At 66.2% G+C, this 112,613-nt stretch carries 110 protein-coding genes, 1 tRNA gene and 1 pseudogene (2 of these 112 cut by a window edge); 59 read left to right on the forward strand and 53 right to left on the reverse strand.

The features are described from left to right. A protein-coding gene (gene rnz / locus HALNA_RS18005; protein ID WP_049937737.1) for a ribonuclease Z crosses the window boundary here: on the reverse strand, positions 1–348 show its 5' end (the start). The gene continues 582 nt to the left of window position 1, outside the view; only the first 348 of its 930 coding nucleotides appear in the window; the start codon lies at positions 346–348; its stop codon lies beyond the left edge, outside the window. 97 nt (positions 349–445) lie between these two features. On the opposite strand from rnz, the gene HALNA_RS18010 reads away from it, so the two are divergent. Further along, positions 446–1,363, forward strand: a complete 918-nt coding sequence (locus HALNA_RS18010) for an ABC transporter ATP-binding protein (protein WP_049937738.1) — start codon at positions 446–448, stop codon at positions 1,361–1,363. Beyond that, positions 1,360–2,184, forward strand: a complete 825-nt coding sequence (locus HALNA_RS18015; RefSeq protein WP_049937739.1) for an ABC transporter permease subunit — start codon at positions 1,360–1,362, stop codon at positions 2,182–2,184. The genes HALNA_RS18010 and HALNA_RS18015 overlap by 4 nt, the downstream gene beginning before the upstream one ends. Here the strand turns inward: HALNA_RS18015 and HALNA_RS18020 are convergent. Beyond that, complete coding sequence (locus HALNA_RS18020) at positions 2,179–3,291, reverse strand: pyridoxal-phosphate-dependent aminotransferase family protein (protein WP_049937740.1); 1,113 nt, start codon at positions 3,289–3,291, stop codon at positions 2,179–2,181. The two genes, HALNA_RS18015 and HALNA_RS18020, sit on opposite strands and share 6 nt — an antisense overlap. Positions 3,292–3,353: 62 nt before the next feature. After that, a complete protein-coding gene (locus HALNA_RS18025; protein ID WP_157573613.1) occupies positions 3,354–3,605 on the reverse strand; it encodes a hypothetical protein in 252 nt (83 codons plus the stop codon). A 179-nt stretch (positions 3,606–3,784) separates the two neighbouring features. Between HALNA_RS18025 and HALNA_RS18030 the strand changes: the two genes are divergently transcribed. The 8 genes from HALNA_RS18030 (at position 3,785) to HALNA_RS18065 (ending at position 12,601) form a co-directional block, all read left to right on the forward strand. Next, positions 3,785–5,050: an O-acetylhomoserine aminocarboxypropyltransferase/cysteine synthase family protein gene (locus HALNA_RS18030; RefSeq protein ID WP_049937742.1), complete on the forward strand. Its 1,266-nt coding sequence runs from the start codon at positions 3,785–3,787 to the stop codon at positions 5,048–5,050. Next, on the forward strand, positions 5,047–6,270 hold the full coding sequence (gene metX / locus HALNA_RS18035) for a homoserine O-acetyltransferase MetX (RefSeq protein WP_049937743.1): 1,224 nt from the start codon (positions 5,047–5,049) through the stop codon (positions 6,268–6,270). Before HALNA_RS18030 ends, metX begins: the two co-directional genes overlap by 4 nt. Before the next feature lie 230 nt (positions 6,271–6,500). Beyond that, on the forward strand, positions 6,501–7,820 hold the full coding sequence (locus tag HALNA_RS18040) for an ABC transporter substrate-binding protein (RefSeq protein ID WP_049937744.1): 1,320 nt from the start codon (positions 6,501–6,503) through the stop codon (positions 7,818–7,820). Between the two features lie 67 nt (positions 7,821–7,887). Next, positions 7,888–8,829, forward strand: a complete 942-nt coding sequence (locus tag HALNA_RS18045) for a branched-chain amino acid ABC transporter permease (protein ID WP_049937745.1) — start codon at positions 7,888–7,890, stop codon at positions 8,827–8,829. Positions 8,830–8,835: 6 nt separating this feature from the next. Beyond that, positions 8,836–9,699 (forward strand): branched-chain amino acid ABC transporter permease, encoded by an 864-nt coding sequence (locus HALNA_RS18050; protein WP_049937746.1) that lies wholly within the window; start codon positions 8,836–8,838, stop codon positions 9,697–9,699. After that, positions 9,696–10,460 (forward strand): ABC transporter ATP-binding protein, encoded by a 765-nt coding sequence (locus HALNA_RS18055; protein WP_049937747.1) that lies wholly within the window; start codon positions 9,696–9,698, stop codon positions 10,458–10,460. Before HALNA_RS18050 ends, HALNA_RS18055 begins: the two co-directional genes overlap by 4 nt. Next, a complete protein-coding gene (locus HALNA_RS18060; protein ID WP_049937748.1) occupies positions 10,457–11,176 on the forward strand; it encodes an ABC transporter ATP-binding protein in 720 nt (239 codons plus the stop codon). The genes HALNA_RS18055 and HALNA_RS18060 overlap by 4 nt, the downstream gene beginning before the upstream one ends. A gap of 132 nt (positions 11,177–11,308) precedes the next feature. Beyond that, a complete protein-coding gene (locus HALNA_RS18065) occupies positions 11,309–12,601 on the forward strand; it encodes an O-acetylhomoserine aminocarboxypropyltransferase/cysteine synthase family protein (protein ID WP_049937749.1) in 1,293 nt (430 codons plus the stop codon). Positions 12,602–12,738: 137 nt separating this feature from the next. On the opposite strand, the gene serB is transcribed toward HALNA_RS18065, so the two are convergent. Further along, the gene (gene serB / locus HALNA_RS18070) at positions 12,739–13,383 is read right to left on the reverse strand and encodes a phosphoserine phosphatase SerB (RefSeq protein WP_049937750.1); all 645 of its coding nucleotides are present in this window, start codon (positions 13,381–13,383) and stop codon (positions 12,739–12,741) included. A gap of 103 nt (positions 13,384–13,486) precedes the next feature. Between serB and serA the strand changes: the two genes are divergently transcribed. Next, positions 13,487–15,079 carry a phosphoglycerate dehydrogenase gene (serA, locus tag HALNA_RS18075; protein WP_049937751.1) on the forward strand — a complete coding sequence of 531 codons (1,593 nt, stop codon included), beginning with the start codon at positions 13,487–13,489 and terminating at the stop codon, positions 15,077–15,079. Here serA and HALNA_RS18080 read toward each other — a convergent pair. The 4 genes from HALNA_RS18080 to HALNA_RS18095 form a co-directional block, all read right to left on the reverse strand. After that, entirely contained in the window at positions 15,076–15,390 is a 315-nt protein-coding gene (locus HALNA_RS18080) for a hypothetical protein (RefSeq protein ID WP_049937752.1), read from the reverse strand. The two genes, serA and HALNA_RS18080, sit on opposite strands and share 4 nt — an antisense overlap. A 76-nt stretch (positions 15,391–15,466) precedes the next feature. Beyond that, positions 15,467–16,738 carry a threonine synthase gene (thrC, locus tag HALNA_RS18085; RefSeq protein WP_049937753.1) on the reverse strand — a complete coding sequence of 424 codons (1,272 nt, stop codon included), beginning with the start codon at positions 16,736–16,738 and terminating at the stop codon, positions 15,467–15,469. Positions 16,739–16,798: 60 nt separating this feature from the next. Further along, positions 16,799–17,188 carry a helix-turn-helix domain-containing protein gene (locus HALNA_RS18090; protein WP_049937754.1) on the reverse strand — a complete coding sequence of 130 codons (390 nt, stop codon included), beginning with the start codon at positions 17,186–17,188 and terminating at the stop codon, positions 16,799–16,801. Between the two features lie 54 nt (positions 17,189–17,242). After that, complete coding sequence (locus HALNA_RS18095; RefSeq protein ID WP_049937755.1) at positions 17,243–17,479, reverse strand: hypothetical protein; 237 nt, start codon at positions 17,477–17,479, stop codon at positions 17,243–17,245. 176 nt (positions 17,480–17,655) lie between these two features. On the opposite strand from HALNA_RS18095, the gene HALNA_RS18100 reads away from it, so the two are divergent. The 4 genes from HALNA_RS18100 to HALNA_RS18115 all read left to right on the forward strand — a co-directional run bounded on the left by HALNA_RS18100 (position 17,656) and on the right by HALNA_RS18115 (position 22,803). Continuing rightward, the gene (locus HALNA_RS18100; RefSeq protein ID WP_049937757.1) at positions 17,656–19,893 is read left to right on the forward strand and encodes an ATP-dependent DNA helicase; all 2,238 of its coding nucleotides are present in this window, start codon (positions 17,656–17,658) and stop codon (positions 19,891–19,893) included. Then, the gene (gene cgi121 / locus HALNA_RS18105; RefSeq protein WP_049937758.1) at positions 19,890–20,393 is read left to right on the forward strand and encodes a KEOPS complex subunit Cgi121; all 504 of its coding nucleotides are present in this window, start codon (positions 19,890–19,892) and stop codon (positions 20,391–20,393) included. The genes HALNA_RS18100 and cgi121 overlap by 4 nt, the downstream gene beginning before the upstream one ends. 72 nt (positions 20,394–20,465) lie before the next feature. Beyond that, entirely contained in the window at positions 20,466–22,181 is a 1,716-nt protein-coding gene (locus tag HALNA_RS18110; RefSeq protein ID WP_049937759.1) for a formate--tetrahydrofolate ligase, read from the forward strand. Positions 22,182–22,491: 310 nt separating this feature from the next. Next, the gene (locus HALNA_RS18115; RefSeq protein WP_049937761.1) at positions 22,492–22,803 is read left to right on the forward strand and encodes a hypothetical protein; all 312 of its coding nucleotides are present in this window, start codon (positions 22,492–22,494) and stop codon (positions 22,801–22,803) included. On the opposite strand, the gene HALNA_RS18120 is transcribed toward HALNA_RS18115, so the two are convergent. Continuing rightward, positions 22,800–23,144 carry a hypothetical protein gene (locus tag HALNA_RS18120; protein WP_049937762.1) on the reverse strand — a complete coding sequence of 115 codons (345 nt, stop codon included), beginning with the start codon at positions 23,142–23,144 and terminating at the stop codon, positions 22,800–22,802. The genes HALNA_RS18115 and HALNA_RS18120 overlap by 4 nt on opposite strands. A 77-nt stretch (positions 23,145–23,221) precedes the next feature. Here HALNA_RS18120 and HALNA_RS18125 point away from each other — a divergent pair, with 77 nt between their 5' ends. After that, a complete protein-coding gene (locus HALNA_RS18125; RefSeq protein ID WP_049937764.1) occupies positions 23,222–23,884 on the forward strand; it encodes a precorrin-2 dehydrogenase/sirohydrochlorin ferrochelatase family protein in 663 nt (220 codons plus the stop codon). Here HALNA_RS18125 and HALNA_RS18130 read toward each other — a convergent pair whose 3' ends face one another. The 6 genes from HALNA_RS18130 to HALNA_RS18155 all read right to left on the reverse strand — a co-directional run bounded on the left by HALNA_RS18130 (position 23,885) and on the right by HALNA_RS18155 (position 28,642). Continuing rightward, on the reverse strand, positions 23,885–24,226 hold the full coding sequence (locus tag HALNA_RS18130; protein WP_049937765.1) for a ferredoxin: 342 nt from the start codon (positions 24,224–24,226) through the stop codon (positions 23,885–23,887). A 41-nt stretch (positions 24,227–24,267) separates the two neighbouring features. Then, positions 24,268–25,284, reverse strand: coding sequence for an anthranilate phosphoribosyltransferase (locus HALNA_RS18135; RefSeq protein WP_049938118.1), 1,017 nt, complete (start codon positions 25,282–25,284; stop codon positions 24,268–24,270). Positions 25,285–25,315: 31 nt separating this feature from the next. Further along, positions 25,316–26,149 (reverse strand): uroporphyrinogen-III C-methyltransferase, encoded by an 834-nt coding sequence (cobA, locus tag HALNA_RS18140; RefSeq protein WP_049937766.1) that lies wholly within the window; start codon positions 26,147–26,149, stop codon positions 25,316–25,318. Next, a complete protein-coding gene (locus tag HALNA_RS18145; RefSeq protein WP_049937767.1) occupies positions 26,146–26,433 on the reverse strand; it encodes a DUF6360 family protein in 288 nt (95 codons plus the stop codon). Before HALNA_RS18145 ends, cobA begins: the two co-directional genes overlap by 4 nt. Before the next feature lie 2 nt (positions 26,434–26,435). After that, entirely contained in the window at positions 26,436–28,214 is a 1,779-nt protein-coding gene (locus tag HALNA_RS18150; protein ID WP_049937768.1) for a nitrite/sulfite reductase, read from the reverse strand. Positions 28,215–28,306: 92 nt separating this feature from the next. Continuing rightward, a complete protein-coding gene (locus tag HALNA_RS18155) occupies positions 28,307–28,642 on the reverse strand; it encodes a hypothetical protein (protein WP_049937769.1) in 336 nt (111 codons plus the stop codon). A gap of 228 nt (positions 28,643–28,870) precedes the next feature. Here HALNA_RS18155 and HALNA_RS20350 point away from each other — a divergent pair, with 228 nt between their 5' ends. Then, positions 28,871–29,026: a hypothetical protein gene (locus tag HALNA_RS20350; protein ID WP_157573614.1), complete on the forward strand. Its 156-nt coding sequence runs from the start codon at positions 28,871–28,873 to the stop codon at positions 29,024–29,026. A gap of 2 nt (positions 29,027–29,028) precedes the next feature. On the opposite strand, the gene HALNA_RS18160 is transcribed toward HALNA_RS20350, so the two are convergent. Further along, positions 29,029–30,156 (reverse strand): glycosyltransferase, encoded by a 1,128-nt coding sequence (locus HALNA_RS18160; protein WP_049937770.1) that lies wholly within the window; start codon positions 30,154–30,156, stop codon positions 29,029–29,031. A gap of 161 nt (positions 30,157–30,317) precedes the next feature. Between HALNA_RS18160 and HALNA_RS18165 the strand changes: the two genes are divergently transcribed. The 6 genes from HALNA_RS18165 (at position 30,318) to HALNA_RS18190 (ending at position 36,460) form a co-directional block, all read left to right on the forward strand. Beyond that, the gene (locus HALNA_RS18165; protein WP_049937771.1) at positions 30,318–32,300 is read left to right on the forward strand and encodes an aldo/keto reductase; all 1,983 of its coding nucleotides are present in this window, start codon (positions 30,318–30,320) and stop codon (positions 32,298–32,300) included. Next, positions 32,297–33,046, forward strand: coding sequence for a CDP-alcohol phosphatidyltransferase family protein (locus HALNA_RS18170; RefSeq protein ID WP_049937772.1), 750 nt, complete (start codon positions 32,297–32,299; stop codon positions 33,044–33,046). Before HALNA_RS18165 ends, HALNA_RS18170 begins: the two co-directional genes overlap by 4 nt. A 78-nt stretch (positions 33,047–33,124) precedes the next feature. Further along, positions 33,125–34,177, forward strand: a complete 1,053-nt coding sequence (locus HALNA_RS18175; protein ID WP_049937773.1) for a zinc-dependent alcohol dehydrogenase — start codon at positions 33,125–33,127, stop codon at positions 34,175–34,177. Positions 34,178–34,236: 59 nt separating this feature from the next. Then, positions 34,237–34,614 (forward strand): 6-pyruvoyl trahydropterin synthase family protein, encoded by a 378-nt coding sequence (locus tag HALNA_RS18180; protein WP_049937774.1) that lies wholly within the window; start codon positions 34,237–34,239, stop codon positions 34,612–34,614. Then, positions 34,614–35,429, forward strand: coding sequence for a class I SAM-dependent methyltransferase (locus HALNA_RS18185; protein WP_049937775.1), 816 nt, complete (start codon positions 34,614–34,616; stop codon positions 35,427–35,429). The genes HALNA_RS18180 and HALNA_RS18185 overlap by 1 nt, the downstream gene beginning before the upstream one ends. Positions 35,430–35,431: 2 nt before the next feature. Further along, positions 35,432–36,460 (forward strand): lysylphosphatidylglycerol synthase transmembrane domain-containing protein, encoded by a 1,029-nt coding sequence (locus HALNA_RS18190; RefSeq protein WP_049937776.1) that lies wholly within the window; start codon positions 35,432–35,434, stop codon positions 36,458–36,460. Here HALNA_RS18190 and HALNA_RS18195 read toward each other — a convergent pair. Further along, positions 36,442–36,795 (reverse strand): DUF7475 family protein, encoded by a 354-nt coding sequence (locus HALNA_RS18195; RefSeq protein WP_049937777.1) that lies wholly within the window; start codon positions 36,793–36,795, stop codon positions 36,442–36,444. The genes HALNA_RS18190 and HALNA_RS18195 overlap by 19 nt on opposite strands. A gap of 80 nt (positions 36,796–36,875) precedes the next feature. On the opposite strand from HALNA_RS18195, the gene HALNA_RS18200 reads away from it, so the two are divergent. Continuing rightward, entirely contained in the window at positions 36,876–37,589 is a 714-nt protein-coding gene (locus HALNA_RS18200; protein WP_049937778.1) for a glycosyltransferase family A protein, read from the forward strand. A gap of 2 nt (positions 37,590–37,591) precedes the next feature. Here the strand turns inward: HALNA_RS18200 and HALNA_RS18205 are convergent, their stop codons facing one another. Both HALNA_RS18205 and HALNA_RS18210 read right to left on the reverse strand, forming a co-directional pair. Continuing rightward, positions 37,592–37,837 (reverse strand): hypothetical protein, encoded by a 246-nt coding sequence (locus tag HALNA_RS18205; RefSeq protein ID WP_049937779.1) that lies wholly within the window; start codon positions 37,835–37,837, stop codon positions 37,592–37,594. A 161-nt stretch (positions 37,838–37,998) separates the two neighbouring features. Further along, complete coding sequence (locus tag HALNA_RS18210; RefSeq protein WP_157573615.1) at positions 37,999–38,247, reverse strand: hypothetical protein; 249 nt, start codon at positions 38,245–38,247, stop codon at positions 37,999–38,001. A 70-nt stretch (positions 38,248–38,317) separates the two neighbouring features. On the opposite strand from HALNA_RS18210, the gene HALNA_RS18215 reads away from it, so the two are divergent. From HALNA_RS18215 to HALNA_RS18225, 3 genes and pseudogenes are all read left to right on the forward strand, one after another. Beyond that, entirely contained in the window at positions 38,318–39,310 is a 993-nt protein-coding gene (locus tag HALNA_RS18215) for a type II glyceraldehyde-3-phosphate dehydrogenase (protein ID WP_049937783.1), read from the forward strand. Between the two features lie 45 nt (positions 39,311–39,355). Then, positions 39,356–40,675: pseudogene (locus tag HALNA_RS18220) on the forward strand (putative PEP-binding protein); the annotation flags it as partial. A gap of 179 nt (positions 40,676–40,854) precedes the next feature. After that, positions 40,855–41,520, forward strand: a complete 666-nt coding sequence (locus tag HALNA_RS18225; RefSeq protein WP_049937785.1) for a hypothetical protein — start codon at positions 40,855–40,857, stop codon at positions 41,518–41,520. 77 nt (positions 41,521–41,597) lie between these two features. Here the strand turns inward: HALNA_RS18225 and HALNA_RS18230 are convergent, their stop codons facing one another. Further along, entirely contained in the window at positions 41,598–42,986 is a 1,389-nt protein-coding gene (locus HALNA_RS18230; protein ID WP_049937786.1) for an Nramp family divalent metal transporter, read from the reverse strand. A 338-nt stretch (positions 42,987–43,324) separates the two neighbouring features. Between HALNA_RS18230 and HALNA_RS18235 the strand changes: the two genes are divergently transcribed. Then, the gene (locus HALNA_RS18235) at positions 43,325–43,747 is read left to right on the forward strand and encodes a universal stress protein (RefSeq protein ID WP_049937787.1); all 423 of its coding nucleotides are present in this window, start codon (positions 43,325–43,327) and stop codon (positions 43,745–43,747) included. Positions 43,748–43,749: 2 nt separating this feature from the next. On the opposite strand, the gene HALNA_RS18240 is transcribed toward HALNA_RS18235, so the two are convergent. Together HALNA_RS18240 and HALNA_RS18245 are read right to left on the reverse strand one after the other, a co-directional pair. Continuing rightward, the gene (locus HALNA_RS18240; RefSeq protein ID WP_049937788.1) at positions 43,750–44,949 is read right to left on the reverse strand and encodes an MFS transporter; all 1,200 of its coding nucleotides are present in this window, start codon (positions 44,947–44,949) and stop codon (positions 43,750–43,752) included. Between the two features lie 97 nt (positions 44,950–45,046). After that, positions 45,047–45,436 (reverse strand): hypothetical protein, encoded by a 390-nt coding sequence (locus tag HALNA_RS18245; protein WP_049937789.1) that lies wholly within the window; start codon positions 45,434–45,436, stop codon positions 45,047–45,049. Between the two features lie 109 nt (positions 45,437–45,545). On the opposite strand from HALNA_RS18245, the gene HALNA_RS18250 reads away from it, so the two are divergent. From HALNA_RS18250 to HALNA_RS18260, 3 genes are read left to right on the forward strand one after another with little or no spacing between them, the layout of a single operon-like run. Next, a complete protein-coding gene (locus tag HALNA_RS18250) occupies positions 45,546–46,214 on the forward strand; it encodes an ABC transporter ATP-binding protein (protein ID WP_049937791.1) in 669 nt (222 codons plus the stop codon). Then, positions 46,211–47,056: an ABC transporter permease gene (locus tag HALNA_RS18255; protein WP_211226040.1), complete on the forward strand. Its 846-nt coding sequence runs from the start codon at positions 46,211–46,213 to the stop codon at positions 47,054–47,056. The genes HALNA_RS18250 and HALNA_RS18255 overlap by 4 nt, the downstream gene beginning before the upstream one ends. 47 nt (positions 47,057–47,103) lie before the next feature. After that, positions 47,104–49,584 (forward strand): GAF domain-containing protein, encoded by a 2,481-nt coding sequence (locus tag HALNA_RS18260; RefSeq protein WP_049937792.1) that lies wholly within the window; start codon positions 47,104–47,106, stop codon positions 49,582–49,584. Here HALNA_RS18260 and HALNA_RS18265 read toward each other — a convergent pair. From HALNA_RS18265 to HALNA_RS18280, 4 genes are all read right to left on the reverse strand, one after another. Beyond that, a complete protein-coding gene (locus tag HALNA_RS18265) occupies positions 49,581–50,054 on the reverse strand; it encodes a redoxin domain-containing protein (RefSeq protein ID WP_049937793.1) in 474 nt (157 codons plus the stop codon). The genes HALNA_RS18260 and HALNA_RS18265 overlap by 4 nt on opposite strands. A 66-nt stretch (positions 50,055–50,120) precedes the next feature. Then, positions 50,121–50,426 (reverse strand): hypothetical protein, encoded by a 306-nt coding sequence (locus tag HALNA_RS18270; RefSeq protein ID WP_211226041.1) that lies wholly within the window; start codon positions 50,424–50,426, stop codon positions 50,121–50,123. A gap of 157 nt (positions 50,427–50,583) precedes the next feature. Continuing rightward, positions 50,584–51,504, reverse strand: a complete 921-nt coding sequence (locus tag HALNA_RS18275; protein WP_049937796.1) for a DUF5995 family protein — start codon at positions 51,502–51,504, stop codon at positions 50,584–50,586. 55 nt (positions 51,505–51,559) lie between these two features. Beyond that, a complete protein-coding gene (locus HALNA_RS18280; protein ID WP_084510111.1) occupies positions 51,560–53,845 on the reverse strand; it encodes an alkaline phosphatase D family protein in 2,286 nt (761 codons plus the stop codon). Positions 53,846–54,052: 207 nt separating this feature from the next. On the opposite strand from HALNA_RS18280, the gene HALNA_RS18285 reads away from it, so the two are divergent. Beyond that, positions 54,053–55,162, forward strand: a complete 1,110-nt coding sequence (locus HALNA_RS18285) for a PAS domain S-box protein (protein ID WP_049937797.1) — start codon at positions 54,053–54,055, stop codon at positions 55,160–55,162. Further along, positions 55,159–55,758, forward strand: a complete 600-nt coding sequence (locus tag HALNA_RS18290) for a response regulator (RefSeq protein ID WP_049937798.1) — start codon at positions 55,159–55,161, stop codon at positions 55,756–55,758. The genes HALNA_RS18285 and HALNA_RS18290 overlap by 4 nt, the downstream gene beginning before the upstream one ends. 5 nt (positions 55,759–55,763) lie before the next feature. On the opposite strand, the gene HALNA_RS18295 is transcribed toward HALNA_RS18290, so the two are convergent. The 6 genes from HALNA_RS18295 to HALNA_RS18320 form a co-directional block, all read right to left on the reverse strand. Further along, positions 55,764–56,906: a pyridoxal phosphate-dependent aminotransferase gene (locus HALNA_RS18295; protein ID WP_049937799.1), complete on the reverse strand. Its 1,143-nt coding sequence runs from the start codon at positions 56,904–56,906 to the stop codon at positions 55,764–55,766. 64 nt (positions 56,907–56,970) lie between these two features. Next, entirely contained in the window at positions 56,971–58,962 is a 1,992-nt protein-coding gene (locus tag HALNA_RS18300; protein ID WP_049937800.1) for a right-handed parallel beta-helix repeat-containing protein, read from the reverse strand. A gap of 153 nt (positions 58,963–59,115) precedes the next feature. Beyond that, the gene (locus HALNA_RS18305; RefSeq protein WP_049938121.1) at positions 59,116–60,207 is read right to left on the reverse strand and encodes a DR2241 family protein; all 1,092 of its coding nucleotides are present in this window, start codon (positions 60,205–60,207) and stop codon (positions 59,116–59,118) included. A gap of 1 nt (position 60,208) precedes the next feature. Next, positions 60,209–61,057, reverse strand: a complete 849-nt coding sequence (locus HALNA_RS18310; protein ID WP_049937801.1) for a CbiX/SirB N-terminal domain-containing protein — start codon at positions 61,055–61,057, stop codon at positions 60,209–60,211. Between the two features lie 706 nt (positions 61,058–61,763). Beyond that, a complete protein-coding gene (locus tag HALNA_RS18315) occupies positions 61,764–63,767 on the reverse strand; it encodes a DUF7282 domain-containing protein (protein WP_049937802.1) in 2,004 nt (667 codons plus the stop codon). Positions 63,768–64,112: 345 nt separating this feature from the next. Continuing rightward, positions 64,113–64,337: a YgaP family membrane protein gene (locus HALNA_RS18320; RefSeq protein WP_049937803.1), complete on the reverse strand. Its 225-nt coding sequence runs from the start codon at positions 64,335–64,337 to the stop codon at positions 64,113–64,115. A 288-nt stretch (positions 64,338–64,625) separates the two neighbouring features. Between HALNA_RS18320 and HALNA_RS18325 the strand changes: the two genes are divergently transcribed. Continuing rightward, on the forward strand, positions 64,626–64,823 hold the full coding sequence (locus HALNA_RS18325) for a hypothetical protein (RefSeq protein ID WP_049937804.1): 198 nt from the start codon (positions 64,626–64,628) through the stop codon (positions 64,821–64,823). A 62-nt stretch (positions 64,824–64,885) separates the two neighbouring features. Then, positions 64,886–65,563: a TIGR00266 family protein gene (locus tag HALNA_RS18330; protein WP_049937805.1), complete on the forward strand. Its 678-nt coding sequence runs from the start codon at positions 64,886–64,888 to the stop codon at positions 65,561–65,563. A gap of 19 nt (positions 65,564–65,582) precedes the next feature. On the opposite strand, the gene HALNA_RS18335 is transcribed toward HALNA_RS18330, so the two are convergent. Further along, entirely contained in the window at positions 65,583–66,371 is a 789-nt protein-coding gene (locus HALNA_RS18335) for a class I fructose-bisphosphate aldolase (RefSeq protein ID WP_049937806.1), read from the reverse strand. Positions 66,372–66,562: 191 nt separating this feature from the next. Between HALNA_RS18335 and pdxA the strand changes: the two genes are divergently transcribed. Then, positions 66,563–67,570, forward strand: a complete 1,008-nt coding sequence (gene pdxA, locus HALNA_RS18340; RefSeq protein ID WP_049937808.1) for a 4-hydroxythreonine-4-phosphate dehydrogenase PdxA — start codon at positions 66,563–66,565, stop codon at positions 67,568–67,570. Between the two features lie 16 nt (positions 67,571–67,586). Beyond that, positions 67,587–69,116 carry an FGGY-family carbohydrate kinase gene (locus HALNA_RS18345; protein WP_049937809.1) on the forward strand — a complete coding sequence of 510 codons (1,530 nt, stop codon included), beginning with the start codon at positions 67,587–67,589 and terminating at the stop codon, positions 69,114–69,116. A gap of 60 nt (positions 69,117–69,176) precedes the next feature. Here HALNA_RS18345 and HALNA_RS18350 read toward each other — a convergent pair whose 3' ends face one another. Then, positions 69,177–70,436: an outer membrane protein assembly factor BamB family protein gene (locus HALNA_RS18350; RefSeq protein WP_049937811.1), complete on the reverse strand. Its 1,260-nt coding sequence runs from the start codon at positions 70,434–70,436 to the stop codon at positions 69,177–69,179. A 469-nt stretch (positions 70,437–70,905) separates the two neighbouring features. Here HALNA_RS18350 and HALNA_RS18355 point away from each other — a divergent pair, with 469 nt between their 5' ends. After that, complete coding sequence (locus tag HALNA_RS18355; protein ID WP_049937812.1) at positions 70,906–71,673, forward strand: hypothetical protein; 768 nt, start codon at positions 70,906–70,908, stop codon at positions 71,671–71,673. A gap of 532 nt (positions 71,674–72,205) precedes the next feature. Beyond that, on the forward strand, positions 72,206–72,790 hold the full coding sequence (locus HALNA_RS18360) for a poly-gamma-glutamate hydrolase family protein (protein WP_049937813.1): 585 nt from the start codon (positions 72,206–72,208) through the stop codon (positions 72,788–72,790). Between the two features lie 110 nt (positions 72,791–72,900). Here the strand turns inward: HALNA_RS18360 and HALNA_RS20355 are convergent, their stop codons facing one another. The 3 genes from HALNA_RS20355 to HALNA_RS18380 all read right to left on the reverse strand — a co-directional run bounded on the left by HALNA_RS20355 (position 72,901) and on the right by HALNA_RS18380 (position 77,087). Continuing rightward, positions 72,901–74,019: a hypothetical protein gene (locus HALNA_RS20355; protein WP_157573616.1), complete on the reverse strand. Its 1,119-nt coding sequence runs from the start codon at positions 74,017–74,019 to the stop codon at positions 72,901–72,903. Positions 74,020–74,129: 110 nt separating this feature from the next. After that, positions 74,130–75,626, reverse strand: a complete 1,497-nt coding sequence (locus tag HALNA_RS18375) for an outer membrane protein assembly factor BamB family protein (protein ID WP_049937816.1) — start codon at positions 75,624–75,626, stop codon at positions 74,130–74,132. Positions 75,627–75,935: 309 nt separating this feature from the next. After that, positions 75,936–77,087: a HEAT repeat domain-containing protein gene (locus tag HALNA_RS18380; RefSeq protein WP_157573617.1), complete on the reverse strand. Its 1,152-nt coding sequence runs from the start codon at positions 77,085–77,087 to the stop codon at positions 75,936–75,938. Positions 77,088–78,855: 1,768 nt separating this feature from the next. Between HALNA_RS18380 and HALNA_RS18390 the strand changes: the two genes are divergently transcribed. Continuing rightward, complete coding sequence (locus tag HALNA_RS18390; RefSeq protein ID WP_169719065.1) at positions 78,856–79,725, forward strand: hypothetical protein; 870 nt, start codon at positions 78,856–78,858, stop codon at positions 79,723–79,725. Positions 79,726–79,870: 145 nt separating this feature from the next. Here HALNA_RS18390 and HALNA_RS18395 read toward each other — a convergent pair whose 3' ends face one another. From HALNA_RS18395 to HALNA_RS18405, 3 genes are all read right to left on the reverse strand, one after another. Further along, complete coding sequence (locus tag HALNA_RS18395) at positions 79,871–81,205, reverse strand: tetratricopeptide repeat protein (RefSeq protein ID WP_049937820.1); 1,335 nt, start codon at positions 81,203–81,205, stop codon at positions 79,871–79,873. Positions 81,206–81,280: 75 nt separating this feature from the next. Continuing rightward, positions 81,281–83,257 (reverse strand): coiled-coil domain-containing protein, encoded by a 1,977-nt coding sequence (locus tag HALNA_RS18400; protein ID WP_049937821.1) that lies wholly within the window; start codon positions 83,255–83,257, stop codon positions 81,281–81,283. After that, a complete protein-coding gene (locus HALNA_RS18405) occupies positions 83,257–83,883 on the reverse strand; it encodes a hypothetical protein (RefSeq protein ID WP_157573619.1) in 627 nt (208 codons plus the stop codon). Before HALNA_RS18405 ends, HALNA_RS18400 begins: the two co-directional genes overlap by 1 nt. 222 nt (positions 83,884–84,105) lie before the next feature. Between HALNA_RS18405 and HALNA_RS18410 the strand changes: the two genes are divergently transcribed. The 4 genes from HALNA_RS18410 to HALNA_RS18425 all read left to right on the forward strand — a co-directional run bounded on the left by HALNA_RS18410 (position 84,106) and on the right by HALNA_RS18425 (position 87,414). Further along, a complete protein-coding gene (locus tag HALNA_RS18410; RefSeq protein WP_157573620.1) occupies positions 84,106–84,405 on the forward strand; it encodes a hypothetical protein in 300 nt (99 codons plus the stop codon). Between the two features lie 2 nt (positions 84,406–84,407). Then, positions 84,408–85,022 carry a hypothetical protein gene (locus HALNA_RS18415; protein WP_049937825.1) on the forward strand — a complete coding sequence of 205 codons (615 nt, stop codon included), beginning with the start codon at positions 84,408–84,410 and terminating at the stop codon, positions 85,020–85,022. Between the two features lie 181 nt (positions 85,023–85,203). After that, a complete protein-coding gene (locus tag HALNA_RS18420; protein ID WP_049937826.1) occupies positions 85,204–86,481 on the forward strand; it encodes an AAA family ATPase in 1,278 nt (425 codons plus the stop codon). Between the two features lie 453 nt (positions 86,482–86,934). After that, positions 86,935–87,414, forward strand: a complete 480-nt coding sequence (locus HALNA_RS18425) for a hypothetical protein (RefSeq protein WP_157573621.1) — start codon at positions 86,935–86,937, stop codon at positions 87,412–87,414. A gap of 138 nt (positions 87,415–87,552) precedes the next feature. Here the strand turns inward: HALNA_RS18425 and HALNA_RS18430 are convergent, their stop codons facing one another. The 3 genes from HALNA_RS18430 to HALNA_RS18440 form a co-directional block, all read right to left on the reverse strand. Continuing rightward, a complete protein-coding gene (locus tag HALNA_RS18430) occupies positions 87,553–89,139 on the reverse strand; it encodes a tetratricopeptide repeat protein (RefSeq protein WP_049937828.1) in 1,587 nt (528 codons plus the stop codon). A gap of 257 nt (positions 89,140–89,396) precedes the next feature. Next, the gene (locus HALNA_RS18435) at positions 89,397–89,798 is read right to left on the reverse strand and encodes a hypothetical protein (RefSeq protein WP_049938122.1); all 402 of its coding nucleotides are present in this window, start codon (positions 89,796–89,798) and stop codon (positions 89,397–89,399) included. Next, positions 89,795–90,073: an AbrB/MazE/SpoVT family DNA-binding domain-containing protein gene (locus HALNA_RS18440; RefSeq protein ID WP_049937829.1), complete on the reverse strand. Its 279-nt coding sequence runs from the start codon at positions 90,071–90,073 to the stop codon at positions 89,795–89,797. Before HALNA_RS18440 ends, HALNA_RS18435 begins: the two co-directional genes overlap by 4 nt. Before the next feature lie 255 nt (positions 90,074–90,328). Here HALNA_RS18440 and HALNA_RS18445 point away from each other — a divergent pair, with 255 nt between their 5' ends. After that, on the forward strand, positions 90,329–91,159 hold the full coding sequence (locus tag HALNA_RS18445) for an IS5 family transposase (RefSeq protein ID WP_049936781.1): 831 nt from the start codon (positions 90,329–90,331) through the stop codon (positions 91,157–91,159). A 332-nt stretch (positions 91,160–91,491) separates the two neighbouring features. Here HALNA_RS18445 and HALNA_RS18450 read toward each other — a convergent pair. Together HALNA_RS18450 and HALNA_RS18455 are read right to left on the reverse strand one after the other, a co-directional pair. After that, a tRNA-Gln gene (locus HALNA_RS18450) sits at positions 91,492–91,564 on the reverse strand. 97 nt (positions 91,565–91,661) lie between these two features. Next, complete coding sequence (locus tag HALNA_RS18455) at positions 91,662–92,261, reverse strand: homing endonuclease associated repeat-containing protein (RefSeq protein WP_049937831.1); 600 nt, start codon at positions 92,259–92,261, stop codon at positions 91,662–91,664. 1,122 nt (positions 92,262–93,383) lie between these two features. On the opposite strand from HALNA_RS18455, the gene HALNA_RS18460 reads away from it, so the two are divergent. Further along, positions 93,384–93,860: a dihydrofolate reductase gene (locus HALNA_RS18460; protein WP_049937832.1), complete on the forward strand. Its 477-nt coding sequence runs from the start codon at positions 93,384–93,386 to the stop codon at positions 93,858–93,860. A gap of 24 nt (positions 93,861–93,884) precedes the next feature. Here the strand turns inward: HALNA_RS18460 and HALNA_RS18465 are convergent, their stop codons facing one another. Then, a complete protein-coding gene (locus HALNA_RS18465; RefSeq protein ID WP_049937833.1) occupies positions 93,885–94,364 on the reverse strand; it encodes a FlaD/FlaE family flagellar protein in 480 nt (159 codons plus the stop codon). A 219-nt stretch (positions 94,365–94,583) separates the two neighbouring features. Between HALNA_RS18465 and HALNA_RS18470 the strand changes: the two genes are divergently transcribed. The 3 genes from HALNA_RS18470 to HALNA_RS18480 are packed head-to-tail and all read left to right on the forward strand — an operon-like array spanning position 94,584 to position 97,127. Beyond that, positions 94,584–95,582 carry an ABC transporter substrate-binding protein gene (locus HALNA_RS18470; protein WP_049937834.1) on the forward strand — a complete coding sequence of 333 codons (999 nt, stop codon included), beginning with the start codon at positions 94,584–94,586 and terminating at the stop codon, positions 95,580–95,582. 1 nt (position 95,583) lies between these two features. Next, the gene (locus HALNA_RS18475; protein ID WP_049937835.1) at positions 95,584–96,387 is read left to right on the forward strand and encodes an ABC transporter permease; all 804 of its coding nucleotides are present in this window, start codon (positions 95,584–95,586) and stop codon (positions 96,385–96,387) included. After that, complete coding sequence (locus HALNA_RS18480) at positions 96,378–97,127, forward strand: ABC transporter ATP-binding protein (protein WP_049937836.1); 750 nt, start codon at positions 96,378–96,380, stop codon at positions 97,125–97,127. The genes HALNA_RS18475 and HALNA_RS18480 overlap by 10 nt, the downstream gene beginning before the upstream one ends. Here the strand turns inward: HALNA_RS18480 and HALNA_RS18485 are convergent. Next, positions 97,120–98,850 (reverse strand): sensor histidine kinase, encoded by a 1,731-nt coding sequence (locus tag HALNA_RS18485; RefSeq protein ID WP_049937837.1) that lies wholly within the window; start codon positions 98,848–98,850, stop codon positions 97,120–97,122. The two genes, HALNA_RS18480 and HALNA_RS18485, sit on opposite strands and share 8 nt — an antisense overlap. A gap of 85 nt (positions 98,851–98,935) precedes the next feature. Between HALNA_RS18485 and HALNA_RS18490 the strand changes: the two genes are divergently transcribed. After that, positions 98,936–99,505, forward strand: coding sequence for an IMP cyclohydrolase (locus HALNA_RS18490; protein ID WP_049937838.1), 570 nt, complete (start codon positions 98,936–98,938; stop codon positions 99,503–99,505). Here HALNA_RS18490 and HALNA_RS18495 read toward each other — a convergent pair. Next, positions 99,502–99,912 (reverse strand): hypothetical protein, encoded by a 411-nt coding sequence (locus HALNA_RS18495; protein WP_049937839.1) that lies wholly within the window; start codon positions 99,910–99,912, stop codon positions 99,502–99,504. The two genes, HALNA_RS18490 and HALNA_RS18495, sit on opposite strands and share 4 nt — an antisense overlap. Positions 99,913–99,996: 84 nt before the next feature. Between HALNA_RS18495 and HALNA_RS18500 the strand changes: the two genes are divergently transcribed. Next, entirely contained in the window at positions 99,997–100,674 is a 678-nt protein-coding gene (locus HALNA_RS18500; RefSeq protein ID WP_049937840.1) for a metallophosphoesterase family protein, read from the forward strand. 480 nt (positions 100,675–101,154) lie between these two features. Continuing rightward, on the forward strand, positions 101,155–101,847 hold the full coding sequence (locus HALNA_RS18505) for a YqjF family protein (RefSeq protein ID WP_049937841.1): 693 nt from the start codon (positions 101,155–101,157) through the stop codon (positions 101,845–101,847). 33 nt (positions 101,848–101,880) lie between these two features. On the opposite strand, the gene HALNA_RS18510 is transcribed toward HALNA_RS18505, so the two are convergent. Continuing rightward, positions 101,881–103,062: an aspartate kinase gene (locus tag HALNA_RS18510; RefSeq protein ID WP_049937843.1), complete on the reverse strand. Its 1,182-nt coding sequence runs from the start codon at positions 103,060–103,062 to the stop codon at positions 101,881–101,883. A 486-nt stretch (positions 103,063–103,548) separates the two neighbouring features. Between HALNA_RS18510 and HALNA_RS18515 the strand changes: the two genes are divergently transcribed. Further along, positions 103,549–103,983, forward strand: coding sequence for a hypothetical protein (locus tag HALNA_RS18515; RefSeq protein WP_049937844.1), 435 nt, complete (start codon positions 103,549–103,551; stop codon positions 103,981–103,983). On the opposite strand, the gene HALNA_RS18520 is transcribed toward HALNA_RS18515, so the two are convergent. Beyond that, positions 103,980–105,626: a DNA-directed DNA polymerase II small subunit gene (locus HALNA_RS18520; protein ID WP_049937845.1), complete on the reverse strand. Its 1,647-nt coding sequence runs from the start codon at positions 105,624–105,626 to the stop codon at positions 103,980–103,982. The two genes, HALNA_RS18515 and HALNA_RS18520, sit on opposite strands and share 4 nt — an antisense overlap. 79 nt (positions 105,627–105,705) lie before the next feature. On the opposite strand from HALNA_RS18520, the gene HALNA_RS18525 reads away from it, so the two are divergent. Further along, entirely contained in the window at positions 105,706–106,455 is a 750-nt protein-coding gene (locus HALNA_RS18525) for a S26 family signal peptidase (protein ID WP_049937846.1), read from the forward strand. 66 nt (positions 106,456–106,521) lie between these two features. Here the strand turns inward: HALNA_RS18525 and HALNA_RS18530 are convergent, their stop codons facing one another. Next, positions 106,522–108,048, reverse strand: a complete 1,527-nt coding sequence (locus HALNA_RS18530; protein WP_049937847.1) for a Cdc6/Cdc18 family protein — start codon at positions 108,046–108,048, stop codon at positions 106,522–106,524. Between the two features lie 960 nt (positions 108,049–109,008). Between HALNA_RS18530 and HALNA_RS18535 the strand changes: the two genes are divergently transcribed. From HALNA_RS18535 to HALNA_RS18550, 5 genes are all read left to right on the forward strand, one after another. After that, positions 109,009–109,650, forward strand: coding sequence for an Era-like GTP-binding protein (locus tag HALNA_RS18535; RefSeq protein ID WP_049937849.1), 642 nt, complete (start codon positions 109,009–109,011; stop codon positions 109,648–109,650). Between the two features lie 5 nt (positions 109,651–109,655). Further along, positions 109,656–110,042, forward strand: a complete 387-nt coding sequence (locus HALNA_RS18540) for a DUF2073 domain-containing protein (protein WP_049937851.1) — start codon at positions 109,656–109,658, stop codon at positions 110,040–110,042. A 2-nt stretch (positions 110,043–110,044) separates the two neighbouring features. Beyond that, positions 110,045–110,737, forward strand: coding sequence for an OapC/ArvC family zinc-ribbon domain-containing protein (locus HALNA_RS18545; protein WP_049937853.1), 693 nt, complete (start codon positions 110,045–110,047; stop codon positions 110,735–110,737). 276 nt (positions 110,738–111,013) lie between these two features. Continuing rightward, positions 111,014–111,103 carry a hypothetical protein gene (locus HALNA_RS21815; RefSeq protein ID WP_449404875.1) on the forward strand — a complete coding sequence of 30 codons (90 nt, stop codon included), beginning with the start codon at positions 111,014–111,016 and terminating at the stop codon, positions 111,101–111,103. After that, positions 111,103–111,882 (forward strand): DUF7089 family protein, encoded by a 780-nt coding sequence (locus HALNA_RS18550; RefSeq protein WP_049937854.1) that lies wholly within the window; start codon positions 111,103–111,105, stop codon positions 111,880–111,882. The genes HALNA_RS21815 and HALNA_RS18550 overlap by 1 nt, the downstream gene beginning before the upstream one ends. On the opposite strand, the gene HALNA_RS18555 is transcribed toward HALNA_RS18550, so the two are convergent. Continuing rightward, the gene (locus HALNA_RS18555) at positions 111,879–112,466 is read right to left on the reverse strand and encodes a DUF7090 family protein (protein ID WP_049937856.1); all 588 of its coding nucleotides are present in this window, start codon (positions 112,464–112,466) and stop codon (positions 111,879–111,881) included. The two genes, HALNA_RS18550 and HALNA_RS18555, sit on opposite strands and share 4 nt — an antisense overlap. A 67-nt stretch (positions 112,467–112,533) precedes the next feature. Continuing rightward, positions 112,534–112,613, reverse strand: partial view of a DUF2391 family protein gene (locus HALNA_RS18560; protein WP_049937858.1) — the 3' end only. The gene runs 379 nt beyond the window's last position; only the last 80 of its 459 coding nucleotides appear in the window; the start codon falls outside the window, past its right edge; it ends in the stop codon at positions 112,534–112,536.

Below are 112,613 nucleotides of genomic sequence, written 5' to 3' on the forward strand. Positions count from 1 at the left end.
GTGGATGCGGACGGGAAAGCCGGGCTGATGGCCGCCGGCGTGGACCAAGCTCCGAACGTCGTCCCGGGAGCGCGGCGGGACGTGGATCGCCAGCGCGTCCGATCGGTCGTTGAAATCGAGCGACTGGATCAGCCCGGGGATGCCGAGGACGTGGTCGCCGTGGAGATGCGTGACGAAGATGTGGGAGATGTCGAAGCCGGTGCCGAAGCGCATCATCTGGCGCTGGGTGCCCTCGCCGCAGTCGAACAGGAGGCGTTCGCCCTCGCGGTTGACGAGGACGGCACTCGGCGCCCGCTGGGTCGTCGGAACGGCCCCACTGGTGCCCAGAAACGTCACGCGCATCGACATACCCCGGCATGCGAGCGGGGGCGATAAACGCGTGTCGGTCGCGCGATCGGTCACGGAGACCTAAACCCTTTAATTGAGACTGGCCCAACGGGTTCGCATGGCCGCAATCGAACTCGACGGCGTGACCAAGCGGTTCGGCGACGTCACGGCCGTCTCGGACCTCGACCTCACGGTCCCCGAGGGCGAGGTGTTCGGCTTTCTCGGGCCGAACGGGGCGGGGAAGTCGACGACTATCAACATGTTGCTCGATTTCGTCCGACCGACCGACGGCGAGATTCGGGTTCTCGGGCTGGACGCGGGCCGCGAGAGCGTCGCGGTGCGCCGTCGGACGGGCGTCCTCCCCGAGGGGTACGACGTGTACCACCGCCTCACGGGGCGGAAACACGTCGAGTTCGCGATGCGCTCGAAGGAAGTCGACGGCGACCCGGACGCGGTACTGGAGCGGGTGGGCATCGCCGACGCCGCCGACCGCAAGGCCGGCGGCTACTCCAAGGGGATGCGCCAGCGGCTCACCCTCGGCATGGCGTTAGTGGGCGACCCCGACCTGCTGATTCTCGATGAACCCTCTTCCGGTCTCGATCCGGGTGGTGCCCGTGAGATGCGCGATATCGTCCGCGCGGAGGCCGACCGCGGCGCGACCGTCTTCTTCTCCAGTCACGTCCTCGGACAGGTCGAGGCGGTGTGTGATCGGGTGGGCATCCTGCGCGAGGGTGAACTCGTCGCCGAGGACAGCATCCAGGGACTCAGAGACGCCGTCGAGGGCGGCGAGACGCTCGTGATCACCGTCGACGCCGCGAGCGAGGACGACCTGGAGACGGTCCGGGCGCTCGACGGCGTGAGCAACGCCGCCACCGACGGTGGGACGGTGACGGTCACCTGCGACGCCGACGCGAAGACGGCGGTCATCGGTGCACTCGAGGACGCTGGCGTCACCGTGAAGGACTTCCAGACGGAGGAAACGTCGCTGGAAGACCTGTTTCTCGCGTACACCGAAGGGGCGGAGGTGTCGGCATGACGTGGACGGCGGTGGCGCGCAAGGACTTCGAGGACGCCATCCGCTCGCGGTGGGTCGCCGGCCTCTCGGCGCTGTTCGTCCTCCTCGTCTCGCTGGCGGCGTATCTGGTCCGTCCGGCGCCGGGGCAGACGATCAGTTCGAACCAAGTGCTCAACTCGCTGTTCGTCCGCGACGCCCTGGTGACGACGCTCGTTCCCCTGCTCGCGCTGATCGTCGCGTACAACGCCGTCGTCGGCGAACGCGAGTCCGGGTCGCTGAAGCTCCTGCTCTCGCTCCCACACTCGCGGGCCGACGTGGTGTTCGGGAAGGTGGCCGGGCGCGCGGGCGCCATTGCCGCCCCCATCGCCGTCGGCTTTCTCCTGCCCGCCGCGATCCTGCTCGTCGTCCCCGCGGTGAACTTCGACGTGCTCTCCTACGTCGGCTACACGCTGCTGACGGCGGTGCTCGGCGTCGTCTTCGTCAGCATCGCCGTCGGCTTCTCGACGGCCGCGTCGTCGAGTCGGCGGGCAGTGGCGGGCGCCATCGGCATCTACTTCCTGTTCGTCCCGCTGTGGGGCGCGGTGCGGTTCCCGCTCCAGTTGTATCTGGGGATGGGCGGCGGCCCGTCGTGGCTGCCGCTGACGGGCCAGCAGGTGCTGCGGATGCTCCGACTCATCAACCCGACCGGCTCGTTCAAAATCGTCTCCAACGCCTTCCTGCAGGGCTCGCTCTACACCGGCGGGAGCGTGAACATGCAGGTGTCGGCGACGCTCATGTTGCTGGTGTGGATTCTCGTGCCACCGCTGCTGGGACTGCTGTGGTTTCAGGAAGCCGACCTATAGGTCGGCCTCGTCCTCGATGGCGTCCGTCAGCGCCCGGATGCTCTCGACGGTGTGTTCGCCCATGTGGCCGATGCGGAACGTCCGCTCGCCGAGTCGTGACCCGTAGCCGTTCGAGAACACCATATCGTACTTCTCCGACACCGCGTCGATAGTGGCGGCCACGTCGATTCCCTGCGTGTTCTCGATGCAACTCACCGTCCGTGATTCGTAGCCCTCCTCGGGGAAGATGTCGAAGTGGTCGCGCGCCCACTCGCGGGTGTATTCGGCCATCTCCCGGTGGCGCCGGTCACGGGCGTCGTGGCCCTCCGACAGCATGTGTTTCATCTGCTTGCGGTAGGCGAGCATGATGGGGATGGCGGGCGTGGAGTGGGTCTGGCCCTTCCGGTCGTAGTAGTCGAGACAGCGCTGGAAGCCGCCGTACCACGACGCGGACTCCGTGTCGATTTCGCGGTCGTAGGCGTCGTCGCTGACGACACAGACGGCGAGGCCGGGGGGCATGGCGAAGGCCTTCTGGGTCGACGCGAAGATCACGTCGATGTCGTGTTCGTCGATGTCGACGTAGTCGCCGCCGAGGGCGGACACCGCGTCGACGACGAAGTAGGTGTCCGGATACTCGGCGACCACGTCGCCGATCTCCTCGATGGGGTTGCGGACGCCGGTCGAACTCTCGTTCATGACGCAGGTGACCACGTCGTACCCCCCGTCGCTCGTCTCCAGGGCCTCGCGAACGTCCTCGGGTTTGATCGCGTTCCCCCACTCGTACTCCAGTCGATCCACGTCCGTGCCGAGGCGCTCGGCGACGTTGGCGTGGCGCTCGCTGAAACTCCCGCAGGTCGGCACCAGCATCCGGTCGTCGACGAGGTTGAGCGTCGACGCCTCCCAGAACTCCGTGCCGGAGGCGGTGAGGATGATCACGTCGTTGTCGGTGCCCAGAAACTCCTTGGTATCCTCCACGATGGTCGTATAGAGGTCGGTCATCCGATCCATCCGGTGGCCGAACATCGGCTGACACATCGCCTCGATCACGTCCTCGCGCACCTCGGTCGGGCCGGGGATGTAGAGGGTCTTGTCGGGGTAGTCGTCCGTGTACTCGCGTGTTGTCGTCATGGAACCACCTGGCTACGAGCTAGCGGGTGGCGAGACGGCATGGTCCTTTTGATGCCGGGGCGTCAGAACGCCTTCTTCGCCTTCAGAAAGGCCCGGAAGTCCTCGTTGAACGCCTTCTTCGCCTTCAGGAACAGTTCGACCACCGGCGTCGTGAAATCCGGTGGCCCGGCGTCGACGGCGGGGCGGTCCCCACCGGGGTCGAGACACGCCGTCCCGCAGTCCTGCTGTGCCGCCACGGTGCCGGCGAACCCGCCGAGCACGAACGTGGCCACGAGCCCCGCCGCCACCGCCATTCGAGCGGTACGTGATACCATGTCGTACACCGATACGGAGAGCCATTATATAACATTTCGTATGTTTCTGAATCGACTGCAAGCCGGCGATTCGCGAGGTGATCGATCAGTCGACGATACTGTGACGGCGGCGGGTCGGCGTACCCGCGCGATACCGTAACTCCTGGTTATAAGTTATTCGAGGAATATGCACCGTACACATGACCGACGGCTTTCACACCCGAAGCCTCCACGCCGGGCAGGAGCCGGATCCGGCGACGGGTGCCCGGGCGCCGCCCATCTACCAGACCACCTCGTACGTCTTCGACGACGCCGACGACGCGGCCGAGCGGTTCCGCCTCGATGTCGAGGACGACATCTACTCGCGCTTTTCGAATCCGACCACCCGTATCCTCGAACGCCGGCTGGCGTCGCTGTCGGCGGGGACGGACGCCGTCGCCACCGCGAGCGGCATGGCGGCGCTCGACGCGACTACGAGCATCCTCGCCGAGGCCGGCGACAACGTCGTCGCCTCGGCGGATATGTACGGCGGGACGAGCACCTACTTCTCGAAGATGGCGTCGCGGCGGGGCATCGACTTTCGCACCGTCGGTACGCTCGACTACGACGCCTACGCCGACGCCATCGACGACGACACCGCGTTCGTCCACGTCGAGACGCTCGCCAACCCGTCGCTGGTGACCCCCGACTTCGAGCGATTGGCGGCCATCGCCCACGAGCACGCGGTGCCGCTGTTCGTCGACAACACCTTCGCCACGCCCTACCTCTGTCGTCCCCTCGAACACGGCGCGGACGCGGTGTGGGAGTCGACGACCAAGTGGATTCACGGTTCGGGCACCACGCTGGGCGGGATTCTCGTCGACGGCGGGGCCTTCCCGTGGGATCACCCGGCGGCCGACTACCCCGAACTCGCCGGCGAGAACCCCGCGTACGGCGTCGATTTCGGCGACCGATTCGGCGACCGAGCGCTCGCGGCCGCCGTCCGCTATCGCTCGCTCCGGAGCCTCGGGAGCGCACAGTCCCCGTTCGACGCCTGGGTCACCCTGCAGGGGCTGGAAACCCTGCCGCTCCGGATGGACCGGCACTGCGAGAACGCGACGGCCGTCGCCGAGTTCCTCGACGACCACCCCGCGATCGGGTGGGTGAACTATCCCGGCCTGGAGAGCCACGAAACCCACGACGAAGCCACCGAGTACCTCGACGGCTACGGCGGCATGGTCACCTTCGGGCTCAGCGAGGGCTACGAGGCGGCCAAGGATCTGTGTGAGACGGTCGACCTCGCCTCATTTCTCGCCAACATCGGCGACGCGAAAACGCTGGTCATCCACCCCGCCTCCACCACGCACTCGCAGTTGAGCGAGGCCGAACAGCGCGCGGCGGGTGTCACGCCCGACATGGTGCGACTCTCGGTCGGCCTCGAGGACGCCGACGATATCCTCGCGGACCTCGACGGGGGACTGCCATGACCTCCGTCGAGAGCGGGACACGGAGCCTCGGCGAGTTCACCTTCGAGTGCGGGGAGTCCATCGACGACCTGGAGGTCGCCTACGAGACGTACGGCGACTTCGAGGCCGAGGGCGACGGCAGCAACGCCGTCCTGGTCTGTCACGCGCTCACGGGGAGTCAGAACGTCGCCAGTAGCGGCGTCGCGGGCACGTCCGGTCAGGCGCGGGCGTGGTGGAACGACATCGTCGGCCCGGGAAAGGCCATCGACACCACCGAGTACTACGTCGTCTGCGCGAACGTTCCGGGGTCGTGTTACGGCACGTCCGGCCCGCCGGCGACGAACCCGGAGACCGGGGAGCCGTGGGGGACCGACTTCCCGCCCGTCACGGTCGGCGACTGGACGCGGGCACAGCGCCGCCTACTCGACGAACTCGGCGTCGGTCGCCTGCACGCCGTCGTCGGCGGGAGCGCCGGCGGCATGAACGTCCTCGACTGGGCGGTGCAGTATCCGGACGACGTGGCCCGGATCGTCCCCGTCGCGGCCGCGGCACGTCTCGACGCCCAGTGTCTCGCCCTCGACGCCATCGCCCGTCGTGCCATCACCACCGACGACGACTGGCAGGGCGGCGACTACTACGACTCGGCCCCCCCGACCGACGGCCTCGCACTCGCCCGGCAGATCGGCCACGTCATGTACCTCTCGAAGACATCGATGGGCGAGCGGTTCGGCCGTCGGGCCGCCGGCCGCGACGCCGTGCGCTCCTTCCCCGCCGACCGCGCCGCGGGCTACTTCCCCTATCGGGAGGTGGAGTCCTACCTCGACTACCAGGCGGAGAAGTTCGTCGAGCGGTTCGACCCCAACTCCTACCTCTACCTCACCCGCGCGATGGACGACTACGACCTCAGCGAGGGGTACGAGAGCGACGCCGACGCCCTCGCCGCCTTCGAGGGTGAGGCGCTACTCATGTCCTTCACCGGCGACTGGCACTTCACGGTCGCCCAGTCGGAGTCGCTGGCCGAGGCCTGTCGGGCGGCGGGCGTCCCCGTTGCCCACCACGTCGTCGACTCCGACCACGGCCACGACGCCTTCCTCGTCGAACCGGAGAAGGTGGGGCCGCCGCTCCGTGACTTCCTCGCCGACGGCCTCGCCGGGCGGGCGGTCCACGACACCGCCGAAGAAGAGGACGGGACGGAGGAGACGGACTTCGCGCCCGTCCACAACTCGCTGTTCGGCGGTTGATATTCTCCTCCGGCTAAAGCCGGAGAACTCCCGAGCGTTGGGATATTGGGGTTTGCAGTCTCCCTGCTCTCTCGTGTCGAACGACCCGACCGTTTCGTGAGCGACTGCACCGGCCGAGCCGCAGTCACGGTCGAAAGTGGCACGTGATTTAAATAACCGAATATAATGATTGAGTTCGTGTATCAATACCATAATAATTAATAGAAATGAGTAATGCAGTTTGAATTAGAATGTCGGACCACACTGTTCGACGGCGGCGATTCGTAAAGGCAGCAGGTGTCGCAGGTGTCGTCGGCCTCGCCGGCTGTTCCGGCGGCGGAGGCGGCGGCGGCGACGGGGGAGATGGTGGCGACGGCGGTGGCGGCGGTGACGGCGGTGACGGCGGTGACGGCGGGAGCACCGGGGACAGCAGCAGTGACCCCATCCTCGTCGGGACGCTCGCACCGTTCAGCCAAGGGCTCGGCTGGGTCGGACCGAACGCCGCTCGCGGCCGCGACGTCGCACTCGCCGACATCGAGGAGGCCGGCGGCGTCCTCGGTCGCGGTATCGAGATCAACGAGCAGGATACGGAGACGACGCCGCAGGCAGCCATCTCGGGGTTCAATACACTCGACAGTGCCGGCGTGGTGGCCACGCTCGGCCCGTCGAGTACGGTGATCCCGAACCTGTTCCAGCCGGTCAAGGACGCTCAGTTGCCGATGCTCTCCATCTCCGCGGGGACGACCCAACTGGACGATGTCGGCGGTCCCGACGAATACCTCTGGCGGACGGTCCCGAGCGACGCCATCGCTGGGCGCGCGCAGGGCCAGTACGCCCTCGACAACGACTTCACCAAGATGGCGGTCACGTACAAGGACGACAAGGGGTCCCAGAGCTTCTCGGCGGCGGTGGCCGACTACTTCACCAGCCAGGGCGGCGAACAGGTCGCGGACGTGCCCCTCGCGATCAACTCCGACTCCTACCGCAGTGAGATTCAGCAGATCGCCGACTCCGGTGCGGACGTCATCTCCATGACCGCCGGGACCGAGGTGTCGGCGCTGTTCATGCGCAACTACATCGAGGCCGGCCTGGACATCCCGATTTTCATCGGGAACGACGTAATTACGGCCGACTTCGTCAAGCGTATCGGCGCCGACGTGATGGCGGAGAACCCGATCTTCGGGCAGGCACCCGCACCCGGTCCGTCCTACGACCAGTTTGAGCAGGCACACCGCGACATACACGGTCAGGCGCCGGGCACGTTCGGCGCGGCCGGTTACGACGCGATGAACATCATCGCGCTGGCGGCCCAGCGCGCCGGCGAGGCCACCCGGCAGGCCATCACGGACAACATCAATCCGGTCGCCCGTCCCGAGGGCACCGAGGTGTCGACGTTCTCCGAAGGGAAAGAAGAACTCGAAGCCGGCAACGAGATCAACTACCAGGGCGCGTCGAACCCGCAGGACTTCGACGAGGACGGCGACCCGGTCGGACCGTTCTCCGTTCTCGAAGTCTCCGGCGGCGAGTGGTCCACGGTGACGACGTTCTCGGCCGAGGACCTGACCTCGTAGCGACCGTCTGCACCGCCAGCAGACGACACACTAATACTAATATTCGACACATGCATCACACAGATCCATGGCGCTCGTAGACCTCCTGTTGGTCGTCGGCATCATCGCCGGCGTCTACTCGTTGTTAGCGATCGGTATGAACATGCACTGGGGCGACACCGGGCTGTTGAACTTCGCCCACGCGGCCTTCTTTGCAGTCGGTGCGTACACGTCCGCGATACTCACGACGCCGCCGGCGACCGGCAGCCTCGCGACGCGGGTCGTCGGGTTCGACCTCCCGATCGTCGTCGGCATCGCCGCGGGGACCGCCATCGCCGGCGTCGTCGGCGTGTTGATCGCCCTCCCGAGCGTCCGTCTCGAGGGCGACTACCTGGCGATAGTGACGCTGAGTGCTGCGGAGCTCATCCGGCTGATGATCCACAACGAGGCGTGGCTGACGACGGGGGCCCAGACGCTGAAGAACATCCCCCGACCGCTCGACGGAGCGATTCCGTTCAGCTACGACCTCTTTTATTTCCTCCTCGTGTGGGCCATCGTCGGCGTCTGCTACCTGCTGTTCGAACGGCTCTCGTCCAGTCCGTTCGGGCGGGTGCTCCACGCCATCCGTGAAAACGACGACGTGCCGCTCGCGCTCGGGAAGAACACCTACATGTTCAAGCTGAAGTCGTTCGGCATCGGCGCCGCGGTCGCCGGCCTCGCCGGCGGCCTCTGGGCCCACTACGTCTACGCCATCTCGTCGATCATGTTCCTGCCCAGCATCACGTTCCTGATCTGGGCGGCCGTCATCGTCGGCGGTGCCGGGAGCTACGGCGGTGCGATCCTCGGCGCCAGCGTCGTCGTGGGGCTCCGACAGATCACGCGGTTCATCCCCGGTGATGTGCCCTTCGGCGACCAACTCTCCTACATCCGACTGATGATCGTCGGCGTGGTGTTGATCCTCGTCCTCTACTACCGGCCTCAGGGCCTGCTCGGCGACGCCGAGCGGTTGCAGGCCGGCACCTCGGAGTGATTCTCGATGGTACTCGATCCACAGCTCATCTGGAACGGACTGGTCGTGGGAAGCATCATCTCCGTCGCCGCGTTGGGACTGACGCTCATCTTCGGTATCCTCAATTTCATCAACATCGCGTACGGCGACTACATGGCCGCCGGCGCGTACGTCGCGTGGGCGGTCAACGCACAGGCCGGACTGCCGATCGGCGTCGCCATCGTCGCCGGCGTTCTCTTCATGTCCGTCGGTTCGGTGGTCCTCGACAAACTCGTCTTCCAGCATTTCCGGACACGGAGCCCGATCACGCTGCTCATCGTCTCGATCGGCGTGGCCTTTTTCATCCGGAACCTGCTGCGCGCTATCTGGGGGCCCAGCGGGCACTTCTACGACCTCCCGCTGGAGGCCAACCCCTCGTTCGCGGGGGTCCGGTTCAGCATCGAACAGGTCGCGATCATCGTCGCGAGCCTGCTCCTGTTGCTCGGCGTCTACGTCATGCTCCGCCGGACCCGGATCGGCATCGCGATGCGCGCGGCGTCCGACGATCGGATGCTCTCGCGTATCCGCGGCGTCGACACCGAGAAACTCGTCCTGTACGTCTGGCTGATCGGCGGTGCCATCGCCGGCCTCAGCGGCATCATGCTCGGACTCGACGCCCAGATCCGCCCGAACATGGGGTTCACCGCCCTGATCGCCATCTTCGCGGCGGTCATCCTGGGCGGCATCGGTGACCCCAAGGGCGCCGTCGCCGGCGGCTACTTCATCGGCGTCGCACAGGAAGTGAGCGTCGCCGTCATCCCCACCGAGTACAAGTTCGGGGTCGGGCTCGTGGCGCTCATCATCGGGCTACTCACACGTCCGGACGGCCTGTTCGGGGAGGCGACCCGATGACGCTCCTCGAAGCCAACGGCCTCCGGAAGACGTTCGGCGGCATTATCGCCGTCGACGACGTCTCCTTCGAGGTCGACCGAAACGAAATCGTCGGCGTCATCGGACCGAACGGCGCCGGCAAGTCCACCATGTTCAAACTGCTCGCGGGCTTCCACAAGCCCGACGAGGGGACCGTGGTGCTCGATGGCGAGGACATCACCGACCTCGCGCCCAACGAGCGGACCCAGCGCGGTCTCGTGCGGACCTTCCAGATCGCACAGGAGCTCACCGGGATGCAGGTGATGGACAACATGCTGCTCGCGTCCCAGAACAACCCCGGCGAGAAGGTGCTCGCGGCGGCCGCGAACACCGGCAGCGTCCGCGACTTCGAGGGGAATGCGCGTGACCGCGCCGAGGAACTCCTGAAGTTCCTCGAACTCTGGGACCTGCGCGAGGAGTACGCCGGCAACCTCTCGGGCGGTCAGCGGAAGCTACTGGAACTCGGCCGAGCGCTGATGGCCGACCCCGACCTCCTGTTGCTCGACGAGCCCATGGCCGGCGTCAACCCCGACCTGACCGATCGCCTCCTCCAGCGCATCATGGATCTGCGCGACGAGCGCGACATGACCTTCCTCGTGGTCGAACACGACATCGAGGCCATCATGCGCATCTCCGACACCGTCATCGGGATGCACGACGGTGGGGTGCTCTCGAAGGGGACCCCGGAGGAAGTGCAGTCCGACGAGCAGATGCTCGAAGCGTATCTGGGAGGCGAAGTCTGATGTTACTCGAACTCGAGAACGTCGTCAGCGGCTACGGCGACGCGATCATCGTCCACGGTGTCGACATGGAGATGGAGGACGGCGAGGTGGTCACGATCATCGGCCCGAACGGGGCGGGGAAGTCGACCCTGCTGAAGACCGTCGTCGGCGTCGTCGAGGCCCGGGAGGGCTCGGTCTACTTCAACGGCACCGACCTGGCCGGCAAGCCGCCGGAGGAAGTCGTCGGGTACGGCGTCTGTTACGTCCGCCAGAACGACAACATCTTCCCGAACCTCTCGGTCATGGAGAACCTGAAGATGGGCGCGTGGCCCGCCGAGGGCAAGGACTGGTTCGACTTCGACGAGCGACTCGACGAGGTGTACGACCAGTTCCCCGTCCTCGAGGAGCGCGCCGAGCAGCGCGCCGGCTCCCTCAGTGGCGGCCAACAGCAGATGGTCGCGATGGGGACCGCGATGATCCTCGACCCCGATCTGCTCGTCCTCGACGAACCGTCGGCTGGGTTGGCTCCCCAACTCGTCAACGAGATGTTCGAGAAGATCGTCGAGATCAACGACGCCGGCACCTCCATCCTGATGGTCGAGCAGAACGCCAGAGCGGCGCTGAGGCGTTCGGACCGCGGCATCGTCCTCGACATGGGCGAGAACCGGTTCGAAGGCACCGGCGAGGAGTTGCTCGACAGCGAGGAAGTCGCAGAACTCTACCTCGGCACCGACTGACCCGAGCGGCGGTGTTCCTACGGTCCCCGGCCACCGCACATGGAGCCGCGGTTCGTGGCGACGGCGTCGCAGACACCGGCATGGTCTGCATCCGTCCGCCGGTTTTACCCCGTCGCGGGGAAAGTACGGGGCATGGCAGACGACGATCAGCCCGGATTCTACACCCGAAGCCTGCACGCCGGCCAGGAGCCCGACCCCTCGACGGGCGCCCGTGCACCGCCCATCTACCAGACCACCTCGTACGTCTTCGACGACGCCGACGACGCCGCCGGGCAGTTCGCCCTCGAGAAGGAGGGCCACATCTACTCGCGGCTAATGAACCCCACCGTCGGCACCCTGCAGGAACGCCTCGCCTCCTTGGAAGGTGGCGTCGGCGCCGCCGCCACCGCGTCGGGCATGGCCGCCCTCGACCTCGCGACCTTTCTGCTGGCGGAGGCGGGGGATAACGTCGTCACCGCGTCGGCGCTCTACGGCGGCACGTACACGTACTTCACCCACTCCGTCGAGCGCCGCGGCATCACGACGAGGTTCGTCGACACGCTCGACTACGACGCCTACGCCGACGCCATCGACGACGACACCGCGTACGTCCACCTCGAAACCATCGGCAACCCGGCTCTGGTGACCCCGGATATCGAGCGAATCGCGGACACCGCACACGACCACGGCGTCCCGCTCTTCGTCGACAACACCTTCGCCACCCCCTACCTCTGTCGCCCCCTCGAACACGGCGCGGACCTCGTGTGGGACTCGACGACCAAGTGGCTCCACGGGTCGGGATCGACCGTCGGCGGCGCGCTGATAGACGGCGGCACCTTCGACTGGGGCGCCCACGCGGAGGACTACCCCGAAATCGGGCAGTCGAACCCCGCTTACCACGGCGTCAACTTCCACGAGACGTTCGCCCCCGCGGGCTTCACGTACGCCGCCATCGCCCGCGGCCTGCGCGACCTGGGCAACACCCAATCGCCGTTCGACGCCTGGGTCACCCTCCAGAAACTGGAGTCGTTCCCGATGCGGATGGAACGCCACTGCGAGAACGCGATGGCCGTCGCGGAGTTCTTAGAGGACCACCCCGACGTGAGTTGGGTCAACTACCCCGGCCTGGAGTCCCACGAAACCCACGCGGAAGCCAGCGAGTATCTGGAGGGCGGCTACGGCGGCATGATCACCTTCGGGCTCAGCGAGGGCTACGAGGCCGCGAAGGGCACCGTGAACAACGTCGAACTCGCCTCTCTCCTCGCCAACGTCGGCGACGCGAAGACGCTGGTTATCCACCCCGCCTCGACGACTCACCAGCAGTTGACCGAGGAAGAACAGGAGGCAGCGGGCGTCACGCCCGACATGATCCGGCTCTCCGTGGGACTGGAAGACGTCGAGGACATCGTCGGCGACTTAGAGCGGGCCATCGACGCCGCGACCTGAGGTGTGTGTGGCCGGCACAGGGAGGCCGGCCGTGTCCCGCAGTCGCCGCGCCCTCCCGAAAACCGACGACGGCGCCCGCACCGTCGGCGTGATCGGGACGCGCTCCCCACCGGACGCCGGGTCGTGCGGGAGTCGGCCTACGCGGCGTCGAGCAAGCCGCGCTCCTCGAACACCCGGCCCAGCCGATCCATCGACGCCACGACCACGTCGCAGGCGGGACGCACTGCGGGTTTGGGGAGGAAGCCGACCGAGAGGCCGGCGACTTCGAGCATCGGGAGGTCGTTGGCGCCGTCGCCGACTGCGACGGTCCGTGAGAGGGGGAGGTCGTGATCGGCGGCGAGGGATTCGAGCGCCTCGTCTTTCGTCCCCTCGATCAGCGGCCCCTCGACCTCGCCGGTGAGGTGGCCGCCGCTCGCGGGGAGGCGGTTGGCGACGACGGTGTCGACGGTCACGCCCTCGCGGTCGAGGGCGCGGGAGACGCCGCGCTCGAACCCGCCGGTCAGGATGGCCGTGTGGTGACCGGCGTCGTTCAGGCGGCCGAAGAGGGAAGCGGCGCCCTCGCGGAGGCGTACCCCGCCGAAGGCCTCCTCGGCGTCGTCGAGGGGAAGGCCGTCGAGGAGCGACGCACGCTCGCGCAGGCTGTCGGCGTAGCTGATCTCGTCGTTCATCGCCCGCTCGGTCACCTCGGCCATCCGGTCGGCGACGCCGCACTGTTCGCCGAGGAGGACCGTCATCTCGGAGTCGGAAAGCGTGCCGTCGAAGTCGAACGCGACGAGTCGCATACGCGTCCGTCGCCGGCCGGGAAGTTGAATGTCCCGAAGGGGCACGCCGGCCGCAGAGACGCGTTTGGAAACCCTTAACAGCCGTCCTCGGATCGATGCAGGTATGAAGGTACTCGTCACGGACCCGATCGCAGACGCGGGGCTCGACCGCCTTCGGGAGGCGGGTCACGAGGTGGAGACGGCCTACGACATCGAGGGAGAGGCGCTCCTCGACGCCGTCTCCGACGCCAACGCACTCGTGGTGCGCTCGGGGACGGACGTGACCGAGGCAGTGTTCGAGGCGGCGCCGAATCTCGTCATCGTCGGGCGCGCGGGCATCGGCGTCGACAACATCGACATCGACGCCGCGACGGACCACGGCGTCATCGTCGCCAACGCGCCGGAGGGGAACGTCCGGGCCGCCGCGGAACACACCGTCGCGATGGCCTTTGCCACCGCCCGCTCCATCCCGCAGGCACACGTTCGCCTCCGGGCCGGCGAGTGGGCCAAAAGCGACTACCTCGGGACGGAGGTCAACGGCAAGACGCTCGGTGTCGTCGGCCTCGGGCGCGTCGGACAGGAGGTAGCCAAGCGACTCGGCTCGCTCGGGATGGATCTCGTCGCGTTCGACCCTTATATTAGCGAGGAGCGGGCCGACCAGCTCGGCGCCGAACTCGTCGACTTCGAGGCGTGTCTCGAACGCGCGGACTTCCTGACGGTGCATACGCCACTCACGCCCGAAACGGAGGGGATGATCGCCGCGGACGAACTCGCTCTGATGGAGGGCGGCTACCTCGTCAACTGCGCGCGCGGCGGGGTCGTCGACGAACCGGCGCTCGCGGCCGCCGTCGAAAACGGCACGCTCGACGGCGCCGCAGTCGACGTGTTCGCGGACGAACCCGTCGCGCCGGACAACCCCCTGTTGGCCGTCGAGGACGTGGTCGTCACGCCTCATCTCGGCGCCTCGACGGAGGCCGCCCAGGAACACGTCGCGACGAGCATCGCGGACCAGATCGTCGCCGCGTTCGAGAACGAACCCGTCGCGAACGCGCTGAACGCCCCCTCGATCGACGAGAGCGCCTTTCCCCGCGTCCAACCCTACATCGACCTCGCGGAGACGGCGGGCAAGATCGCCGCCCAGATGTTCGACGGCCGCATCTCCGAGGTGCGCGTGCGCTACGAGGGCGACATCGCCGGCGAGGACGTGGAGTTCGTCACCGCGAGCGCGCTCAAGGGCGTCTTCGAACCCCTGGAGTGGCAGGTAAACGCCGTCAACGCGCCGAAAATCGCCGAGGAGCGCGGTATCGAGGTGACCGAAGAGAAGACCCGACAGAGCGAGGACTTCCAGAGCCTCGTCACCGTCACCGTCGGCGACGGCGAGGACGAGGTCGGCGCCTCCGGTTCGCTGTTCACCGGCGACGATCCGCGGATCGTCCGCCTCGACGGCTACCGCGTCGACGCCGTCCCGGCCGGCCAGATGCTCGTCGTGCGCAACTACGACCGCCCCGGCGTCCTCGGCCTGATCGGAACCGTCCTGGGCGACAACGACGTGAACATCGCGGGGATGTTCAACGGGCGCGAGACGGTGGGCGGCGAGGCGATGACGGTGTACAACCTCGACGAACCGGTGCCCGAGGGGGTCGTCGCCGAGATCAGCGCCGACGAGCGGATCATCGACGTGAAAGAGATCACGCTCGGCAACGGCGAGGAGGACTAGAGGCCCAGAAATCGGGCGACGCGGCCGAGAGTGTCGCTCGATTCGGCGTCGGCAGCGTCGGAAGGAGCGTCGTCGCCCATCCCGTCGCGGTCGGCACGCTCCCGTTCTAGCAGCCGTTCGTACCGTTCGACGATCCGCTCGTTCTCGCGACGCTGTCGGTCGACGGCGGCGCGGAGGGCGTCGTTCTCGCGTTCCAGTTCGGCGATGCGCGTCTCCGGGTCGGCGTCGTCGTCGCGGCGGGTCGCGGCGGCGCGGGGCGACCCGTCGCGACCGCTACTCACCGTCCCGGTCGGAAGGCCGCTCGGTGGCATGCGTGTGAGTCACAGCCACGCTGGCAAAAAGCCTCGTCAGACGGGTGTCACACGTCGGGCCGAACGGGTGGAGCGTCTACTCCGCGATGTGGTCAAGCACCGCCTCGGCGTCGTTCGGGACGGGTTCGGGATCGTTGCCCGCCTCGAAGGCGGCGTCGGGGTCTTTCAGCAGGTGACCCGTCGTGAGACAGACGACCTGCTCGTCGGGGGCGACGACGCCCCGCTCCCGGAGTTTCCGGAGGCCGGCGACGGAGGTGGCGGAGGCGGGTTCGACGCCGACGCCCTCGCTCGCGAGGGCTCGCTGGGCGTCGGTGATCGCCTCGTCGGAGACGGAGATGGCGGTCCCGCCCGTATTTCGGATGCCCGGCAGCGCCTTCGGCGCGTTCACCGGGTTGCCGATGCGGATGGCGGTGGCGATGGTCTCCACGTCGGGCCACCGACGGATCTCGTCGTTGCCCTCCTCGATCGCTTCGACCATCGGCGCCGCGCCCTCGGCCTGGACGCCGGTGAGTTTCGGCACGTCGGCGGGCGCGAGCGCCCCGCTCTGGACGAGTTCCCGGAAGCATTTGTACAGCGCCGCGGTGTTGCCCGCGTTGCCGACGGGGAGGACGATGCGATCGGGATACGTGCCGTGATCGGCCATGAACTCCTCTAAAATCTCCAGCCCGATGGTCTTCTGCCCCTCCAGCCGGAAGGGGTTCAGCGAGTTGAGCAGGTACACCTCGCCCGCGGCGGCGAGGTCCTGGACGATGTCGAGGCAGTCGTCGAAGTTGCCGTCGACTTCGAGGATGCGGGCGTCGTGGAGCGCGGCCTGGGCGATCTTGCCCGACGCCACCTTCCCCGCGGGGAGGAGCACGAGCGTCTCCATGCCGCCGCGGGCGCCGTAGGCCGCGAGCGCCGCGCTCGTGTTCCCCGTCGAGGCGCAGGCGAGACGGCCGACGCCGAGTTCCTTCGCGACGCGGACGCCGACCGTCATGCCCCGATCCTTGAACGCCCCGGTCGGGTTCATCCCCTCGTGTTTGATCCGGAGGCGCTCGACGCCAACCTCGTCTTCCAGACGCGGGACGTGGTGAAGCGGCGTATCGCCCTCGGGAAGCGAGACGCCCTCGTCGAAGGGGAGCGCGTCGGCGTAGCGCCAGACACCGCGCTCGCGGCCCTCGAAGTCCGCGAACGTCGGCGGGTCGGCGTAGCGAACCTCCAACAGCCCGTCACAGGCGTCGCAGGTGTACCGGATCGACTCGAAGGGGGCGTACGTCTCGCCGCACTCGATACAGGCGAGCCAGACGCCGTCGTCGGCGACGGCCGGCGCCGCGGGGGTCGGCGCGGTCAGATCGAGGCTAGTACTCATTGGGGGTGGAATGGGCCGCGAAGTGAAAAACGGGACGGGTTCGAGGTCGGGGCGGTGGGCTCACGCGTCTCCCCCACCGAAGCCGTCGATGGCGTCGTGGACCTGTTCGACCCACTCGTCGAGGGTCAGATGCATCAGCTCCTTGGCTTCGGGGAGCGGCGTCGCGGTGTACTGGTAGACGTAGCCGCCGGGGTCGAGCAGTCGGCGCTCCCGGTCGGCCAGCCCCTTCTCCAGCAGCGTCGTCAGCGATCGGTTGACGTTGCTCCGGTCACGGTCGAGTTCCTCGGCGAGTTCGGCGACCGTACTCCCCGGGTTGTCGAGGAGGACGAGATACGTCCGGCTCTCGTGGTCCTGAATCCCGAACACACAGGAGAGGACGTGCTGAAACCCCGGTTCCTCGACGCCGACGAGCTCCTCGATGTCGGGAGCGTCGGGGCCGGTGTCTGCCATACCCGCCGTTGGCTCCGGGTGCGGTTAAAACTGCGGCACCGCCGCGTAGCTTGCCTATTCGTCCCGGCCGTACCCCATCCGCTCGATACACGTCCGCATCCCGTCGACCGACTGGTGTTTGTGCAGCGTCGTCGGCGTATCGCAGTAGTAGGTCGTGCCGTCGTGGCGGAGCGTCACCTCGTGGACGCCGCCGAGCATCTCGACGCGGACGACGAGGCGCTGGCCGGAGTCGAGAGCGTCGAGAATCTCGCCCGCGGTCAGTTCGCCGGCCTCGATCGTTCGAGTGGACATCAGTCGGTGGTGGGCCGGACGAGACTTATAGTGTTTGTTGTAAGTCATTACCGGTGGGTCGCCGGACCGCCTTGGCGACTCACCGGTAACCAGTTACAATAAACACTATTAAACGCCCGTGACGGGGCGACGAGACCCGACAGGTTAAACGCGGGGACGCGCCAAGGCCGGTGTAGATGAACCCCGCGGACATCCCCGGCCTGCCTGCGGGCGTGCCCGGCGCCCTCCGCGAGGCGGGGATCGAGGAGCTCTATCCCCCACAGGCCGCGGCCGTCGACGCCGGCGCCACCGAGGGCGAGAGCCTCGTCGCCAGCGTTCCGACGGCCAGCGGCAAGACCCTGATCGCGGAACTCGCCATGCTGTCGAGCGTCGAGCGGGGTGGCACGGCGCTTTATATCGTCCCCCTCCGCGCCCTCGCCAGCGAGAAGAAAGCCGAGTTCGAGCGCTGGGCCGACTTCGACGTGGAGGTGGGCGTGTCGACGGGCAACTACGAGTCGAGCGAGGAGTGGCTCGCGAGCCGCGACATCGTCGTCGCGACGAGCGAGAAGGTGGACTCGCTGGTTCGCAACGGCGCGCCGTGGATCGACGACCTCACCTGCGTCGTCGCCGACGAGGTCCACCTCGTCGACGACCCGTCGCGTGGCCCGACGCTGGAGGTGACGCTCGCGAAACTCCGCCGGATCAACCCCGGCCTGCAGGTCGTCGCCCTGTCGGCGACCGTCGACAACGCCGACGCGGTGGCCGACTGGCTCGACGCCGAACTCGTCAAGTCGGAGTGGCGACCGATCGATCTGCGGAGCGGCGTCCACTACGGCGACGCCATCACCTTCGACGACGGCGAGCAACGCGAGGTGCCGGTCGGGTCGGGCGAGCGCCCCACCGCCGCCCTCGTCGCCGACACGCTCGACGAGGACGGCTCGTCGCTCGTCTTCGTCAACTCCCGGCGGAACGCGGAGGCGGCGGCGCGACGGCTGGCGGACGTGACCGCCGACGCACTGACGGCCGAGGACGGCGACGCTCTCGCCGCACTCGCCGACGAGGTGGAGGGCGTCTCCGACACCGAGACGAGCGAGGACCTGGCCGCGGTGGTCCGAAAGGGAGCCGCCTTCCACCACGCCGGGCTCTCGGCCGAACACCGAACGCTCGTCGAGGACGCCTTCCGCGACCGTCTGCTGAAGGCCATCTGTGCGACACCGACGCTCGCGGCGGGTGTCAACACGCCCAGCCGGCGGGTGATCGTCCGCGACTGGCGGCGCTACGACGGCGAGTTCGGCGGCATGAAACCCCTCGATACGCTGGAGGTCCACCAGATGTTCGGGCGCGCCGGCCGGCCGGGACTCGACCCCTACGGCGAAGCGGTGTTGCTGGCGAACGACCACGACACCATGGACGAGTTGTTCGAGCGGTACGTGTGGGCCGATCCGGAGCCCGTGCAGTCGAAACTCGCGCGGGAGCCGGCGATGCGCACCCACCTGCTGGCGACGGTCGCCTCGGGGTTTGCCCGCACCCGTGAGGGCCTCCTCGACTTCCTCGATCGGACGCTGTACGCCACACAGTCCGGTGACACGAACCGTCTGGAATCCGTCGTCGACTCGACGCTCGACTACCTCGCCGCCAACGACTTCGTGGAGCGGGCGGGCGAGGAGGTGACCGCGACGAGCCTCGGCCACACCGTCTCCCGACTCTATCTCGATCCGATGAGCGCGGCCGAAATCGTCGACGGCCTCCGCGAGGCCGAGGACCCGACGCCGCTCGGCTGCTATCATCTCGTCTCCCGGACGCCGGATATGTACGAACTCTACCTGAAGTCGGGGGACCGGGAGACCTACACCGAACTCTGTTACGAACGCGAAGCGGAGTTCCTCGGGCGCGTCCCCTCGGAGTTCGAGGACGTGCGCTTCGAGGAGTGGCTGTCGGCGCTGAAGACGGCGAAGCTGTTAGAGGACTGGGCACGGGAGGTAGACGAGGACCGCATCACCGAACGCTACGGCGTCGGCCCCGGCGACGTGCGGGGGAAAGTCGACACCGCGGAGTGGTTGCTGGGCGCGGCCGAACGGCTCGCGGCCGACCTCGACCTCGACTGTGTCGTCGCGGTGCGCGAGGCGAAAAAGCGCGTCCAGTACGGCGTCCGCGAGGAACTGCTCGATCTGGCGGGGGTGCGAAACGTGGGCCGCAAGCGCGCACGCCGGCTGTTCGAGGCCGGCGTCGAATCCCGCGCCGACCTCCGCGAGGCCGACAAGGGAACCGTCCTCGGCGCGCTCCGGGGGCGCGAGCGGACCGCCGAGCGGATTCTGGAGAACGCCGGCCGGCGCGACCCGTCGATGGACGGCGTGCGTGTCGACGAAGCTGACGTGAGCGAAGCCGACGTCACCGGCGACGCCGACGGCCAGGCCAGCCTGGGTGATTTCGGGTGAGAGTCGTCGAGGGCGTCGCCGGGATAGCCGACCTCGACGCCTTTCTGGACCGGATCGACGATATCGCCGCCGACCACGGCGTCACGGTGCAGGCGTTCGACGCGCGCTACGTCGTCGGCCGGAACCACCTCGAACGCGCCGTCGAACTGGCAGACCGCGCGTTCGACCGCGGCGAGAACGTGGCGCGTGAACGGGGGGTCGAGATCCTGCTGTACGCGGCCGGGCGCAGACAGATCGACGACGCGCTGGCGATGGGAGTGAGCGAGGGCCGGACGCCCGTGGCCGTCGTCGTGAGCGACACGGCGGGCGACGAGGCGGCGGAAGCGGCCGCGGCCGACGCCGTCGCCGACCTGCTCGATCCGGCGGCGACGCTCGATACGGTGGACGTGGATCGGGTGCGAGCCTTCTTCGACGTGACCGAGGCGGAACTCGGCGTCGTGGACGGCGACCTAGCCGACCTGGTCGCCGAACGGGTCGCGCTGCTCGACGTGGAGAAGTGAGGGGTCGGGAATAAAACGGTGTACACATGGCCCCGGTCGCTTACATAGGGGGGCATCGTCTATCCCCCTGAGATGGCTTCGGACGACACGGATGGCGCGGACGCACCGACGGACATGGAAATCGCGCGGGCGACTGAGACACGTCCCATCGAAGACGTAGCCGGCGATATCGGTCTCGGCCCCGAGGATCTGGACCCACAGGGCAACGGCATCGCGAAGGTCGAACAGGACGCGATCCAGCGGACGCTCACCGACGCCGACGAGGGGAACCTCATCCTGGTCACGGGGACGACGGCGACGCCGAAGGGCGCGGGAAAGACGGTGACGACCGTCGGCCTCGGCCAGGGGCTGAACCACCTCGGCGATGACGGCGTCGTCGCGGTGCGGGAGCCGTCGCTCGGACCGGTGTTCGGCATCAAGGGCGGCGCCGCCGGCGGCGGCTACTCGCAGGTACTCCCGATGGAGGACATCAACCTCCATTTCACGGGCGACCTCCACGCGCTGACGACGGCACACAACCTCGTCTCGGCGACCCTCGACACCAAGGTCCACTACGGCAACGACCTCGACGTCGACGTCGACGAGGTGGCCTGGAAGCGCGCACTCGATATGAACGACCGCGCGCTCCGGGAGGTCGTCGTCGGCCTCGGCGGCACGACCAACGGCCCGCCCCGCGAGGACGGCTTCCAGATCACGGCCGCCTCGGAAGTGATGGCGGTGCTCTGTCTGGCGGACTCGCTCGCGGACCTCAAAGAGCGGCTCTCGCGGACCATCGTCGCCTACGACTCGACGGGTGACCCCGTCACCGTCTCGGACCTGGGCATCGAGGGCGCGATGGCGATGCTCCTCAAAGACGCCCTGCGACCGAACCTGGTCCAGACCATCGAGGGCTCGCCCGCGTTCGTCCACGGTGGCCCCTTCGCCAACATCGCCCACGGCACCAACTCGCTCGTGGCCGACAAACTCGGCCTCGCGCTCGGCGACTACCTCGTCACGGAGGCGGGCTTCGCCGCCGACCTCGGTTTCGAGAAGTTCGGCAACATCGTCTCCCGGCACGGCGTCGCGCCCGACGCGGTGGTGCTGACGACCGCCGTGCGATCGATGAAATACCACGGCCTCGATATGTGGCCGGTCGACTACGACGAACTGAAAGAGCCGAACCCCGAGGCGGTGAGCGACGGGATGGTCAACCTCGACCACCACGCCGGTATCATCGAGCAGTTCGACGTGCCGTTCGTCGTCGCCATCAACCGCTTCCCGACCGACACGGACGCGGAGATTCAGGCCATCGTCGACCACTGCGAGGAGCAAGGGTATCCGGTCGTCGTCTCGAACGCCTTCGCCGACGGCGGCGAGGGGGCCGCGGAACTCGCCGAGACGGCGCGTGACCTCGCCGACAGCGACGAGGGCGACTTCGAACCCCTCTACGACCTCGACGCGAGCCTGGAAGAGAAGATTCGGACGGTCGCCACCGACGTATACGGCGCCGAGGGCGCCCACTTCACCGAGGAGGCACAGGACGACCTGGCGCGACTGGAAGAACAGGGCTACGGCGACATGCCCGTCTGCCTGTCGAAGACCCAGCACTCGACGACGGACGACCCGGCACGGAAGGGCGCGCCGAAAGACGACTGGACGCTCACGGTGCGTGAGTGCTACCCCGACGCCGGCGCGGGCTTCGTCGTCGTCCTGACGGGCGACGTGCTGACGATGCCGGGACTCCCCGCCGAACCGGCGGCCGAGGGCATGGACGTCGACGCGGACGGCAACGTCACCGGGCTCTTTTAAATCCCCGCGCCGCCGATCGAAGATCGGCCGCTCGGGGGTGCGTATTCCGGAGACGTGTCGACAAGTGGCATAGAATCAAAAGGATTACTTCGATCCCACCCCAGTATTATCGCGTCCACCGGTTGGTGGAGGCACCCCATACGTGGACGTTTCGTCGTGCCGGTGGACAGTCGATCGCCGATCGTGGATCGTGGCGTTCCCCCCTGTCACGATTCCTCCCCCTTTCGACGGTACGTGACCCACCCGCTCGGAGCGGACGGTCGACGACCGTGACTACACGTTCAAGAGCGTCGCGGCCGTAGCGGCTGGCGTGTCAGAGAACGAACCGACCGTCTCGTGTGAACGGTGTGGCCGGGAGTGGACCCTCTCGTACGAACTCGACGAACTGATGGCCGGCAACCGCGCGGTCGAGCAGTTCGCACTCGATCACGAACGCCACACGGGTCACTATCCGGACGGCGTGTCGACGTGGCGGGCGACGTGTCGGCGGTGTCCGGACGGCGTCGAACGCCTCTCGGAGAGTGCCGCCCGGCGCTGGGCGCGCACCCACGCCCGCCACACCCGTCACGACGTGACCCTCCACCACGCCGACGGCGAGGAGACGACGCTGATCGAGGGTTAGCGGGGATCACTCTCCCACCGATAGCCACAGGAACACGCGGCGAACTCGGTGTCGCGGCGCGTCTCCGGGTAGAACTCGAACTCGTCGATCCCCGCTCCGCAGTCCGGACAGACCGCGTAGTCCGGGACGAGGACACCCTTGAACGCCGTGTGACACTCGGGGCAGGTCACCTGTTCGTCGGGGCCGACCCCCTCGACCGTCGCGGCACACTCCGGACAGGTGTAGCGTCGGGGCGGGCCGTCGCCACCGTACTCGACGCCGGGATCGGTCCAGTCGAGGGGGTCGTCGTCCCCGTCGGTACCGCGTTCGATCCCCAGCCAGTCGAGCACCCGGCCGAACATGGCTCGGCATACGGCGGCGGCGACAAAATCGTTCGGGTGAGGGGACGGCTTTTCACCGTCGCCCCCGAGAGGCCACCGTGATCCCACTCGGCCACGACTTCGGCGGCGAGACGGTGTTGGTGTTCGGCGGCGGCGCCGTCGGCGCGCGGAAGGCGCGCCGGTTCGCCCGCGAGGCGCGCGTCGTCGTCGTCAGCCCCACCTTCACCGACGCCGACTTCGGGGGAAGCGAGTTGGTCCGTGCCGCGCCGACGCCCGCGGACGTGCCCGCGTGGCTCGACGCCGCCGACCCCGCCCTCGTCGTCGCCGCCACTGACGGCACGGATCTCAACGCCGCCATCGCGTCGGCCGCGACCGAGCGGGGCGTCCTCGTCAACCGGGCGGATCGGAGCGGCGACAGGGGCCGGGGGAGCGTCGTCGTTCCCGCGACGGTCGAGGACGGCCCCGTGACCGTCGCGGTGACGACGAGCGGAACGAGTCCGGCGGTGAGCCGCCACCTGCGGCGGGAGTTGGCGTCCGTCGTCGACGGGTCGGGCGTCGTGGCGACGGTCGTCGGGGAGTTACGGGACGAGTTGAAACGGCGGCGCGTCGATCCGGAGCGGCGGCGGGCGGCGGTCCGTGCCGTCGCCGAGTCGCCGGCCGTGTGGACGGCCGCCCGGGACATGGGGACCGAGACGGCGGTGCGGGACGCCGCGGAGGGCGTACTGGCGGCCGAACTCGAAGAGACGAGCGACGACGCCTGATCACCAGTCGACGCTCAGCGTCCCGTCGCCGTCGGGGTCGGGCGCTATCTCCTCGTCGGTCCGGCGGTCGATCACGTGGATGACCCCCCGACCCTTCTTGGCCGGACAGACCTCGGCGGCGCGGACGTTGTGAGCCAGGTCGGCCTCGTCGACGTAGTAGGTCTGCGGGCGCGCGAGCCCCGTATCGAGATCGAGGTCCCAGTTCGCCGAGACTTCGGCACACTTGCCGGTGCCGATGCACTTGTTCGCCTCGAAGATGATCTTGTATGGCTTCTCGTCGACGGACGGGGCCTCGGTATTGCCCACGTCGCTCGGGCGGAGCACGTCGTCGGCGTCGGTCATGGATGCGGTTGTCGGGGCGGGAAGGTAAGGGGCGCGGTCGGTCAGAACGCCCGCAGGTCGTCGAGGACGGCGGCGGCCGAGCCGTCCGATATGGCGGCGCGGGCGGCGTCGAGGCCGGCGTCGAGCGAGTCGGCGTCGCCGCCGGCGTAGATCCTGAACGCGGCGTTGAGGGCGACGGCGTCGGCCCAGTGGTCGGTCCGGTCGCCGACGACCACCTCGCGCGTGAGGCGGGCGCTGTCGCCGGCCACGTCGTCGACTTCCAGGTCCGCCTCATCGAAGTCCATACCGTACGCGGCCGTCTCGATTTCGTAGTCCTCGAAGGAGCCGTCGGCGGACCAGTCGGCCACCTTGGTGTAGCCGGGTCGGATGTCGTCGTACCCCTCCATCCCCTGGAACATGATGACTCGATCGGGGTCGTGGAACGTGCTCCGCTCGAACGTCTCGACCACCTTCTTCGCGAACGCGAGGTGGTAGAAGGAGCCGAGGTGGACGCTCGCGCCGGCGGGGTTGGCGAGCGTCTCGACGGTGTTGACGAACGTGCGCACGCCCATCCGATCCCGGCGGTCGAACAGGTCGTCGACGGTGGGGTTGAACGCCGGCTGGTAGTAGAATCCGACGCCCGTCGCGTCGACCATGTCGGCCGAATCGCGGGGCGTCAGTTCGGTCGCCACGCCGAGTTCGTCGAAGACGTGTTTGTACGCGTCCCGTTTCTGCGTGGGCACCCGGTCGCCGGAGTGGACGACGACGGGCGTGCCCGCGCCGGCAGCGACGACGCCGGCGGCGACGCCGAGGATGGCGGTGCGGCCCTTGCCGTCGTAGTTGGCGCCGCAGTCGACGGGGTCGGCGTCGGGTTCGGCGTACTCGACGCGGTCACACATCTCGTCGGTGAAGGCGGCGAGTTCCTCGGCAGTGTTGTGTTTCCAGCGGTTCGCCAGCCAGAACGCGCCGAGGGTGGTGGGGTCGGGGTCGCCGTCGAGGATGCGGCGCATGGCCTCGCCGGCCTGTCGGCGGGTCATGTCCTCGGCCGACTTCGTCCCGGAGCCGACGACTTCGGTCATGAGGCGCTCGAGCGGCCAGTCGCCGTCGGCGTCAGTCACTGTCGGTCACCCCGACGACGTGGGGTGTCGCGACGGGGGCCTCCGCCATCGCGTCGCTGCTGCCGAGACAGCGTGCGACCGTCTCGCGGACGCCGACCACGTCGCCGACAACGGTGACGGCGGGGGGTTCGATCCCCGCCGCGTCGGCGATGTCGACGATTGTGTCGAGGGTGCCCGTGACGACCCGTTCGTCGGGCAGGGTCGCGCGCTCGATCATCGCGACGGGCGTGTCGGCGGCGACGCCCGCCGCCCGGAGCGCGGCCGTGTTGTCCGGCAGGCGGCCGACGCCCATCAGGATCACCAGCGTTCCGCCGGCGTCGACGAGTCCCGACAGGGCGTCCCAGTCGAGGGCGCTGTCCGCCTTCGTGGGGTCCTCGTGACCGGTCACGACCGCGAGCGTCGAGGCGTGGTCGCGGTGGGTGGGCGGGATGCCGGCGACGCCGGGAGCGGCGACGGCGCTCGTGATCCCCGGCACCACCTCGAAGGGGACATCGTGGCGCGCGAGATGCTCGGCTTCCTCGCCCCCGCGGGCGAAGATGGTCGGATCGCCGCCTTTCAGGCGGACCACCTCGCGGCCCGCCCGGGCCGCCCGGACCAGTCGGTCGTTGATCTCGGCCTGTGGCGTGCGCTCGCCGCCCGCCCGTTTGCCGACGGGTTCGACGCGCACGTCGTGGGGAATCGAGTCGACGACGCCGTCGCCGACGAGCGAGTCGTGAAAGACCACGTCGGCCGAATCGAGAAGGCGCCGAGCCTTGACGGTCATGAGTTCGGGGTCGCCCGGGCCGGCGCCGACGAGATACACCGTCCCGGTCGTCATGGTGCTCATGGATCGTCCTCGGTCGCGACCACGCGGTCCGCGGCGGCCTCCAGTTCGCTCGCGAGCGTTCGCGCCTCGGCCGCCGAGAGCGTCACGCGGTCGGCGTGGGGTGGCACCGACTCCAACTCGGTGTTGTCGAGTTCGAGTTCGAGCGAGACCACTTCGGGCGCCTCGCGGGCGGTGCGAACGTTGAGCGTCGCGAACGCCGCCTCCTCGAACCCGTGGCCCTCGACGCTGGCGTCGAGTAGATCGAACGTCGTGAAGGCGTTGACCTTCAGCACGCGGTCGGCCATGATCAGTCGTCGGAGGGGAGGGAGTTACCCTGCCCGTCCGTCGGGGCGGGCGAGGCGTCCATCGACGTGTCCTCGGCGTAGGGGTACCACGTCATCTTCGTGTTGCCGAGATACGGGTCGTCGTAGCTCGTCTCCTCGGACTCGGCGAGGGCGGCGAGGGCGTCCTCGTCGCGGTTGGCGACGAAGTCGCGGAAGGACTCCTCGGGACCCGCACGCTCCGTCTCGTAGGTGTCGAGCAGGTTGGCGATGTAGCCCGGAATCTCGTCGGCGGGGACGCGCATCTTCACCCAGTCGGCGAACTGCGGGTTCTCGCCGAGGCCGCCACCCAGTCCCACGTCGAACGCCTCGACGGCGTCGCCGTCCTTGCGCGTTTTCATCCCCCGCAGGCTAACGTCGGCGATCTGTGGCTGGGCACAGGAGGCAGTACAGCCCGAGAGGTGGATGTGGAAGTCCTCGACGCCCTCGGGGACGGGCACGTTGTCCCGCAGCCAGCGCCCGTAGCGCACCATCCGATTTTTCGTCTCGACGATCGAGAGCGAGCAGTATTCGGTCCCCGTGCAGGCGATGGAGCCGCGCATGAACGGATGCGGGTCCGGCGAGTACTCCGAGAGGAGATCCTCGCCGAGGAAGTCGTCCAGATCCTCGTCCGCGATGTCGCCGACGATGACGTTCTGTCGCTGGGTCAGGCCGATCATCTCGGAGCCGTACTCCTCGGCGAGGTCGGCGAGTTCGATCACGTCGTCGGCGGCCATGCGGCCGACGAGGACGGAGAGGCCGACGAAGTTCCGGCCGTCGCTCTGGTCGTGGACGCCGATGTAGTCGCCGGCGGCGTCCGCGCGGCCGGCGTTGTAGTCGTACTCGTCGCGAAGCCCCTCGCCCGCGGTCGGGAGTTCGTAGTCGACGTACTCGTCCTGCAACACGGTGCGGACCTTCTCGGCCCCCCACTCGTCGACGAGGAACTTGATGCGGGCGTTGAAGCGGTCCTCGCGGTCGCCGTAGTCACGGAAGAGCGCGGAGAGCCCGGCGGCCACGTCCGTCGCGTTCTCGGGGCGGCAGAACACGTCGATGTCGCGGGCGAATCGGGGCTCCTTGCGGGCGAGGCCGCCGCCGACGTTGACGTTGAACCCCTCAACCACCTCGCCCTCGATCTCCTTGGTCGCGGGTTCGAACGCGAGGTCGTTGATGTCGCCCTGGCCGGCGCCGCGGCGGTCGCCGGTGACGGCGACTTTCCACTTCCGGGGGAGATTCGAGTAGAGGTCGTTGCCCTTGAACGTGTCGTGGAGTTCCTGAACGACCGGCCAGACGTTTATCAGTTCGTCGGCGTCGCGGCCGGCGACGGGCGAGCCGACGATGTTGCGCCAGGAGTCGCCACACGCCTGAATCGTCGAGAGGCCGACTGACTCCAGTTCGTCCCAGATGTCCTCGATGTCCTCGACTTTGATCCAGTGAAGCTGGATCGACTGCCGGGTGGTGAAGTCGGCGTAGGCGGCGCCGAACTCGGGGTTGTCGACCGGGCCGGTGGCGTACTCGTTGGCCACCTCGCCGACCGTCCGAAGCTGTTCGGGCGTCATCCGCCCCATCGGCGTGCCGATACGCATCATGAAGTAGCTCTCCTGGCCCTTCCGCTGGTGGTACAGCCCCCACCATTTGAACCGCTCGAACCAGGCGTCGTGTTCGTCGTCGGGGATGGCGTCCCACCCCTCCTCGGCGAACCGGAGGAGATGGTCGCGTATCTCCATCCCGTAGGTCTCGTCCTTCCAACGCTCGACCTTGGTTGGCATGGAAGGCTAGAGTGTACGCGCACATATACGGTGCGGCACGTCGTCAACCTTCCCCGGCTCTCCGGGGATACGACAATTATTGCCGGTAGTGATCAGCGCGGCGTCGCGAGTCGGTACCGGCGACCCGGTACGTGGACGCTCTCGGGCACGACGGGGCGGAACGCGCCGGTTTCGGGGTCGACGCGGCCGAGCGTCAGCCAGTCCGTGACGCCGCTCGCGCCGCACTGGATGCACTGGCCGGCGATGCGGGCCTCCACGTCGGCGCCGTCCGGGGCGACTTCGACGAAGCCCTCGGCGAGGAAGTCGGCGAGGCGGCAGGAACAGAAATCGTGGCGAGCGAGCCGCCAGAGGTCGCTCACGTTCACCTCACGGGAGTCGTTGACGCTGACCCAGGCCCCGTCGTCGAGCTGGTGAACCGCGGTCGTCATGGTGTCGGGAAGGGAGTGGACGGCGGTAAGCCCGTCGGCGACTGCGACGCTTGCCGGTCCTCGGACGCCGAATCGGGGGCGTAATCGGGTGTAATCGGGCGACGAGAGCGCCACTCACCGCGAATCGGCGCGTCACGGATACCGGAAAGGACCGCCCCAATACGGGAGAACGGGTAGCAATTATGCCCGAACACGGCCTTATGCGGCCGTATCGTCTACGGGTGATCGATGACCGAGAACAGCGAAGTCGTGACGAAGTCGTCGGACACCGACGCCGAAGACGAATCTGCGGACGCGCGAAACCATCTCTCCGATGTCGAGGCGGGCGCCGGCTGCACGGAAATCTGGGAGCATCTGAGCGAGACGCGCGACGACGAGGACTGACGCTACGCCACACCCTCCGCCGTTCCCAGCACCGCCGCGACGCCCTCACGGATCGCCGCGTGGAACCGATCGCTCGCGTACCGGTCCCGCGGGAGCGTCGGTCGGTCGTCGTTCGCAACCGCCGCGGTCATCGTCGCCACGGCGTCGGGCGTCGAGTCGAACAGGCGGTCCGACCGGCCGTCGAGCACCTCCCGTTGCCCGCCCGTGTCCGGCGCGAACGCGACCATCCCCGCGGCGACGTATTCGGCGACCGCCATCCCGAAATGTTCCGCCGGTTTGCAGTTCAGGCCGTAGCGGTGCGTGGCGAGCAGTTCCATCACCCGCTCGCGGGCGGCGTCGCGGTGGAGGGTGACGTACGACCGCTCGGCCGCGGCCGCGGCCACCCGACGGGCGTAGTCGGCGTAGATGGTCGACGTCGAGCCGACGAGGTGGCAGTGCAGGTCGTAGCCACGGGCACGAACGCCGTCGACGATCCCGATCGCTTCGAGCGGCCGCTTGTCCGGGGCGAGACGCCCGAGGACGACGACGCCCGCTTCGCGGTCCTCCCACGGCCGCGGGTTCGGCACCGGATCGACCGGCGGGGCGAGGACGCCCGGCCGCCGCCCGTAGATGGACTCGACGGCGTCGGCCGTCCACCCGGAGTTGGCGAGGAGGTGGGCGTCGGCGGGGAGGCTCCGGTCGCCGACGCCGGCGAGGCGGCTCCACAGCGGGTCGAGGCGGGGGTCGTCACCGGCCGCCGCGTGCCGGCAGTTGAACTGCGGGAAGTGGATATACTGGAGCGAGGGAAGCGGGAGGTCGAACTCGTTGGCGGTGCTGACGGCGGCGTCGAAGTCGGCGGCGTGGGGGGCAAAGAGCCGACGGAGCAGGACGCTCCGGGCGGCGAGTTGCGGCCCGTACCGGTCGGGGAGGGCGTCGAACGCCCGACAGACGACGCCGGTTCCGGCCGGGCGGTGGACCCGCACGTCGGCGTCGGTATCGAACAGCGCGTTGAGGTCGGCGAGCGACGACCGCGAGAGGGTAACGAGCGTCACGTCGTGGACGGCTTGGAGGGCCTCACAGACGTGGAGGCAGACGGCGTCGGCGCCGCCCCGGCCGTCGAGCGTGTTGTGGAGGACCGCCACCCGCGCCATGTCACTCCGTCGGCGGCGGCGCGACTTATACCGATCGCTGTCGACGGTTTATCCAGAGTCGTTATCGGCGGGTCGCCGAGACGGCCCACCGATAACTGGTGACTCGCACGCCTCGCCGCCCCCGGCGCGGGACTTTTTACGACGGCAGCCCGCCGGAGGGTATGGAGTGTGCGTTCGTCGGGTGTGGCGCCGTCGCCCGGAAGTACGCCGCCACGCTCGACGACTCGGGGCTTTCGGTGACCGCCGTCTGCGACATCGATTCCGACCGCGCCGCCGACTTCGCGGCCGAGTGTGGCGGGCGGGCGTACACGGACCTCGACGTGATGCTCGACGCCGAGGCGAGCCCCCTGATCCTGAACTGCACGAGCCACGGCGCCCACGCCGACGTGACGGAGCGTGCTCTGCGGGGCGGCCGACACGTCTGGAGCGAGAAACCGCTCGCGCTCGACGGCGGGCGGGCGCGGGACCTAGTCACGCTCGCGGAGCGCCGGGGACTGGCGCTTGGCTGTGCGCCGATCAACGACACCTGCGAGGCCCAGCGGCTCGTGCGAAGGGCGCTCGACGACGGCCGTCTGGGCCGGGTGCGACTGGCCTACGCCCACGCTCACGTCGGGCGGGTGACCGAGTGGCACGACGACCCCGGTTCCTTTCTCGACGTGGGGCCGCTGTACGACGGAGCGGTCTACCCGCTGACCCTCCTCGTCGCGTGGTTCGGCCCGGTCGAGCGGGTTCGCGTCGCCGACGCCGCCGACCCGTGGCCCGACCGCGCGGCCGAGCGGCCGACGCGGCCGAGCCACATCGAGGCGACGCTGTCGTTCGCGGACGGCCCGCTGGTCCGCCTGACCGCGAGTTTCTACGCGCCCCACCGAAGCCGGGAGTTCACGAGCCTCGAACTCCACGGCGACGACGGCTCGTGTTACCTCGACGACGCCGGCGACCTCGGGGGGGAGCCGGGCCACCACGTCGCCTTCGGCCGCGAGGGACGGGAGTATACGTCGATGGCGCTGCAGGAGCCCTCGTCCCGGACGCCGTATCTCGCCGGCCCCGAGCGACTGGCGGCGAGCGTGGATCGAGGGGCGCCCGACCGGGCGACTGCGCGGCGGGGCGCCCACGTCGTTGCCGTCTGTAACGCCGTCGAGGAGGCGGCCGAACGGGCGGCGAGCGTCGCCGTCGACGGGGGCGGCGTCGCCACGCGCGAGCAACGGCGACCGGTGTGGGGGCACGCCGGCCGGGGCGGCGTCGGCGACCCGCCGGGACCGCCGGCCGCCGCCCTTCGTCTGCCGCCCGTCGGCTTCGGGTGTTCGCGCTACCGCGACGGCGAGTACGTCGACCGCCGTGACTCAATCGCGGCCGCGCTGGACGCCGGCTACCGCTTGCTCGACTCCGCGGAACTGTACGGCAACGAGGACCGAATCGGCGAGATTCTCGCGGCGCCGGGGAGTCCCGACCGCGACGCGCTCTTTCTCGCGAGCAAGGCGTGGAACACGAACCACGGTCACGTCGCGGAGGCGTGCGAGACGACACTCGACGCACTCGGCGTGGACGCGCTCGACTGTTACATGCTCCACTGGCCGGACGCGTGGGCGTACACCGGCCCGCTCCGTGGCCTCGCCGAGTTGCCGGTCGCGGAGCAGGAGCGGCTGACCTTCCCCGAGGACGACGATGGGGAGCGGGCAACGGCGGACGTGGATCTGGAGGCGGCGTGGCGGGGGTTGGAGGCGCTGTACGACCGGGGTCTCGTCGCGTCGCTCGGGATCTGTAACGTCGACCGGGCGACGCTCTCTCGAGTCGTCGAGTTTTCCCGCGTCCCGCCGGCGGTGGTGCAGGTGGAGCGCCATCCGTACCGCCCCTGCGACGACCTGGTGTCGTGGTGTCACGAGCGTGGCATCCGGGTGGTCGCACACTCGCCGCTGTCGGCGCCGGGCCTGCTCGACGAGCCCGCAGTCCGGGAGACGGCGGCGGAGCTGGGCTGTTCGCCCGCGGCGGCCGTCCTCGCGTGGAACGTCGACCGGGGCGTCGTCCCCATCCCGTCGAGCACCGACCCGGATCACGTCGTCGAGAACCTCGCGGCGGCGGGACATCGTCTCACTGACGGGGGGCGCGAGCGGCTGGCCGCCCTGGAAGAGCCGGGGTTCGAGCGATGAGCGGTCGCGAGGGAACCGTCACCGAGCGTCGACACGTAGCGGCCACGGCCGTCGTGGGCGTGGCGGCGGCGGCGGTGGCGGTCGGCGGGTGGACCGTCGTCGCCGACGCCGCGACACGCGGGGCCGCGAACCGCTGGGTCCTGATCGCGGGCGCGGCACTGGCGTACGAAGTCGGCTTCGTCGCCTACCACCTCGACGCCGACCGGGTGGGCGTGGCGCTTGTGCCCCCGAACCTGGTCACGCTGGCCCGCGGCGGGCTGTACGCCGCGACGGCGGGGTTCCTGTTCGTCCCGCCGGTGACCCCCGTCGTGCGGTGGGCGCCCGCGGCGTGTTACGGGACGGGCGTCGTCCTCGATTTCGTCGACGGCAGCCTCGCCCGACGGATGGGACGAACCACGGCGCTCGGGGCGAAACTCGACCTCGCGTTCGACACGCTGGGCTTTCTCGTCGCACCCCTCGTTGCCGTGGCCTGGGGACGGCTCCCGGTCGCGTATCTCTCGTTGTCGGCCGCGCGGTACGTCTACCGCGCGGGGATCGGGTGGCGAACGCGACGCGGGCGGTCGGTCGGCGACCTGCCCGCGAGCCGGATTCGTCGCCCGCTGGCCGCGCTCCAGATGGGTTTTATCGCCGTCGCGCTGGCGCCGGTTCTGCCGGCGTCCGTGATTCATCCCGTCGCCGTCGTGGTCCTCGTGCCGTCGCTCGCGACGTTCGCTCGGGACTACCTGACCGTCACCGGGCGGCTGTAGTCGCGGTCGGAGCGGCCACCACGACATCCGGGTCGTGAGGGGCGGCAGTATGAAGTGACACGCGGCGCTAGACCGGGCGTGACAGGGAGCGTCGAGGGCGGGCGATCCGGAGTCGACCCGCCGGCGAGCGGCCGATCACTCTACTTCACCGGCCCCCGGACGGTCCGGATCGAACGGGAGGCTATTTCCGGCCCCGATCCGGACGAGGTGCTCGTCGAGACACGGGTCTCGGCGGTGAGTTCGGGCACCGAACTCCTGATCTATCGGGGCGAGATGCCCCGCGACCTCCCGGCCGACGGGAGCATCGACGCTCTCACGGGCGACCTGAGCTACCCGCTCAAATACGGCTACGCGACGGTCGGCGACGTGGTGGCGACGGGATCGGCCGTCGACGACGGCTGGCGCGGGCGGACGGTCTTCGCGTTCAACCCCCACGAGAGCCACTTCACGGCCACGCCGGACGACCTCGTGCCCGTCCCGGAGGGGCTGTCTCCGTCGACGGCCGCCCTGCTCCCCACCGCGGAGACGGCGACGACGCTCGTCATGGACGGCCGGCCGCGGGTGGGCGAACGCGTCGTCGTCTTCGGCGCGGGGATGGTCGGTCTCGTCACGACGAGCGTCCTCGCCGAGTTCCCGCTGGAGCGGTTGACGGTGGTCGAACCCGTCGCTCACCGGCGGGAGATGGCGGCGAGCCTCGGCGCCGACGAGACGCTGACGCCCGACCGGGCGGCGCGGGTCGGCGAACGGGGCGATCCGGCGGGCGCGGATCTGGTGTACGAACTCTCCGGGCAGCCGACGACGCTCGACGACGCCATCGACGCCGTCGGCTACGACGGGCGAATCGTCGTCGGGTCGTGGTACGGGCGCAAGCGCGCCGAAACGGATCTGGGTGGGTTCTTTCACCGCAACCGGATCGACGTATCCTCGAGCCAGGTGAGCACGCTCGCGCCCGACCTCCGGGGGCGGTGGACGAAGGAGCGGCGGCTAGACACCGCGTGGGAACGGCTGGACGACGTGGCGGCCGACCGCCTCGTCACCCACCGCGTCCCCTTCGAGGACGCCGCCGAGGCCTACCGCCTCCTCGACGAGGGGCCGGAGAACGCGCTACAGGTGTTGCTGACGTACGAGTAGCGGAGGCGACCGGACCGGGCCGGCCGACAGTATAAGTCACTCCACGGCAACGAACCGATATGTACCGGCTCTCGGTTTCGCGGGACTTCGTCGCCCAGCATTTCCTGACCGTCCCGAACCCCGGCCCGGAGGGGGAGGTACACAGCCACCACTTCGAGGTGGCCGTCCGCCTCGCCGGCCCCGAACTGAACGAGTACGGCTACCTCGTCGACATCGACGCCGTGAACGCCGCGCTCGACGAGTTGGAGGCCCGGTATCGCGACGCGCTCTTGAACGACCTGCCGGAGTTCGAGGGGGAGAACCCGAGCGTCGAGCGGTTCGCCCGCCTGTTCGGCGACCGGTTCGTCGAGCGCGTCCCCACGGAGATGCCCACGGAACTGACCGTCCGGATGTGGGAAGACGAGGACGCGTGGGCGAGTCACGAGCGAGCCCTCTGATGGAGCACGCCGACCGGCGGTATCTGGAGGCGAAGCGGACGGTCGACGACCGGGCGCTCGACCACCGGGTCCGTGACCGCCTCCTCGACGAACTCCCGGACGCGCCGCGGATTCGCGAGGCCGGCGTCGGGACGGGCGTCACGGTACCTCGACTCCTCGACTGGGGGGTCACCGCCGGCGACTATCTGGGCGTCGACCGCGACCCCGACGTGATCGAGTACGCTCGGGAGCGACGGGCGAGCGAGTGCGGCGGCGACCGGATCGAGGGCGGATTTCGAGTGGACGACCTGACCGTCCGGTTCGAGCAGGGGGACGCGCTGACGGCGTTCGAGGGGGCGGAGGCCGACTGCGTCGTCGCACAGGCGTTTCTCGATCTGGTTCCGGTCGACGGCGCGCTGGACGCCTTCGCCGACGCGCTGACACCGGGTGGCCTGGTGTATGCGCCGATCACCTTCGACGGCGAGACGACCTTCCAACCCGACCACCCGGCCGACGACGCCGTCGTCGCGGCGTACCACGACGCCATCGACGCCGAACCGGGCCGGGACGCCCGCGCCGGCCGGCACCTGCTCGACCGCTGTCGCGCCCGCGACGGTGACCTGCTTGCCGTCGGCGCGTCGGACTGGATCGTCTACCCCCCGTATCCGGCCGACGAGCGGGCCTTTCTCGCGACGATTCTGGAGTTCGTCGCCGAGGCGGTCGGCGGGCGAGTCGCGGGCGCGGACGACTGGCTCCGGACGCGCCGCCGCCAACTCGACGCCGGGCGGTTGAGCTACGTCGCACACGGCTACGACGCCCTCTACCGCGTCGAGTGACGATGCGTAACGGCCGGCGGCGGACGGCCGGGTGGGCGCTCGTCGCGCTCGTCGGCCTGTGGCTCTACCTGTGGACCGTCGGCGTCGACGCCATCGTTTCGGCGCTCGGGCGGGTCGACCCCGCCGACGCCGCGGCGCTCGTCGCCGCCGGCTGGATGTCCGTTGTCGCCTGGGGCGTCTCGCTCCATCTCGTCCTCCGTCGGCTGGACGCGCCGACGACGCTGCCGGCGTCGGTCGGGCTGTTCGCGGCGTCGGCGTTCCTGAACAACGTCACGCCGTTCGGACAGGCGGGGGGCGACCCGGTGAGCGGGGCGCTGGTGGCGCGGATCGAGGGGATTCCCTTCGAGCGCGGGTTCGCGGGCGTCGTGAGCGTGGGCGCCGCCAACACCGTCGCCGTCGTCGGTCTCGGGGTCTGCGGGGGCGCCGCCATCCTCGCGACGGCCGCCGTCGGGGACGCGCTCCGCGTCGCCCTCGTGGTCACCGCGGCGGTCGTGGCGGCGGCCGGCGTCGTCGCGGTCCTAGCGTGGCGGCGGCGCGAGCGACTCGTCGTCCGCGCCGGCGGGTGGCTCGGGGACGGGATGGAACGGCTCGGCGGCGTGGTCCCCGGCGTCGACCCGCCGGACCGGGAACGGATCGTCGAAGGGAGCCGGGGATTCGTCGTCGCGCTCGAACGCGTCGGTGACTCGCGACGACGGCTCGCGGCCGTCCTCCTGCTCGGCGTTTGCGGCCATCTCGCGGTGGCGGCGACGCTGTGGCTCTCGCTCGCGGCGCTCGACGCCACCGTCTCGCCCGTCCGGGTGCTGGTCGTCGTGCCCGTCGCGCGGCTGGCCGGCGCGTCGCCGACGCCCGGCGGGACGGCGAGCGCGGAGGCGCTGCTGACCGGGTTGCTCGTGGCCGTGGGCGGCGTCGCGATGCCCGTCGCCGCCGCCGCGGCGCTGGTCTACCGGGCCGCCGCGTTCTGGCTCCCGACGGCCGGAGGTGGCGTCGTCACCGCGCTCTTGCTCCTGACCGCTCAGGACTCGCGGCGGTAGAGGACGACCAGAATAGCGATCAGGGAGATCTGAACGATTTTGTCCCCGATACCGCCCGGACTGAGCACGTCCGGCCAGTTGAAGACGAAGTAGAGGACGACCTGGATGCCCGTGAACGGAATCCCGACGAGATAGAGGAGGCGACGGCGAACGTCGACGAGAAGCAGGAAAATGGCGACGAAGAAGGCGACACCGGCGAGGACGAAGCTGACACCCTGCGCGGTGTCGATGGCGAGGACACCGAAGTAGAGGTGGACGACGCCGGTGATGCTGGCGAGGACGATGCCGATCCAGTGAAGCGGCGTGAGCGACTCGGTCTCGAAAGGAGTTGTCATGGGGTTCGATACCACGCCGGCGGATAAAACGAATGGGGTCGGGCGTACGCTTATCCACCGTCGATCCGTCAACGCGTGGCATGGGAATCGAGTACGTGCGGCGAGCGGCGGACCCGGCGGTGTCGGTCGTCGTCCCCTCGGTGCCGACGTACGACCACGAACCGACCATCGACGAGCTAGAGGCACAGACCCTCGATCGGCCGTACGAAATCATCCTCGTCGACGACGGTACCGTCGACCGGTCGGCGGCCCGCAACCGGGGGCTGGAGGCGGCGTCGGCCGAGGTGGTGGCGATGACCGACGACGACACCAGACCACCGGAGACCTGGCTGACGACCGCATACGAGGCGTTCGCGGCCGATCCGGACCTGGTCTGTCTGGAGGGGCCGGTGTACGGCGGCTGTCGGAGCTTCGGACCCCGCCACTACGTCGGCTGTAACCTCGCGGCGCGCCGTGACGCCGCGCTCGACGTAGGGGGTTTTCGGTCGGCGTTCTCCGAGTGGCGCGAGGACGTGGAGTTCGGGTGGCGAATGGAGGCGGAAGCCGACGGACACTGTCGATTCGAGGAGGCGTTCCGGATGTGTCACCCGGACGTACCGCGGACGGCGTTCGACCCGAAGCTAGAGCGGCGGCTGAGACGTGAGTATCCGGATCGCTACGCCGACGTGATGGACGTGACGTGGACGCGGCGGTGGTATCGGCGGGCGCGGGCGGCGGGGCTCACCCAGCCGGTTCAACGGGTTCGTAACGCCATTGGCCGCCGGCTCTGGGGGGAGTGCCGCAGCCGATGGTAGCGTCAGCGTCGGCGGGCGAAGTGGCCGTAGATCGAACAGCCATCGAGCGGCGTACGGAGCGCGGACAGAATCAGAATCGGGAGCATCGCGGTCGCCGCCTTGGCCGCGAGGGCCGGTCCGGCGAGGTGTGCGACGAGCGCGACGACGGCGAGTGTCGTCACCATCACGGCGCCGAGCGCGACCCGTGCGCTGTCGACACCGCCACCCGGCTCGGTTCCCCACTGGTTCTGATCGAAGACGGCGGCCATCGTTCTGATAGCAAATTATGGCTCGACCACAATATATTTAATGAGGTAATTATCGATCATTATTAAAATGAACGTTACTGAAAGATTCTGCCGGAAGCGCAACTGAACGTTCCTGAAGGAGACGCGGCGCCGGGGGGGAAAGCGAGCGAGCGGCGGGGCGATTAGGGGTCGAAGTTCGCCATATACGAGCGGTGGAGACGGTAGAACAGCACCATGCCGCCGACCCAGCTGAGGATGCCGTAGGCGGCGTAGGCGAGGGCGGGGAGGTCGAGATAGAAGTACATATACGAGCCGATCAGGAGGTAGACGGCGACGAAGACGCCCAGAATACGGATACCACGACTCGAGACCTGCTGTTTCGGATTGACCATAGACATCTGACGCTGGCGGTTCTGGGTCCGCCCAGCCATTAAATACGAAAGTTCATGCAAAATATGCGATGGGCGTCGGTACTATATGAGGGAGCGGTCAACGACGCGTATGATCCGCGTAGGCGTTAACGGGTACGGTACTATCGGCAAGCGGGTTGCCGACGCAGTGAACTCGATGCCGGACATGGAACTCGTCGGCATCGGCAAGGCCAGTCCGAACCACACGGCGGACGCGGCCGCGAAGCGTGGCTACGACATCTACGTTCCCGAGGGCCGCGAGGACCGCTGGGACGACGCCGGCATGGCTGTCGCGGGCGACATCGACGACCTGATCGACGCGAGCGACATCGTCGCCGACGCGACACCGGCCGGGATGGGCGCGGAGTACCGCCCCGTCTACGAGGAACACGACACGCCCGCCCTCTTCCAGGGCGGCGAGGGGGCGGACGTGGCCGAGGCAAGCTTCACTGCCCGGGCCAATTACTCGGAAGCGACCGACAAGGAGTACGTCCGCATCGTCTCCTGTAACACCACGGGGCTGAACCGGATGTTCGCGCCGCTCCACGAGGAGTACGGCGTCGAGCGTGCGTCCATTACACTCGTGCGCTGTCGGGGCGAGCACGCGGTCATCTCGGCCGATCCGGTCTCGCTTCCATCCCATCACGGCCCGGACGCCCTCGAAGTCATCCCGGACATGGGGCCGGTCATGACGATGGGGATGAAGGTGCCGACGGTGCGACACCACTTCCACGGCATCAACGTGGAACTCGGGGCGGAGCCGAGCGCCGAGGAGGTCCGTGATCTGCTCGCCTCACAGTCGCGCATCCACGTCGTCGACGGCGACCTGGGCATCGACTCCGGGTGGGAACTCCAGGAGTTCGCCCTCGACCGGGGTCGCGACCGGATGAACCTCTACGAGAACCAGATCTTCGAGGACTCCATCAGCGTGGACGGCACCCAGCTCCACCTCTTCCAGTCCATCCACCGCGAGAGCGACGTGGTGCCGGAGAACGTGGATGCCATCCGCGCCATGATGGGCGAGGCCGACGCGGAAGAGAGCATCGAGCTGACGAACGAGGTCATGGGGATCGGCGACATTTAAATGGCAAACGAGAACGCGACGGTCGACGGCGAGGCGTTGGAACCGGGAACGGAGCTCACCTCGGGCTACGGATCGAGTCCCGGGATCGCGACGGGTCCGGTACGGATCATCGAGGACATCGACGAGGCCGACCGGATCGAGGAGGGTGACGTGATCGTCACCGAGATGACGGCGCCGGATATGGTGCCGGCGATGAAGCGCTCGGCGGGCATCCTCACCGACGAGGGCGGGATGACCTCCCACGCGGCCATCGTCTCCCGCGAACTCGGCGTCCCGGCTATCGTCGGCTGTGGCGACGCGACCGACGTGCTCACCGACGGACAGCGGATCACGCTCGACGGCCAGAAAGGGACGGTCGTCGTCGCGAACCCCGAAAGCGAGGACGTCGAAGACGCCGACCCGGAGGGGAGTCGAAGCACCGAGAGCGGGGGCGGCGGCCCGCCCACCACGGCGACGGAAGTGAAGGTGAACGTCTCTATCCCGGACGCGGCCGAGCGCGCCGCCGACACCGGCGCCGACGGTGTCGGTCTCCTCCGGCTGGAACACATCCTGCTCTCGACGAGCAAGACGCCGGAGAAGTACGTCGAGGACCACGGCGAGGAGGCGTTCGTCAAGGAGATTTCCGAGGAGATCCGGAAGGTGGCGGACGCGTTCTACCCGCGTCCGGTTCGCGCCCGGACCCTCGACGCGCCGACGGACGAACTCGCGGAACTGGAGGGAGGGGAGAACGAACCCCACGAGCACAACCCGATGCTCGGCTACCGCGGCATCCGCCGGTCGCTGAAGGAGCCCGAGATGGTCAAACTCGAACTGCGGGCGTTCAAACGCCTGCACGACATGGGCTACGACAACGTCGAAGTCATGTTCCCGCTGCCGAACGACGCCTCGGACGTGCGGCGAGCGCGGGAACTGATGGCGGAGGTCGGCATCGACCCCGGGAAGCGCCGCTGGGGCGCGATGATCGAGACGCCGGCCAGCATCCGCGCCATCGACGAGATCATCGACGAGGGCATCGACTTCGTCGCCCTCGGTACCAACGACATCGTCCAATTCATGCTCGCGGTCGACCGCAACAACGCGCAGGTCGCCGACCGCTTCGACGACTTCCATCCCACCATCCTGGAGGCGATGGCCGAGGTCATCGAGGCGTGTAACGAACACGACGTGGACACGACGATCACGGGCCAGTCCGGCTCCCATCCCGACATGGCGAAGTTCCTCGTCGAGAAGGGGATCACCTCGCTGTCCTCGAACATCGACGCCGTTCCCGAGGTGCGCCGCGTCGTCGCCCGCGCCGAGCGGAAACTCCAGCTCGACGAGGCACGCTCGAAACTCGACGGCGACGACGAGCCACGGGTCGGCTGAGACGGATCGCTGTGGCTAGCGGTTCGCCGACCCGCCCCGGCGAACCGCCGGTGATGACTTATCACAAACCGTACGACGCGACGGTAACCCCCTACGTTACCGCGACGACTCACAATCGTCGGATGCCATAGGATCACCGTTCCGCAAGGCACTTCCACCGAGCAGGCCCTTGTGAGCGTGTGAGCCGCCCACTCACACCCTCCGACCCCCCGCGAATCGTGCGGACGGTCGTCGTCTTCGCGCTCGCCCTCCTCTTGATCGCCGCCGGGTCGGTGCTCCAACCCGACGGCGGTACGGACCGTCGATACGTCTACGAGGCCCACGTGGTCGACGGCGTTGACCCCGGCGAACTCCCCGACGGGGTCGTCGGGAATGTCCGCGACTGTAACTACGTCGCCGTCGAATCCGGGGCGTGTGCGGTGGTACGGGAGATTCGCACCGACGGGGCGATCCGGATCGAAACCGACGCCGACGTGGGGCCGGAATTCTTCGAGTACGAGTACGTCTCCGCCAGCGGGCGGACGTTCCGCCCGGTCGTTCGGACCGACGGTGCGACACTCGTGCTGGATCTGGAGCGGGTCGACCCCAAGCGGGCACGGCGGGTGCTTGCGGCCGGCTACGGCGACGTGAGTGACGCGGCGCGGACGGCGGTGGCCGACGGGCAGGTCCGGACGGTCGAACCGATCCCGAGGGACGAGCGATACGTCGTGCGGAACGGGACGTACTACGCGATCGAACGGGATCGGACGGTCGAGGCGTCGGAACGGCCCGCGTGGCCGCTGCGACTCGCGGGCTGGCTCGGCGGGCTGGCGCTCGTGTGGTACGCAGGTCGCCGTGGGTGGTGAGGCGTCGTCACTGGGGGCGTGAGCGTGGTCGAAGAAGGACGCGGACGGGGCGACCCCACCGAACGAGCACCGGCCGGTTACAGCAGGCCGACGATCGTCTCGATGGAGCTGCGTGCCTCCCAGAGACCGGACGCGATCATGACGACGCCCGCGAAGACGGCGAGGGCGACGGCCCACTTGCGGACCGGCGAGAGCGAGTCGATGTCGATGTCGAAGGACATGTACATCACCGAGAGGTACATGAGCCCGATCGCGGGGGCAAAGAGCGCGCCGGAGAGCGCAAAGAGGATCAGCGGCGCCTCGATGAAGAGGTTCAGCGCGAGCGGGATCGCGCTGAAGAGCAGGATCGTCAGCCGGAAGGTCGTGTCGCGGGTGATGTTGTAGTTGTCGAACAGGCCGTGGAGCGCGAAGGCGTCCTCCCAGAGACGGGACATGCCGTACAGCGGACCGATCAGCGTCGAGAACAGCGCGGCGACGGTGGTCAGCAGGAAGAGGACGGCTGACCATTGGCCGAACTGCGTCGTGAAGATGGCGGCCATCTCGGGGATGACCGTGAAACCGCTGGGCTGGATGCCGCGGACGTGCAGCGTCGCGGCGGCGGCCGTCCACATGAAAAAGGAGAAGACGGCGAGGATGACCGACGAGAGCAGGTTCTGCCAGAGAACGATGTCGCCCCAACCTTTCAGGCGGTCGATCTCCTCGTCAGTGAGGTCGTACTTGTCGATTTCGACACCGTCGTCGAGCGGTTCGAACATCCCCATAACCTTGTCTTTCGCGAACCAGACGTAGGAGACGGTCGGGCCGAAGCCGGCACCGATCCAGCCGAACATGGTGAGGATGAAGGCCATGCCGCCGACGCCCAGCCCATCGACGCGGCCGGGCATGGACGGGACGAGGCCGGACGCGAGGTTGGGTGCCCAGACACCCGCGGTCTGAAGCGAGACGAAGGCGATCAGGATCAGGAAGACCCAGAGCAGCGAAGTCGCGAGCTTCTCGATCAGCCCGTAGGAGCGCAAGCCGACGATGGCGAGACCCGCGAGGACGGTGAGGAGCATCCAGACTTCCGTCGAAGCCGGCACGAGCGTATTGAGCGCGCCCGCAGTCTCGCCGAGGTGGCCCGAGAGGCCGATGGCGTAGATGATGCCGCCGAGGAACACGTAGTAGAAGATCCACTTCAGCCACCAGCCTTTCTCGTAGAGGGCGTCGAGGAACGTATCGCCCGTCATGACGCCGTAGCGAACGAGGTAGTACTGGCCGAATATCTTCGTGAACGTAATCAGAGGGATGAGCCAGATGCCCTCCATCCCGAGGTAGGCGCCGCCGAGCGGGACGCTCAGCACCTCACCGCCGCCGATCTGGGAGGCGGTGAACACCCACGCCGGCCCCATGTAACTGAGGAACTCCTTGATCGAGGACGGCGGTTCGGAGATCCGGTGGTCCGTCGCGTCGGCCGTCCCGGTACTCACGTCAGATCACCGCCCGTGCGTGTGGTGCCTGGCTGCAGTTGAGCGATCCGTCCGGGAGTGCCGGCGTAACTCGGCATTGAAGTGAGTCGTGATGGTCTCTGCCGCATATCCAATCCGATGAAAGATAGTGAAGGTGGTATAAATGAGGATACCCGCACTTTTTGCATGATTTATCATGAAGACCATATTCCTTAAGGTCATTTAAGACGTATCGAGAGCGTCGAATCGCCCGACTGCAGTCGGATCCCGCGGCAAGCCGGTTCGACGTGTCGGTGTGTCGGTAGTAACGAATGACGCGGTCGAAAGTGCTTTAATTATCGTTAGGAATTACTGATAGCATGGTGATACTGACAGCCATTGACAGGGACCCCGGCTGCAAGGGGGTCGTCGAGACGGCGTACGAACTCGCGACGAGCATGGACAAGCAACTGGTGATCCTCCACGTCGTGCCGGAGGACGGGGACGAGGGGGCGGCGCGGGAACAGGTCGAGGAGATAGTCACGTCGGTCATCGGTGACCTCGACGGCGTGGACCTTCGGATCATGCCGGAGCAGACCCGGCGCGACCTGCCGACGGGACGGACAGCGAATCACATCCTGCAGGTGGCCGAGGAGATAGATCCGGACTACATCGTCATCGGGTCGCGCAAGCGGACGGGGCTCGGCAAAATCCTGCTCGGAAGCGTCTCGAAACTCATTCTCGCCAACGCGGACGTGCCCGTCGTGACGGTCGAACAGACGCGGAAGGCGGAGGCGGAGTAGCCTCACCGCGACAGGAGGAGATAGCCGCCGCCGCCGAGGACGGCCACGACGCCGACGACGACGAGCAGAACGCGGTAGCCGGCGACGGTCGTCGCGAACCCGCGATCCGCGGTGACGGTGAACGCGACGGGACCAACCGTCTGCCCGAGACGGAGGACGCTGGTCCGGAGGCCCATCACGCCCGCCCGCAAATCGTCGTCGACGAGCGTGACGACCGTGGTGTCGATGGAGGGCATCACGACGCCGAAGCCGACGCCGAAGACGAGGAGCGCGGCGGCGACGGCAAGCGGCGAGGGAGCGAGGCGGACGCCGAACAGCCCCAAGCCGTAGGCGACGAAGCCGACGGCGACGAGCCGTGCCGGCCGGAACCGCTCCGAAATCCGGCCATACTGCGAGGAGACGGCGGCACTCGCGAGCGCGACGGTCGAGAGCGTGGCACCGATCCGGCCGGCGCCGAGGCCGTAGGCGTCGCGCAGGAGCAACGGGAGCGCGGTGAGGACGGCGCCATAGAAGATGACGAAGGCGGCAAAGAGCGCGACGAAGACGGCGAGCGCTCGCGGGAGGACGGCCACCGCGCGGAGGCGACCGAGATACGTCCGCACGTCCGTCGAGCGCTCGGCATCGGGCTCGACGAGGGCGACGAGAGCGAGGAGGCCAACGAGGGCGCCGACGCCGAAAAAGAGGAAGGGGGCCGACCAGCGAATCCCGGCGAGCGCGCCCCCGAGAAGCGGATAGAAGGCCGCACCGGTGCCGATCGTACTCCCGTTGACGCCCATCACGGCGTCACGGCTCGAGCCCTCGTATACGTCGCCGATGAGCGTCACCGCGAGCGTGATGAGGGCGCTGGCGCCGACGCCCTGAAGAAAGCGGAGGGCGATCACCTCGGCGAAGGTGCGGGCGAAGGCCACGCCGGCACCGGCGACGGCGAACAGAAAGAGGAGGGGGACGATCACGCGACGCCGGCCGAAGCGGTCGGCGACGAGGCCGACGAAAGGCGTGACGACGACGCCGGGCAGGGTGTACGCCGTGATCACCAGGCCCACCTGCGCGTCGGTGACGCCGAAGACGGACCGGAGGTCGGGCAGGACGGGGCTGACCAGCGAGACGCCCATGACGCCCATCAGCGAACACGCGAGGATGACATAGAGCGTGGCGGAACGCCACGGCACGGCCCTCAACCCACTGTCGTCGGTGTCCGACACGGTGCGGGCGTGGGGGCGCCGCCCTCTTATACCGTTCGCGTCTCGGCGGGGTGTGTAACGGTCCGGCGAGGGTCGTGACGACTGCCGACCGGCCCGATCAGAACTGCTCGGCGGTGTCGATACCGACGACCACCCCGGTCTCGTCGGACGTGAAGCGGTCGTCGGCGTCGACGGCCGTCGCAAAGAGGAGTCGCGCCTGTTCGGTGTGGGCGAGGCGGAGGGCCGTAGCCATCGACTCGTCGAACTCGAACGCGTCGAGCAGGGCCGTCCACTCGTCGCGGCCGATCCGGTAGGCCCGTGTCCCGTCGACGGTGACGTAGTCGGCGGTCCGCTCCAGGGACCCGTGGCGGCCCAGTAACTCCGCGTTGAGCGCGAGCAGGGCGTCCGCGATGGCCGACGCGTCGGGGGCGACCCCGCGAGCCACCCGCTCGACGACCGCGCCGGTGATCGGTGCTTCGCCGGTGTCGATCGTCGTATCGCTTGTCATATGACACTATTTACACACATATTCCTTCGATCTTTCGGGGGCGAACGTTCATGCGCCACGGGCGGCAACGACGACTACGGGTGTGACTCGACAGCGCGCCCGAAGACTCATGACGAACCTGCGTGCCGAGAACCTGAGTTACGAGGTCGATGGCGACCGCATCCTCGATCGGGTGTCACTCGACGTCGCGAGCGGGGAGACGGTCGCCGTCGTCGGCCCCTCCGGCGCCGGCAAGTCGTCGCTGTTGCGCCTGCTCGACCGCCTCGACGAGCCGACCGGCGGAACCGTCTATCTCGACGGGACCGACTACCGCACGCTCGACCCCCGGACGCTCCGCAAGCGGGTGGGGCTGGTGCCCCAGAACCCCGCGCTCCGGAGCGGGACCGTCCGCGAGAACGTCACCATCGGACCGCGCCTGCGTGGGGAGTCGGTGGGTGAGGAGCGCCTCGTTGGCCTCCTAGAGGCCGTTGGTCTCGGCGACTACGCCGACCGGGACGCGAGCGACCTCTCCGGTGGGGAGGCCCAGCGGGTGGCTATCGCCCGGACGGTGATCAACGACCCGGAGGTGCTCCTGCTCGACGAGCCGACGGCGAGTCTCGACAGCGAGGCCGAAGCGGAGGTCGAACGCCTGCTAGCCGACCTCCTCGCGTCCGGCGAGCGGACGGTGGTCCTCGTCACACACGACGAGCGACAGGCCGAGCGGCTGGCCGACCGCGTGGCGCGGCTGCGCGACGGGCGGATCGTCGACGTGGGGGCGCCACGGGAGGTGATCACGTGAGCGTGAGCGCCATCCCGGAACAGTTGGCCGACCCCGTCGTGATCCAGGGGCTGTTCCAGGTCGCCGCGGCGGCGGCGCTCGCGGCGGTCGTCATCGTCGTCTCCTCGATCCGAAATCTCGATCTGGAGCGGGAACTCGGCGGCTCCTTCGCCCGCGGGTTCGTGCAGGTGCTCGCGATGGGCGCGCTCATCGGCGTCCTCTTTACCGTTCCGCTGGCCTTCTCGGGACTCCTGCTCGCGGCGATGGTCGTCTACGCCGCGTGGGAGTCGCGCAAGCGGGGCGGCGGCGTGCCGGACGCCTTCCGCATCTCGGTGATCGCGCTGGGCGTCGGGTCGGCCGTCGTCATCGTGACGATGGTCGCGGCGGGGGCCATCGAGCGGACGGTCCGCAACCTCGTTCCGGTCGGCGGGATGATCATTGCGAACGCGATGAAGACGAACTCGCTCACGCTGGATCGCTTCCAGGGGGAGATCGAATCGAACCGGGACGAAATCGAGGCCGTCCTCGCGCTCGGCGTCCCCCCGGAACGCGCCGTCTCGGAGTTCGTCACCGAATCCGTCCGTGCGTCGCTCATCCCCGTCGTCGACGCCATGCGGACGCTCGGGCTGGTGTACATCCCCGGCATGATGGCGGGGATGATCCTCGGCGGCGCCAACCCCATCTACGCCGCCGAGTACCAGTTCGTCATCATGGGGATGATCTTCGCGGCGGGCGGGCTGACGAGCATGACCGCCAGCCTCCTGCTGGGGCGGGCGGCGTTTACCGATGCGGCCCAACTCCGCCGGTTCGAAGCCGCCGATCCGACGCTGCTCGCGACGCTCCGGGCGATCCTGGATCGGTGAAAATCAGGGGACGACTTATCATCCGTCTGCACGATGTAGAGGTGTAGATGGGTGGCAGGGCCGATTCGATCCGGGTGTTACACGTCGACGACGATCCCGCGTTCGCGGATCTGGCAGCGACGTTTCTCGAACGCGAGGACGACCGGATCGAGATGCTGACGGCCACGAGCGTCGAAGCGGGACTGGACCGTCTCGACGAGGGGGTCGACTGTATCGTCTCCGACTACGATATGCCGCAGTTCGACGGCATCGAGTTCCTCGAAGCCGTCCGTGCGGACCACCCGGACCTTCCGTTTATCCTCTTTACCGGCAAGGGAAGTGAGGAGATCGCGAGCGAGGCCATCTCGGCCGGCGTGACCGACTACGTCCAGAAGTCGGCGGGGAGCGAAGGGTACGAGATCCTGATCAACCGGATCGTGAACGCGGTCGAGGCGAGGCGAATCCGAGAGCGCGCGACCAGACAAGAACGGATCAACACGCTGATCAGGGAGATCAACCGTCGGCTCGTCGCAGCCGGGAGTGTCGACGAGATCGAGGCCGCCGTCTGTCGGACGCTCACCGACGCCACTCCCTTCCGGTTCGCCTGGATCGGCGAACCGAACCCCGACACCGGCGAGATCGTCCCCCGAACCTCCGCGGGTGACGCCGCCGACTACCTGGCCGACATCGACGTCTACTACGACGACCGTCCGCTCGGGCGGGGACCGGGTGGACGGGCGATCCGGACGGGCGAACTCCAGGTGACCCGGATCATCCCCGACGATCCGGGCTTCGAGCCGTGGCGCGAGGCGGCCGAGCGCTACGGCTACGAGTCGATGGTGGTCGTCCCCCTATCCTACGGCGGCGGTCGGGACGGGATACTGGCGCTCTACGCCGACCGGCCCAACGCCTTCGACGAGACGGAGCTGAGCGTCTTCGAGGAACTCGGCGAGACGATCAGCCGGGCGCTCGAAGCGGCGGAAACCAGACGGCGCCTCGAATCCCGACGGGCGGCCGAGACGACCCGGCGGGAAGGGTACTACCGGACGCTCGTGAACGCCCTCCCGAACGGTGCGGTTGCGCTCTTCGATACGGATCTCCGGTATACGATCGTCGGGGGGGCCGTCTTCGACGACCTGGATCTCTCGCCTTCGGACATGGAAGGTGAGGCACTCACCGACGTACACTCGCCGTCGTTCCGGGAGGCGTTTCTGCCGCATTACCGCGCGGCGCTCGACGGCGCCGAGCGGACCTTCGAGTTCGAGTACGCCGAGCGGCAGTTCGAGGCCCACGTCACGCCCGTCCGTGACGAGGCGGGCGACATCGTCGGCGGGCTGTCGATGACCCAGGACGTGACCGAGCGGGCGGCGCGAGAGCGGGAACTGCAGCGCCGCGAACGGGCGCTCCGCGGGATGTACGAGGTGGTGTCGGCGCCGGACCGCTCCATCATCGACCGGATACGACGGCTGCTCGATATCGGGACGGACGCCCTCGGTGTGCGCTACGGCATCCTCGGGCGGGTCGAGGACGACGAGTTCGTCTTCGAACTCGTCCACGCGGCGGACGGATCGGGGATCGGTGACGGGACGATCACCGAGGGCGACGCCGTTTCGCTGTCGGCGACGAACTGCGAGCGGGTGATCCGGACCGACGAGGCGGTCACCGCTGGCGACGTGCGCGCGGACGCCGACCTCGCCGTGCGGCCGCCCCACGCCGAGTACGGCCTCGCGTGTTACGTCGGCACGCCCGTCGTCGTCGGGGGAGAGACGTACGGCACGCTGTGTTTCTACGACGACGACGCCCGCGAGGACGGGTTCTCGGACTGGGAGGTGACGGTCGTCGACCTGCTCTCGCGGTGGGTCGGGGCGGCGCTCGACCGGCAGGAGCGAACGGCGAAACTCCGCGTCCAGAACGATCGGTTCCGGGAGTTCACGGGCATCGTCTCCCACGACCTCCGAAGCCCGATGGCCGTGCTCCGTGGCTCGCTCGAACTCGCCGAGGCGACAGGTGACGACGAGCAGTTCGATCGGTGCCGGCGGGCGCTCGACCGGATGGACGCCCTCGTCGAGGATCTCACGACGCTCACGCGGGAGGGGGCCGTGGTCGACGAGGCCGAACGGCTGCGGCTGGTATCGATCGCGCGTGCGTGCTGGGCGACCGTCGAGACGGGCGAGGCGACGTTACAGGTGGTCGACGAGGCGACGATACGGGCGGACGAGGCGCGACTTAGACAGTTGCTGGAGAACCTGTTTCGGAACAGCGTCGAGCACGGCTCCACGGGCAGTCGATCGGAGACCGACGACGCGCCGCTCACGGTCCGGGTCGGCGTCCTCGACGACGGGTTCTACGTGGAAGACGACGGGGTCGGCATCCCCGAGGACCGGCGGGCGGAGGTGTTCGAGCGGGGCTACTCGACGGAATCGACCGGGACCGGGCTCGGGCTGTCTATCGTCGAGAAGATGGCGGCGGCACACGGCTGGACGGTCGCGGTGACCGAGGGATCTGCAGGCGGGGCCCGGATCGAAGTCCGGGGCGTCGACCTCGGTTAGGCCGACCGGACGGCGTCGAGGACGGCATCGTAGTCGGGTTCGTTCGTCGGATCGTCGGCGATCCAGCGGTACGTGACGGTGCCGTCCTCGTCGAGGACGAAGACGGCGCGGTTGGCGATGCCGTGGAGGCCGAGATCCGGGATGTCCATCGTCAGGCCGTACGCCTCGATGGTGTCGCCGTCCATGTCGCTCACGAGGTCGAACTCCAGGCCGTGTTCCTCGCTGAACGCGCCCTGGGAGAACGGCGAGTCGGCGCTGATGCCGAACACCGTCGCGCCGGCGTCGCGGAAGTCGTCGAGATGCGACTGCAGGCCGAGCATCTCGTTCCGGCAGGGCGGGGTGAACGCGCCGGGGAAGAAAGCGAGGACGACGGGGCCGTCGCCGAGGTGGTCGTTCAGGTCGAACGGTTCGTGGTCGGCCGTCCCGACCGTCGCGGTGAACGTCGGGGCGGTGTCACCAGTCGAAACCATGCCCGGACGAACGGGCGGAGAGCGCATAAAACCAGTCACGAACGAGGTGGCGCGAGCGGTGGCCCGCTACGCACGCCCGTCGAGCTGGCAGACGAAGAAGTCCGACAGGCCGAAGCCGGGGCGTCCCAGCGTCACCTCGATGTACGACGTATCGAGCAGGTCGTCCTCGTTGAACGCCTCGACATCGGTCGCTTCGGCGGCAAAGTGGGTCCACTTGCCGCCGTTCCAGTCCCCGTCGCCGGGGGCCGATTCGGAGACGAACGGCGAGGCCTGGTCGTCGCTCGCCGCCGCGTTCTCGTCGATCCGTCCGCTCCCGTCGTGGACCAAATAGATCTTGTCCCCCGGATCGGGTCGTTCGTCGAGCGTCTTCACGACGTTCGTCCGCCGGAGCACGTCGTTGGCGTAGACACGGCCGAACGTCTCTTTTCAAACTACGTCGGAATTCGTCCCGAGATCGATATAGAATGTCCACGAAAACGGTGTCGAAAGTGAGACCCCGCCGGGTGAACGCGTCTCGCTACCGCGGCGTTCAGCCGCCGGTAGCCCGATCCAGTCGCGAACCGAGGTTCGCGAGGATGTCGTCGAGGCTGCGCCCCCGTTCGGCGTCGCGGAGTGCCGCCAGGATTCGGGGGGCGATCGGGGGCGACCGCACGAACACGGCGCCGCCGGTGGCTGTCGCCCGGAGCATCCAGCGGGCGTACCGGCGCGCGAGGCCCCACCCCACATCGGTGAGGACGGTCGCGACCCGCCACGCCCACGCCCGCCCTTCGGTCATCGAGAACAGGGAGAGCGCCTCGTCGAAGGGGCCGAGCGCCTCGTCGATATCGTCGATGCCCGGGGCGTAGAGATCCGCCAACGCCGCCTGCTGAGCGTCGATCAGATCGGCGAGCACGGCATCGATCCGGTCGTGATCGGCGCGTTTCCGCCGGCGGTGCGGGTCGATGCCCACGTCCCGCAGGGTCAAAGCGAGGTCGTAGTTGATGTGGGCGTTGATCCCGAGGAAGGCATCTTGGGCGACGAGCGCGGCCCCCTCGACGGCGGTCGAGAAGGCGACGATCCAGGGGTCGGGTACGGCGTCCAGATGTCCCCGCTCGAAGTCACGGAAGGCCCGGCGGTAGTAGTCGGCGAAGGTGACGGTGTAGCGGCGCATCCACTCCGGATCGTCGAATCGGCCGGCGTCGATTGCGTCGCGGACCGCGGCGGTCATCCGGGTGTAGATCGCGAGGAAGACGGCGCGTCGGTCGTCGGCCGCCCGGAGACGGGCGTCGAGGCCGCGAAGGCGGTCGAGGACGCCGTCGACGGTCTCGAAAGGGTCCGACACGGCCGCGACGAGTTCGGGATCGGGATCGTGGGGCGGCGCCGCCGTCGCCGGATCGGTCCGGAGAGCGAGGCCGGCGGCGCGGAGGCGGCGCGCGTCGAGCAATCGGGGGAGCGTAGCGTAGCCGGCCATGCGAACTGATGACAGGGCGGCGGAAAAATAGCTGTCGACGGGAGGCCGGTGGTCGTCAGTTCACCTCGCCGAAGAGGCTAACGACGTCGTCGAAGTCGAGGCGGCCGTTCGCGTTGAAGTCGTACGCGGACTTGTTCATCGTGACGCTGTCGGACTCGAAGTTGTCGAACAGGGTCTGGATGTCCTCGTAGTCGAGGCGGCCGTTCCCGTTCACGTCCTCGTAGCGCCCGTCGTTGTCGGGGTCGGTCGGCGCCTCGGTGCCGGTGACCGGCGGCGGGCCGACGACGAGGACGCCCATCTCCGTGTCCGTCTCGGGCGAGTTACCGGCGTCGTCGTCGAACTTCGAGACGGAAATCTCGATGTCGGTCGTGCCGGTGTCGGCGCCGCGGAGATCGAACGTCGCGAGTGGGGCGTCGTTGCCGCCGACCAGATCCTGAACGTTCCGTTTCAGGTCGGCGAACCGAACGGTGACCTCGGACCCGTCGGAGGCGACCGAGGTCTCCGAGATACCGAAGGCGTCGTCGACGGTCGCGCCGGTGAAACTGGCGACGTCGGGGTTCGAAAGCGAGAGCGTGACCGTAGCGCCGGAGAGGCCCTCGGATAGCCAGCGGCCGTAGAGCGTTCCGGTTCCGACCTTCCCGTAGCCGACGGCCAGCGAGTCGGCGACGAGGGTCGGCGACTGCGGTTGCAGTCCGGGATCGCCCGCTGCCACTTCGAAGGTGGCGTCCGTCCGGATGGGCGCGCCCGGGTCGGTCACGTACGGGAGCACTTTGAATTCGGTCGTCCACGTCTCCGGCGTGATCGTACAGCTAGTGTAGCCGCGCCTGGCGGAATTGTACTTGACGTTCTCGTTCTCCCGGATGACGTGCTCGCCCAGGACGCCGGGGTTGTCGCCGTTGAAGTCGTCGAGTTCCGAGCCGTTTCCGAACGAGGAGATGGAGGTGCCGACGAACTCGGCGCCGATGGTCTTCGAGTCGTCGCTCGCGCTCACGATGTCGTTCGCCCAGTGGGAGTGGAAGTCACCGGTGACGACGACGGGGTTCTCGGCGTGGTTCTCGAAGGCGTCCTTGACCGTCCGCTGGTCGGCGACGTAGCCGTCCCACTGGTCCATCCGGTAGCCGTCCTCGGGGCCGCGGCGGAAGTCCATCGTGGCGAAGGGGAGCTGGTTCGCGAGCACGTCCCACGTCGCCTCGGAAGTTTGCAGGTTGTCGACGAGCCACCGTTCCTGCTCGTCGCCGAGGATGGTCCGGTCCTCGGCGAACCGAGCCTTGCATTTGTCGACGGCGAACGCGTCGTTACACGCCTGGTCGCTGCGGTACTGCCGGGTGTCGAGGACGTTGAACTCGACCAGGTCGCCGAACGTGTAGTTGCGGTAGAGCTTCTGGTCGATCTTGCGGTTCGTTTCGAGCACGTCGGGTTTCTCGTCCGGTTTCGTGGGCTTTTGCTCGCCGCGGAACGGCATGTGCTCGTAGTACGCCTTGAACGCCGCGGCTCGGCGTTTCAGGAACTCCCGGATCGTCTGTTTGTCGGGGTCCTGTGGCACCTCGTCGGCCCAGTTGTTGTCGACTTCGTGGTCGTCGCGCGTGATCAGCCACGGCGCACTGGCGTGGGCCTTCCGCAAGCCGGGGGCGGACTTATAGAGGCCGTACTGGAGGCGATAGCGTTCGAGCGACACCGTCTCCTCGCGGTAGGGCTGTGGGATCGATTTGTTGCGAACGCCGCCGTTCGCGCCGATGCCGTACTCGTAGATGTAGTCGCCGAGGTGGACGATCAGGTCGAGGTCCTCCTCGGCCATGTAGTCGTAGGCCGTATAGAAGCCGGCGTCCCACGCCTGACACGAGGCGAACGCGAAGCGGAACTCGTCGATGCTGGTGCCCGCTTCCGGCGCCGTCTTGGTGCGACCGACCGGACTCGACGTGCCGCCGGCCTCGAACTGGTAGTAGTACTCCGTGTTCGGGTCGAGGCTCCCCGCGTTCACGTGGACGGTGTGAGCGTGGGCGGCCTCGGCAGTAGCGGTGCCGGTAGTGACGGTGTCGCTCATCGCCTCGTCGGTCGCGACGGTCCACGCCACGTCGACGGACTGGTCGGGCATGCCGCCGCCGGCAGTCAGCGGGTTCGGGGCGAGTCTGGTCCACAGGATCACCGAGCTCGGAAGCGGATCGCCCGACGCGACCCCGAGCGTGAACGGGTCCGTCTCGAACTCGCCGTTTTCGTCGATGGCGGCCGTCGATCGACCGGAGAAACCGAGCGCCGCCGCCGCGGACGCGACGCCGGTTCGCTGCAGGAACTGTCGTCGGTTCTGTGCCGTTGGATTCGGTTCCGGGGGGGTTTTGGAATCCACAGTCCCCGATTCCTGTCGACCTAATAATATTCTTATAATTTCTATATGTACCGAGGGCGCCGGCGCCGTAGCGTCGACTATCGATACGGAGCGTCGAAAGGGTCGTACGTGACGAACCGAGCGGTAGCATACGTATATAACGAATAAAAGAGGCCCGGATTGGACGCCGCCCGAGAATATTAGTACGAGGCTTCCCGTCGTACGGCAATGGCTTCGTCCGGACCGTCGGAGGAGTTGCGCGTCTCGACTGGGGAGTTGGACTCGGTGGTGCAAGACACCGAGTTCTTCCGCTCGCTGGTCGAGAACGGCTCCGACGCCATCGTCTCCATCGACGCACACAGCACGATCCTCTACGCCAACGAGTCGGTCGAACGGGTGTTCGGCTACCAACCCGAAGAGCTGATCGGCGAGAAACTGACGACGATCATGCCCGATCGGTTCCACCGGATGCATCTCGACGCCGTCGACCGCTACCTCGAGACGGGCGAGCGGGAACTGAACTGGAACGACATCGAACTCCCCGCGGAACACCGGAACGGCGAGGAGATACCCCTCTCGATCACGTTCGAGGAACACAGCTACGAGGGGAAACGGGTGTTCTCCGGCATCATGCGCGACATCTCCGATCGGGTCCACCGCGAGGAGGAACTCGAACGGCAGAACGACCGGCTCGAACGCTTCGCGAGCATCGTCTCCCACGACCTCAGGGACCCGCTCCAGACCGCGCGGGCGACACTCGCCGTCGCCCGTGCCGGCGACGAGGCGGCGCTCGACGAACTGGACGACGTGTTCGACCGAATGGACGCCCTCATCGGCGACGTGCTGACGCTGGCGAAACAAGGGGAGACGGTCGGCGAAGCCGACTCGATCGGCCTCGCGGGCGTCGTCGCCGACGCGTGGGACACCACCGATTCCGGGGCCGCGTCGCTGGTCGTCGACGACGATCTGCCCACCGTCTCGGCCGACCGCGAGCGCCTCCGGACGCTGTTGGAGAACCTGTTTCGGAACGCTATCGAACACGGTTCGACGGGGAGTCGGCCGGGAGCCGACGACAGCGTCGAGCATGGCTCGACGGACGACGACGTAACTATCCGGGTCGAGGCGCTCGATGGCGGCGGGTTCGCCGTCGTGGACGACGGCCCGGGCTTCGGCGACGCCGATACGGCCCGCCTGTTCGATTACGGGTATACGACCAGCGACGACGGCACCGGATTCGGACTGAGCATCGTCGACGAGGTGGCCCGGGCACACGGGTGGACGGTCACGGCGACGACGGGCGACGACGGCGGCGCACGCTTCGAGGTCGAGACACGATGACGGGGGAGGGCACGGCGAGATCCGACGGGGAGACGGCCACGGTGCTCGTCGTCGACGACGAACCCCGCGTCTGTCAAGCGTTCGAACTCTGGCTCTCGGAGTCATACGGCGTCGAGACGGCCACGGACGGCGAGACGGCGCTTGCACTGCTGGACGGCGACGTGGACGTGATCCTGCTGGACCGCCACATGCCGGGGCTGTCGGGCGACGAGGTGCTCGAACGGATCCGGGAGGGGGCGCACGATCCGCGGGTGGCGATGGTGACCGCCGTCGATCCGGACTTCGACATCGTCGAGATGCCGTTCGATCACTACGTCTCGAAGCCGGTCGACGGGAGCGAACTGGAGGCCGTGATCGAACAGTTGCTCGAACTCGACCAGTACGACGACCACGTCACCGATCTCTACGGCGTCACCGAGAAGATCGTGACGCTGGAGGCGGAGAAAACACGGTCGGCGCTCGCGGACAGCGACGAGTACGCCGCCCTCGTCGACCGACGGGAGCGACTGGAGGCCGAGATGGCCGACATCGTGGCGTCGATGGACGACGAGGGCATCGGTCGGCTGTTCGACGTGGCGACGGGCGACGATGGATAGACGGGCTACCGCCCCACCGTCGCCAGCAGGTCGTCGATCCGGTCGATGGCCGTCTCGATGGCGTCGGCGTCGGTGGCGTAGGAAAAGCGGAGATACTCGGCCGCCTCGTCGCCGAAGTCGACGCCGGGCGTGACCGCGACGCCCGCCTCCAGAAAGAGGTCGGCCACGTCGAGGGCGTCGCCCGGCAGGTCGCTCACGTCCGCCAGGAGGTAGTACGCTCCCTGGGGCGTGTAGCCGAGGTCTATCCCCCAGTCCTCGACGGCGTCGACCAGCAGGTCGCGGCGCTCGCGGTAGGTCGCCCGAACCTCGTCGAGTCGGTCGGCGGGCGTCTCCAGGGCCGCGACGCCCGCGTCCTGCACGAAGTTCGGGGCGCAGATGAGCACGTTCTGGGCGAGGCGGTTCACCGCCTCGACGTAGTCGGGCGGGACGATCACCCAGCCCAGGCGCCAGCCCGTCATCGCGAAGCGCTTCGAGAAGCCGTCGAGGACGAACGCGTCGTCGGTGTACTCCAGAACGGTGTGCTCCGTGGCGTCGTAAGAGAGGCCGTGGTACACCTCGTCGACGACGGGGGTGGCGCCGGCGTCGGCGGCCACGTCGACGAGCCCCGAGAGCGTCTCGCCGTCCATCACCGCGCCGGTGGGGTTGGCGGGCGAGTTCAGGAGGAGGGCACGGGTGTCGGGCCCGACGGCGGCCGCGAAGTCGTCGACTCGGGGCTGGAACCCCTCGCTCGCGTCGAGGGGCACGGTCGTCACCTCGCCGTCGGCGACGCGCACGAAGTTGGGGTAGCAGGCGTAGTGGGGGTCGGTCAGGACGACCTCGTCGCCGGAATCGACGAGGGCGGCCATCGCGAGAAAGAGGCCGGGCGAGGTGCCGGGGGTGACGACCACGCGGTTGGGGTCGACGGCGACGCCGTACGTGCGGTCGTAGTAGGTGGCGATGGCGCGGCGGAGCGCGGGCTTGCCCCGTGCGGCGGTGTAGTTCGTGTGGCCCGCCCGGAGCGAGTCGACGGCCGTCTCGATCACGCGGTCGGGGGGCGAGAAGTCCGGTTCACCGACTTCGAGGTGGATCACGTCGTCTCGTTCGTTCGCCCGTTCGAGCACGTCCATCGCCATGAACGGGGTCACGTCGGCGGCACGCTGGGAGACCATCGGTGGCGGGGTAGGAAAGCGAGCGATGAATACGCTCCGGTCCGGCGGCGAAGCGTCCGTCGGCTCAGTCGTACGATTCGGTCAGGAACGGATCGAAATCGACGTTGCCGAGCACGTCGCGCCGGTCGGGATCGGTCGTCGACGGGGGATTGCCGGTCGCCACCTCGGGGCCGGCCGGATCACCCCACCAGTTGTCGGTGGCGTCGAGTTCGCTCCCGTCGGCGTTGTTGACGCCGAAGGGCGCGAGCAGGTTGTTCCGGTTGAGGGCGACGCCGCTCGCGTCGCCGTCGATTTTGACCGCCTCGCCGCGGAACTGCACGTCGCTCGTCACGTCCGTGACCGTGTTCTCGACGACGGCGACGTTCGTGGTCGGATCGGACGTGATGTTGATCCCCTGAGCGAAGGTGAACGAGTAGCTGGTCGCGTCGTCGGTGTCGTCGGAGTCGACCGACGGAGACGCGAGCAGGTCGGTCACGTAGTTGCCCGCGACGGTGACGTTCTCCGCCGGCGGATTGAGGATGATCCCGATGGGGGCGATGTCGCTTTCGAGGTCGCGGACGACGTTGTTCGCGATGGTCGAGTCGGCGATCGAGGTGTCGTCGACGAAGATGCCGTTGACGGTCGGGAAGCCCGCGTTCGCCCCGATTTCGTTCGACAGGTTCTCGACCAAGTTGTTCTCGATCGTCAGATCCTCGTGGGCGCCGCCCTGCGCGATGATACCCGTCACGCCGAGGTTGCCAAACGGCCCCACATCGCGGATGCGGTTGTTACGGACGGTGACGCCGCTGGAGGGGCCGGTCACCTTGATCCCGAGCAATCCGCCGGGATACGTCACCTCGAACCGTTCGAACGTCACGTCGTCGGCCGTGATATCGACGGCAGCACCCGTCTTCGCGTCCGTCCGCGCGATCGTCGCCCGCGGCCCGACGGAGCGGAGCGTCAGCCCGGGCGTGTCGACGACGAGCGGGTCGCCCGACACCTCGAACCGATCGGCCGCCACCTCGACGGTGTCGCCCTCGTCAGCGGCGTTGATGGCCGCCTGCAGCGACTCGCCCGACTCGACGTAGGCGTCCGCGGTGCCGTTGTGCCGGCACTGCTCGGTGTAGAACCCGAGGTCGAAGGTCGCCTCGTCGCTCTGTACCTCGTTGCCGTGATCGATCGGGAGCCACCAGACCACCGAGACGTAGTGGCCCTCGCCGGACTCGGCGGTGCCGCCGGCGAAACAGGGGCGGCCGGAGCCACCGCCGGTTTCGGCGTCGATGTCGCCCGCGAGCGGAATACCGTCGCCACTCCTCGCGAGTGTCAGGAACTCCCGGAGGGTGAACTGGGTCGCGGGCTGGGGGACAGCGCTGTTGGGGTCCGGTTCCGGAAGGAGGTTCGCCGCCGGGTCGGCCGCCGCGAGATCACGGGTGGTACCGACGCCGAAGGCGACTTGGATCGCGTCGAGGAGTTCGACGAGTGCCGGATTCGTCGCCCCCGCGTCGCCGTACTCGTCCGGGTCGTCGGCCTCGGGTTCGGTCTGGTCCGCCTCGGCGGCACGCTCCAGTCCGCCGGTCAACCAGAGTTTGCCGGGGTTGTCACAGAGCTGGAACCGGAACAGGCCGAAGCCGAAGTCGCCGGGTTTCACGTCCGCGAGGTCGATCAGCGGCGCGCCGGTCGCGTCGGCGTCGTCGTCGGTACAGAGGTCTGCCGCACTGCCGTAGATGCCGCCGTTGCCCTGCTCTTGGCGGGTGGCGTTGAGGAATCCCGGTCCGTCGTCGACGACGAGTTCGATGGCCTCGCCGTCGTCGACGGTGCCCGGCGGGAGGCGGAACGTCGGCATCCCACCGTTCGGCATCCCGGCGACGGCCGCCTCGCCGTCCATCCAGTCCGAGTAGTGCTCGTCCCAGGCCACCTTCATATCGAGGGTGCCGGCGGTCAGCTGATTGTTTTCGAACGTCTCCTGATCGGAGAAGTACGCGCTCGTCCCGAGTCCGGCGCCTGCCGAGGCGACGCCGACGCTCCCCAGCGCGGCGAGTGCCTTCCGTCGTGAGAGGGTGAGGTCGTCTCGTGTCATCAGTTCTCACATCTATCTACGGTGCCAGTCAGTTAGCTAATGGATGCTTTGGGGCGTCCAATCGGCGGTTAATCGGACTGAGAACGTCGATCATCGGACGTCTCCGTCACCACTCCCGTCGGGGGATAAAGGGTGATTATGTCCGGTAGCGGTCTACGTGCCCTCCCCCTCTGTCGGCACTCCACACAGGTTCCCGTCGTCGAACAGTTTGGCGCGGAGAAATCGGGCCCGAAAGCGGTTGGCGCCGTCGCTCGTGTCGCCGGCGCGGATATCGTCGATTCGGCCGTCGGCGACGGCGTCGATGATCTCCTCGATCTGTGCCTTCTCGCTCGGCGTGAGGTCGAAGGCGTAGGTGTGGGACTGCTCGGCTTCCATCCGGGTCCACGTGCGGGCGGTGGCGACGACGAGCGAGCACGGCTCGCGACAGGGAAAGACGCCGTCACCGCCCGGAACGTCGAGGGGCGTCTCGTCGTCGTACTCCCACTCGCGGCGCTTGCAACACTGCGAGTCGTCACAGCAGGCCTCGGCGACCCAGTTCACGTGTTCGTGGCCCTCGCCGCGGTCCCAGGTCTGGACGACGCCGTAGATGCCGGTCTGGCGCGAGACGGCTTCGTGCCAGTGGGTCACGTCGAGGGTCCCCTCGCGTTCGCGGTGCCAGTTCGCTATCGTCGCGGGGTAAAAGTCCTCGACTGCCCGGACCGCCGCGGCGGGATCGAGGTCGGCAAACGCCCAGCCGTGACGGAGGGTCGGAGCCGTCGACAGCGGCCGGTAGTCGCCGTCGTCGTCGAACTTTCGAAGCCGACGGGCCTCGTGGGGGTCGGCGTAGGTCGATAGCGCGTCGGGGTCGGCACCGACCTCGTCGGCGTGTCGCAGGTCGTACCGGCGCCGGCCGTCGTCGGTCAGCCGAGCGGTGACGGCGACCTGCCCCCACTCGCGAGTGAGGCCGTCGCCGAGTCGTTCGTACCGCTCGGGAACGGACAGATCGGCCGCGCGCTCGACCCACCGGAGAAACGCCCACGCGTCGTTGGCCTGTGGCGCGTGGCCGTGCCAGAACAGCCAGTTCTCGGCGTACGCGCGGTGCTCTCGGGCGGCGTCGGCGAATTCGTCTGGCGAGAGGGCCGCGTAACTCGCGTCGGGGACGGCGAGGCGGAAGTCGTCGCCCTCGCGTGTGACCCGTAGCCCGTCGAAGTCGACGCCGTCGGCCGCCGCCTCGCGCAGGGCGTCGACCGGCGTCGGGGTCGGCATCTCAGTCACCACCCGCGGCAGCGTGAGTGCGGTCGGGCGCGACGCCGGCGCCGGCGTCCGCCGCACGTTCGAGGATCACGTCGGCGAGCAACGCCTCGGTGCCGATGGCGCCGGCGTACCAGATGTCGTGGCCGTCGAGTCGCGTCGGCACCGCGTAGCCGCCGTCAGCGGCGATGCCCATGTCGGCTGGGATATCCTCCTGGGTGTGGTAGCCGTCGGCGATAAACAGTGGCACGACGACGATATCGTCGCTCTCGAAGTGATCGGTCACGTCGTCGATCTCGGGCGGTTCGTCCATGAACAGCGCCCGGACCTCGTCGAACCGGCCGCGGGAGCGAACCCGGTCGGCGTGGTACTGGATGGCTTTCGCGGAGTTCTCGTTGCGCTTGGTGCCGTGACCGACGACGGCGAGGGCGGCGCCCGCGCCCACGTCCGGATCGCCCGTCACCGTCTCGGCCCGGCGAACGATCACGTCCGTCATCGCGTCGTGTGTCCCCACCGGCCCACAGTAGTGGACGGTCTTGTTCACGTCCGCGGGCGCACAGGTGACGAAGTCGGCGCTCGTCCCGTTCGAGTCCCAGTCCGCAGCGTCGAAATCGAGACGGAGTTCGCGGGGGATCACCTCCTCGGTGAAGTAGCCCTCGCTGACGAAGAGGGGGACGACGTACACCTCGTCGGCGGTCACCGTCCGGAGGGCGTTTCGGAGTGACGGCTCCTCCTTCCAGTAGGCCTCGCGGACCTCGCCGAACGCCCCGGCGGACCGGATCGTGTCGGCGTGGTCCTGCGCCGGCGCGCTGGACCGTGGATTCAGGTGTGAGCCGTGGGCGACGATCAACAGTGCCTCGCTCATCGTCGGGGCGTACGCCCGTGACACCCTTATACTGCTTGTTGTACCGAGGTCCGGGCCGTCGCGCCAGCGTGCCCGGAAAGGGTTGGACCGTCGGTAAGAAGCCATCCGGGCGCGGACGGAGAGTCGATCGTGGGAATTCGTAGCGATCCATAGAACAATATATACGGGCAGTAACTGTGATTATTTTTTATGTATCTCAACATTTAATTCGTAGCAGCCCGACAATTCGATGGAGGCGGCCGGGGTCGGCAGGCTCTGGGATCGGGTGACACCCGACTCGCGACATGCCAGTAACCGATCAGGTATCAACCCACCCTGTCCACGAAAGCTTTGTCGCCGTCTCCGTCTTCTCGACCGGACGAGCGCCGGCCACGACGCGCCGTGTTACGGAAAATACGAGGCGAAAGCCTCGCTCTTCGTACTGTCGGCTGTGACTGTTTCAAGATATTCGCCATCCCAAGATGGCGAATATCTTGATTGACTTACAGCCGGCAGTATCAGGGGCATGGCGAGAGCGAAGCTCTCGCTGCAACCGAAAAGCTTCGCGTTTTCGAGCACGTTTCGAGTGGGACGACCACGATTGGTCGGGGCAACCACACCCTCACGAAAGTCCCAAAGAAGTGCGCACAAACCCGCAAGTTGCCTCCGTGGGTCGGTAGCCGAACGCCCGACGGAGGAATCCTCGCGCTTTAGCGCGGGGAGGATGTCAACGGCGTCGGTACCATAGCGCGCCGAGGACGACGGCCACGAGGAAGAGGGCGAGCGCACCGATCCCGCGCGGACCGAAGCCCGCGGGTTCGGGCGACGGCGTCGTCTCCCGATCCGGCGCGGGGGCTGCCGTCGCGGTCGATCCATCGCCGGCGTCCGGTTCGGGCGTCGCCGGCGGGGCGGCGGTCCCCTCCTCCTCGTCGGGCGTCGTGGCGGTGGCCGTCGAGCCGTCCGGCGTCGTGTCGTCGGTCGGCTCCGGTGCCGGTTCGGGCGTCAACGAGTCGTCCGTCGAGTCGGTCGGCGTGTCCTGTCCGTCGTACGTCTCGTCGGACGACTCGGCGGGCGACGGCGCGTCCCGCACGGCGAACACGGAGAGCCCGGGCGAGATGGTCCGGAAGCGGTACTCGCCGTCCTCGACGCCCAGATACGTCGTCTCCAGCGCGCTCCACGAGCCGTCGTGGTAGCGGTAGAGTTCCGCAGTCGCGGGATCGGAGAGTCGCTCCGTCGCGACCGAGAACTCGAAGACGACACGGTCGAGGGCGTCCTCCGGCGCGGACTCGCTGACGTTGATGTAGGCAGCGGCGTCGCCGAGCGCCGGGACGCCGCCCGGATCGGCGCTGACGTTCACCGAAAGCGACACGTCGGTTTCCCGGGTCGTCGAGACGTTCAGCCGGTCGAGCGAGACGCCGGCGTCGGTCGTTCCGTTCGTCCCGTTCAGCGGGACCGACAGCGGCGTGCCGGGTGCGGTCAGCCCGCCGATGCGCGTCGTGGTGTTCGTCTCCTCGATATCGACCGCCGCGACGACGAGCGAGCGGTTGGCGCCGTCGCCGACGGCGAGCATTCTCGTCCCCGTCGATTCGGAGGTGTAGGTGAACCGGGCCGTCACGTTCCCGTCGGCCGGGAGCGTCCGGATCAGCGTCGTCGTCGTGACGCCGTCGACGCGGAGCGGCACCGTGACCGGGCCGGCGACCGCCGTCGGGTTCGAGAGGGTGGCAGTCACCGTCACCGTCCCGTTCGGCCGGACCGTCGTCACGTCGAGTGTCGTGTCCGTGACGGTCGCCCGCGGGTCGACGACGGTGAGGCGGCCGTTCGCCGTCTCGACCGTCGGATCGGCGGCGTCGCCACGGTAGACGGTGGCCGCCGTGACGCGTATCGGAGTCGACCCGTTGGTCGCCGTCACGTCGAGGGTCAGGTTGGCAACGGGCGCGTCACGGCCCGTATACTGGGCCTGGAATCGAGCCGTCCCCGACCCGTTGTCGAGCGAGACGCTCGGATCGGAGCCGAGACCGGGGACGACGATATCCGTCACGTTCGCCACGGCCGGATCGTAGGAGACGGTCGCGGCGAAGTAGACGGCGTCGGTCACGTTGCGGGCGCGGATCGGCACGGTGATCGTCCCGTTCGCGGCCGCGGTGACCGTTCCAGCGGCGACAGTCGTGGTCGGCGGCTCGACGGTCACCGCCGTTTCGGCCGTGGCGTTCGTCGCCTCGCCGTGGGTCGCGTTCGACGGGCCGACGCGGTAGAGCCGCGCGACGAGCGTCGCGTTCGCGTCGAGGCTATCGAGACCGTCGTCGGCCGACAGCGTCGCCCCGACATCGACGGGCACGTCCGTGTGTGCCCCGGTCGAGAGCGGTGCCGAGACGCCGACGGGCGCCGAGCGGTTCGGCTCGCCGTCGCCGGGCGACCGCTCGCGGGCGAGGACGACCACGTAGGGGCCGCCGGTGTAGTTGGCGCGGTCGACCCGAACCGTCGTCGTGCCCGGCGGGACGGTCGCCCCGTCGAACGTGACCGACGCCCGGACCGGCGCGCTGAGCGCCGTCAGGTCGGCGTCGGTGTAGAACGGCCGGGCGAGGACGTTGCCGCGGACGGCGTCGCCGGCGCCGTCGAAGACGCCGCTCGGGCCGTCGGCCGCGCCCCACCAGTTCCGGGTCGCCGACCCGGCCACCGCTCCCCGGGCGTCCAGCCCGAGGCCGTTGCCCGCGAGTCGGCTCCCCGAGCCCATATGTCCCACGCCACAGTCTACCAACCCCTAATTAATCGGGCGTTTTTCGGTATTAACCAGGAATTATCGGGGCGATTGCATGATTCACCAAGTGAATCGACGGGGGTCGCGACGACGGGCGAGTCGCGAGCACAGACCGCTGTTGGCCCGCCGAGCTCACCGCCACCCGTCGACCCACTTCAGCGTCCGGTCCGCGTAGAACCAGGACGGCACCCGGTCGGGCGGCGTCAGCGGGACGCGCTGGGAACTATAGTAGCGTTCGTAAGTCATCGCACATCTGATCCCACGCAGTCTGGCGATCAGGTGTGCAAACAGTTCCAAACGCTACTATAAAAAAAGCGGCGCCTACCGCACTCCGGTGTTGCACGTGTCCACGCCCAGTACCGCGTACAGTCCGCAGAAACTGGTCAACCCGGTCGCGAGCAAAACGAGTGCCGCCACGCCGAGAACGGGCGACAGCACGGGCGGGAGCGAGAGCGCGCCCAGCAGGATGGCCAGCGAGACGAGTCCGGCGATGGCCCCGAGTCCGATTCTGACGGTCCGATCGGTCGCGCCGACGTTCGGTTGCATACCCGTAGTATGCACGCAGTTCACAATAACACTTCGCCGTTTCTCGGTGTTCGGTGTCGGCGTAGGCTGCCCCGGTGTCGAGAACCACCGCACTGCCCGCGGATTCTGATAACCCGGCGTCCGCTCGGCCGCGTGTCAGCCGACTGGAGTCGTGTGTGTCGATCGTATCGAAGCGCAACACTGGTGGGGACGGGCGGCCCGTCACGCGTGCGCCGGGAGACGAAGGGACGGGACGTGTCATCGCACCGGGCCGGAACGGTATTGTGTCGTGTCGCCGTAGCTTCGGCCGTGTCCGATCGGAGCATCGTCGACCTGATCGAGGACTGGCAGACGGGGTTTTTTCTCGTGGTCGGGAGCGCCGTCGTCGGAATTCTCGTCGGACTCGTGGGTCGATCGGTCGCCGGACCGCCCGGCTTCGTGATCGGCATTCCCGTCGGCGCGATGCTGGGCTTTCTCGCGTACTCGTATCTCCGGTACGGGCGGTAAGTGTCGGGAACGGCCGTCGACCCCCCCGCCCCACATATGTGTCAGCTCGTCGGATCGAACCTATGGACCACGACATCAGTCACCGGCCGTCGTACGCCCAGCTAACCCTCTCGCTCGACGCCGGCGAGTCGGTCCGCGCCGAGGCCGGCGCGATGGTGAGTTACACCGGCGATATCGACGTCGAGACCGGGGCCGACGGGGGGCTGTTGCAGTCGCTCTCGCGGTCGGTGTTCGGCGGCGAGTCGTTTTTCATGAACACCTTCACCGCAAACGGCGCGAGCGAACTGAGCCTGGCGCCGGCGCTCTCCGGTGACGTGCAACACCACGACCTGACCGACGAGACGCTGTTCGTCCAGTCCACGTCCTTTCTCGCTTCGGACCCGGACATCGAAGTCGACACGAAGTTCGGGGGCGGGAAGACCTTCTTCGGCGGCGAGGGTCTGTTCCTGCTGAAACTCACGGGAACGGGACCGGCCTTCATCTCCAGTTACGGCGCCATCGACCAACACCGCGTCGAATCCGGCGAGACACGCGTCGTCGACACCGGCCACGTCGTCGCGTTCGAGGAGTCGCTGGACTTCAAGGTGCGGCGCGTCGGCGGCCTCAAGTCGACGCTGTTCAGCGGAGAGGGGCTGGTCTGTGCGTTCAGCGGCGAGGGGACCGTCTGGACTCAGAGCCGGAGTCCGGACGCCTTCCTGTCGTGGCTCGTCCCGAAGCTGCCGACGAACGGATCGAACTGACCGCCAACGGAGGGGAGCCTCAGAGGTACGCGGCGGCGTCGTCGGCCGTCGCGCCCTCGTGGGTGACGGCCGTGAGGGCGGCGACGATGGCCGCGGGGTCGTCGCGCTGCCAGACGTTCCGGCCGAACATCACGCCGTGGGCGCCGGCGTCGACGGCGTCGGCGGCCATCTCCAGCACCTCGCGATCCGTCTCCGTCGCGGGGCCGCCGGCGATGTACACCGGAACGGGGGCGGTGTCGGCGATGGGTTCGAAGGCGGCCGGCGTCCGCGGGTAGTGACACTTGAGCACGTCGGCGCCGAGTTCGAAGGCGATGCGCGTGGCGTCGTGGATCCGTTCGGCGTCGAGGTCGTCGTCGAGACGCGCCCCCCACAGCGTCGGCTCGACGACGAAGGGAATGCCGGCCTCCCGACAGGCTTCGGCGGCGCCGGCGGTGAACTCAACGTTGTCGGCGAGGACCGCCTCGCGTTCGCGGCCGTAAACGAGTGCGACCTTGGCGGCGTCGGCGCCGACGCGGGCCGCCTCGCGGGCGCTGAACACCTGTCGGTGAATCTCCGCGTCCTCGTGGGCACCGGGGATCGTCGAGTCGTGGAACAGATCGAGCGTGACGATGCGGTCGACATGGGGGTAACGGTCGAGCAGATCCTCGAACCGTCGGACCAGCGGGACGCCGGCCAGGATGCCGTCCGGGCCCGCGTCGAGTACGCGCCGAAGCGTCGCTTCCGGGTCCTCGAACCCCTCGTGAACCCCCCAGTGGAGGCCGTGATCCAGCGCGACGACGACGCGAGTGTCCGGGTCGACCGAGTGCATGACACCGGATTGAACCGACGCCGACTTATAATGATTATTGTAACTGTTTACCGGTGGTTCGCCAAGACGGGTCGGCGAACCACCGGTGATGACTTACAATAATCACCAGTAGGCGTGTGGATGGGCCGACAGGATCGACGACGTGTCGGGGGCCAGAAAAGTTGAAATGACAGTGCTTGTTCATACCACACATGGAGAACGCCAAGCCACGGATCGGGCTGACGATGGGCGATCCGGCCGGGATCGGTCCGGAAGTGACGCTGAAAGCACTCGCCGACGACGGCGTCCGGGACGCGGCCCGGGTCGTCGTCTACGGCGACTACGATCACCTCACGTCGGTCCGGGATCGGCTCGGACTCGGCGTCGGCCTCCGGCGGATCACGGCCCTCGACGAGGCGGCATACGGGGACGCCGTGGACGTGGTCGACTTCGACAACGTCGGGACGTTCGAGTACGGCGACCTGCGAGCGGCGAACGGCCGCGTGAGTCTGGCCTACGTCGATCGGAGCCTCGATCACGCCATCGATGGACGCCTCGACGGGCTCTGTAACGCCCCGATCCACAAGGAGGCGATCAACCTCGCGGGCAGCGAGTACGCGGGCCACACGGCCATGATGGCCGACCGAACCGACACCGAGCGCTACACGGCGTTGCTCACCGACGGGGAGATCAACGTCACGCACGTGAGCCTCCACATCCCACTGTCGGAGGCCGTCGAGCGCATCACGACCGAGAACGTGTTGGACACCCTCCGAACCACCCACGAGGCGCTTCCGGAGGTCGGCGTCGAGGACCCCTCGCTCGGCGTCGTCGGGGTCAACCCCCACGCCGGCGACGGCGGCGTGATCGGCTCGCTCGACGACGAGGCGGTCGCGCCGGCGGTCGAACGGGCACGCGACGAGGGGATCGACGCCCAGGGGCCGTTCCCGCCCGACAGCGCGTTCAACAGGGCGCTCGACGACCACTACGACTGTATGGTGGCGATGTATCACGACCAAGGCCACATCCCCCTGTTCGTCAACAGCCACGTCGACGGCGGCGGCGTCGGCGCGACGGTACTCATCCTCGGGTTCCCGTTCGTGCGCGCCACGACGCTGCACGGGACCGCCTACGACATCGCCGGCGAGGGAATCGCCGCCCCCGACAGCATGATCACCGGCATCACGCTCGCGGCGGACGCCGTGCGCCAGCGCGCATGACGGGAGCGTCCCGACGATGACGGAGCGCTACCTGCTCGGCTACGACATCGGGACGACGAACTCAAAGGGGGTGCTCGTCGACCCCGACCTGAACGTGGTCGCCTCGGCGTCGATTCCACACGGCGTCTCAACGCCCGAACCGGGGTGGGCGGAACACGACGCCGAATCGGTGTGGTGGGGAGAGTTCACGCGGATTACGCGGCGACTCCTCGACGAGACGGCGGTGACGGCCGATCGGATCGTCGGCGTCGGCATCAGCGCGCTCGCCCCGAGCGTGGTGCCGCTGGACGAGGCCGGCGACCCGATCCGGTCCGGAATGCTGTACGGTATCGACACGCGGGCCAAGGCGGAGATAGAGCTCCTCAACGACCGGATCGGAGTCGATCGGATCTACGACGCCTGCGGCAACTCGCTCACCTACCAGTCCGCGGGGCCGAAGCTCCTCTGGTACAAGCGAAACGAGCCGTCGCGCTACGAGCGAACCGACAAAATCGTCGACGCCGTGGGGTACGCCGTCTCCCGACTGACCGGGGAGTACGTGATGGACAACGCCGTCGCCGCCTTCTATCACCCGCTCTACGACCTGTCGGCACGGGAGTGGAACGACGCGATGGTCGAGGCAGTCGGCATCGACCGCGACCTGCTTCCCGAGACGAAGTGGTCGACGGAGATGGCGGGCGAGATCACGCCCGCGGCCGCCGAAGCGACGGGACTCGCCGCCGGGACGCCCGTGGTGACCGGCACCGTCGACGCCCTCGCCTCGCTGGTCGGCGTCGGCGGCGTCGACCCCGGGGATACGGTGTTCATGTACGGGACGACGGGCGTCGTCTACACCACGCTCGCCGAGGAGCGGACGGCGCCGGAGCTGTGGGCCAACCCGCACTGTCTGGAGGGGCGCTACGTCATCGGCGGCGGGATGGCGACCTCGGGGGCGATCACCGAGTGGTTCGTCGAGGAGTTCGTCGGCGACGCGCCGGCGGGCCGGGAACGGTACGCGTGGCTCGAGGCGGGTGCACGCGACGTACCCCCCGGCGCCGAGGGGCTGATCGTCCTCCCGTATTTCAGCGGGGGCCGGACCCCGATCAACGACGACCTCGCCCGCGGCACGATCACGGGGCTGACGCTCGATCACACGAAGTTCCACGTCTACCGCGCCATCCTCGAGAGCGTCGGCTACGGGTTCAGACACAACCTCAGCGTCATGAAGCGGGCCGGCGTGCCGGTCGACCGCGTGTTGGCGAGCGGCGGCGGCGCCGAGAGCGACCTCTGGCGACAGGTCGTCAGCGACGTCACCGGCGTCGAACAGGAGTACGTCACCACGCCCATCGGCGCGCCGCTCGGCGTCGCCTATCTCACCGGCCTCGGCACGGGCGTGTTCGACGGGTTCGGGGCGCTCAAGTCGTCGATGACGGTGTCGAGCACGACGACCCCGGACCCGGAGCGACACACCGTCTACGACGAGTACTACGGCGTCTACGAGGATCTCTACCCGTCGATGAAATCGGAGATGCACCGCGTCGCCTCGCTCGGGAACGAGTCGGGGTGAGCGAGGCTGGCAGTCGTCCGCGGAGCGGCGGGCAGGGGGCGGACCCACGGCGTCGGTCCGTCACCCGCCGTCGGCGGCCTCGACCTTGTACAGCCCGCCGGTCGGACCGCCGCTCCCGTCGAGAAACGCCTCGGACGCCCGGTCGGTGAAGTAGACCGCGCCGTCGACGACCGTCGGTTCGCTGGTGACGAAGCCGACGCCGTCGACCGCCCAGCGCTCCTCACCCGTTCGCTTCTCCAGCGCGTAGCAGGTCCGGTCGTAGGAGCCGACGAGAACGGTGTCGCCGGCGACGGTCGGACAGCCGATAATCCAGCCGTCGGTATCGAACACCCACCGCACGTCGCCGGTGCCGGCGTCGAGCGCGTAGCACCGCGAGTCGTGACTCCCGATGTAGACGGTGTCGGTCGCCACCTCGACCGCCGGCCCGGACATCACCATCCCCCCCGTCTCGACGGTCCACTCCACCGTCCCGTCGTCGAGGGCGACCCGGTAGACGTGGTCGTCCCACGAGCCGAAGAACGCGCTCCCGTCGTAGGTCGCGATTGGCCCCTTGATCGCGTCGCCGGTCCCGAACGACCACGCGAACGTCAGCTCCGGGTACGTCCACGCGTAGAGGTTGCCGTCGTTCGAGCCGACGACGAGCCGTTCGGCGTCGCGGTCGAGCGCGGGCGTCGAGTGCGGGTGGTCCGTCGGCCGCCGATCCGTCCAGACCACCTCGCCGGTGACGGCGTCGACGCCGAACATCGCGCCGCTCGGCTCGTAGTATTCGACGGCGACGTAGACGACGCCGTCGTGGTAGCCCGGGCTCGATCCGATGGCATCGCCGAGTTTCCGACGCCAGAACCGCTCGCCCGTCGCGAGGTCGAACGCGTAGAGCGCGCCGTCGTAGGCGCCGACGTAGGCCGTCCCGTTGGCGACGGTGGGCGTCCCGTGGATACCCCGCTTCGTCTCCTCGACGGCGGCCGTCCAAACCACCTCGCCGGCGGGCGTTACCCGCCGCACGTCGCCGGTGTCGCCGGGGACCACGATGTCACCCTCGGGCGTCGTGACTGGACTCGCCTTCGCCGCCGTGTGGTCGCCAGTGTTCACGTCGCGCAGCGTCCACGCGACGCGTGGCTCCGCCGGGACCGTCGCGTCGGGGTAGACGCCCCGCCGGTGGAGGCCGCCGCGGAACGACGTGGTCGCCACCGCCGACGCCGGAAGCCCGTCGTCGTCGATGCGGCCAGCGCCAGTCGGGACGGCGTCGAGACAGCCGGCCACGCCGCCGGTTGCCGCGAGGCCGATGGCACCGAGAACGGCGCGTCTGGACGGTGCGGGCATCGTGGAGAGGGATCGTCCCGGACGGACATAGTGGTACGGGGACCGTTCCTCGCGCACGTCCGGCGCGAGGCACCGATCCGGAACGGCGACGAACTGAGCCGGCTGTGCCGGCCCCGTTCCTGCCGAGCGTCGTCTCCGACGGCGCGTCGACGCCGGCGCTCACCCCGTCGGCACGCCCGGCCCCGTCGGTGTTTCGTCGTCCGGGTCCCCGCGATTGAGGATGGCGTCGCGGATACGGTCGAACGCCGATCGGTCGGTGCGGACAATGGGTACGTACATACCCACATTCGTGTTAGTTATTGACACACTTGGGTCTGGCGGCGGGCACGACCTCCCGGGCGACGGTTCACATATGTTCAAGGAGGAAGCCCACGGCTTCAGCCGTGGGAGGAATCCGACGACGAGGTGGGTGAAGGCCGAATTTCAGTCTGAGCAAAATATAGACCCTCGCCGCGGGGAGGTGGATTCGATGACCCTCCAACTGACGACCGCGCTCGTCGACGGGAGTCGGCGGGTGCTGACGCGCACCGGCGCCGTCCTGCTCGTCCTGTTGCTCGGCCTCCAGACGCTGCTCGTCACGTCGCTCAACACGGTGCTCGCGGCGGAACTCCCATCGGCCGCGGCGGACGTGATCGGCCTCACGCTGCCGGTCTCCGGACCCGTCGCCGGCGCCATCCTCGTCGGGACGACCCTCTCGAACGCCGTCTACTTCGTGGTCCTCTCGCGAGCCCTCGCCCGGCCGCTCCCGGAACTCGCCTCGTTCCCCGCCGCCCTGTACACCCGTCGGATGGGGCGTGCGTCGCTCACGATGCTCGTCGCCGGCGTCGTCAGCTTCCTGGCGATCATGGTCGGCTTCGCCCTCCTGTTCCTGCCCGGGCTCTTCCTCTCGGCCTGCCTGCTCTTCGTCGTCTTCGCCGTCGGCGTCGAGGATCGCGGCGTACTCGGCGCGCTCAAGCGGAGCTGGCAGCTCTCGAAGGGGAACCGGCTGCGACTGGGCGTGATCGTCTTCCTCACCGGCGTCGGGGGCGCCCTCGTCGGCGTCGTCCCGGGCCTCTTCCAGTTGGCCGGGGCCGCCGCCGCCGGTGACCTCGCCACGATCGGCCTCAACAGCGTCCTGTTCACGTTCGTCTACAGCATCGTCGCGGACGCCTACCGACAGCTCACCGACGACACCACCGCCGTCGGTGGGGGCGGAACGGCGACGACCGCCGGGACGGACCGGACGCCCGAGCTCTGATCGGGGACGGCATCGCTATTCGAGACGTGTCCGTCGCTCGCCGACGAGCCGCTGCTGTGACGCCTCGACGCGCTGCGCGTCGCGATCGACCACGCTCGTGAGCGTCCCGCCCGTGAGACGGCCGGCCCCGTCGAGAATAACCCGTCGGTGGCCAGGACACGTCGATAGCGGGTGGGTCGTGACAGCACACCGGGGGAGACGTGGGGGGAATGAACCCCCCGTTGGTAGCAGAGGCACGCCGTCGCACGCGGACGTGTGGGGCGCACGTCCGCGAGAGGGCATGGTCGGGGAGCACCCGACGGGGACCGACTCGGGGAGGTGAGTCCGCGCGGGTGCAACTCGGTATTGCGGGGGGACGAACAAAAAGAGGCGCGGGCTGTTGCTGAGCCTGAAACACCGTTCGAGCGGGAGTGAGAGGAAACGGGAAGGACGCCGCTGAGGGGTCTGTGCTAGTATCCCGGCGGTGCGCCTTCGGCGAGTTGCACTCCCGTCACGGTTTTGTCGGTTCTGCAATAGAGGGAAGTTACCGTACATGAACTTCACGGATGCGTGGCGACACGATGAGACGACCGAGACGCTCTGGACGAATCCCGAAACCGACATCGCAATCCTCGCACCGCACGCGGGTGACATCGAGTTCAACACGGAATTTGCCGCTGGCCAGTTACACAAACTCCTGCGGAAAGCGGGCTACCACCCAACGACCTGGATGTACCACGGGTTCGGCGAGAATGCGTTCGACGAGTACCACGTGTCGAGTAATTACCTGGACTTCACCCAGTTTACCGAACTGTCGCGTCTGCAGGATCGGCGCTTCCGATTCGGCGTCAGTTTCCACATCCACGAAGCGGGCTACGTCGGTGTCGGCGGACGGATCGGCGAAGGCATTCGCTCTGAGGTCGCAGACCGACTGACTGAACGCCTCCCCAACTCGAAGGAAGTCCGCTATCGACACGATGAGATGAAAAACAAGGGCCGGAAGGAGTCGAATATCGTGAACCGGATTACGGAGTCCGGTGACGATGGCCTCCAGATCGAGATGACACCGAAAACCTCCTACAACTACTGGAAGCGGGTCGCTCGCTCGGTTCGAGACGTCTACGTCGAGTTGCTGTAGAATCGGAGGGAGCGCCCTCCAGTCCTGTTGATCGTCGGCCCGTCGTCGACGGGCCAGTATCGAAGGGGGAGCGGAGGCCGGCGCGTCAGCAACCACTGACCGATACGCAACTACGCATGGTATTCGTTCCGCACGTCCTCTGAGAACACCGCGACGTTCTGACTGTTGGTTACGTTGACGATCGCTTTGTCGATGTACTGGATCACTCGGTCCGATTCATCGGTACTCACACCGGTTCGCAGGCTACCGCCTCGCTGACGCAAGGTCGCAGCGGCGGTTCTGATATCCGGAGCCACTTCGTCCGCCGTTTCGATCGTCCTGAGCGCGGCGTCGTGGCTGTCACTGAGTTCGATCGACAGCGCACTGGCAACGGCGACCGCAGCGCTCGGGATCTGCAGATCGACCGTATTCTCGCTGAGAAGTCGAGAGAGGTGATCGACCAGCGACGAATCCAGCACGGCTTGCTTGAACTCGGTACAGAACGGTTGGAGTGACTCCAAGGCCAAGGCCCGCAGATGAGTTGGGTGAGACCGGTCGATAGCGAAATCGACGACGACATCGACGACATCGGAAAGCCGCCGCCGTTCCGACTCCAATCCCGTTTTCGGCGAGATTGGCAACGTCTGGCCGAGACAGAACGCCAGCGACGACAAGACAGTCGGTGAGCGCGTCTCGTCGAGATTGCGCCGGAGCGTCGACAGTTGATGTTGAAGCGCCTGAGGGGCAGCATGCGCCAGATTTGCGAGGGTGAGACTCGCATATCGCGCACGACCGCCTTCATCGGCCAGATGACGGGCGCACCGTTCGGGAACGGTTTTGCTCTCGGCCGTTTCCTCGGCCCATTCGAGACTCAGGAGTGACAGTCCGATCAGACTGTTCTTGCTAACCGCACGTCGGCGATGTGGGATCAAGTCAGCCAGGGCATCTATCGTCGCCCGCGTTCCGAGCATCCGACGCACGTTTTCGGATCCGTGATACAGCGTCGCGGCGACGCCACCTGCCACGTGCTGAGTAACCAGCGGATCGACCGTTCGCAGGCCGTCGACGATTTGATCGGCCTCTCGCGGCGAAAGTCGGTCGACGGACCCGGCGGTAGCTGCCTTTACGAACGCATAACTGGCGAGTTGTTGCTGCCGAACGCCTGTGGCTGTTAGATTGTCGACAATTTCTCGCCGTTGTTCAACCCAGATTCTTCCGGGATTCTTTCGGATCCGTTCCAACTCCCCCATGTCGTTGGATACGTTTGGCCAATAGATACTTAACAGTTTGCTGGCAATAGCTGAGGTTCAGTGATAAGCTGACCAAAATGTGTCACTAAATTTGGTAGAAAATATGATATTTAGTCCCGTCTGTCGCCGAATTCTTCCGTCATTTGCTCTTCGTTGATCTCGATATCGTCGACCGGGCGATCGCGGATTTCTTCTTTCAATTTCGGGTTGGGGCGGTCGCCAGGATCACGGCCGCCGGACCCACTGTCACCGCTGAAGTATTTGATTCCGAATAGCGCTGCGAGACTCCCGATGATAGCTGAGACGACGCTGTTCGCCAACCCATCCGGAAGGTCGCCCCCGGAACCACCAGACTGAGTGGCGATTGGCGTGGCAGTCGGCGTGGCGGTCGGAGTCGCACGGGGTGTAGAATCGTCGCCCTCGTTGCGGGAGTCGGGGGTTCTCGTCCGCGTGGGTTCCGGCGTTCGGGTGCGAGTTTCAGGGGTTTGGGTGTCCGTGGACGGCACCCCAGGTGGTCCCGGTGGCTCCTGTGCGGGTTCCTCGCCACCTCCCGTCAATCGCAGCAATTTAGCCTGTTGCGCATCCTCCCAATTTTCCGTTGCGATGACGATATCGTTGTCTACGAGAGTCGGTGACGCCTCGAGGAGATCACCCTCGTCACGGTCGCCTTCGGTCGTGAACTGCCAGAGAATATCGCCTGTGGAAGCGTCCATCGCAGTGAGACACGTTCTATCGATAGCTCCAGCTAACACGACTCCATCGGCGTACGTGACCGACTGGAGGACCTGCCCGGGTTGTTCGGTCGACCAGAGTAAGTCGCCATCTACCGGGTCGAGTGCGTATACGAAATTGTCATTGCCGCCGACAAAGACCGTGTCGTCCGCGACTGTCGGTGCAGCGTACGCCTCCGAATCGATCGGATACGACCAGTCGATATCGCCGTCATCACGGTCGAACGCGTATACTGTGTTATCCAACCCGCCGGCGAAGACGCGTGTGTCGGTGACGGCGGGTGCACCGTCGACACCATCCTCGGTTTCAGGACTCGTGGCCTCGGCCCACTCGAGGTCACCTGTGTTGGCATCCCATGCGACGAGTCCGTAGTCGGAATCGCCGACGTAGACGGTTCCATCGACGACAGTCGGTGTCTCCGGCCGACCCATGTCCCGACGCCAGATCTCGTCGCCATCCGCGGCATCCAAACAAATGAGCTCGTCGGAACCGATGTAGACTCTCCCTTCGACGACTGCTGGGGCCCTGGGGCCGATTGCATCTCCCGTATCGAATTCCCACTCCAGTTCACCGGAGTCCGCATCGAGACAGTACAGCCATCCATCGTTACTACCGGCGTAGACGTAGCCGTCAACGACGGCAGGCGGACTCACAGCTATGTCACCAGTGTCGAACACCCACTCTTCATCCCCCGTACTGACATCGTACGAACGAATCGTCTCATCCCTGTTACCGAGGTAAATTGAGCCATTGGTGATGACTGGCGGAGTGCCTGCATCGTCATCGAGCAACGTCGTCCACCTCGCAGCGACATCAGTCGTCGGAGCGCTCTCACCGCCAGCGTGGCCGGTGTTGTACTGATCGTACCCCAACATCGGGCAGTCGGTGTGTGAGGTAGCCGCAACTGGTGTTGAAGACGTACGCACGCCGACTGCTGAGGCGAGACCAGTCCCAGCCACGGTTGCTAACCACGAGCGACGGGAAAATCGACCGCCTCCAGCCACCATTGACGTTCGATTTCAAGATATGTGCGTATAAGAATAGTTCGGTGGATACCATCGGGTCGTGGGGGAGACACGCTGTCCCGATCTACTTCAGAAGTCCACATTTGACCAGTCTACGGAGAGTACGTCACGAACGGGTCTGCCGCAAGCGTCAATCAACAAAATACGGACGGGAGTGGCTCAGAACTCATCGTCGTTCGGCCGTCGTGAGTTGATATCCTCAGCCGTCCGTTGATTGTCTCGGAGGGATTCGACTGGGAAGTCGGCAGCCTCCTCATCCCGACTGCTGTCGGAAATCGAACGTTCGCTTTGGTGTGTGGACAGCATCTCCTCCGCACGAATTCGCTCGACGGCTATTTCTGCGGCGTCGCGGATGCCGTCCTCGACCGCCTCGTCCGCGACGATCTCTTCGAGTGTCGGCAGAGCAGTCTCCTCACCGAGGTGTCCCAGTGCGTGTATGCATTCCCGTCGGTTGTCAGTGGAGTCGTCGGTAGCTTGCTCGGTGAACTCCCGAACCAGAATTGGGATCAGATCCGGGTGAGTTGCCTTCAGAGACTCGACAGCGTCCGGAGACTCAGAAAGTAACTGACGAAACCCGTCCTTAGCATGATGCCGGAAAACGTCTTTTTCGTGCTCTAACATGGTAGACAGATGGTCCAGAAGCACTTCCCGATTGGTGTCTCGGGTTACTGCTTTCTCGATTATTCGACCAACAAAGATCATCAGCATGCCGAGATTGTCGTCAGTCTCGATTTGAGTCAACAGTCGGTCGAGATACGGTTCGATCACCTCGAAATCTTCTTCGATTACGCTGCAAATGCACGTCTCTGCCCGATCCCGAACCAGATCGTTTTCGTGCTCTAAAGCCCGTATTAGGGAGTCCAGAATTTGCTCGTATTCCGACGGGCGGTTATACGCCATCAACGTATTAGCCGCTAATTCCTGTATCTCGGTATCGTCGTCGTATAACAGAGTCACGATAGTTGGAAGACCGTCGGCTAATTCGGGAGAATCGTTCAACTGATTCAAAACGGTAAGGCCTACCCTCCGGCAGAGTGAATTCGGTTCTTCGATAAGATCGAGAAGCCCCGGGATCGCCGGTCGGACCCAAGTGGGTTCGCTCTCAGCGATCGCCCCCAACGCCAGAGCTGCAGTAAGTCGTTCTGTTTGGTCTCCGTCATCGAGGCGGTCTACGAAACCGGGAATTGCCCCGCGAAACTCCTTCGGGTTCTCATTAATTCGGTCTAATATATTTCGAACTCCCTCAGGCGTTCCCGGGTTTCTGCCCTCTCCGTCGTGATCTGAGTGTTTATCAGGATTACGGTCAACCATAGTATTAGTTCGGCGAGATCATATCCTACCGCATCACTTCATTCAGTCCGCGTGAACACATTGGGTACACATTTCTGATCAACCAATGTCATTGTTTGGGCAGTATTAGAATGACAATATACAATAGTATAAGTCGAGTCCCCGGGAGATTCATCGAGGACCTAACCCCCCGCCCTCAGTTGTAAGTGAGCGTCATGTAACGGGGGCGCTCCATCGCAACACCAGTCAACAATAGCGGGTAGTGAGTCAATTCTCGTCGTCGGGGCGTCGTGTGTTGATGTCGTCCGCACTCCGTCTCGGTCGCTGGATCGTCTCGAGTTCCGGTTGTGGAGTGGATCGGTCGTTGGAATCAGAATTAGAATTGGAATCGGAGGTCTCTTGATGGCTGTTTTCGTGAGTCTGCCAATACTCAAACGTGAACAGTGTAACGCACGCCAGAGCGAGAACAACAATTCCGACTTGTCGAATCGCTCCAAGCCGATGCGCGGCCATTCCAGAGACCAACCCGATAATTGGAGAGACGAAAAAGAGAGTACACAAGATGAGCGCGCAGTTTCGGGTAGAGAACTTCCACCCCTCACGGATTCCTAATTTACTAAATATCGCCACACTGGAGTACAAAAACAGCAGCAGGAATATCCCCTCGGTCGCACTGCGACTCTTAGCGGTGTCGGTGAATGGACTGATCTGAATATATACATCGATTGGGTCTGCTATCGACAGATGGAAATGGATAATAGCAAATATCGACGCCAAAATTACTATCGATGAAATAATATCTATCCGACTCATATCGAAATATCCAAAGATTTTGTCAGATATCATATAAAAATTAACAAATATAAATGCACCAGCAAGCAAGGCACTTGCTAGTTGGAAGATCGCGTGGAGAAGCGCAGGAATCGGATCACCATATAGGAGATAGGTAGTCGGAGATTGAACAATTGGGACTCGTTGTAGGGACGACCAATATGTTAGAGCACTAATTAGAGCGAGATCCGATAGGAGGCTCAGTATAAAGCTATCATCGACGTGTGAACGTGTCCTCAGAACTGAACTAAGGGGGAGTGCAGTATATGCGAAAACTGCCAAGGCGGTATTCATATGCGAATCCGCCGCTGTCCGTTCCTGAGAAAATTAGCCCCTAGGAAACACGTCTCAAATTCTATCATTCTTCGGGCGTCGAGTATTGATATCGACCACGGATCTCGATTGCAGGGTCGTCTCAAGTTTCAGTTGAGAGTTATCCGATCGAACGGCGCCTGGCTTCCCACTTGAATGGTCTTCAGGATCTTCTTTGACAGCAATAAGAAAGTCACGAATCCGTGTGATGGACGGATGAGGAATCGAAACCACCGATATCGGCATCAGCGCAATCCTCACAGCCCAGACCATACACCCGAAATCCAGCTACTGACAAATATATGTTACGTAGGTGGGAAAACGAATAAAAAGATGTCTGACAAACTTATGTCTGATGACAGGGGTTGATCTGGAACGGGTCGAGGATAACCCGGTTCGATACTGGCGGGCCCAACAACGTGAGATCGAGGGTGCACTGGGTGCGTCCGATACCACAACTCGCCAGTACGGTAGCTATGCGTTCGTCAAAGCTGCCAAGGCGGGGGCAGTCCAAGATCTTCCCTCCTCGTTTGTGCGACTCGCACGGAATCACGTGACTGCGGAGGATACAGATACGCGTGTTAATGTGATCGGTGGCATCGGTGGGACGCTGATTTTCGCCGACTCGGATACTCGGCGCCGACTGGTGGATCCGTCGTTAGTCACGGAATTGGCGTCGGCAGCAACCACAGTCGAACAGGACTTGAGCGAGAACGCCTTGCTGACGCTTTCGGAGGTCGCATTGGAGTGGCCCGACCTCCTAGTCGACCATCCCGTCACGATCGACACCTGTGTCGAGAAGATGGCGGGATCGGGAAAGCGGGCGACGTATGCGGCGTTATCACTGGCCAACGTCGCGTACCACGACCCCGACGCCGTCGCGCCGTACTTCCAGAAGTTCCGGATGTTTATCGATCCTGCCGTCGATGAACGGCAACTGGCGGCTCTCATATACTGTCTCGCACAGACCGTTCCGCAACGGACCCTCGACGAAGGGGAGGTCGACGCAGTGATGACAGCAATCGACTACTGCAGTCAGTGTTTGCTCGAAGGCAAAGGGTCCCAAGCGCTGCGAACACTGGTGATCGAGTCAATGGCGGTGTTGGCTCAGCGATGGCCACGGGCGATCCTCGAAACGCCCGTCACGGAACTCGTCGAAACCGTCCTGTCCTGGGGCAACTCGAGTGGCCTGAGCGCCGGCGAGACGACACGAGAGGATCAGACACCACTATCGGAGGCCGAGGCCGCGATCAAACTGGCCACCGCCCTGCCGAAATCAGCCGTCGACCTCGATGGGCAGATGTTGCTGGCGATCGAGGGAGCGACCGAAGACCCAGAAGTCGAGAAGGCTGCCACCAAACTCAGAAAAAACGTCGGAACGCTCACCGTCGAGAGCATGTTCGAGCGGTTAGTCGTCGAAATCGAACATCTCGATGAGTTCATCTCAGTCGATATCAACAACAGCAGGAACATCAACTTCAACTCGCCGAACGCGAGCAACGTCTACTACGAGTAGTTGGCTGTCAGTTAGAGATGTCGTATACTGTTTGAGACAGCAGATAGGTGGTTGCCGCTCTTAACACACCCCTCCGATCCAGAGGTGGGATTTCTCTGCCCCCGAGGAATCCGTTGATTCCACCTGCTGTCCGGTCTCGTCCCTATCAGAGATCATCATCTGGGCGGCGGTCGGCAATATCTTCAGCGGTTCGCCGCGTATTCTGGATTGGTTCGAACGGAGAGTCGTCGATGCCCTCTTCAAACGTTGGAACTTCGTCAGACTCAGACTCGGGGTGAACGATGTCATCGAGATCGAACTGCCTGATATGATCCCGCGCTTCACTTTCGTCGAATCCGGAACTCAGTAATGCCACGTAGTGTATGTGAGCCCCGCTGTGATTCGAATCACGGTCAATAACCTCCTTGAAGTGAGTTCGGGCTGTGTGGTATTCCCCGAATTTTTCGACCAATAGACAGGCATAAATATAGTGAGCATCGGTTCGCTCCCAATGGATTTCGAGAGCTTTCTCTAAGTGAGTTCGAACGATATCGTACTCCTCACTTTCCCTAAATAGCGGGCGAGCGAGGTCTTCGTGTGTCCCAGTGCGCCCCGACTCTACTCGAATGTTCCTATCATAGTATGTTCGGTCGATGGAGAATTCATCAAATTCGCACCCCAACGTAAGTGCGTACATATAGTGAGCGTCGGCATTCTCAGGATCGTGATCGATGGCACGCTCTAGATGATCTCGGGCGGATTCGTACGCCTGTTCAACCTGAATCAGTGTCACTGCATAATGGAGATGTGCGTTAGCATGTCCGGGATCGAGTTGAATTGCCCTCTCGTAGTGAGTCAGGGCAGTTTCCAAGTCTGCAATCTCGTTGTCCGATAGGAGGCAGGCGTAGTGGTAGTGATATTTGGCATTCTCCGAGTCGTGTTTGATGGCGTTCTCGAACTGGACCCGTGCCGACTCGGTTTCACCCATCCTCTGGGCTAAGAAGAGCCCATAATTAAAACGGCCGCTGGCGTTCTCTGGATTTATCTCAATGGCTTTCTCGTAGTGGACTCGTACCTTCTCACCTTCCTGATATTCGTGGAGCAATAAATCCGCATACGAATAATGTGCCTCAGCATTCCAGGGGTTGATTTTAATCACTCGTTCGAAACGTTTCCGAAGCCTGTCGGGGCCAGACTTCGCATAAGAAAAAACTGTAATAGAGGCCATAGAGAGGTACATAGCAAAAATGGCATCATCCGGATTGCCCGATGAGAGGAACCGTTCTCCAATGGCGGCGGAGATTAAAAAGAGACCGCCGTAGATCACCAGTTGAATGAGTAGGAGCAACACTATGAACAGACCTGTACCTGTCAGGAGTCTATTTTTGTTAATGTCGTAGCCCAGGACTACGTCTATCGGAAGATGGTACCTCCATATCAAATATCCTGCTATCAGGGAAGTAACAAAACCGGGGACAATTCCCAAAATATCCACTGCCACTGTATCAGATATGTCACTTCTGTGTGCGCTTAAATGTACTGTGAGTATAGAACAGCTACTTATGTCAAATTCTCGTCAATCGCAATTCCGAAGGTCGAGATAGAGATCGTCGGCACGTTGTCGCCTCATCCCGACCCCTTCGTCCTCTAGGCGTGCGAAGGCACGCGTCACGGTGTACTCGTCGAACTCCGTCTCGGCGACGACGGTGTCGACGGAGACGTAGTCAACCACACCGACGTACTGCTCGCGAATCGTCTCGACGCAGTTGCTGGTTACCTCACTGCGCGTCTGGAACGAGAACAGGGTCGCGTTGGCGTCGAGGAGGCGTTCAGTTTCGTCGTAAACGACCGAGCGCTCGTGAAGATCGACCAGAACCAAGCCAACCTGTCGACTGAACGAGACGGCGTTCCCCCGGGCGACGGCAGTTTCGACCGCATCCGTCCACCCGGTCGGTGACGCAACGGCCAAGAGATGGGGCGTATCTTCGCCTTCCGCCCTCCGGACGACATCGTTGACCACTTCGAGGAGATCCGCCTGGGTTGCCGGGCGGTCGTCGCCGCCGTACCGGGCGAACGTTTCGAGATGGGGATGCACCCAGAGTTCGAGGACGAGTCGACGACGAGTGGAGAGCGAGAGTCGTCCGGACTCGCCGAGGACGAACCGCGATCGCCGGCCGAGGGGGTACTGACCGAGAACCGCATCCACCTCGTCGGGATCCTCACGATGCTCCGAGAGGAGTTGCCGCATCGTCTGCCGATCGTCCGTCCGAGAGTGGTGGTCACGCCAATAGGTGGAGTCGGCAGTGAACGTATTGCCTCCAGGGAGAGCGATCTCCGGACTCTCGTGGACTGCCGTTTCGAACCGGCTGGAGTAATCGAATTCGGCGATTCGCGCTTCGGTCGCGTACACCGTCTCGGTCGTCTCGCCCTCGCGATCCGGTAACTCTCCGCGTTCGAGCGCCGATTGGTCGGCCTGGAGTTCCTCGCGTGTGGCTTCGAGTTCCGCGCGTTCGGCCCGGAGTTCAGACACCTGCGCCTCGATTTCGGCTTTTTGCTCACGAAGTTGTTCCAGTTGGTCGGCGAGCAACTGTTCGTACTGGTCGTCGACGTCGCCGTCCGAAATCGTGGTTTCCAACTCGTCGATGGTGCCCTCCAGCGACGAGAGTTTCTCGCGATGTGTATCGATCCGGTCGCGTAGCGACTCTTGATGCTCCTGCTGGCGTTCGAGTAGGGTATTGACGCGTTCGAGGAGTGTGTCGATTCGCTGTGAATCGACTCCACTACCGGAGTCGAACGTGAGTCGATGGAGTTCGTCCGTCAGTTCACGGCGCTCGTCGCGGATACTCTGGTGAAGCGACTGTGAGAGTTCGTCCAGCGAATCTTCGACGACAGCGGCCAGTTCGTCGGTTATCGTAGCCCGCTGATTAGCGGCCTCGGCAGCTTCGAGGACGGCGTCTTCCATCTCGTCGGTGACGTTTGGCAGGCCGTTGTACCGCATGTACAGGCCGACTGCCTCCTGGAGGCGATCCAATCGCTCTTTGGTCAACTCTTCGACCGCCGCCATCTGTGCCTCATCGAGTTCGGAGTGGGTTCCAGTCAGCGCTTCGTTGAGAGCGTTGAGTTGTGGAGCCACCTCCTCGCGGATGAGATCGTACAGTTTCCCATCCTGACTGGCGATTCGCCGCTGGAGCGTCTCGCTGTCGGCGTCGTATACACTGTACTGCCGATAGCCGTCCAGTTCCAACATTTTCTCCAACACGCTATCCGGATACTGGGCGGCGATGGTCCCACTGGCACCCTGATCCGCGTAGTCCGCCGCCCCGAGCACGAGGCGCGCCTTGTCTATCACGAGAGTGAGTTCGTCGCAGAGGTCCTTGTCTGGAAGTTCCCCGCTCCGATACGCATCTCGGACGTTCTCCCGACACTCGAGGAGGGTCGTATGTTCCTCACGTCGGGACGGCCCCTTCGAGGACCGCTCCCAGTTCTTGATACCGTCGTTGATGATCAGCTCCGCCGTTCGTCGACACCGGCCCAAGTTGCCGAACTCGCTCATTACAGGAATCCCTCCATTTCGTCTTTGAGATAGTCCCTGACGACTCGCGGTGCCTCACCATAACCGGAGGTGTAGACCGTGACCGTTATTGATCCATCCGGATTGTCGGTAGTCCGATACCAACATTGGGCTGTGCCTTTGCGTGTGCTGAGCTTGTACACGTTCTTTCCGGGATTGGCGACTGCCGCATCCCGTTTGTTCATGAGACTCTCGAACAACCACTCGATCCGATCGGCGTCCACGTCCGTCTCGATATCGAATTCGAGGTCCGTCTCGGAAGGTGTCGTATCCACGTCTTCTAACCGCTTCACCTCCAAATCCTCGACGTCGTCGACTTTGGCCGACAGATCCTCGTACAGGCCGGGAAGGTCGTCAGTCTTCACCGACCGTACGAACCCGCGAAGTGGCGACACGTCGGTTCCATCGCGGTTGTTGAGTAGATATTCGACTCGCTTCCGTTCGGCTTCGTCCGTGTAATCGAGGACGATGAGGTACGTCTCACGGTCATCATCCTCGGTACTCGATCCGTGGTTGGAGTTGGTAGCAGTCCCAGACGAGGGGTCTTCACCCTCTGAATTCTCCGGTACGTGCCGATCATCTCGAAGCAACTGGTCACCCTCATCCATTCCGATCACCGAAGGACATGCACGCATCTTCCGTCCCGCGCCATATAAAATTGCGTGGGGATTGATCTACAACACACTGTGTTGTTTCTAGGAGACGACTTGCGATCAGATTGTTGCCGAATAGAGATGCTGATTAAGTTGGTCCTTTATAGAGACTAGATATAGTGTAGGAATTTGCCCAAACATTTATGTTGCCACAATCCATCGGTGTAGTTGCGACGGATGATACCAACTCAACTGACCCAACTGGTGGTCGCCGTGGGCGGGTTGAACCTGCTCGTGGGTGCCGCGTTCACCGCCGCGGTGTACACGGCACTCGAGCGTGTGCCGACCCTCGCAGGCGTCTTCGGCTTCCTCCTCGCCGCCGCAGTGGTGGCGACGGAAGCCCACCTCGGCGAACTGCTCCTCTCGGTCACCGTGGCCGAGATGAAACTCCTCGTGATCGCCGGCGTGCTCGGCGCGGCGCTGGGCATTGCCTCGTTCACGACGCTGTTCGAACCAACGATCGACGGAGGACGATAGATATGCACGTTCGAGAAATCATCAACAAGAAGCTCGGTTACGACGATGGAAGCAACCTGCTCGACCCGGACTGCTACCCGCCGATGCAGCTCGAAGAGGACCGGTTCGACACGGAGATCGAACAGGAACGGGCGAAAGAACGGGCTGAGAAACTCAAGGCCGAGAAAGAGGACCTCAAAGAACAGGGAGTCGGGGCGCCGCCGAGCGAAAAGGAAGCGCTCGCTACCGAAATCGAGTCCATCGACATGATCCTCCAGCAGGAGGATGCGGCGTACCAGGAAGCCACTGACGAACTGGCCCTGCTTCGCGTGGTCGACGGAATCCGACGGCGGATGAACACCGGCACGAAAAACTACGAGGAGGCGCTTTCGGAGACCAGCCAAGCCGACATCAAAAAGGAAGTCCGAGAGGTCGCCCGGGATCTGGACCGAGACGCCGGCAAGATCAATTCGATCCTCAAGGAACTGAAAATCTCCACGCGGATCACGACCTCCTCCAAGAGCAGCAACGGGAAGAGCAAGTACGTCGAGGAGATGGAGCGGCGCGAGGACGAACGGGAGTACAAGACCTCCAGTACCGAGGGTGCCCGGAACAGCCGAGACCGCAGCCGTAGCTAAGCGGGCCCGGTTTCGACACCGGATCATCTTTCAGGGGGCACGGCGGGCCGACACCGGTCGAGTCAAGTCGAGTCGAATCGAGAGGGCTCGGCCGGCGGCTCCGTCCGTGCTCCGTGAATGACCCTGCGTAGCCACGACGCTCGACAGAACACACGACAACCACACCACAACGACGACGACAATGTACGATCCGAACTCACGTGACCCGGACGATCTCCACAGGGAGTACAAGTCACGGCTCGATGCAGCCGAAACGGCCCTCGATGACGGGAAACCGAAACGAGCGGCGGACCACTATCGAGCCGCCGCAGATGCCAGAGAAGAACTCGGGACTATCCAAGGCGTGGACTACTCGTCACGCGTCCAAGAACTCCGCCAGATCGCCGAGCGTGCTGAGAGAGGTGATCGAGTCGAACGGGTCGACAACGGTGGAAGTAGCGGAGGCGATGACAGCAGTCCGAATGACGGTAGTAGCGAGGACAGCGGCGGTGCTGGCGATGGTCCCTCCGAATTTCGTGCGGTGATCGAGAGCTTCATCGTCGATACCGACACCGAGTGGGAGGACATCGGCGGATTAGAAGACACGAAACAGGAACTCAGGCAGGCCTTGGCACTCGGCGCGATAGGTAATAAACCGCCAGCCGTGCGGAGTTCACAGACCGGACTGCTGTTCGGTCCGCCGGGGACGGGGAAGACGATGCTCGCAAAAGCGGTCGCCAACGAGACGAATGCGACCTTTTTCAACGTGAAGTTGGGGTCACTCCTCAGTAAGTGGTACGGGCAGTCGAGTCAGAAGATCATCTCGCTGTTCGATGTCGCGAAAGAACTCGCTCCGTCGGTGATCTTCCTCGACGAGATCGACGCCCTGACTACAAGTCGGGGGGGAGGGGGCGACGACGCCTCCCGCCGTGTGTTGAACACGATCCTCTCCGAATTGAGCGCGCTCAAGGAGACTGACTCGTTCACGTACGTGCTCGCGAACACGAACACCCCGTGGGATCTGGACTTCGCAATCAGACGGCGGTTCTCACAACGGACCCTCGTCCCGCTTCCGGACGTGGACGCCTGCACTCAGATTACGCGAGTGCATACGACTAAAGGCGGTGTCTCCTTCGAGGGCGAACCATCGGCTCATGTGCCGAGAAACCTACGCACCGACATCACCGGCACGATGACGATCCCGGAAGCCATCGGGCAGGCCTGCCATCAGCGCGGATACACTGGGAGCGACATCGACAGCCTGACCGAACGGATGACCACCAAGATGGTGCACCGAGTGAATCCGGACCTGGAAGAGCGAGCTGACGAAGACCTCTCCGCCCTCGTCGATGAATCGATCGACATAGCTCCGATCCAACCCGCAGAGTCACGCGCCGCGTTCGAAGCCGTCAGTCCGTCGCTGTCTGATGGGGATATCGCACGGTTCCGCGACTGGAACGACCAGTACGGCACCGGGTGACAGGGTCTGGAACAACTGGTGAGTAGAGTCCGAGTGACGCCGCGGTTTGGATAGGATGGCCATCGCACAACCGTTCACCCCCTACACCCCAGAGAAAATAGCCGAGCGGATCGGTGTGTACGAACTCGGTCGACCCGCACCGACACCAACCGGTTACAAGGTGGTATACATCGGATCGGGGCGGCTCGCCGCCAGACTCGGAGAGCATGCACGGAGCGATAAACACTGGTGTGTCTATCGCGTCGAGATAACGAATTCCACTCGCCGTGCCCGTCAACGCGAACGAGTTCACCAGCGCCGGTTTCTGAACCGGGAAGGAACACTCCCGTTCTACAACGATCGCATCGGATGAGTGACTCCGGCCGTGAGGTGGATCGAATGTAGCCCTCCGCGGAATAGCCCCGAATTCTTATGTGTTAACATCCGTAGGTCGAAAATACGAGAGATACCACGATGACGAACTCCCGACGAGAGAATCAGACCTTGGAGGTGTTCAGTGAGGCCCGAGAGATTATATTTCATCCCGGCTGCGGCCCTCGAGAGGTGAGGAGCGCTCTCGAAGACGCAGTCGAGGCGCTCGAACGACACGACATGGATCCCACGCCGATCCAACATCACCTCGATAAGCACGAGGAGTTGACTGGTGACAGCGGATTCCCCCCTGACTCACGGAAGGACTGTCTCGATACCCTCAGACGGGTACACGGGACTCTGCGTGACTCGTTCGATGTCACTGCGACTCTCGACTGTGTTCGATGCGATTCGGAAATCCCGGCTTCCGCGGATCGAGATCTCTGTTCGGAGTGTCGTCAGGCTGGTGGGGATACTGAGAAGACCGACAGCGGCGCGAAAACCGTCGAAAAGACGGAGATATCCATTCAGGGGACGAACATAAACTTCGACAGCGACAATAGCACGAATGAATACCACTGATCTTGGCCGAATAGGTCAGTGCCAACAGTTCTGACCACCTTCCCCACAAACGACGCTCGGGAGTGATGCGGTCAGTTGGAAGTCCGCAGGCCCTGTTCGAACACGTCCTCCGCGTCGGTGACTCGTGGACCGCCTCGACTACGAGTCGTCATTCGGGCGCCGTGTGTTGATATCCTCGGCAGTTCGACGCGTGCGCTCGATGGATTCGAACGAGACGGAGTCGTCCTTGGACGCGAACTGAGTGTCCCACGGGTGGGCGTCGACGAATGCCTCGTAACTGTCGTACGCTGTCGCCGTCTCGTGCCCGATCGCACGGGCTTTCGAAAAGTAGCGCTCCGCATCGTCGTGACGACCGCTCGCCGCGAGGAACGTCGCGTAATCGAACACGTGGTCGGGGTGGTCCGGACAGAGCTCTACCGCACGACTGTAGTGATGTTCAGCCTCGTCGATGTTATCTTCGGCAGCGAGCACACTGGCCAGACTGTGATGCGCTGCGCCGTACTCGGGAGCTACTGACACCGCCTGACGCAACACCGCCTCCGCTTTTGCCGCTCGGTCACGCTGGTGTAGGAACCATCCATAACCGTTGTACGGGACTGCGCTACCTGAGGCATGGTCAACAGCTCGTCGATAGTGTTGTTCAGCCTGGCTGTCCTCACCCTCCTCCGCGAGTAGATGTGCAAGATTGACATGCGCTGGCAGATACTCCGGGTCCTCGTCGATGGCCGCTCGGAACTGCTGTTTAGCTTTCTCAGTTCTGTTCCGGTCTCGCAGAAAATTCGCATAGTTGAAATATCCGTCCACGTACTCGGGGTCAACGTCGATCGCTCGTTCGTACTGCGTCGCTGCCTCGGTGAAGCGCTCTCGATTGCTGAGGAAGATTCCGTAGTTCGAGTGTGGTTCGGGAAGGGAGTCCCCGTGCTCGATGGCCATTTTGTAATGGGACTCGACGTCACCGTCCCCGTTCTGGTCGTCTAAAAATAGTGCGTAGTTGTTATGCGCTGTCGCAAGTTCTGGGTCGATGTCGAGAGCCCGCTGATAGTGGGTTTCTGCGTCGTCTACTTCCCCTTGGTCCCAAAGAATGGTGGCATAATTATTGTGGGCTTGGGCATAGTCGTCACCGACTTCGATAGCTTTTTTTAAGTTCTCCCGCGCTTCGTCGAGCCGACCCTGCTCTTTGAGCAGGAGTCCGTAATTGCGGTATTCGAACTCGTTGCCCTCGCCGTGTTCCACAGCGCGTTCGTAATAGCGCTCTGCGTTTGCAACGTCACCCCTCCGCACCAGCAAGTTCGCATAATTATTATACGCCTTCTCGACAGGACCACGCTCTATTGCCTCTTTGTAGTGATGTGCAGCCCTCGAATATTCTCCGCGATCGTCGAGGAAATTTGCATAGTTGTAGTGCGTCTCGGGGGCAATGTCCGGCGGCGATCGAGAATCACTATACTCCAAGGCTTTTTCGAAATGGTTCTCGACGTCCTCGTATTGGCCGAGTCTGCGTAATATGAGCGCATAGATGGCATGTGCGTGGCCCATCTGCGGGTCGGATTCCAGGGCATTTTCGAGTGCGCGCTTCGCTTCTGTATACTTCCCGTCCTCGAATTTATCCATCCCACGGAGTGCGTATTCGCTCGCCCGTGTCTCATCGCTCGCCGTCCGTGGCCGAGTACCGAGGGTGTCCTCCAGTCGCTCTTGGATATGTTGTAGTTTGTCTGCCAGATTCATGATTGGAGCTAGTAGATTCTGTCGTGTCTGTTACCAGTCACCATCCGGACGGCGTGTTTTGGCCTCCTCGGCAGGTCGAACTATTGGAGGATATCGTTTTGCCGAGATTTATATTATTGGGCCCCGGCAGCGACCCAGCAGGTCTCAATCCCATCGTGGGGTTGCTCGGTCCTGCAACGGTTGGTGGGCGGGGTTCGGGGAGACGGACTTCGGCGGCGCCGTGCGGATGGAACGCACCGTCGAGAAGAACAAGTATGTCAGCGCCAGACGGTGGTTTCGGCGGCGAACTCCTCGTCGTTCGTGACGATCGCCTCAGTTCCCCGCACTCGGTGGTTCGCGATGAGCAGGGCATCGTGCAGGCTGTGGTGGCCGATGAGGCTCCCGTACACCGCGAGATCTTGCTCGTCGGTCGGGGCGACCTGTACCGGCCCGTCGTTCACGAGCCCGCGCAGCACCGCGTTCGGCGTCGTGTCCACCTCGACGCCGGCGATCGTCTCCTTGTTGACCGCCGTCCAGATGGCTTCGCTCACCGCCACGCTCGGCGCTTCGATCACGTCGACGCCCTGCTCGGCCCGCTCGAAGACCTCGTCCGCGGCTGGCGGGAGCTGGTCGACGAGGTACCGGGCCATCGCCACCCCGTCGACGGTGTAACGGGTCACGGCTGCCACTCCGTCCGGCGCCTCTCGCGGATCTCGGCTTCCATCTCCTCGGCCATCTCCTCGCGCTTCTCGTCGGGGACGTCGTCGTCGACGAGCATCCCGCGCCCCGCCGACTGCGTCGCCTTTCTGACCCGAATGCCGTCCTCGGCCTTCTGCCAGAGCAGTTCGTCGCCCTCCTCAAGACCGAACTCCTCGCGGAGTTCCTTCGGAATGGTGACCTGACCCTTCCGGGTGATGCGGGTCGTCTCGCCTTCGGTGTCGTTCTCAGTACTCATATTCGGTACTACGCACCGTAGTACCTAAGAATTTGGCCGGTCAGAACCACGCGACGCCGTCACGCGCCCGCGTTTGCGCTTCGGAGAGAAGGTCCCGGGGTAGTGCTCGAGGAACGTCTCCAAGTCGTTCCACCCGCCCCAGTCGCACACCGGCACCGCGACCTCGGCCGGTTTCAATGGCTGTGTTGAATCACTAGACGGCGTCGGGATGGGTCGCTAAATCAAAGGAGTTGAAGCGGAGAGATTCGGTTGCCTATGACACAAATCTCCCGCTTCACTGGTGAGATTGTGCCGATTGCCCAAGTTGTTACCGGTGATGGAGACGAATCCGCCGCCCCGGAAGGTGGCGGCGGATTCGCCGACTATGCCCTCGTTTCTCTCCACTGTCTGCGGATTTACCTTGACACGTCTTACCGAATGACGATTGACCTGCTCAAAGAGATGCCACAAATAACCGGGGAGATCGGCCTCAGCGCGGCCGATCTCCCCTCACCATCCACGTTGTGTAAAGCGTTCGACCGGATCAGTATGAGCGTCTGCCGAGTGCTGCTGCGCCAATCGGCGCAGCTGCATGACCCCTCGAAACACGGCGCGATCGACGCGACATTCTACGAACGCTCAGCTGCGAGCCGCCACTACTGCCAGCGAATAAGCTACCGCGTCCAGAAGCTGAAGGTCACGAAACTCGTCGATACAGAGTCTCAAGCCATCCTTGACGTTCACTGCTCGACGACTCGGGACGGAAGCGACGCAGATCTCGCCGAGCAGATCGCCCGCCGAAACGCGGGCGATCTGCGGTCTCTTGCCGCCGATAAAGGCTATGACAAGCAGTCGCTCCGCGAATCCCTTCGTGACCTCGGGATTCGCCCGCTCATCAAACATCGCATCTTCGCACCGTATGATCACGCGCACAACGCCAGAATCGACGAACAGCGCTACAATCAGCGCTCGATGACCGAGACCGTGAACTCGGCTGTGAAGCGCTCGCTCGGCTTCGCCGTGCGAGCGCGTTCCTGGTTCCGTGAGTTCCGAGAAATCGCGCTGATGTGTGTCGTCTATAACATCAAGCGAGCTGTGAAACAGTGAATTCCACCGCCATATAGCGATTCAACACAGCCGTTTCAATCCCGTCGTGGGTTTTCTCGGTGTCGCAGGAGGGAGAAAACCCGAAGCAGGATTGAAACTCGGCCGATGCGTAAGCGGTGGTTGATCGTCGCGGTGTCGCGCAGGGGGGAACCTACAATGGGACCGAGACTCCAGAAAGCGAGCCTCCGAAACGGATACAGTCACATAACAACGAACTAATGAGATGGATTTATCATAAACTCGAACAAGAAATGGAGACATGAGATATAGGACCAGGAAAAACGCGAACGGCATTCTAACAGCCTCTATCGTCCGTTAAGGAAGTTGTAAAATAGTCCCACCAGGATTCGAACCTGGGTCGAAGCCCCCAGAAGGCTTCAGGATTGGCCACTACCCTATGGGACTTGACATGTTTGGCCCCGTATATTTCGTCGGAACCTGTACTCACCAGTAACGGCGAATCGCATATGAGTGTTGCGAAGTCGGGGCGCCGTCGCGGCCGCTACTCCAGTCCGAGCGACGTCTCACCCGCCGCCGCGGGCGGCGTCACCGCGTCCGGCACGGTGTAATGCTCCCGTCGGTGGCAGTTCGCACACAGTACGTCACACTTCTCGATTTCGGCGCGCACCGTCTCCAACGAGTTGCCGTAGGTGATCAGTTCGCTCACCGTCCGCTCTTTTGTCTCTGGGTCACGGTGGTGAAACTCGAGACACGCCGGGTCGCCCGCTCCACACCGGAGACACTCGCAGTGATCGCGTTTGTACTCGTACACCGCGGCCCGAAGCCGGTCGCGCCGGTCGAGCGTCCGCTGGGTGTTGTGCTCGCGGTGACGGTAGTGCCACCGTTGATCCTGCGAGAGGGCGGCCCACTCGGCGTCGGTGAAGTCGACGTCGTCGGGCTTCGAGCCCACCCGTGACCCGGTGCTGGCATTCGTGTCGAGGCCCGCTTCCCGCTTCGCCGCGTTCCACCCGTCGAAGTGCCGGAGGATCGTCGACGCCGCGGGCGTGAGCCCCAGGGCTTCGTACTGCTGTTTGGTCGGTGATTCCTCGAGCGTTGCCGCCGCCTCCTGCAATGCCTGCAGGCAGTCGGTTGTCGTCGCCATCGCCCGTCTCGCGGCGACAGAACCAGACCGGCGATGGCAGGGGGACGGTGTCGGTGGCGCCGAGTCCGACCGACCGGCACGGGGAGCCCTGAACGAGCGGCGGGCGCGGGGGTGTCGGGGGCGGAACGACACGGGTGGGCGGAGCGGTCTGTGTCCGCGACGGGCGAGTCCGAGACGACGGGAGTCGTCGATCTCATACGCAGGTCGAGACCGGGTGGCGGGGAGAGCGGGGCCGAGAGCAGGGGTCGCGAGCGGAGCCGCCGTTCATACTCAGGGTGTGAGCCGCAAGCGCGGGCGAGACGGCAGGGTGCGGGCACGCGGCGACGACCGTGATTGGCAGCGGGACTGGGCACCGGCGCGTGGCACGGGATCGACCGGGGCGCGCACGTCGCGACGGCAGTTCGGCCGGATCGCGGCGAGAGAGCGCCGCAAACGCACGATCTATGCCACGGCGTTCGTCCCACCGGCGATGCGACGCGGTGGCGATGGGGCATTCAGGCTGGGGTGTGGAACTGGCACTCCACCGACCGCGTCGGTACGGTGGAGTCGAAAGGCCCCCCGGAGACAGTTCATAATCGGTTTCCGTCCCCCGATCGGTCCGATTATGAACCGGCACTGTCGAACCCGTGGTTCGGGTGGAACGGCCATCCCTGCCACCGCGTGTGGAGACGCATCGACGGCCAGGGACGTGTCGTGTCGGCTGCGGCCACGTCGCGTCAGAGAACGGCAGGGGGCGACGGCCAGCGATAGGGATCCGCGACAACGACGCAGAAACCGTCGTGTTGGAACGGGGCCATCGTCGGTCGCTGACTGCTGTTGGTCGGCGTCAGTCCCGTCGCTGGCTGGCGGGTAGCGGACGACCGGACCGAGGTGCGGTCCGATGACACCCCGAAGCGTGGGGGCTCTCGGCTTGCATTTTCCGTAACTTGCGGCGAGGAAGCCGGTTATGAATGTCTCCACACGGACGTAGATGACCGCTCTTGCCCGCTCGACTATCGAGAGGGCGCACACGCGATCGTGAGCACGAGCGGTGTCCGGAGCGTACCGTCGGAGTCCTGTCGCCGATGCTGTCGGGCCCACGGGGAGCGACACCGATTATTCCCCCACGACCGAAGGACAGGTATGGACCTCGTCACCGTCGCCGCCGTCGCCGACAACGGCGTGATCGGTGCGGACGGCGGGTTGCCGTGGCCCGCCATCCCCGCGGATCGACGGCAGTACCGCGCCCGCGTCGCCGGCCACCCTACGGTTCTGGGTCGCCGGACCTTCGAGTCGATGCGTGACGATCCGCCGGGCAGCGCACAGGTCGTTCTGAGCCGAACCGAGCGCGAAGCATCGATCGAGACGGCACAGTACGTCACGGGCGTCGACGATGCGCTGGTGGCCGTCGACGCCTTCGAGGCGGATCGGGCGTACGTCCTCGGCGGTGGCGCGATCTACGACCTGTTCCAACCCGTCGTGACCGAGATGGTGCTCAGCCGGATTCCGGGAGAGTACGCGGGCGATACGCACTTTCCCGACTGGGACCGAGAGGCGTGGGCGTGCCGCGAACGCATCGACGACGACGGCTTCACGCTCGAACGCTGGGTTCGGGACTGACCGGGACCGCGGTTACGGCGGGACTCACGCGCGTCCGATCCCCAGCAGCCGGATCACGTACGCGAAGCTGAGTAGGTGGTCGGCGCGATCCAACTCGCCGTCACCGGAGTCGAGCACCCGGACGGCGTCGCCGACGCGGGCGTCGAGGGTCGCCGCGGCGTCCTCGCCGATCCAGCCGCGGGCGCGATACCGGCCGATGGCGTTCCGAGTCGCGTCCTCACCTGCCGTCCGCACGAGGTAGGCGATCCAGTCGCGACCGACGCGACGCGACGCAGATCCGTCCGGGAAGGCGGGGAGGTAGGGCCGCTCGCCGAGGGCCGCGGGGTCGACGCCGCCGACCGCGACCAGCCGCTCACACTGCTCGTGGGAGGGTTCGTCGACCGCCGCCGGGCGGTAGCCCGACCCCTCCACGGGCGGGAGGCTAACGCCAGCCCCCGGATCGGCGTCGTCGACGCCGGCGAGCGACCGGAGTTCCCGCGCGTCGTAGTCGGCCGGGTCGAACACGGGGGGAGATGGGCGGCGGCGGTCAAGGCTCTTTGGGCGCCACGACGGCTAGTGCCAGAATATGTTGCCGGTATCTTGGATCGACGCCGGGCGACAGAATCACCATTCCCCGGTTTCAGAGCTCGAAACGGCGTTTGACAGCAGCTTCGATTCGTCCGGGGTATGGACCAGTGTTGCCAGTTCCCGGCGGGTTATACCCGGCTATCGACTACCGATCCCATGATGCAGCTTTCACGCCGAAGCTATCTCGCGGGCGCGGGCGCTACCGCGACGGTCGGTCTCGCCGGCTGTATGGGGGGTGGCGGCGCCGATACGCTCGCGGTGGCGCACATGCCGATTTTTCCCGACCTCCAGTACTACGTGATGGAGTCGGAGGGCTACTTCGACGCCGTCGACGCGACGGTGGAGGGCAGCGAGTTCACGGACGGGCCGGCGATCATTCAGGCGTACGGCGGCGGCGAACTCGACGTGGCGATGTTCGGTATCGTTCCGTCGATGATCGTCATCGACCGCGGGATTCCGGCGAAGGTGACCGCCGCGAACATCGAGGAACCGATGGCGATCATGGCTCACGAGGACCTGCAGGCGATGTGGGCGGACCACGGGGCCGACGCCTTCTCCGTCTGGCGGGAAGAGCGGGGTCGAAAGTTCCGATTCGGCACCTTCCCGCAGGGATCGGTCCCCGACGTGCTCCTCCGCTACTGGCTCGAACAGGAGGGCGTCGATACATCGACGGTCGACATCATCGAGATCAACGGCGCGAACGCGGTGTGGCAGGCCATCGCCAACGGCGAAGTCGACGGCGCGTCGATCATGGAGCCGGTGCCGACGCGGGCGGCTCAAGCGGGTGTCCCAGTGCAGACGTTCCGGACGGCGGGCGAAATCATGCCCGGCCAGCCCGCGGCGGTGACGCTGATGAGCGACGAGGTTCGTGACACGCCCGTCGCGACGCAGTTCCTCGACGCACACGTTCGGGCGACGGAGTTCATCCGGGAGAACCCGGCAGCGACGGCCGACATCGTCGAGTCGTCGATCGGCATGGACGCAGAGCAGGCGCTGTCGGCGCTCCAGGGACCGCTCTCGAACTTCGTGACGGACCCGCGTGAAATCGAGAACGGGACGGAGATATTCGCCCGCTTTGCCAACGAGAACGGACAGATCGACGAACGGCTATCGCTGGATCAGATCTTCGATTACAGCGTCTACGACGACTTGTAACATGGCTATCGACGTCGAAGACGTTGATCACACGGCCGGCGCGTTGGGCGGGGGGGTCGTCGATATCGACACGCGGCGTATCCGCCGGGGGCTGGGCGGCGTCGTCGCCTTCCTCGCGCTCTGGACCGCGGCCTCGCTCACCCAGCCGTCGTACGTCCTCCCGACCCCGCTCGCCGTCGCGGAGACGTTCTACGCGGAGACGGCAAGCGGCGCGCTCTTCGTCGCGCTGGGCAACAGCGTCCTCCACTGGGTGCCCGGCGCCGTCTTCGGGACCGGACTGGGCATCGCCGCGGGCATCGGGCTAGCCTGGAGCCCCGCACTCGACGACGTTTTCTCGCCCGTGGTGCGTGTCCTCCGGCCGGTGCCGCCGCTGGCGCTGATCGGGTTCGCCATCGCGTGGTTCGGCATCAACCACGCCGGGGCGGCCTTCATCATCGCCGTGGGCGCGTTCTGGATCAACTTCTACGCCACCTACGGCGGCGTCGAAGGCGTCTCGGAGGACCTGCTCGACGTGGCCCGGAGCCTCGGCGTCGAGGGCGACCTGGACCTCATCCGCACCGTCGTCGTCCCGGCGTCGCTCCCGGAGATTACGACCGGGATCCGGACCGGCATCGGCCGGTGCTGGATGCTGGTCGTCGCCTCCGAAATCTTCGGCGTCGCCGGCATCGGCCGCCGCATCCTGCGGGCCTCGAACAACCTCCAGGTCGACGTGGTCATCACCTACATCCTCGTGTTGAGCCTGATGTATCTCGTCGTCGACGTGGCGTTCCGCGCGCTGCAACGGAGGGCACTGGCGTGGCGGTAGGGACGCCACGGGTGCGGGTCGACGGCGTCGGCAAGCGATACACGGGCGCCAACGGCCCGGTGCAGGCGCTCGACGGCATCTCGTTCGACGTGGCCGACGGCGAGTTCGTCTGCATCGTCGGCCCCTCGGGCTGTGGCAAGACGACGCTCTTTCGCATCATCGCGGGCCTCGAACCCGCGACGACGGGCCGGATCGTCCTGGACGGCGACCGGGTCGACGGCCCCAGCACGGATCTGGGGCTCGTCTTCCAGGAGTATCACCTGTTCCCGTGGCGGACCGTCGCCGGCAACGTCGGCTTCGGACTGGAGCAGGGGGGCGTCGCGGCGGCCGACCGCGAACGACGGGTTCGCGACCTGCTCGATCTGGTCGGCCTCGACGGCTTCGCGGACACCTATCCGCGGGACCTCTCCGGCGGGATGAAACAGCGGGTGGCGCTGGCCCGGGCGCTGGCGGTCGACCCCGGTCTCCTCCTGATGGACGAGCCGTTCGGCGCCGTCGACGCCCAGACCAAGAAGATGCTGCAGGACGAACTCCTCGACATCTGGCGGGAGACGGGCAAGACGATCCTGTTCGTCACCCACGACGTCGAGGAAGCGGTGAAACTCGCCGACCGCGTGGTCGTCATGGCGAAAGATCCCGGCCGGCTTCGCGAGGTAGTCGACGTGGATATCGAGCGCCCCCGTGAGCGATCCGACGACGCGTTCGGCAGCACCTACCGACGGCTCCTCGACCTCATCTGACCGGGAGTCGAAGCGTCGCCACGGTGCCGCGTGGTTCCCGGTCGGCGTAGGTCACCTCGCCGCCGAGGGTCGTGACCGCCCAGTGGACGACCCAGAGGCCGAGCCCGGAGCCGTGCTGGAGGTCGGTCTCCTCGCCCGCCGCGATGGCGTCGAGTTCGGCGTCGGGAATACCGGGGCCGTCGTCGGCGACGCGGACGACGAGGGCGTCGTCGGCCAGGTCGACGGTGACGGCGGCCCACGCCCCGCCGTCGGCCCGCTCGATCCCCTCGCCGTCGTGGTGGCGGAGCGCGTTCTCGACGAGGTTCTCGACGGCGGCTTCGAGCGACCGCTCCGCGACCGACGCGGTGGCGTCGGTCCGACCGTCGAGACGCAGGTTGGCGTCGGGGAAGGCCTCGCGAGCGTCGGCGACGACCCGTTCGACGAGCGAGCCGACGGCCAGATCGGTCCGTGGCTCGCCGTCGAGAAGCGTCTCGACCGTGCGGGCCTTCTGGCCGAGCGATTCGAGCGCGGCCGACCGGCGCTCGATGGCGTCGGCCATCCGGACCAGTTCGGCATCCTCCAGCCGGTCGACGAGGAAGTCGGCGTAGCCGTGGACGACGCCCGCGTCGTTCCGGAGGTTGTGTCGGAGGACGCGGTTGAGGACTTCGAGTTGCTGCCGACGGCGTTCCCGGGCGGTGATATCCGGGCAGACGACCGTCCAGCCGACGTGGGCGCCGCTGGGGTCGCGAAGCGGGGAGACCGACACCGCGTACGTCCGTCGCTCGCCGTCGACGCGGCTCTCGAACGGGTCGGTGTCGCCGTCGAAGTCGACGTCGACGCCGAGGATGGCGGACACGGGGCGATCGAGGGGATCGGCGGCCGCGTTCCGGGAGCCGTCCGGCGCCGTGCGCCCGGCAAACGCCGCCCGCGCCGCGTCGTTGAGGCGGACGACCCGCCCCTCGCGGTCGACGATGACGAGGGGGTCCGCCAGGTCGTCGATGGCGGTTCGCTCCGCCGCGCGAACCGTCGTCGGGTTGCGCTCGAACAGTTCGGCGCGCCCGAAGGCGTAGGCGTCGAGGGCGACGTGCGGGACGAACATGATCGGCGCGAGGTTGAGCTGTGGGACGGGGCCGACGCCGCCGGCCCAGACGAGGAGGGCAAGCCCCGGCGGGAGCGCGCTCACGGCGACGGCGGCCGTCTCGCGGCGGTACAACGGCCCGTAGTTGAGGAAGGTGTCGACGAGGAGGACGACGCCCGCGACGACGGCGAGTGTCGCCACCCCGATGGTCAGGTAGGCAAGCGGCTGGAGACGGTAGGTGACGGTCGCGACGCCGAAGACGGGGTCGATCCGGAACCCCGTCCACAGGGCACCGTGAAACGGATTCGTGACGACGAGAATGGAGACGGCGACGCCGACGCCGAGGGCGGCGCGGAACGCCGGGCCGGCGACCACGTCGCTTCGGCCGGTGTAAGACAGCGCGAACGCGAGAAAGGTGAGGCCGGTCCAGACGATGCCGATCCAGACGGCGGCTTCGAAGGCGAGGCGGACGGCGGGGTCGAAAACGAGGAGTCCGGCGCCGTAGGCGAAACACCAGAGCGCCTGCGCGGCGAGGACGCCGAGAAACCAGGTGGCGCCGGGCCGGTCCCGGTAGCGGACGACGTAGCGTGCGAGCGCGAGGGTGCCGACGACGGCAGCGAGCGAGCCGACAGCGGGCCAGCCGGAAACCGTCGCAGCGTCGACCATACGGGGGGAAGTGGGGCGGGCGTGAAGGCTCTGGCGGCACGCGGGAACCGACACCTACATTCGGCGTTCGCCGCGTTAATGAGGTATGTACATCGGCCGATTCATCGTCGTCGGACCGGGCGTCGGCGCCTACCGCGTCTCGTCCCGGTCGTTCCCGAACCGACGGATCGTCGAGCGCGAGGGCACCCTCACCGTGGCGCCGACGCCGGACGCCCCGGAGACGGACAACCCGTACATCGCCTACAACTGCGTCCGGGAGAGCGAAGGGCGGGCAGTGCTGGGGAACGGCTCCCACGTCGATCCGGTGACCGAGAAGCTGGATCTGGGGTATCCCGCCCGCGACGCGCTGGCGACGGCGCTGCTCTCGCTCGACTACGAGAGAGACGACTACGACACGCCCCGCATCGCGGGCGTGATCGGGGCCGACGCAGCGACGGTCGGTATCGTCCGCCGGGACGCTTTGCTGGTCGAAGCGGTCGACGGGCCGAGTCTCGTCGCCACGTACGAGGAAGACGATCCGCGGGCGTTCGACTTCGACGCCACCGACGCGGCCGAGGCGGCCCGCGAGGCGTACGACCTCGACTTCGAACACGCGGTCTGTGCGGCGGGGGTCGCCGTCGACGACGGCGTGACGACGAGCATCGTCAACGACTAGGACCGCTCCCGCTTCCGGCGCGCGGTGGGGACCGGGCGGACCACGCCGAACAGAAGGCGGTTGGCGGCGGAGCCGACACCGAGGCCGTAGAGGACGAGCGGAACCGCGCCGACGAAGGACTCGGTAGTCACCACGGCCCAGACGACCCCGGCCATGGCGAGGACACCGGCACCATACAGCAGGTAGAGGCCGGCACGGCTGCGATCCGAGGCGGCGGTCAGGAGTCCCCATCCGAGCGCCACGGGCGGGACGGGCCACCAGCCGGTCGGGGGGAGGGCGACGGTCGTAAGCATCGACGCGGTGACGAACGTCGCACAGGCGATGCCCAACTCCGTACGGACGATCCGCCCGTCGATGTCGTCGTCCGGATCGGAGGCGGCGGGAGGGTCGGAGACGGGAACGGTCACGGCGTCCCCTACGGCGATAGGCGTGGTAAGCATTGGGTCGAGGTCACGACAAGGCCTAACCTCCCGGGACCCACACGGACGGGTATGCGCCTCGGCGTCATCTCCGACGTACACGCCAACCGGGTCGCCCTCGAAGCCGTCCTCGACGACATGCCAGCCGTGGACCGACTGGTGTGTGCCGGCGACGTTGTCGGATACAACCCGTGGCCGGCCGACTGCGTCGCGGCGATTCGCGAGCGGTCGATTCCGACCGTGATGGGCAACCACGACCGGGCCGTCGCCGACGAGACGCCGTTCCGATTCAACTCGATGGCGGCGGCGGGCGTCGACCACGCGCGCGAACGGTTGGACGACGACGCCCTGTCGTGGTTGGGCGACCTGCCCCCCGAACGAACCGTCGCGGACGGGCGGGTAAAACTCGTCCACGGCCACCCGGACGACCCGGACCGCTACACCTACCCCGAGGAGTTCTCGGCGCGGATGCTAGACGGCGAGGACCTCCTCGTGACGGGTCACACCCACGTCCAGGGCCATCGCGTCTTCGACGGCGGGGTGGTGATGAATCCGGGGAGCGTCGGACAACCGCGGGACGACGACCCGAAGGCGGGCTACGCGGTCGTCGAGTTGGGCGACAGCACGGGTGGCGACGCGGTCACCGTCGAGGAGCGACGGGTGGCGTACGACATCGACGCGGTCATCGCGGCGGTGGAGGAGGCGGGGTTGCCGACGCGGATCGGCACGCGGCTACTAGAGGGACGTTGACATCCTCCCCGCCCTGAAGGGCGGGGCTTTCTCCTTGCACTTCGGTAATCGAACCGGGTACTGTTTAGATTAGCGTACTTGGATTGGGGACACCTCGAAAGCCCCGACTCGCTGGAGTCGGGGGCCTCGCTGCGGTCCTCGGCCTCCGGCCTGCGGTCCTTGCGTTGGCCGCCTTCCTCCAGCAGCGAGGGAGCAAAGCTCCCTCGGGCAATCGGGCGGCTCCGCCGCCCGATGACGAGTCGCCCCTTTCAGTCCCGCCCGGCGGCGGCCGGTTGGCCAGCCGATGCGGGTGGGACTGAAAGGGGCCGGCGTCTCGGCGAACCCGGACGACGCAAGCACCGCAACGCAGTGAGGAGCGCAGCGAGTCCTGGGAGCCGAGACGCCGGGGGCTTTCGAGGTGGTCCCGGTTTCACAGGCTTATCTAAACACTACTTCGAACCGCGCCCGAAGGGATTTTGCGGCGGCTTTCGAAGGAGAGCCATGGTCCTCCCGCTGGAGATGGGGTGGCGGTATCTGCTGTTCGAGAACTGGCCGGTCGATCCGGTCGTGATGGACGCCCACCTCCCCGAGGGGCTGGCTCCCGATACGCACGACGGATCGGCGTGGCTCTCGGTCGTTCCGTTCACCAACGTCGCCGTCCGGCCGAAGGGCCTTCCCGACGCAGTCGGGGTTCGGTTGCCCGAACTGAACCTCCGGACGTACGTGAGACGCGACGGCGTCCCCAGCGTCTACTTCTTTAGCCTCGATGCGCAGGGAGTAGCGAGCGTGATCGGTGCGCGCCTCTTCCATCACCTCCCGTACTACTACGCGCGCATCTCGCTGACGGGGGCGGACGGTCACGTCCGATTCGAGAGTCGGCGGCGACATCCGGGCGAGCGGCCCGCACACTACGAGGCGACGTACCGACCGACCGGCGACCCGTTCACGGCGCCCGAGGACCCCCTCGCGGCGTTTCTCGTCGAGCGGTATCGGTTCTACACGCAGGCACAGGACGGGTCGATCCGCTATACGGACGTGGCCCACGAACCGTGGACGCTGTATCCCGCCGTCGCGGAGGTAGGGACGAACACGCTCCTCGCGGCCCACGGCTTCGCGCGACCCGACGGGGAGCCGGTGTACTACTACAGCCCGGGGCTGGATGTCGTCGCGTCGCTGAGCAAGCGGGCGGAGTGAAAAACGGGACCGGGGGACGGGTCGGCGCGACCGTCAGAGCGTCTGTTCTTGGACGATTTCGAGCGTCCGCTCGCGGTCGTCCCAGCTGACGAAGATGGCGACGGAGGTGGCGGAGGTGATGAGGTCGTGGATGTTGATGCCGGCCTCGGAGACGGGCTGGACGATGTCGAGGATGATGCCGGGGCGGTTGGGGAGTTCGCCGCCGGTCACCCGGATGACGGCGTAGTTGCTCTCGACGGTCACGGAGGAAAGCGTCTCGTCGTCGACCACCTGTTCGTGGAGGATATACTCGGCGTCCTCGGCCAGATCCTCGTTGACGTAGAAGGTGACCGAGTCCATGCCGCTGGCGACGGCGTCGATGTTGATGTCCTCGCTCCGGAGCGCCTGCGCGAGGTCGGCGAGGATGCCCGGCCGGTTCCGCAGGGCGCGGCCGGCGACGGTGATGCAGGCGAGGGGTTCGTCCTGCATATCGATGAGGTTCTGGAACTGCCCCTCGATTTTCGTCCCGCCGGTCAGCAGGTCGCCATGCTGGTAGTGGACGACCCGAACCGACAGATCCTCGTCTTTGTACGAGAGGGCGCTGGGTGCGACCACCTCGGCGCCACGAAAGGAGAGGTTCCGGAGTTCGTCGACGGTGATGTGGCCGACGTTGCGGGCGCCCTCGACGACCCGGGGGTCGCCGGTCATCACCCCTTCGACGTCGGTGACGATGACGACTTCGTCGGCGTCCATGAACTTCCCGAGCATGACGGCGGTGGTGTCGCTGCCGCCGCGACCGAGCGTCGTCACCGTGCCATCGAGGGTCTGGGCGAGAAAGCCCGTGATGACGGGGACGACGTGATCGAGGTCCGCGGCGAGCGCTTGCGCGCGTTTCAGCGTCTCCTCGGCGTCCACCTCGCCGTACTCGTCGGTGATGATCGGCCACGCCTCGCTGCCGGGTTCGAGGAAGGTGGCCTCGACACCGCGGGAGCGAAGCGCCGCCTTCAGCATCCGGACGCTGGTCCGCTCGCCCATGCTGACGATTTCGGCGCGGTCGGCGTCGTCCGCCTCGAAGGTGATTTCCTCTAAGAGTTCGTCGGTGGTCGACCCCATCGCGCTGGCGACGATGGCGACTTCGTGGCCCGCTTCGACCGCCTTGGCGACGGTGTCGGCCGCGCGCTCGATCCGGTCGCCACTCCCGAGCGACGTGCCGCCGAACTTCGCGACTACGCGCATCGCGGCGCCTCCACGATGTGGGACGGGTGTTCAGGCATGGCCGGTGGTAGCGAGATGGACCGTAATAACTGTGTTCACTTATCACGCAGACCGGAGCGGACGGCGACCGCAGGAGGCCTTTTGTGCGTTGTCGTCAATATATTAACACTTGATGGATTTCAAATGAGTGACCGAATCGGGTCGAACACGAGGACCGACTGAAACAGCCCCAGATCCGCGGCGACGACGGCGAACCGCCTCACGAACGACGTGGTCGACGAACGGGCGAAAAGCCCCGAGTACAACCGTCGCCGTCGTCATCGAAACCGGGAGCCGGAACTCGGGGACGGCGGCCGACGACTGATAGTGTTTATCGTAACTGTGTACCGGTGGTTCGTCAAAACGGGTCGGCGAACCACCGGTGGTGACTTACAATACTCACTATGACCGGGTCGTCCCGGCCACCCCGGAGCGAGTGTTTAAACGGTTGCCGTACCAACGAGCCGTATGGAGATACGAGACGCGTTCGAGGCCGACGCCGACGCGCTCTCGGCCATCGCGGACGTGCCGGCGGACGTGATTCGGAACCTCATCCACGACCGGACGGTCCGGGTCGCCCAGCGGGGGGCGACGACGCCGGGACCGAACGCGGACGCGGCCGACACGACCGACGACCGGGACGTGGCCGGGTTCGTCAGCTTCGACGTGCGCGACGGCACCGTTCACGTGACGCAGTTGGCGGGGACCGCGGCGGCCTGTGAACGGCTCCTCGCCGAACCCGTCCGGTTCGCAACGGGCGAAGGCATGACCGTCGAACTCCTGGCTATCGAGGACGACGAGACGATCAGGGAGGCGGCCGAGGCCGCCGGCTTCGAGCGTGCGGGCACCGGGCCGGCGTTCGACGGGCAGTCGACGGTGAAATACCGCCTCGATCCCGCCTAGGCGAACTTCCGGACGGTCAGATCGAGGGTGTCGAGGTCGACGATGGGCGCAAAGCCCGCGTCGGGATCGATGTTGACGCTCTTCTGGAATTCGGTCTGGGCCTGCCAGCAACCGCTGTTGACCGCGAGGACGTTGTGGTACTTGCCGTAACCGAGTTTGTGCACGTGACCCGTATGGAAGACGTCGGGCACGTCGTCGAGGACGAGGTAGTCCCGGTCCTCCGGAGCGAGGCGCATGTGCCCGCCGTATTTCGGGGCGACGTGGCGTTTCTTCAGGAGCTGATACATCGCCCGGTGTGGGTGGTCGTAGCTCGCCTTCTCCTCGGGGAGTTCGGCGATCACCTCGTCGAGGGAGACGCCGTGGTACATCAAGACGGAGACGCCCTCGATGGTGACCGTGGATGGGTTGCCGACGATACGCGGGTCGTGGGCGGACATGATCTCCCGGAGTTCCTCGTCGAAGCCCGGCTGCGGTTCGGCGAGCCGTACCGCGTCGTGGTTACCGGGGATCATCACGATCTTCAGGTCGCCGGGCACCTCCTTCAGATGCTCCGAGAAGCGGTCGTACTGGTCGTAGATGTCGACGATGTCGAGTTCCTCGTCCTGGTTGGGGTAGACGCCGACGCCCTCGACCATGTCGCCGGCGATCAGGAGATACTCGACGGCGGCGGCCTCGTCGGTGTGGAGCCAGTCGGCGAAGCGACCCCAGGCGTCGGCCATGAACTCCTGACTGCCGACGTGCACGTCGGAGACGAGCGCCGCCTGAACCGGTCGGTCGGCGGTCGAAGGCGAGTACGTCCGCGGCACGTCCGGGAAGTGGAGGGCGTCGACGAAGACGATGCCCGCGTCGTCGGAGAGGGTGCCCTCGACGGCGATACACTCGTCCAACAGGAGTTCGTCGACGAGGCCGGCGATGTCGCGATCCTTCGTGATCAGACAGGGGAACGTGCCGGTCGTGTCCTCGAGTTCGACGATCCAGTGACCGTTGGCCGAGGAGCGCACGTCGTTGACGAGGCCGATCATCGCGGCGTCGCTCCCGCCGGGCATGTCGGCGACGGCCGACGCGGGCCGGTGGTTCACCCGGCCACGGAGTTTGCCCGAGAGCGTCTCGTACCGGTCCCGGAAGACGGAGACGAAGTCGCCGTACTCGCCGGTTCCGGTACTGCGGCCAGTGATGTCGCCCGCGACGGAGACGTCGCGGGCGGGGGGGTCGGCGTCCGCCGGGTCGTCGCCGTCCGAAATCGGGGTCGTCGTGGCCGGGGCCGACTCCCCGTTCTCGTCCGTGCGAGACCCCTTCGTTTCAACTGGAACGTCGGCGTCCGAAGTGCCGGGCTGCGTCGGAGTGGCTGGAGTCGAAACGGAGGGGTGTTGGGTCGTGGCGTCGGGGGAGTCCTCCGTGGTGGCGTCATCGGTTGACGCGTCGGCGGGCGTGGCTGCGGCCGGGGCGTCCGTCCCCGCATCGAACGTCGCGCGGACGTGGGCCGCGGTGAGACGGAGGGCGTCGTCCGGCGCCGTCTCGACGGCAGCGTCGAGGGCAGCCGCCGGGTTCGAGGCGCCCGCGAGGAGGGTCACGGCCTCACGTTCGGCGTTGTAACCGCGGCGGGCGAGTTCGCGAACGATGCGCGCGGGCGTCTCCAGAGGCACAGGAGAGGGTCGGTCGGTTCGGGCAAAAGCGTGCCGGAAGTCCAGAAGCTTCAACTCGGGGGGCCGCAAACGGGAACCGATGAGCGCCGACGACGGCCCGCGGCCGCCGGACACCGACGACGGCCGGGGGTCGACGGGACCGGTGAGACGGATACTGACGGCGACGAACGGCCCGCTCCTGGTGGTGCGCGAGACGGCGTTGAGCGTCGGCGCCGTCGCCGTCATCGGGGTACTTCTCTTTGCCATCAGCGGTGTCTGGCCGCCGATGGTCGCCGTGGAGAGCGGGAGCATGGAGCCACATATGCAGAAAGGCGACCTGGTCTTCATCACCGACGCCGGTCGGTTCGCCCCCGACGCCGCCCATGGGGACACCGGCGTCGTCCCCCGGGACGTGGCCCGCGACGTGGGCTACTGGAAGTTCGGCGCACACGGTTCGGTCATCGTCTACGACAACCCCCGCGACGCCGGCCCACCGGTGATCCACCGCGCACAGTTCTGGGTCGCGGACGGGGAGAACTGGTACGACCGGGCCGACCCCGACCACGTGAGCGCGAGCGACTGCGAGGAGATGCCCAACTGCCCGGCGCCACACGCGGGATTCGTGACCAAAGGCGACGCCAACGGGGAGTACGATCAGGTCAACGGCATCAGCGACCCCGTCAAACCCGGCTGGATCGTCGGCGTCGCGCGCGTCAGAATCCCGTATCTGGGCTGGGTCCGACTCGGCGTCTCGGGGGTCGTCCTCGATACGACCTCCGAGATGGAGACGGACGGAGCCGTCGAACGGGTGGCTGTCGACGGGGCGACCGTCGCGACGGCGGCGGCGTAGGTTCGGCGGCGAGGCGAGGCGTCTCCGAGGTGGGGTTTTATTGATCGAAGCGTGCCTACACGAACGTCAGTTATCGAAGCGTGCCTGCACGAACGGCTGGGCGTTCTCGATGTCGCCGAGGCGGGAGTCGGAGAGCAGGACGGCCTCGGTCTCCTCGACGGGCACCGAGAGGCTGATCTCCTTCGTGCGACCGTACCGGCCCTTCGAGACGACGACGGCGTTGACGATGCCGAGCATGTCGAGTTCGGAGATGAGGTCGGTGACCCGACGCTGTGTGAGCACGTCGGCGTCGATCTCCTCGCACAGGCGCTTGTAGATGTTGTACACCTCGCCGGTGTTGATGTTGTGGACGCCGTTCTTTTCGAGGAGGATGATCGCAAAGAGGACGATTTTCGACTGGGTCGGGAGGGTGCGAACCACCTCGACCACTCGATCGAGTTCGATCTTGTCCTGGGCCTTCCGGACGTGTTCCTCCTCGACGGTGTCGGCCTGCCCGCGTTCGGCGAGTTCGCCGGCGGTGCGGAGGAGGTCGAGGGCACGCCGGGCGTCGCCGTGTTCCTGCGCCGCGAAGGCGGCACAGAGAGGGATGACGTCCTCGGTGAGCGCGCCGCTTTTGAACGCCACGTCGGCGCGGTGCTGGAGGATGTCCCGTAGTTGGTTGGCATCGTAGGGCGGGAAGACGATTTCCTCCTCGCCGAGGCTCGATTTGACGCGGGGATCGAGGAAGTCGGTGAACTTCAGGTCGTTCGAGATGCCCATGATCGAGATACGGGAGTTGTCGAGTTCGGAGTTCATCCGCGAGAGGTTGTAGAGGGTGTCGTCGCCGGATTTCTCCACGAGTTTGTCGATTTCGTCGAGCATGATGACGACGACGCGTTCGTGGTAGTCGACCGCCTCGAAGAAGGAACTGTAGACGCGATCGGTCGGCCACCCCGTCATCGGGACGGGTTCCATCTCCTCGCGGTCCGTCTCGAGCGTCTCGATCCGGTCGTCGAGGGCATCGAGGGAGTCGAACTGGGCGTCGGCCAGGGCCGAGCCGCCGTCGGTGACCGCCGACCGTAGATCGGTCAGTTCGTCGACGCGGTTCTCGATGACGGCCCGATTCTTCTCGATGAACTTGTTCGCGAGCTGGGCCAGCACGCGATACTGCGTGTCGGTTACTTCGCAGTTGATGTACTCGACCTCACAGGGGACGTCGTACTTCTGGGAAGTGGATTCGAGTTCCTTGCTGACGAACTTCGCGCTCGCCGTCTTGCCTGTCCCCGTCTTCCCGTAGATGAGGATGTTCGACGGCGTATCGCCCCGGAGCGCCGAGACGAGGATAGTCGCCATCTGGTTGATCTGCTCGTTCCGATGAGGGAGTTCGTGCGGGGTGTAGGACGGCCGCAGAACCTCCTTGTTCTCGAAGATCGGCTCCCCCGAGAGGAGGTCGTCGAACAACCCCTGGCTGTCCGCGTCCTCGTCGTCGTCGAGAACGTCGTCGATGTCGACATCGCGCGAGATGTCGGTCGTCCGATCACGTGCGGGGGCATCGTGGAGATCCGTCTCCTCGTCGTCGGCGTAGTCGTCTGGCGGTGTGTCGTCCGAATCCATTCGTTGAGACCCCTTGGTTTCAGGTGGAAGACGCGCGACGTGCCGAGGAAATTCGGTCGCCCCCGCGCCCAGGACCGATCCGGCGCGTCGAAATGATCCAGCGGAAACAGAGGTGGGGGTGGTAGAAAAACTTTCCCCTCGGTCGGCGGCGACCCCCGATTCGACTCGAAACCGTAGACTCGGTGGATCGGCCCACGAGTCGGACGGCCGTCCCGACGTGTGACCGCTCTCACACGACGTGGACGGTGGGGGTAACGTGCCCGGCACACCGACCCCCCCACCCCTTCGTTTCGGGTGGAACGGTGTGACGGTGGGGGTGGGGGGAAAGCGAGAGGATTTGGAAAAGAAAAGCTACAAGTTACTGCACAAACAACCATATCCGTACTGCTCTACTAACTATTATTTCAAGGAGGAGTGGAGAGAGAACTAAGCACGCGACGACCGGCGGGGCCTACCGCCTCCCGTGCCGCCCGGGTGTTCCACCCGAAACGAAGGGGTGGGGGGGAGATCGGGTAGCGGACACCGACCGACAGTACTGCCGCCATCCACACGAGGCACGTGATCACCTACCGTCGCGATACTGTCCACCGCGGCACTGCCCGTCGCGGTATCGTCCCCTGCGGCACTGCCCATCGTGACACTGTCTATCGTGCCGTCCATCGCACTGTTCATCCCGGCACGACCACCCACACAGCGGGCAACGTCCCGGCGGCCGTCCGGTTCGTCCTCCGAGTTCCGCCCCCGTCCTCGCCCGACGCTCCGCGAACGTCCGGGGGCTACTGATTGTAGCCGTTTACCGATGATCCGGCGACACGGTCCCCCGACTCGCCGGTACTGACCGTCGGCGGTCGGTATGACAGGCCCCTTATGGTTGTCTGACGCACACTTAAGTGAACGGCGGGACCTTCATCCCGCATACGCCCCTCTCACGTCGATAGACGGGAGGTGCGGGAGGATAGGATGGGACTGCTCACAGGACTCAGAGACAGCATCGCACGAGTTACAGAACGACTGTTCTCGGCCAGCGATCCCAAGCGGATCGGGATCTATGGCCCGCCGAACGCCGGGAAGACCACGCTCGCGAACCGTATCGCTCGCGACTGGACCGGCGACGCCATCGGCCCCGAGAGCCACGTCCCCCACGAGACCCGGCGGGCGCGGCGCAAGGAGAACGTCGAAATCGAGCGGAACGGCCGAACCGTCACCATCGACATCGTCGACACGCCGGGCGTGACGACGAAAGTCGACTACAAGGAGTTCCTCGAACACGACATCGACGAGGAAGACGCGGTCCGTCGTTCCCGCGAGGCGACGGAGGGGGTCGCCGAGGCGATGCACTGGCTTCGCGAGGATGTCGACGGCGTCATCTACGTCCTCGACAGCACCGAAGATCCGTTCACGCAGGTCAACACGATGCTCATCGGGATTATCGAGAGCCAGGACCTCCCGGTTCTCATCCTCGCGAACAAGACCGACCTCGACGACTCGAACGTCAAACGCATCGAGGACGCCTTCCCCCAGCACCGGACGATTCCGCTGTCGGCGCTCGAAGGCGACAACATGGACGAAGTGTACGACCGGATCGCGGAGTACTTCGGGTGATAGAGATGCCTGAAGCCACTCCAACGGACCCCGACGGCGTCCAGATCGACCTCATCAGCGGCGCCCGGATGGAGGGGATGGCGAGCATGGAGAAGATCCGGCTCATCCTCGACGGCGTCCGCGACGGCAACATCGTCATCCTCGAGGAGGGGCTCTCACCCGACGAGGAGTCGAAACTTATCGAGGTGACGATGACCGAAATCAGCCCAGACGAGTTCAACGGCATCGAAATCGAGACGTACCCCCGATCGGAGACGGCCGACCGGAGCTTCCTCGACCGGCTGATGGGTCGGGAGTCGACGAAGAAACTCACCGTCATCGGCCCGGCCAACCAGATCCAGACGCTCCACAAGGACGAAAACCTCATCAGCGCGCTCGTCTCGCGCAAGTAGCCATGCCCCACCAGTGCACGAACTGTGAGCGGGTCTTTCCGGACGGCTCCAAGGAGATGCTCTCCGGCTGCCCCGACTGCGGCGGCAACAAGTTCCAGTTCAAGCCGGATTCGTCGACCCCGTCGCCGACGCTCGGGGACGACGGGTCGGACGCCCCATCTCCACGCACGAACGATGGGCCGGACGCCCCGTCTTCGCCTCCAGCCGACGGCGCTCGGACACCGAACGGCTCGTCCGTGTCCGACGACCGGACGACTACCGACGATCCGTCCACCCCCAACGCCCAGGGAAGCGTGTCCCCGTCAACGACGGGGACGAGAGGCGACACCGACGCCGACTACATCGAAGCCGAGTCGGATCCGAGCGCCCTCGAGGAGGATACGGCACAGGCCGACGCCCGCCGCGACGTGGTGACCCGCGACGAACTCGACGACGCGGCGTCGCCACCGCCGTCCGCCGACGACGCCGCCCGCGCGATTCCACCGGACTCCGACGACCCGGCCGACGCCCCCGGGTTGGACGATCTCCGGGCCGAACTGAACGACCAGTTCGAGAGCATCAAAATCGTCGAACCCGGCCAGTACGAACTCAACCTGATGGAACTGTACGACCGACAGGAGTGTATCATCTCGCTCCAGGAGGACGGCCACTACGTCATCGAAGTCGTCGACACGTGGCGCGACGGCGAGCCGTAACTCTTTTTACTAGCCCCCCTGTCCGTTCGTATCCCGACGCCTTCCTCGCTGCCAGCCGGCCGTCTCCTCCGAGTCCGGCCGATCCCCTACGAACCCCTTCGTTTCGAGTGCAATACGTTCGTTATCCGGCTTTGATATCTCTCAAGATCAATTTCTCGACGGAGTCGAAACGATGGATATATGAGGGCGAACGGCCGACCGAGGCTCGATCAGTCGCCCGAAGACGGCTGCCCTCGCCTCGAAATCCCTATAAGACGGCGCTCCGAGTGTTCGGCTATGAGTCAGGCGACCAAAGTCGTGCTCGGGACAGTGAGTGTTTCGGCGGTTCTCGCGGCCGCCCTCGCGCTCGGAATCCTCCTCGGCTGATGTTCGAGCGTCGGTCGCTCTCCGAGGAGTTGGCGGCCGTTCGTAGCGCCCACGCCCCCGCCGCTATCGTCCTCGACGTCGACAGCGATTTCGAGACGCTCCCGCCCGGGGCCGCCGAGGACCTCGGCCTTCTAGTCGACGCCTTCGATCCGGCGACCTATCCGGACGAGTGGGTGCCGGACGACGCGCCCCGGCCCCTCCATCGGTACGCCGGCCCGGAGTTCACCATCGGACTCCCCGGCGACGGAACCGTCGCGTGGACGCGCCAGACCGACCCACCGATCGTCTTCTGTAAGGCCCGTGCGGCGGGGACGCCCGACGCCTTCCTCGACTTTCTGATCGCCGAAGCGCTCGTTCAGATCGGTCTCGACGCCCCCGAGTCGTTTCTCCCCTTCTTCGGCGACCGCTACCCCGACCTCCGGGCGGCGGTGGCGCTCGATCCGGCCTCGGCCTACCAGATTGCCGCCGCGCTGTACGACGGGTGGCTTGGCCTCCAGACCCGGCCGATCTTCGAGGGTTGGGCCGACGACCGCCCCGGCCTCCACGACGCGTGGGTCGACGCCGGCGACCGCCTCCGTGACCGCGTCGACGGGCTTCCCGGCGCCATCGCTCGCGGTGAGACCGACTTCGCCGACGCGACCGAACTCGCCTGTGCGGCGATCAAACACGGACTCGACCTCCCGGCGCCCTTCGTGGCGCTCGATACGACGGCGTACATCGACTACGGTGCCGACTACGCGGTTCGCTGGACGGCCAAGACGTTCGAGACGGACGACTAGGCGTCGTCGAACGCGACCGCTACGTCACCCTCGACACCGAGGTCCAACACGCCGGCAAACAGGTCCCGGAAGCGATCGAGCGTCGCCTCGTCGTGGACTTCCTTCGAGAGGTGAAAGAGCCCGACGGCCTCGTACTCGGTCAGCAGGTCGAGGAGCTGTTTCGTCGCCTCGTACACCCGCTTCTCGTCGGCGTAGTACGCCATCTCGGTGAGGGAGTCGACGCTCACCCGCCGTTTCCCCTCGTGGGAGTCGAGAAACGCCTCCGTCTTGCTCACGATGCCGTCCAGGTCGTCGGGCGAGGCGACGTAGTGGACGCGGTCCGAGGGACGGCGGGAGTAGCCCCGCTCGACCGAGAGCGTATCGAGGATGTCGGCCCGCGACTCGTCGACGTCGTAGTGTTCGAGTTTCTGCTCGACTTCGCGGGCGGTGGTCCGAGTCGAGATGACGAGGAAGTTGTCGGTGTCGGTTTTCAGAAAATCAGTGTCGATGCGGTCGGTCTCGCCGATACTCGGATGGAGGAGGAGAATCCCGGTTCCGCCGGGGATCGTCTCCGGCGCGCCGTCGATGGCGAGCGTATAATCCATATCCGTCCCTCCGACCGGACGGACTTAAGACTGCGGGTGGATGCCGTCGGCGGCGAGTGTAGGCCCGTCAGAACAGCGAGTCGGCCGTCGCGGCCCCGACGACGCTGAACACGGCGCCGACGCTCACTGCCTTGACCGTCACCGCGA

It is taken from the genome of Haloplanus natans DSM 17983, assembly GCF_000427685.1.
GTDB classification, from domain to species: Archaea; Halobacteriota; Halobacteria; order Halobacteriales; family Haloferacaceae; genus Haloplanus; species Haloplanus natans.

Excerpts from the sequence above, each read along its gene's own strand:
- HALNA_RS18020 (WP_049937740.1), bottom strand. The coding sequence starts at position 3,291 with ATGACGACAACACGCGAGTACACGGACGACTACCCCGACAAGACCCTC.
- HALNA_RS18170 (WP_049937772.1), top strand. The coding sequence starts at position 32,297 with ATGAGCGGTCGCGAGGGAACCGTCACCGAGCGTCGACACGTAGCGGCC.
- HALNA_RS18455 (WP_049937831.1), bottom strand. The coding sequence starts at position 92,261 with ATGGCGACGACAACCGACTGCCTGCAGGCATTGCAGGAGGCGGCGGCA.
- HALNA_RS18130 (WP_049937765.1), bottom strand. The coding sequence starts at position 24,226 with ATGACCGACGCCGACGACGTGCTCCGCCCGAGCGACGTGGGCAATACC.
- HALNA_RS18165 (WP_049937771.1), top strand. The coding sequence starts at position 30,318 with ATGGAGTGTGCGTTCGTCGGGTGTGGCGCCGTCGCCCGGAAGTACGCC.
- HALNA_RS18180 (WP_049937774.1), top strand. The coding sequence starts at position 34,237 with ATGTACCGGCTCTCGGTTTCGCGGGACTTCGTCGCCCAGCATTTCCTG.
- HALNA_RS18190 (WP_049937776.1), top strand. The coding sequence starts at position 35,432 with ATGCGTAACGGCCGGCGGCGGACGGCCGGGTGGGCGCTCGTCGCGCTC.
- HALNA_RS18030 (WP_049937742.1), top strand. The coding sequence starts at position 3,785 with ATGACCGACGGCTTTCACACCCGAAGCCTCCACGCCGGGCAGGAGCCG.
- HALNA_RS18405 (WP_157573619.1), bottom strand. The coding sequence starts at position 83,883 with ATGGATGAGGGTGACCAGTTGCTTCGAGATGATCGGCACGTACCGGAG.
- HALNA_RS18160 (WP_049937770.1), bottom strand. The coding sequence starts at position 30,156 with ATGGCGCGGGTGGCGGTCCTCCACAACACGCTCGACGGCCGGGGCGGC.
- HALNA_RS18050 (WP_049937746.1), top strand. The coding sequence starts at position 8,836 with ATGGTACTCGATCCACAGCTCATCTGGAACGGACTGGTCGTGGGAAGC.
- HALNA_RS18095 (WP_049937755.1), bottom strand. The coding sequence starts at position 17,479 with ATGTCCACTCGAACGATCGAGGCCGGCGAACTGACCGCGGGCGAGATT.
- HALNA_RS18440 (WP_049937829.1), bottom strand. The coding sequence starts at position 90,073 with ATGAGTACTGAGAACGACACCGAAGGCGAGACGACCCGCATCACCCGG.
- HALNA_RS18275 (WP_049937796.1), bottom strand. The coding sequence starts at position 51,504 with ATGGCCGGCTACGCTACGCTCCCCCGATTGCTCGACGCGCGCCGCCTC.
- HALNA_RS18080 (WP_049937752.1), bottom strand. The coding sequence starts at position 15,390 with ATGCCACCGAGCGGCCTTCCGACCGGGACGGTGAGTAGCGGTCGCGAC.
- HALNA_RS18205 (WP_049937779.1), bottom strand. The coding sequence starts at position 37,837 with ATGGCCGCCGTCTTCGATCAGAACCAGTGGGGAACCGAGCCGGGTGGC.
- HALNA_RS18485 (WP_049937837.1), bottom strand. The coding sequence starts at position 98,850 with ATGGTCGACGCTGCGACGGTTTCCGGCTGGCCCGCTGTCGGCTCGCTC.
- HALNA_RS18540 (WP_049937851.1), top strand. The coding sequence starts at position 109,656 with ATGCCTGAAGCCACTCCAACGGACCCCGACGGCGTCCAGATCGACCTC.
- HALNA_RS18310 (WP_049937801.1), bottom strand. The coding sequence starts at position 61,057 with ATGAGCGAGGCACTGTTGATCGTCGCCCACGGCTCACACCTGAATCCA.
- HALNA_RS18415 (WP_049937825.1), top strand. The coding sequence starts at position 84,408 with ATGCACGTTCGAGAAATCATCAACAAGAAGCTCGGTTACGACGATGGA.
- HALNA_RS18065 (WP_049937749.1), top strand. The coding sequence starts at position 11,309 with ATGGCAGACGACGATCAGCCCGGATTCTACACCCGAAGCCTGCACGCC.
- HALNA_RS18245 (WP_049937789.1), bottom strand. The coding sequence starts at position 45,436 with ATGACAAGCGATACGACGATCGACACCGGCGAAGCACCGATCACCGGC.
- HALNA_RS18100 (WP_049937757.1), top strand. The coding sequence starts at position 17,656 with ATGAACCCCGCGGACATCCCCGGCCTGCCTGCGGGCGTGCCCGGCGCC.
- HALNA_RS18055 (WP_049937747.1), top strand. The coding sequence starts at position 9,696 with ATGACGCTCCTCGAAGCCAACGGCCTCCGGAAGACGTTCGGCGGCATT.
- HALNA_RS18135 (WP_049938118.1), bottom strand. The coding sequence starts at position 25,284 with ATGACCGAAGTCGTCGGCTCCGGGACGAAGTCGGCCGAGGACATGACC.
- serA (WP_049937751.1), top strand. The coding sequence starts at position 13,487 with ATGAAGGTACTCGTCACGGACCCGATCGCAGACGCGGGGCTCGACCGC.
- HALNA_RS18040 (WP_049937744.1), top strand. The coding sequence starts at position 6,501 with ATGTCGGACCACACTGTTCGACGGCGGCGATTCGTAAAGGCAGCAGGT.
- HALNA_RS18250 (WP_049937791.1), top strand. The coding sequence starts at position 45,546 with ATGACGAACCTGCGTGCCGAGAACCTGAGTTACGAGGTCGATGGCGAC.
- HALNA_RS18500 (WP_049937840.1), top strand. The coding sequence starts at position 99,997 with ATGCGCCTCGGCGTCATCTCCGACGTACACGCCAACCGGGTCGCCCTC.
- HALNA_RS18550 (WP_049937854.1), top strand. The coding sequence starts at position 111,103 with ATGTTCGAGCGTCGGTCGCTCTCCGAGGAGTTGGCGGCCGTTCGTAGC.
- HALNA_RS18400 (WP_049937821.1), bottom strand. The coding sequence starts at position 83,257 with ATGAGCGAGTTCGGCAACTTGGGCCGGTGTCGACGAACGGCGGAGCTG.
- HALNA_RS18195 (WP_049937777.1), bottom strand. The coding sequence starts at position 36,795 with ATGACAACTCCTTTCGAGACCGAGTCGCTCACGCCGCTTCACTGGATC.
- HALNA_RS18155 (WP_049937769.1), bottom strand. The coding sequence starts at position 28,642 with ATGACGACCGCGGTTCACCAGCTCGACGACGGGGCCTGGGTCAGCGTC.
- pdxA (WP_049937808.1), top strand. The coding sequence starts at position 66,563 with ATGGAGAACGCCAAGCCACGGATCGGGCTGACGATGGGCGATCCGGCC.
- HALNA_RS18285 (WP_049937797.1), top strand. The coding sequence starts at position 54,053 with ATGGCTTCGTCCGGACCGTCGGAGGAGTTGCGCGTCTCGACTGGGGAG.
- HALNA_RS18290 (WP_049937798.1), top strand. The coding sequence starts at position 55,159 with ATGACGGGGGAGGGCACGGCGAGATCCGACGGGGAGACGGCCACGGTG.
- HALNA_RS18090 (WP_049937754.1), bottom strand. The coding sequence starts at position 17,188 with ATGGCAGACACCGGCCCCGACGCTCCCGACATCGAGGAGCTCGTCGGC.
- HALNA_RS18045 (WP_049937745.1), top strand. The coding sequence starts at position 7,888 with ATGGCGCTCGTAGACCTCCTGTTGGTCGTCGGCATCATCGCCGGCGTC.
- HALNA_RS18460 (WP_049937832.1), top strand. The coding sequence starts at position 93,384 with ATGGACCTCGTCACCGTCGCCGCCGTCGCCGACAACGGCGTGATCGGT.
- thrC (WP_049937753.1), bottom strand. The coding sequence starts at position 16,738 with ATGAGTACTAGCCTCGATCTGACCGCGCCGACCCCCGCGGCGCCGGCC.
- HALNA_RS18420 (WP_049937826.1), top strand. The coding sequence starts at position 85,204 with ATGTACGATCCGAACTCACGTGACCCGGACGATCTCCACAGGGAGTAC.
- HALNA_RS18345 (WP_049937809.1), top strand. The coding sequence starts at position 67,587 with ATGACGGAGCGCTACCTGCTCGGCTACGACATCGGGACGACGAACTCA.
- HALNA_RS18525 (WP_049937846.1), top strand. The coding sequence starts at position 105,706 with ATGAGCGCCGACGACGGCCCGCGGCCGCCGGACACCGACGACGGCCGG.
- HALNA_RS18260 (WP_049937792.1), top strand. The coding sequence starts at position 47,104 with ATGGGTGGCAGGGCCGATTCGATCCGGGTGTTACACGTCGACGACGAT.
- HALNA_RS18300 (WP_049937800.1), bottom strand. The coding sequence starts at position 58,962 with ATGACACGAGACGACCTCACCCTCTCACGACGGAAGGCACTCGCCGCG.
- serB (WP_049937750.1), bottom strand. The coding sequence starts at position 13,383 with ATGCGACTCGTCGCGTTCGACTTCGACGGCACGCTTTCCGACTCCGAG.
- HALNA_RS18305 (WP_049938121.1), bottom strand. The coding sequence starts at position 60,207 with ATGCCGACCCCGACGCCGGTCGACGCCCTGCGCGAGGCGGCGGCCGAC.
- HALNA_RS18445 (WP_049936781.1), top strand. The coding sequence starts at position 90,329 with ATGACACAAATCTCCCGCTTCACTGGTGAGATTGTGCCGATTGCCCAA.
- HALNA_RS18555 (WP_049937856.1), bottom strand. The coding sequence starts at position 112,466 with ATGGATTATACGCTCGCCATCGACGGCGCGCCGGAGACGATCCCCGGC.
- HALNA_RS18360 (WP_049937813.1), top strand. The coding sequence starts at position 72,206 with ATGAACTTCACGGATGCGTGGCGACACGATGAGACGACCGAGACGCTC.
- HALNA_RS18315 (WP_049937802.1), bottom strand. The coding sequence starts at position 63,767 with ATGGGCTCGGGGAGCCGACTCGCGGGCAACGGCCTCGGGCTGGACGCC.
- HALNA_RS18535 (WP_049937849.1), top strand. The coding sequence starts at position 109,009 with ATGGGACTGCTCACAGGACTCAGAGACAGCATCGCACGAGTTACAGAA.
- HALNA_RS18510 (WP_049937843.1), bottom strand. The coding sequence starts at position 103,062 with ATGCGCGTAGTCGCGAAGTTCGGCGGCACGTCGCTCGGGAGTGGCGAC.
- HALNA_RS20355 (WP_157573616.1), bottom strand. The coding sequence starts at position 74,019 with ATGGGGGAGTTGGAACGGATCCGAAAGAATCCCGGAAGAATCTGGGTT.
- HALNA_RS18380 (WP_157573617.1), bottom strand. The coding sequence starts at position 77,087 with ATGGTTGACCGTAATCCTGATAAACACTCAGATCACGACGGAGAGGGC.
- HALNA_RS18330 (WP_049937805.1), top strand. The coding sequence starts at position 64,886 with ATGGACCACGACATCAGTCACCGGCCGTCGTACGCCCAGCTAACCCTC.
- HALNA_RS18530 (WP_049937847.1), bottom strand. The coding sequence starts at position 108,048 with ATGGATTCGGACGACACACCGCCAGACGACTACGCCGACGACGAGGAG.
- HALNA_RS18375 (WP_049937816.1), bottom strand. The coding sequence starts at position 75,626 with ATGTTGGGGTACGATCAGTACAACACCGGCCACGCTGGCGGTGAGAGC.
- HALNA_RS18010 (WP_049937738.1), top strand. The coding sequence starts at position 446 with ATGGCCGCAATCGAACTCGACGGCGTGACCAAGCGGTTCGGCGACGTC.
- HALNA_RS18410 (WP_157573620.1), top strand. The coding sequence starts at position 84,106 with ATGATACCAACTCAACTGACCCAACTGGTGGTCGCCGTGGGCGGGTTG.
- HALNA_RS18215 (WP_049937783.1), top strand. The coding sequence starts at position 38,318 with ATGATCCGCGTAGGCGTTAACGGGTACGGTACTATCGGCAAGCGGGTT.
- HALNA_RS18430 (WP_049937828.1), bottom strand. The coding sequence starts at position 89,139 with ATGAATCTGGCAGACAAACTACAACATATCCAAGAGCGACTGGAGGAC.
- HALNA_RS18265 (WP_049937793.1), bottom strand. The coding sequence starts at position 50,054 with ATGGTTTCGACTGGTGACACCGCCCCGACGTTCACCGCGACGGTCGGG.
- HALNA_RS18025 (WP_157573613.1), bottom strand. The coding sequence starts at position 3,605 with ATGGTATCACGTACCGCTCGAATGGCGGTGGCGGCGGGGCTCGTGGCC.
- HALNA_RS18475 (WP_049937835.1), top strand. The coding sequence starts at position 95,584 with ATGGCTATCGACGTCGAAGACGTTGATCACACGGCCGGCGCGTTGGGC.
- HALNA_RS21815 (WP_449404875.1), top strand. The coding sequence starts at position 111,014 with ATGAGTCAGGCGACCAAAGTCGTGCTCGGGACAGTGAGTGTTTCGGCG.
- HALNA_RS18545 (WP_049937853.1), top strand. The coding sequence starts at position 110,045 with ATGCCCCACCAGTGCACGAACTGTGAGCGGGTCTTTCCGGACGGCTCC.
- HALNA_RS18110 (WP_049937759.1), top strand. The coding sequence starts at position 20,466 with ATGGCTTCGGACGACACGGATGGCGCGGACGCACCGACGGACATGGAA.
- metX (WP_049937743.1), top strand. The coding sequence starts at position 5,047 with ATGACCTCCGTCGAGAGCGGGACACGGAGCCTCGGCGAGTTCACCTTC.
- HALNA_RS18425 (WP_157573621.1), top strand. The coding sequence starts at position 86,935 with ATGACGAACTCCCGACGAGAGAATCAGACCTTGGAGGTGTTCAGTGAG.
- HALNA_RS18210 (WP_157573615.1), bottom strand. The coding sequence starts at position 38,247 with ATGGCTGGGCGGACCCAGAACCGCCAGCGTCAGATGTCTATGGTCAAT.
- HALNA_RS18505 (WP_049937841.1), top strand. The coding sequence starts at position 101,155 with ATGGTCCTCCCGCTGGAGATGGGGTGGCGGTATCTGCTGTTCGAGAAC.
- HALNA_RS18320 (WP_049937803.1), bottom strand. The coding sequence starts at position 64,337 with ATGCAACCGAACGTCGGCGCGACCGATCGGACCGTCAGAATCGGACTC.
- HALNA_RS18235 (WP_049937787.1), top strand. The coding sequence starts at position 43,325 with ATGGTGATACTGACAGCCATTGACAGGGACCCCGGCTGCAAGGGGGTC.
- HALNA_RS18015 (WP_049937739.1), top strand. The coding sequence starts at position 1,360 with ATGACGTGGACGGCGGTGGCGCGCAAGGACTTCGAGGACGCCATCCGC.
- HALNA_RS18490 (WP_049937838.1), top strand. The coding sequence starts at position 98,936 with ATGTACATCGGCCGATTCATCGTCGTCGGACCGGGCGTCGGCGCCTAC.
- HALNA_RS18470 (WP_049937834.1), top strand. The coding sequence starts at position 94,584 with ATGATGCAGCTTTCACGCCGAAGCTATCTCGCGGGCGCGGGCGCTACC.
- HALNA_RS18185 (WP_049937775.1), top strand. The coding sequence starts at position 34,614 with ATGGAGCACGCCGACCGGCGGTATCTGGAGGCGAAGCGGACGGTCGAC.
- HALNA_RS18120 (WP_049937762.1), bottom strand. The coding sequence starts at position 23,144 with ATGTTCGGCCGGGTGCTCGACTGGCTGGGGATCGAACGCGGTACCGAC.
- HALNA_RS18200 (WP_049937778.1), top strand. The coding sequence starts at position 36,876 with ATGGGAATCGAGTACGTGCGGCGAGCGGCGGACCCGGCGGTGTCGGTC.
- HALNA_RS18145 (WP_049937767.1), bottom strand. The coding sequence starts at position 26,433 with ATGGCCGACCGCGTGCTGAAGGTCAACGCCTTCACGACGTTCGATCTA.
- HALNA_RS20350 (WP_157573614.1), top strand. The coding sequence starts at position 28,871 with ATGACCGAGAACAGCGAAGTCGTGACGAAGTCGTCGGACACCGACGCC.
- HALNA_RS18350 (WP_049937811.1), bottom strand. The coding sequence starts at position 70,436 with ATGCCCGCACCGTCCAGACGCGCCGTTCTCGGTGCCATCGGCCTCGCG.
- HALNA_RS18335 (WP_049937806.1), bottom strand. The coding sequence starts at position 66,371 with ATGCACTCGGTCGACCCGGACACTCGCGTCGTCGTCGCGCTGGATCAC.
- cobA (WP_049937766.1), bottom strand. The coding sequence starts at position 26,149 with ATGAGCACCATGACGACCGGGACGGTGTATCTCGTCGGCGCCGGCCCG.
- HALNA_RS18355 (WP_049937812.1), top strand. The coding sequence starts at position 70,906 with ATGACCCTCCAACTGACGACCGCGCTCGTCGACGGGAGTCGGCGGGTG.
- HALNA_RS18295 (WP_049937799.1), bottom strand. The coding sequence starts at position 56,906 with ATGGTCTCCCAGCGTGCCGCCGACGTGACCCCGTTCATGGCGATGGAC.
- HALNA_RS18150 (WP_049937768.1), bottom strand. The coding sequence starts at position 28,214 with ATGCCAACCAAGGTCGAGCGTTGGAAGGACGAGACCTACGGGATGGAG.
- HALNA_RS18515 (WP_049937844.1), top strand. The coding sequence starts at position 103,549 with ATGGAGATACGAGACGCGTTCGAGGCCGACGCCGACGCGCTCTCGGCC.